At 66.9% G+C, this 110,367-nt stretch carries 116 protein-coding genes and 1 tRNA gene (2 of these 117 cut by a window edge); 43 read left to right on the top strand and 74 right to left on the bottom strand.

Annotated features, from left to right (window positions below; genetic code table 11):
- Positions 1-679, top strand: partial view of a thiamine pyrophosphate-dependent dehydrogenase E1 component subunit alpha gene (locus AC1DXX_RS03145; RefSeq protein WP_478132697.1) — the 3' portion only. Its footprint begins 344 nt before the window's first position; 679 of the gene's 1,023 nt are visible here — the last part of the coding sequence; its start codon lies beyond the left edge, outside the window; its stop codon occupies positions 677-679.
- A complete protein-coding gene (locus tag AC1DXX_RS03140; protein ID WP_478132696.1) occupies positions 670-1,635 on the top strand; it encodes an alpha-ketoacid dehydrogenase subunit beta in 966 nt (321 codons plus the stop codon). Before AC1DXX_RS03145 ends, AC1DXX_RS03140 begins: the two co-directional genes overlap by 10 nt.
- Before the next feature lie 16 nt (positions 1,636-1,651).
- Here the strand turns inward: AC1DXX_RS03140 and AC1DXX_RS03135 are convergent, their stop codons facing one another.
- The gene (locus AC1DXX_RS03135; RefSeq protein ID WP_478132695.1) at positions 1,652-2,416 is read right to left on the bottom strand and encodes an SDR family oxidoreductase; all 765 of its coding nucleotides are present in this window, start codon (positions 2,414-2,416) and stop codon (positions 1,652-1,654) included.
- Between the two features lie 125 nt (positions 2,417-2,541).
- Between AC1DXX_RS03135 and AC1DXX_RS03130 the strand changes: the two genes are divergently transcribed.
- Complete coding sequence (locus AC1DXX_RS03130; protein ID WP_478132694.1) at positions 2,542-3,468, top strand: LysR family transcriptional regulator; 927 nt, start codon at positions 2,542-2,544, stop codon at positions 3,466-3,468.
- A gap of 68 nt (positions 3,469-3,536) precedes the next feature.
- Positions 3,537-4,553, top strand: a complete 1,017-nt coding sequence (locus tag AC1DXX_RS03125; RefSeq protein ID WP_478132693.1) for a Bug family tripartite tricarboxylate transporter substrate binding protein — start codon at positions 3,537-3,539, stop codon at positions 4,551-4,553.
- A gap of 8 nt (positions 4,554-4,561) precedes the next feature.
- Here the strand turns inward: AC1DXX_RS03125 and AC1DXX_RS03120 are convergent, their stop codons facing one another.
- A complete protein-coding gene (locus AC1DXX_RS03120; RefSeq protein WP_478132692.1) occupies positions 4,562-4,885 on the bottom strand; it encodes a DUF1840 domain-containing protein in 324 nt (107 codons plus the stop codon).
- A 12-nt stretch (positions 4,886-4,897) separates the two neighbouring features.
- On the bottom strand, positions 4,898-6,166 hold the full coding sequence (locus tag AC1DXX_RS03115; protein ID WP_478132691.1) for a class I SAM-dependent methyltransferase: 1,269 nt from the start codon (positions 6,164-6,166) through the stop codon (positions 4,898-4,900).
- 117 nt (positions 6,167-6,283) lie between these two features.
- Between AC1DXX_RS03115 and AC1DXX_RS03110 the strand changes: the two genes are divergently transcribed.
- From AC1DXX_RS03110 to AC1DXX_RS03085, 6 genes are read left to right on the top strand one after another with little or no spacing between them, the layout of a single operon-like run.
- Positions 6,284-8,668: a bifunctional salicylyl-CoA 5-hydroxylase/oxidoreductase gene (locus AC1DXX_RS03110; RefSeq protein WP_478132690.1), complete on the top strand. Its 2,385-nt coding sequence runs from the start codon at positions 6,284-6,286 to the stop codon at positions 8,666-8,668.
- A 1-nt stretch (position 8,669) separates the two neighbouring features.
- Entirely contained in the window at positions 8,670-9,146 is a 477-nt protein-coding gene (locus tag AC1DXX_RS03105) for a MarR family winged helix-turn-helix transcriptional regulator (protein WP_478132689.1), read from the top strand.
- The gene (locus AC1DXX_RS03100; protein WP_478132688.1) at positions 9,143-9,997 is read left to right on the top strand and encodes an enoyl-CoA hydratase family protein; all 855 of its coding nucleotides are present in this window, start codon (positions 9,143-9,145) and stop codon (positions 9,995-9,997) included. Before AC1DXX_RS03105 ends, AC1DXX_RS03100 begins: the two co-directional genes overlap by 4 nt.
- 5 nt (positions 9,998-10,002) lie before the next feature.
- Positions 10,003-11,196: an acyl-CoA dehydrogenase family protein gene (locus AC1DXX_RS03095; RefSeq protein ID WP_478132687.1), complete on the top strand. Its 1,194-nt coding sequence runs from the start codon at positions 10,003-10,005 to the stop codon at positions 11,194-11,196.
- A 5-nt stretch (positions 11,197-11,201) separates the two neighbouring features.
- Entirely contained in the window at positions 11,202-12,824 is a 1,623-nt protein-coding gene (locus AC1DXX_RS03090) for an AMP-binding protein (RefSeq protein ID WP_478132686.1), read from the top strand.
- Entirely contained in the window at positions 12,821-13,219 is a 399-nt protein-coding gene (locus AC1DXX_RS03085; protein ID WP_478132685.1) for a RidA family protein, read from the top strand. Before AC1DXX_RS03090 ends, AC1DXX_RS03085 begins: the two co-directional genes overlap by 4 nt.
- A 22-nt stretch (positions 13,220-13,241) precedes the next feature.
- Here the strand turns inward: AC1DXX_RS03085 and AC1DXX_RS03080 are convergent, their stop codons facing one another.
- The 19 genes from AC1DXX_RS03080 to rplN form a co-directional block, all read right to left on the bottom strand.
- Positions 13,242-14,216, bottom strand: coding sequence for a GlxA family transcriptional regulator (locus AC1DXX_RS03080; RefSeq protein WP_478132684.1), 975 nt, complete (start codon positions 14,214-14,216; stop codon positions 13,242-13,244).
- A 171-nt stretch (positions 14,217-14,387) separates the two neighbouring features.
- A tRNA-Met gene (locus tag AC1DXX_RS03075) sits at positions 14,388-14,464 on the bottom strand.
- A gap of 18 nt (positions 14,465-14,482) precedes the next feature.
- Positions 14,483-14,881 carry a 50S ribosomal protein L17 gene (gene rplQ, locus AC1DXX_RS03070; RefSeq protein ID WP_478132683.1) on the bottom strand — a complete coding sequence of 133 codons (399 nt, stop codon included), beginning with the start codon at positions 14,879-14,881 and terminating at the stop codon, positions 14,483-14,485.
- Between the two features lie 88 nt (positions 14,882-14,969).
- Complete coding sequence (locus AC1DXX_RS03065) at positions 14,970-15,959, bottom strand: DNA-directed RNA polymerase subunit alpha (protein ID WP_093059385.1); 990 nt, start codon at positions 15,957-15,959, stop codon at positions 14,970-14,972.
- 142 nt (positions 15,960-16,101) lie between these two features.
- Positions 16,102-16,725: a 30S ribosomal protein S4 gene (gene rpsD / locus AC1DXX_RS03060; RefSeq protein ID WP_013544104.1), complete on the bottom strand. Its 624-nt coding sequence runs from the start codon at positions 16,723-16,725 to the stop codon at positions 16,102-16,104.
- Between the two features lie 129 nt (positions 16,726-16,854).
- Positions 16,855-17,259 (bottom strand): 30S ribosomal protein S11, encoded by a 405-nt coding sequence (gene rpsK / locus AC1DXX_RS03055; RefSeq protein WP_009124825.1) that lies wholly within the window; start codon positions 17,257-17,259, stop codon positions 16,855-16,857.
- Positions 17,260-17,271: 12 nt separating this feature from the next.
- Complete coding sequence (gene rpsM, locus AC1DXX_RS03050; protein ID WP_093243005.1) at positions 17,272-17,637, bottom strand: 30S ribosomal protein S13; 366 nt, start codon at positions 17,635-17,637, stop codon at positions 17,272-17,274.
- A 23-nt stretch (positions 17,638-17,660) separates the two neighbouring features.
- Positions 17,661-17,774 carry a 50S ribosomal protein L36 gene (rpmJ, locus tag AC1DXX_RS03045; protein ID WP_013544106.1) on the bottom strand — a complete coding sequence of 38 codons (114 nt, stop codon included), beginning with the start codon at positions 17,772-17,774 and terminating at the stop codon, positions 17,661-17,663.
- Positions 17,775-17,838: 64 nt separating this feature from the next.
- Positions 17,839-19,152: a preprotein translocase subunit SecY gene (gene secY, locus AC1DXX_RS03040; protein WP_478132682.1), complete on the bottom strand. Its 1,314-nt coding sequence runs from the start codon at positions 19,150-19,152 to the stop codon at positions 17,839-17,841.
- A gap of 27 nt (positions 19,153-19,179) precedes the next feature.
- On the bottom strand, positions 19,180-19,611 hold the full coding sequence (gene rplO / locus AC1DXX_RS03035; protein WP_435469131.1) for a 50S ribosomal protein L15: 432 nt from the start codon (positions 19,609-19,611) through the stop codon (positions 19,180-19,182).
- Between the two features lie 11 nt (positions 19,612-19,622).
- Positions 19,623-19,808: a 50S ribosomal protein L30 gene (gene rpmD, locus AC1DXX_RS03030; protein ID WP_009124818.1), complete on the bottom strand. Its 186-nt coding sequence runs from the start codon at positions 19,806-19,808 to the stop codon at positions 19,623-19,625.
- A gap of 26 nt (positions 19,809-19,834) precedes the next feature.
- A complete protein-coding gene (gene rpsE / locus AC1DXX_RS03025; RefSeq protein WP_124959016.1) occupies positions 19,835-20,353 on the bottom strand; it encodes a 30S ribosomal protein S5 in 519 nt (172 codons plus the stop codon).
- 18 nt (positions 20,354-20,371) lie between these two features.
- Complete coding sequence (gene rplR, locus AC1DXX_RS03020) at positions 20,372-20,737, bottom strand: 50S ribosomal protein L18 (RefSeq protein ID WP_081267539.1); 366 nt, start codon at positions 20,735-20,737, stop codon at positions 20,372-20,374.
- Between the two features lie 14 nt (positions 20,738-20,751).
- A complete protein-coding gene (gene rplF, locus AC1DXX_RS03015) occupies positions 20,752-21,285 on the bottom strand; it encodes a 50S ribosomal protein L6 (RefSeq protein ID WP_028258412.1) in 534 nt (177 codons plus the stop codon).
- A 24-nt stretch (positions 21,286-21,309) separates the two neighbouring features.
- Entirely contained in the window at positions 21,310-21,705 is a 396-nt protein-coding gene (gene rpsH / locus AC1DXX_RS03010) for a 30S ribosomal protein S8 (protein WP_013544112.1), read from the bottom strand.
- Positions 21,706-21,725: 20 nt separating this feature from the next.
- Positions 21,726-22,031, bottom strand: coding sequence for a 30S ribosomal protein S14 (gene rpsN, locus AC1DXX_RS03005; RefSeq protein WP_478132681.1), 306 nt, complete (start codon positions 22,029-22,031; stop codon positions 21,726-21,728).
- An 8-nt stretch (positions 22,032-22,039) separates the two neighbouring features.
- The gene (gene rplE, locus AC1DXX_RS03000) at positions 22,040-22,579 is read right to left on the bottom strand and encodes a 50S ribosomal protein L5 (RefSeq protein WP_013544114.1); all 540 of its coding nucleotides are present in this window, start codon (positions 22,577-22,579) and stop codon (positions 22,040-22,042) included.
- A gap of 11 nt (positions 22,580-22,590) precedes the next feature.
- A complete protein-coding gene (rplX, locus tag AC1DXX_RS02995; RefSeq protein ID WP_093242993.1) occupies positions 22,591-22,923 on the bottom strand; it encodes a 50S ribosomal protein L24 in 333 nt (110 codons plus the stop codon).
- A 12-nt stretch (positions 22,924-22,935) separates the two neighbouring features.
- On the bottom strand, positions 22,936-23,304 hold the full coding sequence (rplN, locus tag AC1DXX_RS02990) for a 50S ribosomal protein L14 (protein WP_068630284.1): 369 nt from the start codon (positions 23,302-23,304) through the stop codon (positions 22,936-22,938).
- 251 nt (positions 23,305-23,555) lie between these two features.
- Between rplN and AC1DXX_RS02985 the strand changes: the two genes are divergently transcribed.
- Together AC1DXX_RS02985 and proC are read left to right on the top strand one after the other, a co-directional pair.
- Entirely contained in the window at positions 23,556-24,689 is a 1,134-nt protein-coding gene (locus AC1DXX_RS02985; protein WP_478132680.1) for an esterase-like activity of phytase family protein, read from the top strand.
- Entirely contained in the window at positions 24,686-25,543 is an 858-nt protein-coding gene (proC, locus tag AC1DXX_RS02980) for a pyrroline-5-carboxylate reductase (RefSeq protein ID WP_478132679.1), read from the top strand. Before AC1DXX_RS02985 ends, proC begins: the two co-directional genes overlap by 4 nt.
- 3 nt (positions 25,544-25,546) lie before the next feature.
- On the opposite strand, the gene AC1DXX_RS02975 is transcribed toward proC, so the two are convergent.
- The 5 genes from AC1DXX_RS02975 to AC1DXX_RS02955 all read right to left on the bottom strand — a co-directional run bounded on the left by AC1DXX_RS02975 (position 25,547) and on the right by AC1DXX_RS02955 (position 31,773).
- On the bottom strand, positions 25,547-26,014 hold the full coding sequence (locus tag AC1DXX_RS02975) for a MaoC/PaaZ C-terminal domain-containing protein (protein WP_478132678.1): 468 nt from the start codon (positions 26,012-26,014) through the stop codon (positions 25,547-25,549).
- An 11-nt stretch (positions 26,015-26,025) separates the two neighbouring features.
- Positions 26,026-26,886: a 4-hydroxybenzoate octaprenyltransferase gene (ubiA, locus tag AC1DXX_RS02970; RefSeq protein WP_478132677.1), complete on the bottom strand. Its 861-nt coding sequence runs from the start codon at positions 26,884-26,886 to the stop codon at positions 26,026-26,028.
- Positions 26,887-26,968: 82 nt separating this feature from the next.
- Positions 26,969-27,550 (bottom strand): Dps family protein, encoded by a 582-nt coding sequence (locus tag AC1DXX_RS02965; RefSeq protein ID WP_478132676.1) that lies wholly within the window; start codon positions 27,548-27,550, stop codon positions 26,969-26,971.
- 135 nt (positions 27,551-27,685) lie between these two features.
- A complete protein-coding gene (locus AC1DXX_RS02960) occupies positions 27,686-28,651 on the bottom strand; it encodes a LysR substrate-binding domain-containing protein (protein ID WP_478132675.1) in 966 nt (321 codons plus the stop codon).
- Between the two features lie 89 nt (positions 28,652-28,740).
- The gene (locus AC1DXX_RS02955) at positions 28,741-31,773 is read right to left on the bottom strand and encodes an autotransporter outer membrane beta-barrel domain-containing protein (RefSeq protein WP_478132674.1); all 3,033 of its coding nucleotides are present in this window, start codon (positions 31,771-31,773) and stop codon (positions 28,741-28,743) included.
- A gap of 309 nt (positions 31,774-32,082) precedes the next feature.
- Between AC1DXX_RS02955 and AC1DXX_RS02950 the strand changes: the two genes are divergently transcribed.
- Positions 32,083-32,715 carry a LysE family translocator gene (locus AC1DXX_RS02950; protein ID WP_478132673.1) on the top strand — a complete coding sequence of 211 codons (633 nt, stop codon included), beginning with the start codon at positions 32,083-32,085 and terminating at the stop codon, positions 32,713-32,715.
- Positions 32,716-32,724: 9 nt separating this feature from the next.
- On the opposite strand, the gene recG is transcribed toward AC1DXX_RS02950, so the two are convergent.
- From recG to AC1DXX_RS02935, 3 genes are read right to left on the bottom strand one after another with little or no spacing between them, the layout of a single operon-like run.
- Complete coding sequence (gene recG, locus AC1DXX_RS02945) at positions 32,725-34,845, bottom strand: ATP-dependent DNA helicase RecG (RefSeq protein WP_478132672.1); 2,121 nt, start codon at positions 34,843-34,845, stop codon at positions 32,725-32,727.
- A gap of 11 nt (positions 34,846-34,856) precedes the next feature.
- The gene (locus AC1DXX_RS02940; RefSeq protein ID WP_478132671.1) at positions 34,857-36,353 is read right to left on the bottom strand and encodes a TIGR01777 family oxidoreductase; all 1,497 of its coding nucleotides are present in this window, start codon (positions 36,351-36,353) and stop codon (positions 34,857-34,859) included.
- The gene (locus tag AC1DXX_RS02935; RefSeq protein ID WP_478132670.1) at positions 36,350-37,018 is read right to left on the bottom strand and encodes a DUF4166 domain-containing protein; all 669 of its coding nucleotides are present in this window, start codon (positions 37,016-37,018) and stop codon (positions 36,350-36,352) included. The genes AC1DXX_RS02940 and AC1DXX_RS02935 overlap by 4 nt, the downstream gene beginning before the upstream one ends.
- A gap of 129 nt (positions 37,019-37,147) precedes the next feature.
- Here AC1DXX_RS02935 and queA point away from each other — a divergent pair, with 129 nt between their 5' ends.
- Positions 37,148-38,191 (top strand): tRNA preQ1(34) S-adenosylmethionine ribosyltransferase-isomerase QueA, encoded by a 1,044-nt coding sequence (gene queA, locus AC1DXX_RS02930; protein ID WP_478132669.1) that lies wholly within the window; start codon positions 37,148-37,150, stop codon positions 38,189-38,191.
- Between the two features lie 5 nt (positions 38,192-38,196).
- On the top strand, positions 38,197-39,369 hold the full coding sequence (tgt, locus tag AC1DXX_RS02925; RefSeq protein ID WP_478132668.1) for a tRNA guanosine(34) transglycosylase Tgt: 1,173 nt from the start codon (positions 38,197-38,199) through the stop codon (positions 39,367-39,369).
- On the opposite strand, the gene AC1DXX_RS02920 is transcribed toward tgt, so the two are convergent.
- Positions 39,366-39,740 (bottom strand): hypothetical protein, encoded by a 375-nt coding sequence (locus tag AC1DXX_RS02920; protein ID WP_478132667.1) that lies wholly within the window; start codon positions 39,738-39,740, stop codon positions 39,366-39,368. The genes tgt and AC1DXX_RS02920 overlap by 4 nt on opposite strands.
- 136 nt (positions 39,741-39,876) lie before the next feature.
- Between AC1DXX_RS02920 and AC1DXX_RS02915 the strand changes: the two genes are divergently transcribed.
- A complete protein-coding gene (locus tag AC1DXX_RS02915; protein ID WP_478132666.1) occupies positions 39,877-40,659 on the top strand; it encodes an SDR family NAD(P)-dependent oxidoreductase in 783 nt (260 codons plus the stop codon).
- A 53-nt stretch (positions 40,660-40,712) separates the two neighbouring features.
- Here AC1DXX_RS02915 and AC1DXX_RS02910 read toward each other — a convergent pair whose 3' ends face one another.
- The 7 genes from AC1DXX_RS02910 to AC1DXX_RS02880 form a co-directional block, all read right to left on the bottom strand.
- Positions 40,713-41,084 (bottom strand): DUF3597 domain-containing protein, encoded by a 372-nt coding sequence (locus AC1DXX_RS02910; RefSeq protein WP_478132665.1) that lies wholly within the window; start codon positions 41,082-41,084, stop codon positions 40,713-40,715.
- Between the two features lie 90 nt (positions 41,085-41,174).
- A complete protein-coding gene (locus AC1DXX_RS02905; RefSeq protein ID WP_478132664.1) occupies positions 41,175-42,284 on the bottom strand; it encodes a serine endopeptidase in 1,110 nt (369 codons plus the stop codon).
- A 21-nt stretch (positions 42,285-42,305) separates the two neighbouring features.
- Positions 42,306-43,100, bottom strand: a complete 795-nt coding sequence (locus AC1DXX_RS02900; protein ID WP_478132663.1) for a DUF2145 domain-containing protein — start codon at positions 43,098-43,100, stop codon at positions 42,306-42,308.
- Positions 43,097-43,555 (bottom strand): hypothetical protein, encoded by a 459-nt coding sequence (locus AC1DXX_RS02895; protein WP_478132662.1) that lies wholly within the window; start codon positions 43,553-43,555, stop codon positions 43,097-43,099. Before AC1DXX_RS02895 ends, AC1DXX_RS02900 begins: the two co-directional genes overlap by 4 nt.
- 41 nt (positions 43,556-43,596) lie before the next feature.
- On the bottom strand, positions 43,597-44,100 hold the full coding sequence (locus tag AC1DXX_RS02890) for a YiaA/YiaB family inner membrane protein (RefSeq protein WP_478132661.1): 504 nt from the start codon (positions 44,098-44,100) through the stop codon (positions 43,597-43,599).
- A 118-nt stretch (positions 44,101-44,218) separates the two neighbouring features.
- Positions 44,219-46,174, bottom strand: a complete 1,956-nt coding sequence (locus tag AC1DXX_RS02885; protein ID WP_478132660.1) for an MFS transporter — start codon at positions 46,172-46,174, stop codon at positions 44,219-44,221.
- 14 nt (positions 46,175-46,188) lie between these two features.
- Positions 46,189-47,046 (bottom strand): hypothetical protein, encoded by an 858-nt coding sequence (locus AC1DXX_RS02880; protein WP_478132659.1) that lies wholly within the window; start codon positions 47,044-47,046, stop codon positions 46,189-46,191.
- Positions 47,047-47,185: 139 nt separating this feature from the next.
- Between AC1DXX_RS02880 and AC1DXX_RS02875 the strand changes: the two genes are divergently transcribed.
- Entirely contained in the window at positions 47,186-47,920 is a 735-nt protein-coding gene (locus tag AC1DXX_RS02875) for a helix-turn-helix domain-containing protein (RefSeq protein ID WP_124464615.1), read from the top strand.
- Between the two features lie 118 nt (positions 47,921-48,038).
- Here AC1DXX_RS02875 and pyrF read toward each other — a convergent pair whose 3' ends face one another.
- From pyrF to AC1DXX_RS02850, 5 genes are all read right to left on the bottom strand, one after another.
- The gene (gene pyrF / locus AC1DXX_RS02870) at positions 48,039-48,860 is read right to left on the bottom strand and encodes an orotidine-5'-phosphate decarboxylase (protein ID WP_478132658.1); all 822 of its coding nucleotides are present in this window, start codon (positions 48,858-48,860) and stop codon (positions 48,039-48,041) included.
- A gap of 33 nt (positions 48,861-48,893) precedes the next feature.
- Positions 48,894-49,691 carry a uracil-DNA glycosylase family protein gene (locus tag AC1DXX_RS02865; RefSeq protein WP_478132657.1) on the bottom strand — a complete coding sequence of 266 codons (798 nt, stop codon included), beginning with the start codon at positions 49,689-49,691 and terminating at the stop codon, positions 48,894-48,896.
- Positions 49,688-50,230: a ribosomal protein S18-alanine N-acetyltransferase gene (gene rimI / locus AC1DXX_RS02860; RefSeq protein WP_478132656.1), complete on the bottom strand. Its 543-nt coding sequence runs from the start codon at positions 50,228-50,230 to the stop codon at positions 49,688-49,690. The genes AC1DXX_RS02865 and rimI overlap by 4 nt, the downstream gene beginning before the upstream one ends.
- Positions 50,227-50,943 (bottom strand): tRNA (adenosine(37)-N6)-threonylcarbamoyltransferase complex dimerization subunit type 1 TsaB, encoded by a 717-nt coding sequence (tsaB, locus tag AC1DXX_RS02855; protein WP_478132655.1) that lies wholly within the window; start codon positions 50,941-50,943, stop codon positions 50,227-50,229. Before tsaB ends, rimI begins: the two co-directional genes overlap by 4 nt.
- Positions 50,944-51,012: 69 nt before the next feature.
- Entirely contained in the window at positions 51,013-51,771 is a 759-nt protein-coding gene (locus AC1DXX_RS02850) for a DeoR/GlpR family DNA-binding transcription regulator (RefSeq protein WP_478132654.1), read from the bottom strand.
- Between the two features lie 90 nt (positions 51,772-51,861).
- On the opposite strand from AC1DXX_RS02850, the gene AC1DXX_RS02845 reads away from it, so the two are divergent.
- From AC1DXX_RS02845 to AC1DXX_RS02835, 3 genes are all read left to right on the top strand, one after another.
- Positions 51,862-52,449: a GDP-mannose pyrophosphatase gene (locus AC1DXX_RS02845; protein ID WP_478132653.1), complete on the top strand. Its 588-nt coding sequence runs from the start codon at positions 51,862-51,864 to the stop codon at positions 52,447-52,449.
- Positions 52,450-52,477: 28 nt separating this feature from the next.
- Positions 52,478-53,908 carry a D-alanyl-D-alanine carboxypeptidase/D-alanyl-D-alanine endopeptidase gene (dacB, locus tag AC1DXX_RS02840; RefSeq protein WP_478132652.1) on the top strand — a complete coding sequence of 477 codons (1,431 nt, stop codon included), beginning with the start codon at positions 52,478-52,480 and terminating at the stop codon, positions 53,906-53,908.
- A 126-nt stretch (positions 53,909-54,034) separates the two neighbouring features.
- Complete coding sequence (locus AC1DXX_RS02835; RefSeq protein ID WP_478132651.1) at positions 54,035-55,618, top strand: alpha/beta hydrolase family protein; 1,584 nt, start codon at positions 54,035-54,037, stop codon at positions 55,616-55,618.
- 12 nt (positions 55,619-55,630) lie between these two features.
- On the opposite strand, the gene AC1DXX_RS02830 is transcribed toward AC1DXX_RS02835, so the two are convergent.
- The 3 genes from AC1DXX_RS02830 to purE are packed head-to-tail and all read right to left on the bottom strand — an operon-like array spanning position 55,631 to position 58,370.
- Positions 55,631-56,632 carry an L-threonylcarbamoyladenylate synthase gene (locus AC1DXX_RS02830; protein WP_478132650.1) on the bottom strand — a complete coding sequence of 334 codons (1,002 nt, stop codon included), beginning with the start codon at positions 56,630-56,632 and terminating at the stop codon, positions 55,631-55,633.
- Complete coding sequence (locus tag AC1DXX_RS02825; protein WP_478132649.1) at positions 56,629-57,822, bottom strand: 5-(carboxyamino)imidazole ribonucleotide synthase; 1,194 nt, start codon at positions 57,820-57,822, stop codon at positions 56,629-56,631. The genes AC1DXX_RS02830 and AC1DXX_RS02825 overlap by 4 nt, the downstream gene beginning before the upstream one ends.
- Positions 57,819-58,370 carry a 5-(carboxyamino)imidazole ribonucleotide mutase gene (purE, locus tag AC1DXX_RS02820; protein ID WP_478132648.1) on the bottom strand — a complete coding sequence of 184 codons (552 nt, stop codon included), beginning with the start codon at positions 58,368-58,370 and terminating at the stop codon, positions 57,819-57,821. Before purE ends, AC1DXX_RS02825 begins: the two co-directional genes overlap by 4 nt.
- 36 nt (positions 58,371-58,406) lie before the next feature.
- Here purE and AC1DXX_RS02815 point away from each other — a divergent pair, with 36 nt between their 5' ends.
- Entirely contained in the window at positions 58,407-59,327 is a 921-nt protein-coding gene (locus AC1DXX_RS02815) for a tetratricopeptide repeat protein (protein ID WP_478132647.1), read from the top strand.
- Here the strand turns inward: AC1DXX_RS02815 and AC1DXX_RS02810 are convergent.
- On the bottom strand, positions 59,291-59,473 hold the full coding sequence (locus AC1DXX_RS02810) for a hypothetical protein (RefSeq protein WP_478132646.1): 183 nt from the start codon (positions 59,471-59,473) through the stop codon (positions 59,291-59,293). The two genes, AC1DXX_RS02815 and AC1DXX_RS02810, sit on opposite strands and share 37 nt — an antisense overlap.
- On the opposite strand from AC1DXX_RS02810, the gene AC1DXX_RS02805 reads away from it, so the two are divergent.
- Complete coding sequence (locus AC1DXX_RS02805) at positions 59,472-59,915, top strand: META domain-containing protein (RefSeq protein ID WP_478132645.1); 444 nt, start codon at positions 59,472-59,474, stop codon at positions 59,913-59,915. The two genes, AC1DXX_RS02810 and AC1DXX_RS02805, sit on opposite strands and share 2 nt — an antisense overlap.
- A gap of 27 nt (positions 59,916-59,942) precedes the next feature.
- Here AC1DXX_RS02805 and AC1DXX_RS02800 read toward each other — a convergent pair whose 3' ends face one another.
- From AC1DXX_RS02800 to AC1DXX_RS02790, 3 genes are all read right to left on the bottom strand, one after another.
- A complete protein-coding gene (locus AC1DXX_RS02800; protein ID WP_478132644.1) occupies positions 59,943-60,848 on the bottom strand; it encodes a phosphoribosylaminoimidazolesuccinocarboxamide synthase in 906 nt (301 codons plus the stop codon).
- A 97-nt stretch (positions 60,849-60,945) separates the two neighbouring features.
- Positions 60,946-62,010 carry a class II fructose-bisphosphate aldolase gene (gene fba, locus AC1DXX_RS02795; protein WP_257863243.1) on the bottom strand — a complete coding sequence of 355 codons (1,065 nt, stop codon included), beginning with the start codon at positions 62,008-62,010 and terminating at the stop codon, positions 60,946-60,948.
- Between the two features lie 122 nt (positions 62,011-62,132).
- Entirely contained in the window at positions 62,133-62,618 is a 486-nt protein-coding gene (locus AC1DXX_RS02790; protein ID WP_478132643.1) for an Lrp/AsnC family transcriptional regulator, read from the bottom strand.
- 136 nt (positions 62,619-62,754) lie between these two features.
- Between AC1DXX_RS02790 and AC1DXX_RS02785 the strand changes: the two genes are divergently transcribed.
- Positions 62,755-63,771, top strand: a complete 1,017-nt coding sequence (locus AC1DXX_RS02785; protein ID WP_478132642.1) for a 1-aminocyclopropane-1-carboxylate deaminase — start codon at positions 62,755-62,757, stop codon at positions 63,769-63,771.
- Positions 63,772-63,853: 82 nt separating this feature from the next.
- Here the strand turns inward: AC1DXX_RS02785 and AC1DXX_RS02780 are convergent, their stop codons facing one another.
- The 7 genes from AC1DXX_RS02780 to AC1DXX_RS02750 form a co-directional block, all read right to left on the bottom strand.
- Positions 63,854-64,393, bottom strand: a complete 540-nt coding sequence (locus AC1DXX_RS02780) for a hypothetical protein (protein WP_478132641.1) — start codon at positions 64,391-64,393, stop codon at positions 63,854-63,856.
- A gap of 36 nt (positions 64,394-64,429) precedes the next feature.
- On the bottom strand, positions 64,430-65,473 hold the full coding sequence (locus tag AC1DXX_RS02775) for a hypothetical protein (protein WP_478132640.1): 1,044 nt from the start codon (positions 65,471-65,473) through the stop codon (positions 64,430-64,432).
- Positions 65,470-66,180, bottom strand: coding sequence for a hypothetical protein (locus AC1DXX_RS02770; protein ID WP_478132639.1), 711 nt, complete (start codon positions 66,178-66,180; stop codon positions 65,470-65,472). Before AC1DXX_RS02770 ends, AC1DXX_RS02775 begins: the two co-directional genes overlap by 4 nt.
- A gap of 190 nt (positions 66,181-66,370) precedes the next feature.
- A complete protein-coding gene (locus AC1DXX_RS02765; protein WP_478132638.1) occupies positions 66,371-67,096 on the bottom strand; it encodes a hypothetical protein in 726 nt (241 codons plus the stop codon).
- A 229-nt stretch (positions 67,097-67,325) separates the two neighbouring features.
- Positions 67,326-68,774: a pyruvate kinase gene (pyk, locus tag AC1DXX_RS02760; RefSeq protein ID WP_478132637.1), complete on the bottom strand. Its 1,449-nt coding sequence runs from the start codon at positions 68,772-68,774 to the stop codon at positions 67,326-67,328.
- Between the two features lie 87 nt (positions 68,775-68,861).
- Entirely contained in the window at positions 68,862-70,055 is a 1,194-nt protein-coding gene (locus AC1DXX_RS02755) for a phosphoglycerate kinase (RefSeq protein WP_478132636.1), read from the bottom strand.
- Between the two features lie 91 nt (positions 70,056-70,146).
- Positions 70,147-71,052: a LysR family transcriptional regulator gene (locus tag AC1DXX_RS02750; protein ID WP_478132635.1), complete on the bottom strand. Its 906-nt coding sequence runs from the start codon at positions 71,050-71,052 to the stop codon at positions 70,147-70,149.
- Between the two features lie 84 nt (positions 71,053-71,136).
- On the opposite strand from AC1DXX_RS02750, the gene AC1DXX_RS02745 reads away from it, so the two are divergent.
- Genes AC1DXX_RS02745 through AC1DXX_RS02720 form a run of 6 tightly spaced genes read left to right on the top strand, consistent with a single transcriptional unit; the run spans position 71,137 to position 76,640 of the window.
- Positions 71,137-71,691, top strand: coding sequence for a VOC family protein (locus AC1DXX_RS02745; RefSeq protein ID WP_478132634.1), 555 nt, complete (start codon positions 71,137-71,139; stop codon positions 71,689-71,691).
- Positions 71,684-72,805 carry an alpha/beta hydrolase family protein gene (locus tag AC1DXX_RS02740; RefSeq protein ID WP_478132633.1) on the top strand — a complete coding sequence of 374 codons (1,122 nt, stop codon included), beginning with the start codon at positions 71,684-71,686 and terminating at the stop codon, positions 72,803-72,805. Before AC1DXX_RS02745 ends, AC1DXX_RS02740 begins: the two co-directional genes overlap by 8 nt.
- 7 nt (positions 72,806-72,812) lie before the next feature.
- Positions 72,813-74,462 (top strand): FAD-dependent oxidoreductase, encoded by a 1,650-nt coding sequence (locus AC1DXX_RS02735; protein ID WP_478132632.1) that lies wholly within the window; start codon positions 72,813-72,815, stop codon positions 74,460-74,462.
- Positions 74,459-74,662: a DUF2783 domain-containing protein gene (locus AC1DXX_RS02730; protein WP_478132631.1), complete on the top strand. Its 204-nt coding sequence runs from the start codon at positions 74,459-74,461 to the stop codon at positions 74,660-74,662. The genes AC1DXX_RS02735 and AC1DXX_RS02730 overlap by 4 nt, the downstream gene beginning before the upstream one ends.
- Positions 74,659-75,624 carry an MBL fold metallo-hydrolase gene (locus AC1DXX_RS02725; RefSeq protein ID WP_478132630.1) on the top strand — a complete coding sequence of 322 codons (966 nt, stop codon included), beginning with the start codon at positions 74,659-74,661 and terminating at the stop codon, positions 75,622-75,624. The genes AC1DXX_RS02730 and AC1DXX_RS02725 overlap by 4 nt, the downstream gene beginning before the upstream one ends.
- Positions 75,625-75,665: 41 nt before the next feature.
- Positions 75,666-76,640, top strand: a complete 975-nt coding sequence (locus tag AC1DXX_RS02720) for a Bug family tripartite tricarboxylate transporter substrate binding protein (protein ID WP_478132629.1) — start codon at positions 75,666-75,668, stop codon at positions 76,638-76,640.
- A gap of 17 nt (positions 76,641-76,657) precedes the next feature.
- Here AC1DXX_RS02720 and AC1DXX_RS02715 read toward each other — a convergent pair whose 3' ends face one another.
- The 5 genes from AC1DXX_RS02715 to def are packed head-to-tail and all read right to left on the bottom strand — an operon-like array spanning position 76,658 to position 79,716.
- Positions 76,658-76,969 (bottom strand): AzlD domain-containing protein, encoded by a 312-nt coding sequence (locus AC1DXX_RS02715; protein ID WP_478132726.1) that lies wholly within the window; start codon positions 76,967-76,969, stop codon positions 76,658-76,660.
- A gap of 23 nt (positions 76,970-76,992) precedes the next feature.
- Positions 76,993-77,733, bottom strand: a complete 741-nt coding sequence (locus AC1DXX_RS02710; RefSeq protein ID WP_478132628.1) for an AzlC family ABC transporter permease — start codon at positions 77,731-77,733, stop codon at positions 76,993-76,995.
- Complete coding sequence (fmt, locus tag AC1DXX_RS02705) at positions 77,733-78,686, bottom strand: methionyl-tRNA formyltransferase (protein WP_478132627.1); 954 nt, start codon at positions 78,684-78,686, stop codon at positions 77,733-77,735. The genes AC1DXX_RS02710 and fmt overlap by 1 nt, the downstream gene beginning before the upstream one ends.
- Positions 78,683-79,192 carry a hypothetical protein gene (locus AC1DXX_RS02700; RefSeq protein WP_478132626.1) on the bottom strand — a complete coding sequence of 170 codons (510 nt, stop codon included), beginning with the start codon at positions 79,190-79,192 and terminating at the stop codon, positions 78,683-78,685. Before AC1DXX_RS02700 ends, fmt begins: the two co-directional genes overlap by 4 nt.
- Positions 79,193-79,194: 2 nt before the next feature.
- Complete coding sequence (gene def, locus AC1DXX_RS02695; RefSeq protein WP_478132625.1) at positions 79,195-79,716, bottom strand: peptide deformylase; 522 nt, start codon at positions 79,714-79,716, stop codon at positions 79,195-79,197.
- A gap of 160 nt (positions 79,717-79,876) precedes the next feature.
- Here def and AC1DXX_RS02690 point away from each other — a divergent pair, with 160 nt between their 5' ends.
- Genes AC1DXX_RS02690 through AC1DXX_RS02680 form a run of 3 tightly spaced genes read left to right on the top strand, consistent with a single transcriptional unit; the run spans position 79,877 to position 82,821 of the window.
- Positions 79,877-81,094, top strand: coding sequence for a LysM peptidoglycan-binding domain-containing protein (locus AC1DXX_RS02690; protein ID WP_478132624.1), 1,218 nt, complete (start codon positions 79,877-79,879; stop codon positions 81,092-81,094).
- A gap of 25 nt (positions 81,095-81,119) precedes the next feature.
- On the top strand, positions 81,120-82,268 hold the full coding sequence (gene dprA / locus AC1DXX_RS02685) for a DNA-processing protein DprA (protein ID WP_478132623.1): 1,149 nt from the start codon (positions 81,120-81,122) through the stop codon (positions 82,266-82,268).
- Between the two features lie 34 nt (positions 82,269-82,302).
- Positions 82,303-82,821: a Smg family protein gene (locus AC1DXX_RS02680; RefSeq protein ID WP_478132622.1), complete on the top strand. Its 519-nt coding sequence runs from the start codon at positions 82,303-82,305 to the stop codon at positions 82,819-82,821.
- A gap of 15 nt (positions 82,822-82,836) precedes the next feature.
- Here AC1DXX_RS02680 and AC1DXX_RS02675 read toward each other — a convergent pair whose 3' ends face one another.
- The 5 genes from AC1DXX_RS02675 to AC1DXX_RS02655 all read right to left on the bottom strand — a co-directional run bounded on the left by AC1DXX_RS02675 (position 82,837) and on the right by AC1DXX_RS02655 (position 92,580).
- On the bottom strand, positions 82,837-85,233 hold the full coding sequence (locus AC1DXX_RS02675; protein WP_478132621.1) for a DUF1631 family protein: 2,397 nt from the start codon (positions 85,231-85,233) through the stop codon (positions 82,837-82,839).
- 159 nt (positions 85,234-85,392) lie between these two features.
- Complete coding sequence (secF, locus tag AC1DXX_RS02670) at positions 85,393-86,352, bottom strand: protein translocase subunit SecF (RefSeq protein ID WP_478132620.1); 960 nt, start codon at positions 86,350-86,352, stop codon at positions 85,393-85,395.
- Between the two features lie 18 nt (positions 86,353-86,370).
- The gene (gene secD, locus AC1DXX_RS02665) at positions 86,371-88,254 is read right to left on the bottom strand and encodes a protein translocase subunit SecD (protein ID WP_478132619.1); all 1,884 of its coding nucleotides are present in this window, start codon (positions 88,252-88,254) and stop codon (positions 86,371-86,373) included.
- A gap of 83 nt (positions 88,255-88,337) precedes the next feature.
- On the bottom strand, positions 88,338-88,670 hold the full coding sequence (yajC, locus tag AC1DXX_RS02660; protein WP_198084028.1) for a preprotein translocase subunit YajC: 333 nt from the start codon (positions 88,668-88,670) through the stop codon (positions 88,338-88,340).
- Between the two features lie 286 nt (positions 88,671-88,956).
- Positions 88,957-92,580 (bottom strand): indolepyruvate ferredoxin oxidoreductase family protein, encoded by a 3,624-nt coding sequence (locus AC1DXX_RS02655; RefSeq protein ID WP_478132618.1) that lies wholly within the window; start codon positions 92,578-92,580, stop codon positions 88,957-88,959.
- A gap of 178 nt (positions 92,581-92,758) precedes the next feature.
- Between AC1DXX_RS02655 and AC1DXX_RS02650 the strand changes: the two genes are divergently transcribed.
- Positions 92,759-93,265: an Lrp/AsnC family transcriptional regulator gene (locus AC1DXX_RS02650; RefSeq protein ID WP_478132617.1), complete on the top strand. Its 507-nt coding sequence runs from the start codon at positions 92,759-92,761 to the stop codon at positions 93,263-93,265.
- A gap of 62 nt (positions 93,266-93,327) precedes the next feature.
- On the opposite strand, the gene AC1DXX_RS02645 is transcribed toward AC1DXX_RS02650, so the two are convergent.
- Positions 93,328-94,998, bottom strand: a complete 1,671-nt coding sequence (locus AC1DXX_RS02645; protein WP_478132616.1) for a M28 family metallopeptidase — start codon at positions 94,996-94,998, stop codon at positions 93,328-93,330.
- A gap of 193 nt (positions 94,999-95,191) precedes the next feature.
- On the opposite strand from AC1DXX_RS02645, the gene AC1DXX_RS02640 reads away from it, so the two are divergent.
- The 3 genes from AC1DXX_RS02640 (at position 95,192) to AC1DXX_RS02630 (ending at position 98,445) form a co-directional block, all read left to right on the top strand.
- Positions 95,192-95,950 (top strand): basic amino acid ABC transporter substrate-binding protein, encoded by a 759-nt coding sequence (locus AC1DXX_RS02640; RefSeq protein WP_478132615.1) that lies wholly within the window; start codon positions 95,192-95,194, stop codon positions 95,948-95,950.
- Between the two features lie 32 nt (positions 95,951-95,982).
- Complete coding sequence (locus AC1DXX_RS02635; protein ID WP_478132614.1) at positions 95,983-96,753, top strand: amino acid ABC transporter permease; 771 nt, start codon at positions 95,983-95,985, stop codon at positions 96,751-96,753.
- Positions 96,754-96,819: 66 nt separating this feature from the next.
- The gene (locus tag AC1DXX_RS02630) at positions 96,820-98,445 is read left to right on the top strand and encodes an MFS transporter (protein ID WP_478132613.1); all 1,626 of its coding nucleotides are present in this window, start codon (positions 96,820-96,822) and stop codon (positions 98,443-98,445) included.
- Positions 98,446-98,465: 20 nt separating this feature from the next.
- Here AC1DXX_RS02630 and AC1DXX_RS02625 read toward each other — a convergent pair whose 3' ends face one another.
- The 6 genes from AC1DXX_RS02625 to AC1DXX_RS02600 are packed head-to-tail and all read right to left on the bottom strand — an operon-like array spanning position 98,466 to position 103,642.
- Positions 98,466-98,780: a cytochrome C oxidase subunit IV family protein gene (locus tag AC1DXX_RS02625; protein WP_478132612.1), complete on the bottom strand. Its 315-nt coding sequence runs from the start codon at positions 98,778-98,780 to the stop codon at positions 98,466-98,468.
- An 8-nt stretch (positions 98,781-98,788) separates the two neighbouring features.
- Entirely contained in the window at positions 98,789-99,490 is a 702-nt protein-coding gene (locus AC1DXX_RS02620; protein ID WP_478132611.1) for a heme-copper oxidase subunit III family protein, read from the bottom strand.
- Positions 99,491-99,501: 11 nt separating this feature from the next.
- Complete coding sequence (locus AC1DXX_RS02615; RefSeq protein WP_478132610.1) at positions 99,502-100,134, bottom strand: cytochrome c oxidase subunit 3 family protein; 633 nt, start codon at positions 100,132-100,134, stop codon at positions 99,502-99,504.
- Positions 100,131-101,897 carry a cytochrome c oxidase subunit I gene (ctaD, locus tag AC1DXX_RS02610; RefSeq protein ID WP_478132725.1) on the bottom strand — a complete coding sequence of 589 codons (1,767 nt, stop codon included), beginning with the start codon at positions 101,895-101,897 and terminating at the stop codon, positions 100,131-100,133. The genes AC1DXX_RS02615 and ctaD overlap by 4 nt, the downstream gene beginning before the upstream one ends.
- 26 nt (positions 101,898-101,923) lie before the next feature.
- The gene (locus AC1DXX_RS02605) at positions 101,924-103,084 is read right to left on the bottom strand and encodes a cytochrome c oxidase subunit II (protein ID WP_478132609.1); all 1,161 of its coding nucleotides are present in this window, start codon (positions 103,082-103,084) and stop codon (positions 101,924-101,926) included.
- 33 nt (positions 103,085-103,117) lie between these two features.
- Positions 103,118-103,642, bottom strand: a complete 525-nt coding sequence (locus AC1DXX_RS02600; RefSeq protein ID WP_478132608.1) for a DUF1269 domain-containing protein — start codon at positions 103,640-103,642, stop codon at positions 103,118-103,120.
- Between the two features lie 215 nt (positions 103,643-103,857).
- Here AC1DXX_RS02600 and AC1DXX_RS02595 point away from each other — a divergent pair, with 215 nt between their 5' ends.
- The 7 genes from AC1DXX_RS02595 to AC1DXX_RS02565 form a co-directional block, all read left to right on the top strand.
- The gene (locus AC1DXX_RS02595) at positions 103,858-104,679 is read left to right on the top strand and encodes a creatininase family protein (protein WP_478132607.1); all 822 of its coding nucleotides are present in this window, start codon (positions 103,858-103,860) and stop codon (positions 104,677-104,679) included.
- 13 nt (positions 104,680-104,692) lie between these two features.
- A complete protein-coding gene (locus AC1DXX_RS02590) occupies positions 104,693-105,496 on the top strand; it encodes an ABC transporter ATP-binding protein (protein ID WP_478132606.1) in 804 nt (267 codons plus the stop codon).
- Positions 105,474-106,349 (top strand): ABC transporter permease, encoded by an 876-nt coding sequence (locus AC1DXX_RS02585; RefSeq protein WP_478132605.1) that lies wholly within the window; start codon positions 105,474-105,476, stop codon positions 106,347-106,349. Before AC1DXX_RS02590 ends, AC1DXX_RS02585 begins: the two co-directional genes overlap by 23 nt.
- Positions 106,350-106,353: 4 nt before the next feature.
- Positions 106,354-107,718, top strand: a complete 1,365-nt coding sequence (locus tag AC1DXX_RS02580) for an FAD-binding oxidoreductase (RefSeq protein WP_478132604.1) — start codon at positions 106,354-106,356, stop codon at positions 107,716-107,718.
- A 381-nt stretch (positions 107,719-108,099) separates the two neighbouring features.
- Positions 108,100-109,128, top strand: a complete 1,029-nt coding sequence (locus tag AC1DXX_RS02575) for an ABC transporter substrate-binding protein (RefSeq protein WP_478132603.1) — start codon at positions 108,100-108,102, stop codon at positions 109,126-109,128.
- A gap of 144 nt (positions 109,129-109,272) precedes the next feature.
- The gene (locus AC1DXX_RS02570; RefSeq protein ID WP_478132602.1) at positions 109,273-109,863 is read left to right on the top strand and encodes an NAD(P)H-dependent oxidoreductase; all 591 of its coding nucleotides are present in this window, start codon (positions 109,273-109,275) and stop codon (positions 109,861-109,863) included.
- 17 nt (positions 109,864-109,880) lie between these two features.
- Positions 109,881-110,367: the 5' portion of a PDR/VanB family oxidoreductase gene (locus AC1DXX_RS02565; protein ID WP_478132601.1), read on the top strand. The gene runs 473 nt beyond the window's last position; only the first 487 of its 960 coding nucleotides appear in the window; the start codon lies at positions 109,881-109,883; its stop codon lies beyond the right edge, outside the window.

The raw sequence follows: 110,367 nt of genomic DNA, 5'->3' as shown, positions 1-110,367 counted from the left end.
CATCGCGGACTTCTCGGTCGGCATGCTGGGTGCCAACGGGGTGGTGGCGGCGGGGCTGCCGATTGCCGTTGGTGCGGCGCATGCGCAGAAGCTGCTGAAGAAAAGTGACGACATCACGGTCTGCTTCTTCGGCGATGGGGCCATCAACCGCGGCCCCTTTCTCGAAGCCTTGAACTGGGCTCGCGTTTACGAGTTGCCGGTGCTCTTCGTCTGCGAGGACAACCGCTGGAGCGCCACCACGGCGAGCGGGCCGATGACGGCGGGCGACGGTGCCTCTGCCCGCGCTGCGTCGATGGACATCGCGGCGACGCAAGTCGATGGCAACGACGTGTTCGCCGTGCACGAAGCCGCCGCACGGCTGGTGAACGAGGTGCGCGGCGGCGGCGGGCCACGCCTGCTGCATGCGCTGACCTACCGCGTGAAAGGCCACGTGTCGGTCGATCTCGCGGCCTACCGCGATCCGGCCGAACTGGCCGCCGCGCTCGAAACCGATCCGATCGCGCGCACGCGCGGGCACCTGCTATCGATCGGCGTGCGGGCGGCCACGCTCGATGCCATCGAGAACGCGGCGCGCGACGAAGTCGATACCGCGCTGGCCATCGCCGACGCGGCGCCCTGGCCCGACGCCAGCGCCGCCTTCACCGACGTGCAGACCACCGGAGCAGGCCAATGGCGGTGACGAAGGAGTTGAGCTATTCCGAAGCCGCCGCGCTCGCCATCCAGCGCGAGATGGAAGCCGATGCGCGGGTGGTCGTGCTCGGCGAGGACGTGGGCCGCGGCGGCATCTTCGGCCAGTACAAGGGCCTGCAGCAGACCTTCGGCGCCGAGCGCGTGATCGACACGCCGATCAGCGAGGCCGCGATCATGGGCGCCGGCGTGGGCATGGCGCTCGCGGGCCTTCGCCCGGTGGTCGAGATGCGCGTGGTCGATTTCGCGCTCTGCGGCATGGACGAGCTGGTGAACCAGGCCGCCAAGAACCGCTTCATGTTCGGCGGCCAGGGCCGCGTGCCGCTGGTGGCGCGCATGCCGGGCGGCATCTGGGACGCTTCGGCCGCGCAGCATTCTCAATCGCTCGAAGCCTGGTTCGCGCACCTGCCGGGCGTGGTGGTGGTGAGCCCCTCGACGCCGCAGGACAACTATGGCCTGTTGCGCGCCGCGCTGCAGTGCGGCGACCCGGTGGTCTACATCGAGCACAAGACGCTCTGGGGCCTGCGCGGCGAGGTGAACGAAGACATCGCCGTGCCGCTCGGCAAGGCGGCGCGGGTGCGCGAGGGCCATGCGCTCACGCTGGTGAGCTGGAGCAAGCAGATGCAGGTCTGTGCCGCGGCTTGCGATGCGCTGGCAGCCGAAGGGATTGCGGTCGACCTGATCGACCTGCGCACGCTGTGGCCGTGGGACCGTGAGACCGTGCTTTCCTCCTGCGCGCGCACCGGGCGATTGCTGGTGGTGCACGAGGCGGTGCAGGCCGCGGGCTTCGGCGCCGAGATCGCTGCCAGCGCCGCGGAGGCCACGGGCTGCCGCGTCGCGCGGCTGGGCGCGCCGCGCATTCCGGTCGGCTATTCGCCGGTGCTGGAAGCGCAGTCGCGCATTGGCGCCGAGGCCGTCGTCGCGGCGGCGAGGAAGCTGCTGGGCTGAGCTCGCCGGCCTGGTCTCAGGCTGCGAAGCCGCCGTCGATGTTGAGGCTGGCACCGGTCACGAAGGCCGCTTCGGGGCTGGCGAGGTAAGCCACCATGCCCGCGATTTCGTCGGGGTGCCCGTGACGGGCCACCGCCATCAGGCCGTGCATCGCGGCGGCGTGCGGACCGTCGACCGGGTTCATGTCGGTGTTGACCGGACCGGGCTGCACGTTGTTGACCGTGATGCCGCGCGGGCCGAGGTCGCGTGCAAGACCTTGCACCAGGCCCTTCAACGCCGACTTGCTCATGGCATAGGTGGCGCCGCCGGGCCAGGGCATGCGCTCGGCGTTCGTGCTGCCGATATTGATGACGCGGCCGCCTTCACCCATGTGGCGCGAGGCCGCCTTGGCGGCGACGAACACGGCGCGCACGTTGACGTTGAGCGTCTTGTCGAAGTCTTCGAGCGAGAAGTCGTCGAGGGTGCCGGGCAGGTACACGCCGGCGTTGTTGACGAGGATGTCGATCTTGCCGAGCGCACGGGCCGCTTCGTCGATGCCGGCGGTGAGCGCCGTTGCGTCGGCGCTGTCGATCTTCAGCGCCAGTGCACGGCCGCCTTCGGACTGGATGCTGCGCACCAGCTCGTCGGCCGGGGCTGCCGCGCTGCTGTAGCTGAAGGCGACAGCGGCGCCGTCGCGCACCAGGCGGCGCACGATGGCGGCGCCGATACCGCGCGAACCGCCGGTGACGAAAGCGACCTTGCCGGCCAGGACGGGAGAGGAAGAAGAAGTGGTGGAAGCCATGGTGTTTTTCCGATCGGTTGGAGGAAGAAGACCTTCAGTGTCGGGATTTCATTCCCTTCGCGGTAGCCATCAACAGTCGCAATCAAATTCAACCCAAAGTTGAAGATGAGACAGAAAATGGGCCCATGGAACCGCTCAATCACCTCGAATCCTTCGTGCAAAGTGCGGAAGGCGGCAGCTTCTCGGCCGCTGCCCGGCGCCTCGGGCTGACCCCTGCGGCCGTCAGCAAGAACGTCGCCCGGCTCGAGGCGCGGCTGGGCGTTCGGCTGTTCCAGCGCAGCACCCGCCGCCTCACGCTGACCGAGGGCGGCGAGCGCTTCCTGGCGCAGATCGGCGGCGCGCTCGCCACGCTGCAGGAGGCGGTGGCCGGTATCGCCAAGGACGACGGCCAACCCGCCGGCACGCTGAAAGTGAGCATGGGCCAGGCCTTMGGGCGCGAGCACGTGCTGCCGATGATGGGCGACTTCCTCGCGCGCTACCCGTCCATCCTGCCCGACTGGCACTTCGACAACCAGCAGGTGGACCTGGTGGGCGAAGGCTTCGACGCGGCCATCGGCGGTGGGATCGAGCTGTCGTCCGGCGTGGTGGCGCGCGAGCTGTCGCGCATCCATGTGGTGGCGGTGGCCTCGCCGGCCTACCTGGCGGGACGCAAGCTGCCTGCGCAGCCCGCCGACCTGGCGCAGTTGGACGCCCTGCTGCGCCGCTCCTCGCCCACCGGGCGCGTGCGCAGCTGGACGCTGCAGCATGCGAACGGCCAGCAGACCACGGTGGAGCTGCCGCGGCCGCGCGCGATCTTCAACGACCCCGAGGCCATCGCGCAGGCCGCGCTGCTGGGCCTGGGTGCGGCCATGCTGCCGATGCCTTTCGTCGAGCGCGGCCTGCGCAGCGGCGAGTTGGTGCGGCTCTTGCCCGAGTGGCATTTCGACGCGGGTGCGGTGTGGCTCTACTACCCAAGCAAGAAGCTGCTGCCGCCGAAGACGCGCGTGTTCGTCGACTTCGTGCTGGAGCGCTTTCGCAGCGAGCGGTTTTCACAGCGGATGCAGGTGACCTGAAGCGCTGGCTGCGTCACCGGGGTTTTCACTCGCGGCGCCGAGGACGGTTCGCCTGTACAAAGGCGCGCATGACCTTATCTTTCAAAACGAATCGCCGGGCCGCGCTGGCGGCCTCCGCAGTCGCAGCCGTTGCCCTGATGGCGCCCACCGCATGGGCACAGAACACCTGGCCGACCAAGCCGGTACGCATCGTCGTGCCCTTCGCGGCCGGCGGCACCACCGACATCCTGGCACGCGCCATCGCGCCGGAACTCTCGAAGGCCTTCGGCCAGCAGTTCATCGTCGACAACCGCGCGGGCGCGGGCGGCAATCTGGGCGCCGAGCTCGTGGCGCGCGCGCCGAACGACGGCTACACGCTGCTGATGGGCACCGTGGGCACCCACGGCATCAACCGCGCGCTGTACCCGAAGCTGCCCTTCGACCCGATCAAGGACTTCGTGCCGATCACGCTGGTGGCGGCCGTGCCGAACGTGATGGAAATGAACGCCGACAAGGCCAAGGCGCTGAACATCCGCAACGTGCAGGACTTCATCAAATACGCCAAGGCCAACCCGGGCAAGCTCAACATGGCGTCGAGCGGCAGCGGCACCTCGATCCACCTGGCGGGCGAGCTGTTCAAGAGCATGACCGGCACCTTCATGGCCCACATCCCGTACAAGGGCTCGGGCCCGGCGCTGCTGGACATGGTGGGCGGCAATGCCGACGTGATGTTCGACAACCTGCCCTCGTCGATGGCACAGCTCAAGGGCGGCAAGCTCACGGCGCTGGCCGTGACCAGCGCGCAGCGCTCGCCCGCGCTGCCCGACATTCCGACGGTCGAGGAAGCCGGCGGCCCCGCGCTCAAGGGCTACGAGGCAAGTTCGTGGTTCGGCCTGCTGGCGCCGGCCGGCACCTCGCCCGAGATCGTGAACCGGATTCAGCAGGAAGTGGCCAAGTCGCTCGGCACCCCGGCCATCAAGGAAAAGATGCTGGCCCAGGGGGCGATCCCGAGCGGCAATTCGCCAGCCGACTTCACCAAGCTGATTGCCAGCGAGCACGTGAAATGGGCGAAGGTCGTGAAAGACTCCGGCGCAAAGGTGGACTGACTCCCGCCTCAGGTGCTCCAGGTCACGTCCTTGTTGTCGGCCTTCGAGTCCCTGAGCATGTGAAGCAGGGGGGCTGCACGCTGGTGCAGTCCGACATGCTGTCTTTCGGCTTCGGCGGCATGGCCCTCGACCGCGTAGTCGTCGTTGTTGTGGGCATTGCTGCCTTCGCGCGCCAGGGCGGCCTCGAGGGCCGCAATGGCGGCGGGAATCTGCTCGACCGTGATGATGCCCTGCGGTGCCGCGGATTTGCCGACGATGTCGAGCAACTGGCGTGCATGCAGTTCGAGCATCACGAAATCAGGAGCGGCGCGGGACTTGAAACGATAGAGCATGGTGTTGTTCACTCACTTGTAGATGTAGTCACGGGCAAAAGGGTACACCGATTGCGCCCCGCGCAAAACGCCATGGTCGACCTTGCCGTCGGGCCTGGTGGCGAGCATCTGGTGGAGTGAGATCCAGCCCTGTTCGAAACTCATGGCCGAACCGGCGAGGTAGAGGCGGTAGGCGCGCAGCACGCGCTCCGCGTTCTCGCCCTGCCGGCCGCCGCTGCGCCGCAGCACCTCGAGCGCCGCGCCGAGTTGCGCCTCGAGCGCGTCGGACCAGGCCCAGAGCGTGCGCGCATAGTGCGGCCGCAGGCTCTCGGTGTCGACCATTTCCAGGCCCGCCGCCGCCGTCTCGCGCAGCACATGCGTGACGTGCAGCAGTTCGCCGCCGGGGAAGATGTATTTCTCGATGAAATCGCCCATGCCGGCGCCGAGCTGGCGGTAGTTGAGCTCGCCCGAGGTGATGCCGTGGTTCATGACCAGGCCGCCCGGCTTCAGCAGCGCATGGATCTTGCGGAAGTAGGTCGGCATGTTGGCCGCGCCCACGTGCTCGAACATGCCGACCGAGGAGATCTTGTCGAAGGGCTGCTCGACCGAGAGCTCGCGGTAGTCGCGCAGCTCGACGCGCACCCGGCCCTGCAACCCTTTTTCCTCGATCAGGCGCTGCACATGCGCATGCTGGTTCTTCGACAGCGTGATGCCGGTCGCATCGACGCCGTAGTGCTCGGCCGCCCACAGCAGCAGCCCGCCCCAGCCGGAGCCGATGTCGAGGTAGCGCTCGCCCGGCTGCAGCATCAGCTTGCGGCAGATGTGGTCGAGCTTGGCCTCCTGGGCCTGTGCCAGCGTCAGCTCGGGGGTACGAAAGTACGCACATGAGTAGACCCGGCGCGGGTCGAGCCACAGCGCATAGAAGTCGTCCGACACGTCGTAGTGGAACTCGACCTGGGCGGCGTCCTTGCGCAGCGAATGCGAGCCATGCGACTTGGCCCTGTGCTGCAGGCGGCTCCACCAGCCGGTGTCGGTTTCGGCCGGGTTGCCCGGCAGCATGCCGACGGTGGCATCGATCAGGTCGCGCATGGCGCCCTCGATCTGCACCTTGCCCTCGACGTAGGCTTCCCCGATGGCCCCCACCTGCCGGGCGGCCAGCTTGGCCAGCACCGTCCACTCCTTGAAAGCGAGCGTGACGCGGGCTCCGGCCTGGGCAACGCGCCGGCCATCTGGCAGTTCCAGCGCGATAGGGACAGGCAGCGAAGCCAGCTGCGACTCGATCTTGGGTATCAAGTTTTGCATGGAGCCCATGGTATTGATTTTTACAAGGGTTTGCATGACTGTCCGCACCGGGGAAATCCGGGCGCCGGTTACGAAACAGCATTGACATCAGATTGTTTATGCCTAAACTATTCAACCATGAACAGCCTCAACCCGGTCAAACCCGCTCCCGCCGCGGACCTCCAGCGCATCCTGTGCATCGGTGGTGGCCCGGCGGGCCTCTACTTCGCCCTGCTGATGAAGGCGCGCAACCCCGCGCTCCAGATCACGGTGGTGGAGCGCAACCGCCCCTTCGACACCTTCGGCTGGGGCGTGGTGCTGAGCGACCAGACGCTCGGCAACCTGGCGGCGGCCGACGCCGACACCGCGGCGCTGATCGGCAACGAGTTCCATCACTGGGACGACATCCAGGTGTTCTTCAAGGGCCGCCAGGTGCGCTCGGGCGGCCACGGCTTCTGCGGCATCGGCCGCAAGCGCCTGCTGAACATCCTGCAGGAACGCTGCCTCGCGCTGGGCGTCGACCTCGTGTTCGAAACCGACGCGACGGACGACCAGGCGATTGCCGCGCAGTACAAGGCCGATCTCGTGATTGCCAGCGACGGCCTCAACAGCCGCATCCGCCAGCGCTATGCCGACGTGTTCAAGCCCGACGTCGACCTGCGCAACTGCCGCTTCGTGTGGCTGGGCACGCACCAGACCTTCGACGCCTTCACCTTCGCCTTCGAACAGACCGAGCACGGCTGGTTCCAGGCGCATGCCTACCAGTTCGACGACAAGACCTCGACCTTCATCGTCGAGACGCCCGAAGCCGTGTGGAAGGCCCACGGCCTCGACCAGATGGAGCAGCCCGAAGCCATCGCCTTCTGCGAGAAGCTGTTCGCCAGGTACCTCGGCGGCCACGCGCTGATCAGCAACGCCACGCACCTGCGCGGCTCGGCCAACTGGATCCGCTTTCCGCGCGTGGTGTGCGAGCGCTGGACGCACCGCATCGACGTCGAAGGCCGCTCGGTGCCCGTGGTGCTGATGGGCGACGCGGCGCACACGGCGCACTTCTCGATCGGCTCGGGCACCAAGCTCGCGCTCGAGGACGCGATCGACCTCGCGAACGAATTCGAACGGGGCGGCACTGTGGACCATGTGCTGGAAGGCTACGAGGCGCGCCGCAGCGTCGAGGTGCTCAAGATCCAGAATGCTGCGCGCAATTCGACCGAGTGGTTCGAGAACGTGCCGCGCTACACCGGCATGCAGATCGAGCAGTTCGCCTACTCGCTGCTCACCCGCTCGCAACGCATCAGCCACGAGAACCTGCGCGTGCGCGACACGCAATGGCTCGGCGGCTATGAGCAATGGCTCGCCGGCGGCAAGGCCGTGGCGCCGATGCTGATGCCGTACAAGGTGCGCGGGCTCACGCTCAAGAACCGCATCCTGGTGTCGCCGATGGCCACCTACAGCGCAGTCGACGGCGTACCGCAAGACTTCCTGCTGGTGCACCTGGGCGCGCGTGCGCTCGGCGGCGCCGCGATGGTGTTCGTCGAGATGACGAGCCCGACGCCCGAAGGCCGCATCACGCCGGCCTGCACCGGCCTCTACAACGATACGCAGCAAGCGGCGTTCAAGCGCATCGTCGATTTCGTGCACACGCAGTCGAGCGCGAAGATCGCGATGCAGCTCGGTCACAGCGGCCCGAAAGGCTCCACGCGCGTGGGCTGGGAAGGCACCGACGAGCCGCTCGAAGACGGCAACTGGCCGGTGCTCGGCGCCAGCGCACTGCCCTACGGCGAACAGAACCAGCTGCCCGCCGCGATCACGCGCGCCGAGATGGACACGCTGCGCGACCAGTTCGTCGACGCCACGCGTCGCGCCGCCGAATGCGGCTTCGACTGGCTCGAACTGCACTGCGCGCACGGCTACCTGCTGTCGGCCTTCATCAGCCCGCTCACGAACAAGCGCACCGACGCGTACGGCGGCGACATCGAAGCCCGAAGCCGCTACCCGCTCGAAGTGTTTCGCGCGATGCGCGCCGTGTGGCCCGCCGACAAGCCGATGAGCGTGCGCATCTCGGCGCACGACTGGGCGCCCGGCGGCAACACCGACGCCGACGCGGTCGTCGTCGCACGCCTTTTCAAGGAAGCCGGCGCCGATTTCATCGACGTGTCCTCCGGCCAGACCACGCGCGCCGCCAAGCCGATCTACGGCCGCATGTACCAGACGCCGTTCTCCGACCGCATCCGCAACGAGGTCGGCATCTCGACCATCGCGGTGGGCGCGATCACCGATGCGGACCAGGCCAACAGCATCATCGCGGCCGGCCGCGCCGATCTCTGCGCCATCGCACGCCCGCACCTGGCCGACCCCGCCTGGACACTGCACGAAGCCGCCAAGCTGCAAAGCCGCGATGTCGACTGGCCGAAGCAGTACCTGAGCGGCCGCGACCAGATGTACCGCGAGATCGCCAAGCAGCAGCAGATCGCTGCAGCTGCGAATGCTGCGCTGGCGTCCCAGAACCCCGAGGAGACACACTGACATGGACCTCGAAGCGCGCGCGCACAGCGAACACCCCGAAGCCCTGCGGCTCTGGCTGCGGTTGCTGACCTGCACCCAGTTGATCGAGAAGCAGGTGCGCAACGAGCTGCGCTCGCAGTTCGCCACCACGCTGCCGCGCTTCGACCTGATGTCCCAGCTCGAGCGCTCGCCCGACGGCCTGAAGATGAACGAGCTCTCGCGCCGGATGATGGTGACGGGCGGCAACGTCACCGGCATCACCGACCAGCTCGTGACCGAAGGCCTGGTCGAGCGCATCAATGTCGAGGGCGACCGCCGCGCCTGGCGCGTGCGGCTCACCGCACGCGGCCGCAAGCTCTTCAACGAGATGGCGCAGCAGCACGAAGACTGGATCGTCGATGCCTTCGCAGGCCTCAGCGGCAAGGAGATCGCGCAGCTTCACAAGCTGCTCGGCAAGGTCAAGCAACACTCACACAGCCAATTGGCGGAGACCCCATGAAGCATTACATCGGCGCGGGCAATCCCATGCGTGCGCAATTCGAGGCGAAGGCCGCCTACAAGGCCGAGCACTTCGCATGGCGCTATGAGGCCGGCGTCGGCACCATCACGCTGAACCGCCCCGAGCGCAAGAACCCGCTCACGTTCGATTCGTACGCCGAGCTGCGCGACCTGTTCCGCGCGCTGACCTACGCGACCGACGTGAAGGTGATCGTCGTGACCGGCGCGGGCGGCAACTTCTGCTCGGGCGGTGACGTGCACGAGATCATCGGCCCGCTCACCGGCATGCGCATGCCGGAGCTCCTCGAATTCACGCGCATGACCGGCGACCTGGTGAAGGCGATCCGCAGTTGCCCGCAGCCGATCGTCGGCGCCATCGACGGCGTGTGCGCCGGTGCCGGCGCGATGATCGCGCTGGCCTGCGACCTGCGCTACGGCTCGCCCGCGACCCGCACGGCGTTTCTCTTTACCCGCGTGGGACTCGCCGGCGCGGACATGGGTGCCTGCGCATTGCTGCCCCGCGTGATCGGCCAGGGCCGCGCATCGGAGCTGCTGTTCACCGGGCGCGCGATGACGGCGCAGGAAGGCCACGCATGGGGCTTCTTCAATGCACTGCACGAAAGCGATGCGCTGCTCGAAGCAGCCACCAAGGTGGCACGCGAACTGGCCGAGGGCCCGAGCTTCGCGCACGGCATGACCAAGACCATGCTGTCGCAGGAATGGTCGATGACCATCGACCAGGCCATCGAAGCCGAAGCGCAGGCCCAGGCGATCTGCATGCAGACCGAGGACTTCAAGCGCGCCTACGAAGCCTTCGCGGCCAAGCGCAAGCCCGTGTTCGGCGGGGACTGAAGACCATGATGGCCAAGATTCCCGCACCGCCGTCGACAGCGCACCTCGCGCTGCCGTTCTTCGACGAAGCCCATCGCGCCCTCGCGCACGACCTGCTGCCCTGGTGCGCAGCCCAGGAAGTGGACGAGCGCGACGACCGCGCGGCCTGCCGTGAATGGGTGCGCCGCCTCGGCGACGGCGGCTGGCTGCGCTACGCCGTACCCGGCAGCGCGGGCGGCGCGCTCGCGCGCCTCGATTCGCGTGCGCTCGTGCTGCTGCGCGAGACGCTCGGTTACCACTCGCCGCTGGCAGACTTCGCCTTTGCGATGCAGGGGCTGGGCAGCGGTGCGATCACGCTCGCGGGCACGCCCGAGCAGCAGTCGCAGTACCTGACGGCCGTTGGCAAGGGCGACAGGATTGCAGCCTTCGCGCTCAGCGAGCCCGAAGCGGGCTCGGACGTGGCGGCGATGGCCATGCGCGCCGAGGCCACGGCCGACGGCTGGCGCCTGAACGGCGAGAAGACCTGGATCAGCAACGGCGGCATCGCCGACTTCTATTGCGTGTTCGCGAAGACCGATCCGACGGCCGGCACGCGCGGCATCACCGTGTTCATCGTCGATGCAGAGACGCCCGGTCTCGACACCTCCGAGCACATCGACGTGATGGCGCCGCACCCGCTCGCCACGCTGCGTTTCGAGAACTGCGTCGTGCCGCGCACCGCGCAACTCGGCGAGCTCAACGGCGGCTTCAAGCTGGCGATGCGCACGCTCGACATCTTCCGTGCATCGGTCGCGGCTGCCGCGCTCGGCATGGGGCGCCGCGCACTCGCCGAAGCCATCGCGCACGCGAAGGGCCGCCGCATGTTCGGTCAGACGCTCGCCGACTTCCAGCTCACGCAGGCCAAGCTCGGCGAGATGGCCGCGCTGATCGACAGCGCAGCATTGCTCACCTACCGCGCCGCATGGATGCGCGACGACGCCGAACAGCGCGGCGCACCTGCAGTGGGCGACGTGTCGGCTGCGGCGGCGATGGCCAAGATGTGCGCCACCGAGAACGCCAGCCGCGTGATCGACATGGCGCTGCAGATGCATGGCGGCCTCGGCGTGAAGGTTGGCACGAAGATTGAAAGCCTCTACCGCGACATCCGCTCGCTGCGCATCTATGAAGGCGCGACGGAAGTTCAACAGCTGATCATTGGCAAATCCGTTCTGCGGGGATAAATACCGTGTCTGCCCAAGTCGACCGCTTCGTTCACGACCGCCTGCCGCCCGCCGAGCAGTTGCCGGTCTTTCGCTACGACCTGCCGGAGCTGCAGCTGCCCGAACAGCTGAACCTCGTGGAGGAATTGCTGGACAAGGCGGCCGCCAAGGGCTTCGGCGACAAGCCGATGCTGCGCTCTCCGGCGGGCACGCTCACCTACGGCCAGGCGGCCGTCGAGGTCAATCGCATCGCGCAGGTGCTCGTCGAAGACCTGGGCCTCGTGCCCGGCAATCGCGTGCTGCTGCGAGGCGGCAATTCGGTGGCGATGGCGCTCGCGTGGCTCGCGGTGGTGAAGGCCGGTTTGATCGCGGTGGCAACGATGCCGCTGCTGCGCGCGAAGGAGTTGGGCGAGATCATCGAGAAGGCGCGCCCCGTGGCCGCGCTGTGCGATGGCCGCCTGCTCGACGAGCTCGTGACGGCGCAGCAGGCGCATCCGGTGCTCGCAACGGTGATTGCATTCAACAAGCCGGATGCAGCGGACTCGCTCTCCGCACGCGCTGCCGGCAAGAGCGGCGTGTTCACGGCATGCCCCACGGCGGCCGACGACATCGCCTTGCTCGCCTTCACATCGGGCACCACCGGCAAGCCGAAGGCGCCGGTCACCACGCACCGCGACGTGCTCGCGATGTGTGAGACTTGGCCGCGCCATGTGCTGAAGGCGCGCAGCGACGACATCGTGGTGGGTTCGCCGCCGCTGGCCTTCACCTTCGGGCTCGGTGGACTGCTGGTGTTTCCGATGTGGGCTGGCGCCTCGGTGTACTTCGCCGACGCGCCATTCACGCCCGAGGGCCTGGTGAAGCTCATCAACGAGGTCGGTGCGACCATCTGCTACACGGCGCCCACGTTCTACCGCCAGATGGCCCCTTTCGTGCGGCAGCACGGCATGCCCAGCCTGCGCATCAGCGTGAGCGCGGGCGAGGCCCTACCGGATGCCACGCGCCAGCTGTGGAAGGAATCCACCGGGATCGAGATGCTCGACGGCATCGGCGGCACCGAGGTGTTCCACATCTACATCTCCGCCGCGGGCGACGATGTGCGCCGCGGCGCGGTCGGCAAGGCCGTGCCGGGTTTCACCGCGAAAGTGGTGGACAACGCCGGCAATGAAGTGCCGCGGGGCACGGTCGGCAAGCTGGCGCTTCAAGGCCCGGTCGGTTGCCGCTACCTCGACGATCCGCGCCAGACCGACTACGTGAAGAACGGATGGAACTACCCCGGTGATTCGTTCGTGCAGGACGACGACGGCTACTTCTTCTACCAGGCACGCGCCGACGACATGATCATCACGGCCGGCTACAACGTCGGCGGGCCGGAGGTCGAAGACGCATTGCTCAAGCACCCCGCGGTGGCCGAGTGCGGCGTGATCGGCAAGCCCGATCCCGACCGGGGCATGATCGTGAAGGCGTTCTGCGTACTGAAGCCCGGCCATACCGGTGATGCCACGCTCGTGAAGGCGCTGCAGGACCATGTCAAGGCGACGATCGCGCCGTTCAAATACCCGCGGGAGATCGAGTTCGTGACGGTGCTGCCGCGCACCGAGACCGGCAAGCTCCAGCGATTCAAACTGAGACAACTCAACAGCACATCATGATGAACAAACTCTTGCAGCCAGCGGGCTGGTTGCCCCCCAAGGGCTATGCGAATGGCGTGGCCGCGCGCGGCACCATGGTGTTCGTGGGCGGACAGATCGGCTGGAATGCGCAGCAGCAGTTCGAGTCGGACGACTTCATCGACCAGTGCGGCCTGGCGCTGCGCAACATCGCAGAGGTGCTGCGCGAAGCCGGTGCCGGCCCCGAGCACATGGTGCGCATGACCTGGTACGTGACGGACCGCGACGAATACAGCCGGCGGCTGGCGGAACTCGGCCCTGTCTATCGCGAAGCGATGGGGCGCAACTTTCCGGCGATGACCTGCGTGCAGGTCGCGGCGCTGGTCGAGCACCGCGCGAAAGTCGAGATCGAAGTCACGGCGGTCATTCCGGACTGACCATTCCCCGCGCCGCCTTCGATCAATCGATGGCGTGCGCGTAGCGTTTGCGGTACTCCGCCGGCGTGATGCCGACCTGGCGCTGGAATGCGCGCCGCAGCGAGTCGGCGTCGGCGAATCCGCATTGGGCCGCTACCTGCTTCGGTGCGGCATCCCCGACCTCGAGCAGGCGGCGTGCGGCGCTGACGCGAATGCCTTCCACCCACGCTGCAGGCGTGACCCCGACCTCCTGCGTGAACAGCCGCGCGAAGTGGCGAGGGCTGAGGCTCGTGCGTCCGGCAAGATTGGCGACGCTGTGATCTTCTCCAGGGTTCGCCGCAATCCAGCGTTGCACTTCCTGCAATGCCGATCTGCCAACGGGCGCGGTTTCTCCTTTGCGGCTGAACTGCATCTGGCCGCCGGGGCGCTTGAAGAACATCACGAGCTGCGCGGCCACCTTCATGGCGATCTCGCGGCCGAGATCTTCTTCGACGAGCGCCAGCGACAGGTCGAGGCCCGCGGTCACGCCGGCGGCCGTGCGCAGGCGCCCGTCGCGCACGTGAATCGCGTCCGCGTCGACTTGCACCAATGGGAAGGCTTGCGCCAATTGGTCGGCAACCGCCCAGTGCGTGGTCACGCGCCGACCGTTGAGCAATCCGGCCTGGGCCAGCACGAAGGCGCCGCTGCAGACAGAGCCGAAACGGCGCACCTTGGGCGTGAGCTTGCGCAGCCATACAGTGACATCGACGTCGGTTGCGGCACTCGCGGCATGTGGAGTGCCCGCCACCAGGAGCGTGTGGATCGTCTCGCCGATGTCTTCGCCGATGACGGCGTCAGGCATGAGCCGTACGCCCGATGAACTGCGGATCGGGCCAGGCTGGCTCGCGATGACGCGCAGCCTGTAGGCCTCGGTGCGCGCCTGCACGTTCGCTTCGGCGAACACGTCGAGCGGTCCGGAGACGTCCAGCAACTGGACGCCCGGCATGGCGAGGATCGCGATGGTCTTCGTGGACCGCATGGTGTCTTCCGTGTCTCTATCAGCGCCGCGATGGCAGGATTTGCCGCTTCACATCCATTGAAGTTCCGCTTGGCACGGACGAGAAATATAAAAGCCCTCGCGAAGAGGGCTTTTATTGAATTCACTGAGCAAAGAAAAAAGGCCCTTTGAAATTCAAAGGGCCTTTTAAATTGGTTGCGCGAGCAAGATTTGAACTTGCGACCTTTGGGTTATGAGCCCAACGAGCTACCAGGCTGCTCCATCGCGCGGCAAGATGGAATTATAGCTTATTCGGCGCCGTTTTGCTCGGCAGCTTCTTCTTTAATTTCAGGACGATCGACCAGTTCGACCAGAGCCATCGGCGCGTTGTCGCCCACGCGGAAACCCATTTTCAGGATGCGCGTGTAGCCGCCCGGACGTGCCGCGAAACGCGGGCCCAGATCGGCGAAGAGCTTGACGACGCTGTCGCGGTCGCGCAGGCGGTCGAAGGCGAGGCGCTTGTTGGCAAGCGTGGGCTTCTTGGCGAGCGTGATCATCGGTTCGATGACGCGGCGCAGTTCCTTGGCCTTGGGGACCGTGGTCTTGATGACTTCGTGCTCGATGAGCGAATTCATCATGTTTTGCAGCATCGCAAGGCGGTGCGAGCTGGTGCGGTTGAGTTTGCGGAGTCCGTGTCCGTGACGCATGGTGCTTTCCTTTACTTTATTAAACAGGCAGCCGTATCAGGTACTGCCCGGGCACGAGCCCTCATGGGCTCAATTCAAAAAACAAAAATCAACGCTTGTCGAGACCGGCCGGCGGCCAGCTTTCAAGCTTCATACCCAAGGTCAGGCCGCGCGAAGCGAGGACTTCCTTGATTTCGTTGAGCGACTTGCGACCCAGATTCGGGGTCTTGAGCAGCTCGTTCTCGGTGCGCTGGATCAGGTCACCGATGTAGTAGATGTTTTCGGCCTTCAGGCAGTTGGCCGAACGCACGGTGAGTTCGAGCTCGTCGACAGGGCGCAGCAGGATCGGGTCGAATTGCTGTGCGCTGCGCGGTGCCGGTGCATCGAATGCAGCCAGTTCGCCGCCTTCGAGCTGTGCGAACACGGCCAGCTGTTCAACCAGGATTTTAGCCGAAGCGCGCACCGCGTCTTCGGCGGTGATTGCACCGTTGGTTTCGATTTCGACCAGCAGCTTGTCAAGGTCGGTACGCTGTTCGACACGGGCGCTTTCGACCGTGTAGCTCACGCGCTTCACAGGCGAGAACGACGCGTCGAGGACGATGCGGCCAATCGACTTGGTCGGCTCGTCGGCGTAGCGGCGCATCGTGCCGGGCACATAGCCGCGACCCTTTTCGACCTTGATCTGCATGTCGAGCTTGCCGCCTTGCGACAGGTGCGCGATCACGTGGTCGGGGTTGATGATCTCGACGTCGTGCGGGGTCTGGATGTCCGATGCCAGGACCGGGCCTTCGCCGTCCTTGCGCAGGCTCAACGTGACTTCGTCGCGGTTGTGGAGCTTGAACACCACGCCCTTGAGGTTCAGAAGGATGTTGACGACATCTTCCTGCACGCCGTCGATCGACGAGTACTCATGCAGAACGCCGGCGATCGTGACTTCAGTGGCCGAGTAGCCCACCATGGACGACAGCAGAACGCGACGCAGCGCATTGCCGAGCGTGTGGCCGTAGCCGCGCTCGAAAGGCTCGAGCGTGACCTTGGCCTTGTTGGGCGCAAGTTGCTCGACCTGGATGGTCTTGGGTTTCAGCAGGGTGGTTTGCATGCAGACTTCCTCTCAATACCCCCGGCTCGTTACACCGGTAAGGCTGGTGAAGCACCTGACCCGCGGCAGCGAAGCACGGGGCAGGAACGTGAACAACAAAAACTTGTTTCCCACACACGCGAGGTGTGCGGGAACAAAAAAATCAACGCGAATACAGTTCGACGATCAGCGATTCGTTGATGTCGGCTGCGAATTCGTCGCGATCGGGCACCTTCTTGAAGGTACCTTCGGCCTTGTCGGCATTCACTTCGACCCAGGCCGGGATGCCGACTTGTTGGGCGAGCTGGAGCGCTTCGGCAATGCGGGTCTGCTTCTTCGACTTGTCGCGCACGGCGATCACGTCGCCGGTCTTGACCAGGTACGACGGGATGTTGACCGACTGGCCGTTCACCGTGATCGCCTTGTGCGACACGAGTTGACGTGCTTCAGCGCGGGTCGAGCCGAAGCCCATGCGGTAGACGACGTTGTCCAGGCGCGATTCGAGGATGAACAGCAGGTTGGCGCCGGTGTTGCCACGGCGGCGGTCGGCTTCTTCGAAGTAGCGGCGGAATTGCTTTTCGAGCACGCCGTACATGCGCTTGACCTTCTGCTTTTCACGCAGTTGCAGGCCGTAGTCGGAGGTGCGCTGACCCGAGGTGCGACCGTGCTGGCCGGGCTTGGAGTCGAACTTGGCCTTGTCCTGGATCGAGCGGCGGGCGCTCTTCAGGAACAGGTCGGTGCCTTCACGGCGGGAAAGTTTGGCCTTGGGGCCGAGGTAACGTGCCACGATTTTTCCTTTGTGTCATCTGCCGCAGATGCCTGCGGGAGCCATCGGCGAAACGCGGATGGCGGTGGGCTTAGTTAAAAAACAAATGCGCAGCCGCTCGAAAGCTGGCTGCGCCTTGCTGGCTGACGATCAGATGCGGCGACGCTTCTGGGGACGGCAGCCGTTGTGCGGAACGGGCGTCACGTCGGCAATGGAATTGATCCGGATGCCGAGCGCAGCCAGTGCGCGCACCGACGATTCGCGACCGGGGCCCGGGCCCTTGATCTCGACGTCGAGGTTCTTGATACCTTGTTCGACAGCAGCACGGCCGGCAACTTCGGAAGCGACCTGCGCAGCGAACGGGGTCGACTTGCGCGAGCCCTTGAAGCCCTGGCCACCCGACGAAGCCCACGACAGGGCATTGCCCTGGCGATCGGTGATCGTGATGATGGTGTTGTTGAACGAGGCATGCACGTGGGCGATACCGTCCGCAACGTTCTTGCGAACCTTCTTGCGAACGCGCTGTGCGGCGTTGTTTGCAGGTGCTTTAGCCATGCTGATCTATCCTTATTTCTTCAGGGACTGCGCAGCCTTGCGCGGACCCTTGCGGGTGCGGGCATTGGTGCGCGTGCGCTGGCCGCGCATCGGCAGGCCGCGACGGTGACGGAAGCCGCGATAGCAGCCGATGTCCATCAAACGCTTGATGTTCATCGTCGTCTCGCGACGCAGATCGCCTTCGATCGTGAACAGAGCGATCTGGTCACGGATCTTCTCGAGATCGCCGTCGGTCAGATCCTTGATCTTCTTCGAATATTCGATGCCGCTCGCTTCGCAGATTTGACGGGCGCGGGTGCGACCGATACCGAAAATGGCGGTCAGGCCGATTTCAGCGTGCTTGTGCGGCGGAATGTTGATGCCAGCAATACGTGCCATGTGCGTCCTCTAATACTCTTCAATCAACCCTGGCGCTGCTTGTGGCGCGGGTCGGTGCAAATCACACGCACCACACCTTTACGGCGGATGACCTTGCAATTACGGCAGATGGTTTTGACCGAAGCCGAAACTCTCATTTCATTCTCCTAAAACTGTTTAACGTGGCGGTCTACCGCCCGATCTCAATACTGCAACACAGCCCTACGATGTCTTGAAGTTGGCCTTCTTCAGCAGCGATTCGTACTGCTGGGACATCATGTAGTTTTGCACCTGGGCCATGAAGTCCATCGTGACGACCACGATGATCAGCAGGGAGGTACCACCGAAGTAGAACGGCACGTTGTACTTCAGGATCAGGAACTCGGGCAGCAGGCAGACGAAGGTGATGTACACCGCGCCAGCCAACGTCAGGCGAACCAGAATCTTGTCGATATAGCGAGCGGTCTGGTCACCCGGACGAATGCCCGGAATGAATGCACCGCTCTTCTTCAGGTTGTCGGCCGTTTCCTTGCTGTTGAACACGAGCGCCGTGTAGAAGAAGCAGAAGAAAACGATCGCAGCAGCGTACAGCAGCACGTAGATCGGCTCGCCCGGACGCAGTGCGCCGGCAACATCCTTGATCCAGCGGAAGCCACCTTCACCGGTGCTGAACCAGCCGACCACCGTTGCGGGCAGCAGGATGATCGACGAGGCGAAGATCGGCGGGATCACGCCGGCCATGTTCAGCTTCAAGGGCAGGTGCGACGACTGGCCGCCATAGACCTTGTTGCCGACCTGGCGCCGCGCATAGTTCACGAGGATCTTGCGCTGGCCGCGTTCGACGAACACCACGAAGTAGGTGACCAGCACCACGACCGCGATGATGAAGAGCGCAATGATCGGATTCATCGCGCCAGTCGTTACCAGCGAAGCCAGGCCGCCGATGGCGTTGGGCAGGCCGGCCGCGATACCTGCAAAGATCAGGATCGAGATGCCGTTGCCCAGGCCGCGTTCGGTGATCTGCTCGCCGAGCCACATCAGGAACATCGAACCGGCGGTCAGGCTCACCATGGCGGTCAGGCGGAAGCCGAAACCGGGGGCGATGACCAGACCGGCCGACGATTCGAGGGCCACTGCGATGCTGAACGACTGAAACAGGGCCAGGCCGAGTGCGCCGTAGCGCGTGTACTGCGTGATCTTGCGGCGACCGGCCTCGCCTTCCTTCTTCAATTGCTCGAAGGTCGGAAGCACGTAGGTCATCAGCTGCATGATGATCGACGCCGAGATGTACGGCATGATCCCCAACGCGAACACGGTGAAGCGCGACAGCGCCCCGCCCGAGAACATGTTGAACAGGCTCAGAATGCCGCCCTGCTGGCCCTGGAACAACGCCGCCAGCTGGTCCGGGTTGATACCCGGCACAGGGATGTGGGCGCCGACCCGGTAGACCACGAGCGCGAGCAGCAAAAAGACGAGCCGACGACGGAGGTCGCCGAACTTGCCTGTTTTTGCGATCGTTGCCGCGTTAGTTGCCACGAAGAACTTCTTTCAGTCCGATGGTGATCAGGCGATGCTGCCGCCGACTGCTTCGATCGCAGCCTTGGCACCAGCGGTTGCGCCCACGCCCGTCAGCTTGACGGCCTTGGTGAGTTCACCGGTCTTGACGATCTTGACGACCTTGGCGAGCTGGCCCACGAGGCCGGCTTGCTTGAGCGCCAGGACATCCACTTCGGCCAGGCCGAGCTGCTCGAGCGCAGTCAGCGTGACTTCGGCGTTGAACTTCAGCAGGTGCGACTTGAAACCACGCTTGGGCAGGCGACGTTGCAGCGGCATTTGGCCGCCTTCGAAACCAACCTTGTGGAAACCGCCTGCACGCGACTTCTGACCCTTGTGACCGCGACCTGCGGTCTTGCCGATGCCGGAGCCGATACCGCGGCCGACGCGACGCTTGGCGTGCTTGGCGCCATCCGCCGGCTTGATGCCATTGAGTTCCATATCAGTCTCTCTTACAGAACTTTGACCAGATAACTGATCTTGTTGATCATGCCGCGCACCGCCGGGGTGTCCTGCAGCTCGCTCACGCTGTTGAGCTTGCGCAGGCCGAGGCCACGCACGGTCGCGCGATGCGATTCCTTGGTGCCAATCGGGCTCTTGACCAATTGCACCTTGAGGGTTTGTTGTTGCGTCGTCATTTGAATGCTCTTCCGATTGCTTGCGCTCAGGCGAAGATTTCTTCGACGGTCAGGCCACGCTTGGCAGCCACTTCGGACGCGGTCGTCGAGTTCTTCAACCCGTCGAGCGTGGCGCGGACCATGTTGTAGGGGTTCGACGAACCATGGCTCTTGGCCACGATGTCGGTGATGCCCATGACTTCGAACACGGCGCGCATCGGGCCGCCGGCGATGATGCCGGTACCCTTCGGTGCCGGGATCATGACAACCGAAGCGGCGCCATGATGACCCGTCACGCGGTGGTGCAGCGTGCCGTTCTTGATCGAGATCTTGGCCAGGTTGCGGCGGGCTTCTTCCATCGCCTTTTGCACGGCTGCAGGCACTTCCTTCGACTTGCCCTTGCCCATGCCGACGCGGCCATCGCCGTCGCCCACGACGGTGAGTGCTGCGAAACCGAGGATACGACCACCCTTCACCACCTTGGTGACGCGGTTGATCGCGATCATCTTCTCGCGCAAACCGTCTTCAGGGCCTTCGTTCTGCGTTCTTGCTTGAATCTTTGCCATTTTGAATCTCGTGTCCGGTTAGAACTGCAGACCGGCTTCGCGAGCCGCCTCGGCCAGCGCCTTGACGCGGCCGTGGTACGCAAAACCTGCGCGGTCGAAGGCGACCTTCTCGACGCCGGCAGCCTTCGCCTTTTCAGCGATGCGCTTGCCGACGGCGGTGGCTGCAGCGGCGTTGCCGCCCTTGCCCGAACCGCCGAGCGAGGTACGCACTTCGGCTTCGGCCGTCGATGCGGTTGCAATCACCTTGGAGCCGTCGTCGGAGATGACGGTTGCATAGATGTGCAGGTTGGTGCGGTTCACCGTCAGACGGGCCACGCCCTGCGTCGCGATGCGAATGCGGGTCTGGCGCGAGCGGCGAAGGCGCTGTGCTTTTTTGGTCAACATCATTTTGCTGCCCCTTACTTCTTCTTGGTCTCTTTGATCACGATCTTCTCGTCCGAATAACGGATGCCCTTGCCCTTGTAAGGCTCAGGCGGACGAACAGCGCGGATCTCAGCGGCGATTTGACCAACGCGCTGACGGTCAGCACCCTTGATCACGATTTCGGTCGGGGTCGCGGTGGCCACCGTGATGCCTTGGGGCATCTCGATGTTGACCGGGTGCGAATAACCGACTTGCAGGTTCAACTTGTTGTTGGACGCTGCAGCCTTGTAGCCGACGCCGACCAGGTTGAGCTTCTTCTCGAAGCCCTTGGTCACGCCAACCACCATGTTGTTCACCAGCTGACGGATCGTGCCGCTCATCGCATTCGCTTCACGCGACTCGTTGGCGGGCTCGAAGTTCAGCTTGCCGTCATTGCTGACGACCTTGACCAGTGCATTGCGTGCGAGGTTGAGCGTGCCGCCCGTACCCTTGACGCTGATCTGGTCTTCCTTGATCGACACATCCACGCCTGCGGGGATGGTGATCGGCATTTTTCCTACTCGGGACATTTCAGTGACTCCTCGATGTCTCGGTTAGGCGACGTAGCACAGGACTTCGCCACCGACACCGGTAGCGCGCGCCTTGCGGTCGGTCATCACGCCCTGGGGGGTCGTGACGATCGCAACGCCGAGGCCGTTCTGGACTTGCGGAATGGAAGCACTGGCCTTGTAGACACGCAGGCCAGGGCGGCTCACGCGCTCGATGCGCTCGATGACCGGACGGCCAGCGTAGTACTTCAGGACGATTTCAAGTTCGCTCTTGCCGGCTTCGGTCTTGACCTGGAAGCCGTCGATGTAGCCCTCGTCCTTCAGGACTTGTGCGATCGCGATCTTCACCTTGGAAGACGGGACCGACACGGTGGGCTTCGCCACCATCTGCGCGTTACGGATACGCGTCAGCAGGTCGGCAATGGGATCACTCATGCTCATGTTGTTTGCTCCTGCCTGGCTTACCAGCTGGCCTTGGTGACACCGGGGATGTCGCCATTGAAAGCCAGTTCGCGGATCTTGGCGCGGGCCAGACCGAATTGACGGAAGGTGCCGCGCGGACGACCGGTGATTGCGCAACGGTTGCGCTGGCGCGTCGGGTTGGCGTTACGCGGAAGCTTTTGCAGGCCCAGGCGGGCAGCTGCGCGCTCTTCGTCGCTCTTCTTCACGTCGTTGGAAGTTGCCTTCAGTTCCGCGTGCTTCGCAGCGAACTTGGCAACCAGCTTGTCGCGCTTGAGTTCGCGCTGGATCAAAGATGCTTTAGCCACAGGTCACCTCAGTTCTTGAACGGGAAACGGAAGCCAGCGAGAAGCGCCTTGGCCTCTTCGTCGGTCTTGGCCGTCGTCGTGATGCTGATATTGAGACCGCGCAGGGCATCGACCTTGTCGTACTCGATCTCAGGGAAAATGATCTGTTCCTTGACGCCGATGTTGTAGTTGCCACGGCCGTCGAACGCACGGCCGGAGATGCCGCGGAAGTCGCGAACACGCGGCAGCGCGATGGTCACGAAACGGTCCAGGAACTCATACATCTGCACGCCACGCAGCGTGACCATGCAGCCGATCGGCTGGTTTTCGCGGATCTTGAAACCGGCGATAGCCTTCTTCGACTTGGTGACCACGGGCTTCTGGCCGGCGATCTTGGTCAGGTCGGCGACAGCGTTGTCGAGAACCTTCTTGTCGGCGACTGCTTCACCCACACCCATGTTGAGCGTGATCTTGGTGAGGCGCGGGACCTGCATCGGCGACTTGTAGCCGAACTTTTCCGTCAGGTCTTTCGCGATCTTTTCGCGATAGTGTTGTTGGAGACGTGCCATGTGAGTACCTCTTAGGCGAACTTGATTTCGTCGCCGCTGGACTTGAAGACGCGAACAGCCACGCGCTTGCCGTCAGCACCCTGGGTGATCTTGATGCCCACGCGATCGGCCTTGCCGGTCGCGGCATTGAAGATCGCCACGTTGGATTGGTGAATGGGCATGGACTTCTCGACGATGCCACCGGTCGTACCCTTGAGCGGGTTCGGCTTGGTGTGCTTCTTGACGAGGTTCAGGCCGTCGATGACGACGTGCGAGTCGTCCTTGCGGAGCGACACGGTGCCGCGCTTGCCCTTGTCACGACCGGCCAACACGATGACCTGGTCGCCTTTGCGAATCTTGTTCATGGCGTTGTGTCCTTACAGAACTTCGGGGGCCAGCGACACGATCTTCATGAACTTTTCGGTGCGCAGCTCGCGCGTCACCGGTCCGAAGATGCGGGTGCCGATAGGCTCCAGCTTGGCGTTGAGCAACACTGCTGCGTTGCCGTCGAATTTGACGAGCGAGCCGTCGGCGCGACGGATGCCCTTGGCGGTGCGAACCACCACTGCGCTGTAGATCTCGCCCTTCTTGACGCGACCACGCGGAGCGCATTCCTTGATGCTGACCTTGATGACGTCACCCACGCTGGCGTAACGCCGCTTGGAGCCACCGAGCACCTTGATACACAGGACGGATTTCGCGCCCGTGTTGTCGGCCACTTCGAGCCGGGATTCAGTTTGGATCATTTCTTGATATTCCCAACTTGTACCGATGTGCCTCCAGGAGGGAGACACCGCGGTCAGTCTTGGGCCCGTCGTCCGCACCTCGAACCACTCGAGGCACTTCCGCTTTGGGCTGAAAGCTTCGCCTTTTAGAAGCGAAGCCCGCGATTGTTGCACGCTGTTTGGGCGATGTCAACTGCCTCATTACACCGCAACGCGCTGCCACTAGACTCTGCGGCGTGCACGCCACTGCCAAACCCCTCCAGCCGCCTTCGTTGCCCACGCGCCGTCGCCTGCTCGCCGGCGCGGCTGGGGCCCTGGCGTTGGGCCTTGGCGGCTGCCAAAGCGCGGCGCCCATTCCGGATACCGGCCGCCTGCGGCGCATCGGGGAGGCGCGCTGGGCGCACCGACGTCATATAGAAGGCACCACCGCCGGGGGCCTCTCCGGCATCGACTACGACATCGTCCGAGGTGAGTACCTGCTTATCAGCGATGACCGGTCAGACATGGCTCCTGTCCGGTTCTACACCGCCCGCTGGCCCCGGCCGGAGGCGGCTCCACCGGAGCCGACAGGCGTTGTGCAGCTGCAACGCCCTGGCGGCGGCCCCTGGCCCGACCGGCGCCATGCAGCGAGCGGGCTCCCGGTTCCGGACCCCGAAGCCCTGCGGCTGCGCCTGGCCACCGACACCCTGCTCTGGGCCAGCGAGGGCGACATCGCCCGCGGTTTCGGCCCCGCACTGTACGAATCGGCGCGCGACGGCCGATTTCTGCGTGAATTCGCCCTGCCTGCGATGTTCACCCCCGACCCGGCCCGGCGCCGCGGCCCCCGCGACAACCTGACGTTCGAGGGCATCGCCCTCACGCCCGACGGTCGTTTCGCGTGGTTGTCCATGGAAAACGCCCTGATCCAGGACGGCCCCGTTCCCACCACCGGCGCACCCGGCGGCCCCTGCCGCTTCACCCAGGTCGACCTGGAAGCCAGCCAGGTCGTGCGGCAGATCGCCTACGTGCCCGACGCCATCCCGTTGCGCCCCCTGATTCCCGGCAGCTTCGCCGACAACGGCGTGAGCGAGGTGCTGATGCTCGATGCCCACCGCATGCTGGTGCTGGAGCGCGCCTATGCCACCGGCGCCGGCAATTCGCTGCGCCTTTATGAAATCGACACCCGCGCCGCCAGCGACGTGCTCGCCATCGATGCGCTGGCGCCGGGCAACCACCAGCCCGTCGCCAAGACGCTGGTGGCGGACTTCGCCACGCTCGGCCTGTCCCGCCTCGACAACACCGAGGGCATGTGCTGGGGGCCGCCGCTGCCCAACGGCAACCGCATGCTGGTGGTCGTGAGCGACGACAATTTCAATCCGCTGCAAGTGACCCAGTTCGCCGCCTTCGAATACATCGACCGACCATGACCATCGCCGTGACCTTCCTGCCCCGCACCACCCCCGCGCCGCTGCCGCCCATCGCCTTCATCGGCGGCGGCAACATGGCGAGCGCCATCATCGGCGGACTGATCCAGCAAGGCACCCCGGCCGATGCGTTCGAGGTGGTCGAGCCCTTCGAGGCGGCCCGCACGAAGCTGGCGCAGTCCTTCGGCATCACGGCCCAGGCCGAAGCCAGCGAGGCCCTGTCGCGCTGCGCCGTCGTGGTGTGGGCCGTCAAGCCCCAGACCTTCGCGGAAGCCGCCAGGCCCGTGCGCGCCTTTGCCTCGAACGCATTGCACCTGAGCGTGGCGGCCGGCATTCCCTCCGACAGCATCGCCCGCTGGCTCGGCAGCGAACGCGTGGTGCGCGCCATGCCCAACACGCCGGCACTGGTCGGCCAGGGCATGACCGGCCTGTTCGCACGGCCTGGCGTCAGCGGGGCCGACAAGGCGCTGGTCGGGCAGTTGCTGACCCCCACCGGCGAACTGCTCTGGGTCGATGCCGAACCTGCGCTGGACGCGGTGACCGCCATGTCCGGCTCGGGCCCGGCCTACGTGTTCTATTTCATCGAGGCGATGACCGAAGCCGGCGTCGAGATGGGCCTGACGCCCGAGCAGGCCCAGCGGCTGGCCATCGGCACCTTCACCGGCGCCTCGGCGCTGGCGCACAGCGCGACCGAGCCGCCCTCGGTGCTGCGCGAACGCGTGACCTCCAAGGGTGGCACCACCTACGCGGCGATCACCTCACTCGAAGGCGCGGACGTCAAGGCACAGTTCAAGACCGCCATTCGCGCGGCGCAGAAGCGTGCCGCCGAACTGGGCGAGGAATTCGGCCGCGCCTGACCTTCAGGCCGCCAGTGCGCGCGGCCCGAGGAAGAACAACCACTCGGCCGCCAGCGTGACGGTGCCGTCCTCGAGCTCGAGCAGCACCTCTTCCTTCAGCAGAAAGCTGTCGCCGGGCTTGGGCGTCACCTCGAGGATGCGCACACGCGCCCGGAAACGCGCGCCGACCGGCATCGGCCTGACGAAGCGCAGGCGGTCGAATCCATAGTTCAACGCGTGGTTCGTATCGAAGGGCAGCAGCGTCCGCATGGCCTCGCCGGTCAGCCGGATCAGGTGCGACACCTGGAAGAAGCCCGGCACGATCGTTCCGCCGTAGTTCGCCTCGCGTGCGGCGCGCTCCGGATCGAGGTGGATCCACTCGCCTTCGCCGTCGCCCGACAGCGCCGCGTACCGGTCGACCATCTCCTGCGTGATGAGATGCCATCCGGACAGGCCTTCCTGGCCGATCTTCTGCGTCAGGCGGTCGAGCATGTGCGTCCTGTCTAGCGAATGGCGTAGCCGGCCACGATGCCGGCGAACACCGCGAAGCCGAGCCAGTGGTTCAGCCGGAAAGCCTTGAAGCAGCCGTCGCGCGTGCGCTCGCGGATCAGCCGCCAGTGCCAGACCGCCTGTCCCGCGGCCGCGGCGATCCCCGCGAAGAACAGGACACCCAGCGACCGGCTCGCACCGGCCCAGGTCCAGACCGCCAGGAAGATCGCGTAGCTCAGCATCACCGCCGCCACGTCGAAGCGGCCGAAGGTGATGGCCGAGGTCTTCATGCCGATCTTGAGGTCGTCGTCGCGGTCGACCATCGCGTACTCGGTGTCGTAGGCCAGCACCCAGAACAGGTTGCCGGCAAGCAGCCAGGCGGCGAACGCCGGCACGGTGGACTGCACCGCCGCAAAGGCCATCGGGATGCCGAAGCTGAAGGCGATGCCCAGCACCGCCTGCGGGATCGACACGAAGCGCTTGGCGAACGGGTAGATCAGCGTGATGGCCAGCGCCACGAACGACCAGAGCACCGTCACGCGGTTGGTGGTGAGCACCAGCCCGAAGGCCGCCAGCGCCAGCACGGCACCGAGCGCGAGCGCTTCCTTGACCGACATCGCGCCGCTGGTCACCGGCCGCTGGGCGGTGCGCTTCACATGGCGGTCGAAATCGCGGTCGGCCACGTCGTTGACGCAGCAGCCCGCGCTGCGCATCAGGAAGGTGCCGAGCGTGAACACCACGACCAGGTGCCAGCCCGGCCAGCCGTCGGCCGCGAACCAGAGCGCGCCCAGCGTGGGCCAGAGCAGCAGCAGCCAGCCCGCAGGGCGGTTCCAGCGGATCAGGTCGAGGTAGAGCGCAAAACGGCGGGCAAGCATGCGGCAGGCAAGACAGGCAAAAAAAGAGCGGCCATTGTGCCGCTCTCCGATTCGCCCCCTGAACCCGGGGATGCGAACGAGTTCAGTCCTCGAGCAGCGAGCGCAGCATCCAGGCGGTCTGGTCGTGCACCGTGCAGCGGGCGGTCAGCATGTCGGCGGTCGGGTCGTCGCCGGCTTCCTGGGCCACGGGAATGAACTCGCGCGCGATGCGCGACACCGTTTCGTGGCCCTTGACCAGGATGCGCACCATCTCCATCGCCTTGGGCGGGTTCTGCGGCACGTCGGGCACGGTGGCGATCTTGCTGAACTCGGCATACGAACCCGGCGCGTAGTGGCCGAGGGCGCGAATGCGTTCTGCGAGTATGTCGGTCGAGCCCCAGAGTTCGGTGTACTGGGTCATGAACATCGCATGCAGCGAGTTGAAGTGCGGACCCGTCACGTTCCAGTGGAAGTTGTGCGTCGTGAGGTAGAGCGTGTAGGTGTCGGCCAGCACGCGGCTCAGGCCTTCGGCGATGGTCGCGCGGTCCTGGCGCTCGATGCCGATGTTGATGATCGGCGCATTGCGGCTGCCGGACTCCTGCGCGACGATCGCGCCGCCCTTCTTGGGCACCTTGCCCGAGGAGGGGGCCGACGCCGGCTTGGTTTTCTTTGGAGCTTTGGCCATGGCGAAAGGGTCTTTCTTCAAGTTGGGAGGAACACCGCAATTCTCGAAGCCGGCGCGCGGGTTCGCAACAGCGTCACTCTATCCCAGCGATCAACGATTCAAAACAGCCGGCACGTAGGCCAACGTCGCAAATCGCTAGGAAAGGCGTTTGACGCCCGGCAGCTCGCAGGCATAGATCGCATTGCGCAACGCGGCGATGGCTTCGTAGCGCGTGAAGGTGCGCCGCCATGCCAGCACCACGCGCCGCGTGGGCGGGTCGCGGTCGTGCGCATCGCGCACCGGCAGGTAGCGCACCATCTGCTCGGGCTCCTTGCGTCCCTTGACCTTGGGCTTGAGCGCCTCGGCCGGCACCGACAGGCGCGGCACCAGCGTCACGCCCATGCCCGAGGCCACCATGTGCTTGATGGTTTCGAGCGACGAGCCCTCGAAACTCTTGCGGATGCCTTCGGCATTGCTGGAAAAGCGCGCGAACTCGGGGCACACCTCGAGCACGTGGTCGCGGAAGCAATGGCCCGTACCGAGCAGCAGCATGGTTTCGTTCTGCAACTCGTCCGAGGTGATCGATTCGCGGTCGGYGAACTTGTGCTTCGTGGGCAGCGCCGCCATGAAGGGTTCGTCGTAGAGCGGCGCCATCGCGAGGCCGGTGTCGGGAAAGGGCTCGGCCATGATCGCGCAGTCGATCTCGCCCGCGCGCAGCATCTCGAGCAGCTTGGCGGTGAAGTTCTCCTGCAGCACCAGCGGCATCTGCGGCGTGCGCGCGATCACCTGGCGCACCAGGTCGGGCAGCAGGTAGGGGCCGATGGTGTAGATCACGCCGAGGTTCAGCGGGCCGGCCAGCGGGTCCTTGCCGCGCTTGGCGATTTCCTTGATGCTGGCGGCCTGGTCGAGCACGCTTTGCGCCTGCTGCACGATCTGCTCGCCGAGCGGCGTGACGGTCACTTCGCCGGCACTGCGCTCGAAGAGCTTGACTTCGAGCTCGTCTTCGAGCTTCTTGATGGCCACCGAGAGGGTCGGTTGGGAAACGTAGCAGGCCTCGGCCGCCTTGCCGAAGTGCCGTTCGCGGGCTACTGCGACGATGTATTTGAGTTCGGTGAGAGTCATAGCTTGCGTCAATTATGCGCAAGCCTCCGTGACCCGGTGTTGTCAGGGGTCGATGCACGCCACCCTGCCCCGGCCGGCCGGCCGCTCTTTCACCACTTCACGCGCATGCCCAGGCTGCCGTTGATGTTGCTCTTGACGCGCGCATTGCCGCCCGAGGCGAACAGCTTGCCCGCTTCCGCGTACAGGCTGGTTCGCTCGCCAATGGCCAAGGTGGCGCCGGCAGCGAGTTCGGTGCTGGTGCCGCCGGTGCGGGTGCCGATGTCGGTCCAGCCTGCAGGGCCGATGAAGCGCGCCGTGTCCGTGCCCCCCGCAGTCCGGTAGACGTTCAGCCGTGCATACGGCTGCAGCAGGCCCGCCGCGGTGGCCAGTTGCCCCTTGAGCCGCAACCCTGCGCGCACCGTCCAGCCGCTGTCGCCCTCCTGGGATACGCGGGCACCGACGATGTTCACGTCGTCCAGCTTCAGGCGCTGGTGCACCAGTTGCAGCTGCGGCTCGATCTGCCAGTTGCCGCCCAGTGCAAAGCTCTGGCCGGCCTCCAGCGACAGCAGCGTGCTGCGGCCCTTGCCCGACGCGGATGGCGAGCTGTCGAAGGGGCTCGCCGTGTAGCGGTGGCGGCCGCCCTGCAGCACGGCGTCGGCGTAGAACCCGGTGTCGTTCGTGAAGGTGCCGTACGCGCCGAGGTAGTCGCTGCGCAGGTCGTTGCTGCCGACGACGATATCGAACACGCCGCGCGCGAAGCCGCTGGTCCGGACATCGCCTTCGAGCCGGCCGACATAGACGCCGGCGCGCCAGTTGCGGTCGGCCCAGAGGTCGGTGCCGGCCTGCAGGCCGGTGGCGCGCCCTTCGCTCTTCGGACTCACGGTGCCGCCCTGGCGGACGTTGAAGTTCGTGCTGATGACGCGCCCCCAGGCACTGCGCCGGGGGCCATCGGGCGCATCGCCCGCATCGTTGCGGCCGACCCTGGCATCGTCGTCGCCCATGCGCACACGCGAGCTGCCCAGCATGGCGAGGTTGCCCTGGCGCAGTTGCTCGGGCAGCGCGGCGAGCATCGGGACCTCCGAGCGGTAGGCGGGGAGTTGCGATCCTGCGAATTGCACCGCTGACCGCAGATACCAGTTCTCGCCAGCGCCATTGGCATCGGCCGCATGCAGGCGGTACTCGTAGGCGCCCGCATCCACATGGCCGCCCGCGAGCGCAAAGGCATCCTTGGTGCTCTGCGCCGTTGTCCTGGCACCGTTGAGCGCGCTGACGAGTTCGATGCCGCTGCCGGTGGTCAGGGCGCCGAGACTGCCGAGGCTGGCGACCTGCAGCGTGGTTCGGCCGCTGGCGCTCGCGCCGGCGCCGTCGAGCACGAGCCGGTCGCTGGCGCCGGGTGCGACGCCAAGGCGCAAGGTGCCGTTGTTGCCCACGTAGGCGCCGGTGACGGTGAGCGTCGTCCCCGGCACGATGCCGGCCAGGGAGACGACGCCGCCGTTCGCGAGCGAGGGCAGCTTCTGGCTGAAGCCGGCAAGGTCGAGCGTGCCGCCCGTGCCCACGCTGTGGGCCGAGGCGCCGCTGAAGGCATTGGCCGCACCGGCCCTGAGCGTTCCGCCGTTGACGGCGGTGCTGCCCGTGTAGGTGTTCTGGCCGCTCAAGGTCAGCGTGCCGGCACCGAGCTTTTCCAGGCTGCCTTCATAGACCCGCGTGCTGCGCGCTGCCTCGCGGGCCACGCCGGTGGCGTATTCGCTCCTGTCCGGGTCGCTGGCGCCGGCAGGCAGGCCCGCGGTCCAGCCCCGGGCCTGCTTGGTCGTGTTCCAGGCAACGGCTTCGTCGGCATCCTCCGCTCTGCGGGCCCTGATGGCGACATCGGAGATGTCGTTCGACCATGTGTCGTTCTGGCCTTGCGTGTTGACGGCGAAGGGCCCGACGAGCTGGCCGGGCCCGTTCATCGCGCGCCGGAGACTGGGCGTGCCCCAGCCGTTGACGACATCGGGCACCTTGACCTGCCGGCCCGCCTCGGGGTTGGCAACCGTGGCCGTCCCGCTCGAATCCATGATCGTGGCGTTCTGCGTCGCGGTGGTCTTCAGCACGGTGAGCACTTGCTCGTTGGTCATGTAGCTGAAGCGCTCCATGATCAGTGCGAGCGCACCCGACGCATGCGGCGCGGCCATCGACGTTCCCGACAGGGACGCATAGCCGCCCGCCAGCACGGTGCCGTTGATGGCCACGCCCGGCGCCGTGACGCAAGACCACTTCGCCACGCCGCACTTGTTGTAGCGCTGCGTGCCGGGAACGTCGATGGAGCCGTCGGCATTGAAGGTCTGCCCCAGGACGCTCAGCGCGGAGACGGCGAGCCAGTTGGATTCGAGCTTGGGATCGAAGTACGGTGCGGCGGCGCGCGGGCTAGGATTGAGCCAGCCGCCATTGCCCGCGCTGAACACCATCAGCGTGCCCGTCTTCGCGGCGTCGAACGCGCCCTGTATCCAGGTGTTGTTGGCGACGTAGTAGCCGTTGGCTGTGTGCAGCTGTGCGAGGGTGTTGTATTGCTCGCCGGCCGGCGGACTGCCCCAGCTGGTGCTGATGATGCGCACGCCCTGTGCATTCGCCTGCCGGTAGGCATTGGCAATGTGCACGTCGTCGACCGTGATGGTGGCCGACTGACCGGGTGTCGGCCGGCCGAAGTTGGCGCCGTCGGTCTTGGCCGTGTTGGCGACGTAGAGGTCCGCATTGAAGGCCACGCCATGCATGTTTTCCGCGGCGCCGCCGCCGTCGCGGCTGGCGGCGATGGTGCCGCCGACGTGCGTGCCGTGACGGTCGTTGTAGGTGCCGTTGTAGGCGCCGGGAATGGCCCCCACCGGCACACCGTGATAGCGTGAGATCGGGAACTCGGGGTGCGAAGCGTCGTAGCCCGAATCGACCTCGCCGATCTTGATTCCCGCGCCGCTGACACCCGCCGCGTAGGCGTATTCGGTGCCCATCGCGATCAGGCCCCAGTCGCGCATGAACTCCGCAGTGCGCCAGCTGGCCGGCGAACCGATCATTCCGGGGTCTCCCGCATAGGTCTGAATGGCCCATGCCTGGTGCGTTGCCAGGCCAGCCACCGCCATGGCGAGCGCGAGTTTTTTCATCCTCTTCGAAGTCATTGCGACTTTCCTCCGTGCAGTGTGTTGTTTGAATATTCAGAGCGCGAATCGCTGCCGAACGCGCGCAAGACACGGGCCAGTAGCGAAAAAGTCTGAAGAAAGATGCGGCGTCGCGCAGCCATCGAAAGCCGCGCGGAAAAGCATCGCGGGGCAGTCTAGGAAACAAGTCGCACTACAAGAACCCCGCGTAAACACTGTGGCGCTAATGCAGCGTTGTTGCATCTGCAGGCTTTCGTCGTACACATCGCGGGCGCTGCGGATAATGGCGAACCTTCGTCATCGTCGTTATCTACGTAGCAGGATGTCACCATGAGCTTGTCCACCTACCTGTTGTTTCTTCCGGCCTGCTTTGCCATCAACATGGCGTTCGGCCCCAACAACCTGCTGTCGGTCACCAACGGTGCCCGGCACGGCGTCTCGCCCGCGGTGATCGCGGCCAGCGGCCGCCTCGTGGCCTTCGCACTCATGATTGCCGTGGCGGGCCTGGGCATGGGCGCGGTGCTGGTGGCGTCGGAGCTGGCCTTCGATGTCATCAAGTACATCGGCGCCGCCTACCTGGTGTGGATCGGCATCCGCCTGCTGCGCGCACCGGCGCCGGAGGCCGACGTGCCATCGCGCGACACCGCTGCGCCGCCCTCGCTGCGTGCACTCGCGCGGCAGGAGTTCACCGTGGCCGCGGGCAATCCGAAGGCCATCCTGGTGTTCACCGCGTTCTTCCCGCAGTTCGTGGTGCCCGGTGCCTACGCCTCCAGCTATGTGCTGCTCGGCGCGACCTTCCTGGTGTTCGAACTGGTCGCGATCGCGCTCTATGCGCTGCTGGGCGCGCGCATGCGCCGGCTGGCGAATGGCAGCCGCGCGATGCGCTGGTTCAACAAGGTGAGCGGCAGCATGATGGTCGGCTTCGGACTGCTGCTGGCCCTCACGCGTCGCCCCACGGCCTGAGGCGGCGCTTCAGGCTTTCAGGTACTCGGCCTTGGTGCCGAGCCAGCGGTCGATGTGGCGCTGGGCCAGCTCGGCGTGCTTCTGGAGCATCACCGGCGCGAGTTCGCGCGCCCAGTCGAGCAGCAGCGTGTCGGTGGTGAGGTCGGCGAAGCGCAGCAGCGGCGCGCCCGACTGGCGGGCGCCGAGGAATTCGCCGGGGCCGCGGATTTCGAGGTCGCGCCGCGCGATCTCGAAGCCATCGCCCGTTTCGGCCATCGCCTTGAGCCGCGCGCGCGCGGCCTCGCCCACGCGGCCGCTGTCGCCCGGCGCATAGAGCAGCACGCAAGCCGAGGCTGCGGCGCCGCGGCCGACGCGGCCTCGCAGCTGGTGCAATTGAGAAAGCCCGAAGCGCTCCGCATGCTCGATCACCATCAGCGAAGCATTCGGCACATCGACGCCCACCTCGATCACCGTGGTGCTCACCAGCACCTGGATCTCGTTGGCCGTGAAGGCCGCCATCACGGCCTGCTTCTCGGCCGTGGGCATGCGCGAATGCAGCAGCCCGACGTTGACGGCCGGGCCCAGCGAATCGGCCAGCTCGTCGCGCGTCTCGGTGGCGTTGCGCAGATCGACCGCTTCGCTCTCTTCGATCAGCGGGCAGACCCAGTAGACCTGCCGCCCCTGCTCGACCTGCGCCTGGATGCGATCGATCACCTCGTCGCGCCGGTGGTCGGCCACCAGCTTGGTGACGATGGGCGTGCGGCCCGGGGGCAGTTCGTCGAGCGTGGAGACGTCGAGGTCGGCGTAATAGCTCATCGCCAGCGTGCGCGGGATCGGCGTGGCACTCATCATCAGCAGATGCGGCTCGAGATGGCCAACGGCCTTGCCGCGCAACGCAAGGCGCTGCGCGACGCCGAAGCGATGCTGCTCGTCGATGATCGCGAGCGCCAGGTTCTTGAAGCGCACCTTCTCCGAAATGACGGCGTGGGTGCCGATGACGAGCGCGGCTTCGCCGCTCTCGACCGCAGCCGACATCGCGTCGCGCTCCTTCTTCTTCTGGCTGCCCGTGAGCCAGGCCACGCGCAGGCCGCGTTCGGCAAGCAGCGGATCGAGCCAGCCGACCAGCTTGCCGAAGTGCTGGGCTGCGAGGATTTCGGTCGGCGCCATCAGCGCGCACTGAAAACCCGCGTCGATGGCCCGTGCGGCTGCAAGCGCCGCCACCACCGTCTTGCCCGAACCCACGTCGCCCTGCAGCAACCGGTGCATCGGGATCTCGCGGCCGAGATCGCGCGTGATCTCCTCACCCACGCGCTGCTGCGCGCCGGTGAGGCCGAAGGGCAGCACGGCAAGCAGCTGCGCATGCAGCGAACTCGCCACGGACGCGGGCGACGAAGGCAGCATCGGCGCACGTTGGGCCGCACGCTCCAGCCGGGCCTGCAGCTGGGACAGCTGCTGCGCGAGCAGTTCCTCGGCCTTGATCCGCTGCCAGGCCGGATGGCTGTGGTCTTCGAGCGTCGCCATCGCCACGTCGGGCGTGGGGTAGTGCAGGAAGGTGAGCGAGCTGCGCAGGTCCCACGCGCCGCGCAGTCCGATCTGCACGGGAATCGTCTCGTCGAGCGCCGCGCGCGCCAGGCCCGAGCGCACCTCGCGCCGCAGCACCGGCTGTGCAAGGCCTGCCACGGTCGAGTAGACCGGCGTGAGCGCCTCGGGCAGTGCCGTGCCCGCGGCCTTGACCGTGGGATGCATGATCTGCCGCCCCACGAAACCGCCGCGCACCTCGCCCCGCACGCGCACCCGCGCGCCGACCGCGAGCTGCTTGTGCTGCGACGGATAGAAATTGAAGAAGCGCAGCTGGCAGGTGTCGCTGCCATCGTCGATGGTCGCAATCAGCTGGCGGCGCGGGCGGAACACCACCTCGGATTCGGTCACCACGCCTTCGACCTGCGCCATGTCTCCGTCGCGCGTGTCGGCCAGCCGCACGATGCGCGTCTCGTCTTCGTAGCGCATCGGCAGGTAGAGCGCGAAGTCGATGTCGCGCGAGAGGCCGAGCTTGCGCAGCGCGCGCTGCACGAGGCTCAGGCCGGCGCCGGGCGGCTGCGCCGGCGTTGCTGCGGTGGCTGCGGGTGGGGACGGTGCTTTCTTGGCTGGCACGGGCAAGGCTTCTAGCGCGGTCGGCAAAGGTCCGTCAAGGCGCTGCGGGCATCGGGGAACGCGAAGCGGAATCCGGTCTGCAGCAGGTGCGCCGGCACCACGCGCTGCCCTTCGAGCAGCAGGTCGGCCTGTTCGCCCAGCAGCAGCTTGACCGGCGCGGCAGGCGTCGGCATCCAGCAGGGACGGTGCATCACGCTGGCGGCCACGCGGGTGAATTCTTCCTGGCTGAGCGCGCCCGGCGCGGTGAAGTTGTAGGCCTGTGCGGTCGCGGGGCCGCTAGCGCCCGCTTGCTCGGCCAGGCTCCACACATGGGCCATGGCTCGGACGACATCGTGCACGTGGACCCACGACAGCCACTGCCGCCCGCTGCCCAGCCGTCCGCCCATGCCAAGCGCGATGGGCAGCAGCAGTTGCGGCAGCGAACCCTGATGGCCCAGCACGAAGCCGAAGCGCGTGCAGGCGACGTTCACGCCGTGCGCCGTGGCAGCCCGCGCCGCCCGCTCCCAGCCCTGGCACAGCCTCGACATGAAGATGTCCTGCGGCGGTGCGTCTTCGGCGAGCTCGGTGGCATCACCCTGAGGCTGCACCCCGTAGTAGCCGACGGCGGAGCCCGACAGCAGCAGCCAGGGCTTGCGCGGACGGGTGGCGATCCATGCGACCAGCGCGGCGGTGAGCCCTTCGCGGCTTTGCATCAGCTGCCGCTGGCGCCGCCCGCTCCAGCGCCGGCCCAGGATGCGGGCACCGGCCAGGTTGATCACCACATCGCAGGGGTCGGTCTCGGGAATCTGGTCGAGCCGCTGCACGCAGCGCACCGCGCCGCCGAAGTTCCACGCGGCCGAGCGCGCGTCGCGCGTCCAGACCGTCACGACATGGCCGTCGGCCAGCAGATGGCGCACCAGGATCTGTCCGATGAAGCCGGTGCCGCCCGTCACCAGCACGCGCTGCGGCTTGGTGCCGAAGTGCACCGGCGCCTCGGCCGCGCGCGCCTGCTCCTGTGCCGTGCGGCGGAACAGCGCCCGTGCCGCCAACCCGTCGCGCAGCCCCGAGATGCCCACGCCCACCCCGCACAGTGCGAGGAAGGCGCCCAGCCAGCCCTGCGGCTGCCACACCAGCGCCGTCGGCTGCGCCGCCCAGTCCACCGCGTTCATCGCCAGCAGCGCAATGAATGCGCCGGCATTGATGGCCAGCACCGTGTGCGTGATCCGCTCGGTGGGCGGCAGCAGGCGGCTGCCGTCTTCCACCACGAAGTCCCACAGCGTGAGCACGATCTCGACGCCGAACACCGCCAGCAGCACCCAGGCCCAGGCACCGTGCCAGGCCCACGACGACAGCCCGATGAACATCGCGCAATAGATCGACGAACGCACCGCATGGATGGCCAGCTCGCGCCGCGCGGTGTTGCGCTGTGCGAGCGCCTCGGTCACCTCATGGTGATAGAGCGTGTCGAAGGCGCCCAGCAGCCCTTGGGCCGCCATGAGCTGCAAGGCCAGCAGGTGAGTGTCGATCATGCAGTCGCTCCCGGATCGGCCACTTCCTCGAACACGCCGACCTGCGTGAAGGTCGTGCCCATCAGCCAGTGCCGGATCTCGATGCGGATGTTGAAGCGCTCCGGCGTCTCGTTGTGGTGCCAGAGAAAAGTCTTGCCGGGCGTGAGCAGGCCCGGCAGCGGAATGCGCCAGCCGAGCACGTCCCAGAAATAGCCGTCACTCTGGAAATGCAGGCTGCCGTTCTCCACGCTCAGCACCAGCTTCATGCCGAGGCCCATGCCCACGTATTCCAGCACCTCGCCGCGCTCGCTCTCGCGCATGAAGCTGGTGAACTGGATCGGCTTGCGGCCATGCAGGCGGTAGATGCGCTGCTTGTAGATGGCCGGGTCCTGCGGCCTGGCGTAGACCTGGATCTCCACCGGGAAGTTGGCATCGCTGTAGGGAATCAGCGCCCCCTGGATCAGCGGCTGCGTCAGGTGGCCCAGCAGCTTGCCGAAGCGCGAGCAGCGCAGCTCGCTGAGCGCGCCGAGGTAATGCAGCGCCTTGCCCGGCGAAGGATTCTTGTCGAAGCGCCGGCGGATGTCGGGGTGCAGGCCCTGCCAGGCGCTTCCGAGGATCTTCTTGAAGAGCTCGCCTTCGGAAGGGGGAGGTGCCAGCGGGACGCGCGCAACGGATGAATCGGCCATCCATCGATTCTGCCTCGGCAACCCCACGCGGGGCTCGCGATTCCGGGGCATGGGACAATCGACCGCTTCCCGCGTTTTTCTCTTCTCCCCATGCCTCCTTGGCACGGGCCTGTCCGGCCCTCAAGCACCATGCGCGCCTTCACGCTTTCCGATTTCGATTTCGCCCTGCCGCCCGAGCTGGTGGCGCAACACCCGGCCCCCGAACGCACCGCCTCCCGCCTGCTCGACGGCACGGGCGACGCACCCGTCGATCGCATCTTCAGGAGCCTGCCTTCGCTGCTGCGCGCAGGCGACCTGCTGGTGTTCAACGACACGCGCGTGGTCAAGGCCCGCCTGTTCGGCGAAAAACCGACCGGCGGCAAGCTCGAACTGCTGGTCGAGCGCGTGCTGCAGGGCCATGAGGTGGTCGCGCACATGAAGGTCAGCAAGAAGCCGCCCGTGGGCACCACGCTCGAGATGGTGGGCGGCTTCCGCGCGACGCTGCTGGGCCGCTGGCCCGACGAGCAGGGTGCGCTGTTCCGCTTCGGCTTCGAGAGCGACGCGGGCGAAGACCCCTACGCGCTGATGGCACGCTGCGGCCACGTGCCGCTGCCGCCCTACATCACGCACACCGATTCGGCCGACGACGAGCGCCGCTACCAGACCGTTTTCGCGCGCGTGCCCGGCGCAGTGGCCGCACCCACGGCCGCGCTGCACTTCGACGAGGGCCTGCTGGCCGAGCTCGAAGCGCGCGGCGTGCAGCGCGCCAACGTCACGCTGCACGTGGGTGCCGGCACCTTCCAGCCGGTGAAGACCGAGAACATCGCCGAGCACACGATGCACGCCGAGCGCTACGAAGTGCCCGAGGCCACGCAGCGCGCGATAGCCGAGTGCAAGGCACGCGGCGGCCGCGTCGTCGCGGTCGGCACGACCACCGTGCGCACGCTCGAATCGTGGGCGAAGAGCGGCGAGGCCATGGGCGACACGCGCATCTTCATCACCCCGGGCTTCGCCTTCCAGCACGTCGACGTGCTGGTGACCAACTTCCATTTGCCGAAGAGCACGCTGATGATGCTGGTCTCGGCCTTCGCGGGCTACGAGCGGGTGATGGCGCTGTATGCCCACGCCATCGCCCATCAATACCGCTTCTTCAGCTACGGCGACGCCATGCTGCTCGCACGACAAACGGACTGAACGACATGCTGAACTTCGAACTCCTCAAGACCGACGCCGCCAGCCACGCGCGCCGCGGCACGCTCACGCTCAACCACGGCAAGGTGCAGACGCCGATCTTCATGCCCGTGGGCACCTACGGCACCGTCAAGGGCGTGATGCCGCGCAGCCTCGAGGAGATGGGCGCGCAGATCATCCTGGGCAACACCTTCCACCTGTGGATGCGCCCGGGCCTCGACGTGATGGCGAGCTTCGGCGGACTGCACGGCTTCGAGAAATGGGACAAGCCCATCCTCACCGATTCGGGCGGCTTCCAGGTGTGGTCGCTGGGTGCGATGCGCAAGATCAGCGAGGAGGGCGTGAAGTTCGCCTCGCCCGTCAACGGCGACAAGCTGTTCCTCACGCCCGAGGTCTCGATGCAGATCCAGACCATCCTCAACAGCGACATCGTGATGCAGTTCGACGAGTGCACGCCCTACGACACCAAGGGCCACATCACGACCGAGGCCGAGGCGCGCATTTCGATGGAACTGAGCCTGCGCTGGGCCAAGCGCTGCCGGAGCGAATTCGCGCGGCTGGAGAACCCGAACGCGCTGTTCGGCATCGTGCAGGGCGGCATGTTCGAGAACCTGCGCGAGGAATCGCTGGCCGCGCTGGTGGACATGGACTTTCCGGGCTATGCCATCGGCGGCGTGAGCGTGGGCGAGCCCAAGGAAGAGATGCTGCACATCATGGGCCACACGCCGCACCGGCTGCCGGCCCACAAGCCGCGCTACCTGATGGGCGTGGGCACGCCCGAAGACCTGGTGCAGGGCGTGGCCGACGGCGTCGACATGTTCGACTGCGTGATGCCCACGCGCAATGCCCGCAACGGCACGATGTTCACCCGCTTCGGCGACCTGAAGATGCGCAACGCCCGCCACAAGAGCGACCCGCAGCCGGTCGACCCGAGCTGCACCTGCCATGCCTGCGCGGGCACCTCGGGCGTGTCATGGAACGACGGCGGGCGCGAGGGCTTCAGCCGGGCCTACCTGCATCACCTCGACCGCTGCGGCGAAATGCTCGGGCCGATGCTGTGCACCATCCACAACCTGCACTACTACCTGAACCTGATGCGCGAAATCCGCGAGGCGCTCGATGCGGGCACCTTCACCGAATTCCGCGCCCGCTTCAAGGCCGATCGCGCACGCGGCGTCTAGGACTTGGCGGCACCCGGCGGCTTGATCGCGAGCGGCGTGGTGTAGGGCTCTATGCGCAGCAGATCGTTCTTGAAGACCACGATCTGACGCAGCGGCGCCTGCACCAACGCGCCGCCCGCGTCCTTCTGCGAGGCGTACTGCCAGAGCGTGAGCTGGCCCTTTTCGGCGAGCAGCGCGCCCAGGCGCTGCACGGGCGGCGTCGCACCGGCGCCCAGTTGGGTCGCCTCGATGCCCACGACGATGTCGTCGCGCGGCGAGACGACCTTGAAGAGCAGCACGGGCGCAGGCACCTGCGCCAGGGCTGGGAGCGCCACAACGGCTGACGAGCAAAGCGCGAGTCCGACGACGGCGCGACGATGGAGGGTGTTCATGCCGGCGAGCGTAGCCAAGCGGGGACTTTCTGCACACATGCCGGAAGCCATACGCCGGGCGGAAGCCCCCGTTCGTGGCATGGCCTCGTCATCCGGTACGCTCGCTCCCTGTCTCCACCGCCGTCGTCTTCACCTCATGACCACTGCCTCCACATCCTCCATCTACTCGGCCCGCTATCCCTCGCTGGCCGGCCGTACCGTGTTCGTCTCGGGCGGTGCCAGCGGCATCGGCGAGGCGCTGGTGCGGGCCTTCCATGCGCAGGGCGCGAAGGTCGGGTTCTGCGACCTCGACGCGGCCGCCGGCACGGCGCTCGCCGCCCAGCTGCAGGGCGGCACGCCCGCGCTGTTCAGCCCGTGCGACGTGACCGATACGGCAGCGCTGGCAGCCACCATCGATGCGGTGCGCGCCCGCTTCGGGCCGATCGGCGTGCTGCTGAACAACGCGGCGAACGACCGACGCCACGAGATGGCCGACGTCACGAGCGACGATTTCGATCGCCTCGTGGCGGTCAACTTCAAGCACCAGTTCTTTGCCGCACAGGCCGTGGCCGACGACATGCGCGCGCTGGGCGGCGGTTCGATCATCAATTTCGGCTCGATCAGCTGGATGATCAAGGGCAAGGGCTACCCCGTCTACCAGGCCTGCAAGGCGGCCGCGCGCGGCCTCACGCGCTCGCTGGCGCGCGACCTGGGCAAGCAGAACATCCGCGTCAATTCGATCGTGCCGGGCTGGGTGATGACCGAGCGGCAGATCAAGCTGTGGGTCAAGCCCGAATCCGGCGCCGAGATCGACGCGGCCCAGTGCCTGCCGGGCCGTGTGATGGCCGAGGACATTGCCGCCATGGCGCTGTTCCTCGCCGCCGACGACTCGAAGATGTGCACCGCGCAAGACTTCGTGGTGGACGCCGGCTGGACCTGAAGCGAAAAAGCCCGGCATTGCCGGGCTTTTTCGCTGGGTTGACAACGAACCGATCAGTCCCGGAGTTCCGCAGGAACCTTGCCGCCATTGGCAGCGAGCTTGGTCATGACCTGGCGATGCAGCCAGATGTTCATCTTGGCGCTGTCGCTGGTGTCGGCACCGTAGCTCAGCTCGGCGGCGAGTTGCTTGCGTGCGTCGAGGCTGCTGTCGAGGCCCAGGAGCTTCATCAGGTCGACGATGGAGGTGCGCCAGTTCAGGCTGCTCGCGCCGGGCATGCCGTCGAGCAGGGCCTCGACGTCCACCACCGTGATGGCCGGCGGCGGTGCCGCTGCGGCGGGCGCGCCGGCCGGTGCCGGAGCAGCCGTTGCAGCGGCGGCGTTTGCGGACGGGAAAATCTTGGAAAGGATGCTGCCGAAAATGCTCATGCTTGTGCTCCGTCAATGTTGGTAACTGAAAACCTGCGACAACGTTTTTGTCGCATGCGGCGGTTGTAGCACGGTCGTGCGGCGGACCCGCTACAAGGCCGGTTGAACCGGTGCGCCGGATGTGAACGAATCCGCAGACCTCGTCGCAGATGCAAGCGGCACGCGCGGCGCGGCCGAAGTACCGCAGGCATGGCAGAACTTCGAGAATGCGCTCTTGCGCGTCTCGCACTGGCCGCAGTGGTCGAACAGGCCGATGCCGCAGTGCGGGCAGAAATCGATCTCGCCGTTCTTCAGGTCCACCGGCCGCTCGCAGCCGGGGCACACACCCTTGCCGAGCCGCGCCAGCGCAACGTCGTAGCTCAGTTCCTCGCGCCGCACCTGGTCGGGCTGCTGCTCCGCGAGCTTCTGGCGCGCGAGGTAGGCGTTGAGCGCGACGATGGCATAGCGCCCCACGAGCACGGTGAGCACGATGCCCACCACGTAGCGCACGTAACCGCCGTAGCTCGGCAGGTAGGGCACCAGCTCGACGAAGAAGGCGAACAGCGCGAAGAAGATGAAGCCCCAGACGAAAGGCCAGTAGGTGCTCTTGCGCTTCTTCGCGAACAGCCAGCCGGCCGCGATCAGGAGCGGCAGCGTGAGCGCGAGGCGGTAGGCGAACACGCGCAACTCGATGCGGCGGTATTCGGCGTCGAGCAACACCTGCGCATCGCGTTCCAGCAGCGACAGCGCCTTGCGCGCGTGCTGCTCGGCCTGGCGCGCGTCGAGCATGATCTGGCGCTGCGCATTGGCCTGGCGCTGGACTTCGTCTTCCTTCTGCTTGAACGCATCGAGCGCCTTGGTGCGCGCGATCAGTTCCGTGTCCTGGTCGGGCTGCGCGGTGGCGCGGCGGGTGGCGATCCAGTTGCCGAAGGTCTCGCGTGCGTTGGCGCTGGCCTGTTGTGCGGCGCTGAGCTGCAGGCGGATCTGGTCGAGATCGCGCGCGGCCTGCTGCTCGGTGGCTTCCGAAGCCTTGATGGTGTTGCGCAGGGGCTCGGCCATGGGCTTGTCGATGAAGTCGTCGATCTCGCGGACCCGCTCGACCTGCGGCAGATCGCTCACGACCGTGCTTCCGAGCCCGATCAGGAAGCTCGCGAACACCAGCGCCACGAGCCAGAGGCCGCGGCGGAACCACTTTTCGGACAGACGCAATGACTTGCTCATTGGATTCTTTCGTGAGATTTCTTATTGCAGCTTGAACGCCACCGGCGCCGCACCCAGCCCCGCACGCGGCATCCACGCGAACACCGAATCGACCGTCACCGTCTCGATGCGGTCCGAAAACCGCTTCTCGTTCGGATGGTCGTCGAAGGCCACGTTGGCCGAGCCCACGCGGCCGCCCAGGCGGGTGAGCGGGCCGAGCTTGAGCGTGGTTGGCTCGTAGCCCTTGAACTGCATCCAGGCCTGCGCCTGCGCGCGGTTGCCGACGGTGGCGGGCTCCATGGCCGCGGCCAGCGTTTCGACCGCCCACTGGTTCGACTGCTGGTACTTCTGGCCCCAGACATAGCTCACGATGCTGTAGGGCGCGACGTTCAGCCGCACGATGCGCGAAGGCGGCTCGTGGAGCGCGGCCAGCAGTTGCGCCTGCACCTGCGGCGTCGGCACCACCCAGGCGGCTTCATAGCGCCACAGGTCGTCGAGGAAGAATTCGCCGAGCCCCTGGCGGTAGACCGCGGCCACCGCGGTGCCGCACTGGTTGAGCTTGTGCACCACGCGCCACGGGCCTTCGTCGGTCTTGTAGGCGATGCCGAGGTGCGAATAGCGCAGCCCGTACTTGCTCAGGTCCTGGCCGGCGCGCGCCAGCAGCACGACGCGGGCGCCGCTCGCATCGAGCTGCTGCGACGTGCGCTCGGCCAGTTGCATGCCCTTGACGATGAGCGCAGGCGTCGGCTTGACCTGTTCGCAGGAGCGTCCAGCTTGCGCCTGCAGCGGCAGCACCACCGCGAGTGCCAGAAGAAGCGCGGGAAGCGCGCGCTTCATGACAGCCTCTCGTTGTGCAACAGCGCACGGCCGATGGCGTTGGGCACGAAGGCCAGCACCTCGCCCGCGGCCGACAGCACGACACCGCTGCCGATCACGCTGACCACGACGCTCGTGCCGACCGCCGCGGACACGCCGTTGGCGGCGCGCCCCATCACCTTGACGCTGGCGCGTGCGCTGTCCGAAGCGCGCTCCAGCACATAGACAGTGCCGTCGGCCGACGCCTCGACGGCAACCACGGTGAGCATCGAGCCGCCCACCGAAAGCGCCGCCGGCACGGCAACCACGGCCGTGGCGGAAGCGCCGACGACCGATGCAGCACCGACCACCGAGGCCACGGGCAGCAAGGAGAGGGCAGCCGAGGCCTCGCTCTGGGCCTGGGCATGAAGGGGAACCGCAACACCTGCGAACGCGGTGCCGGCAGCGACCAGAAGGGCGGCAATGGACTTTTTCATGACGGTCTTTCGTTCGTTGACGGTGGAGGAGAAAACGGCGCTCATTCGGCCGAGGCGGAAGCAGCGGCTTCCTGGCGGGCGGCGCGGCGGCCTTGCAGTCGCGCTTCGATCAGGTCGGCTTCGTGGCGGTCGCGCAGCGTCTTGGCCAGCGTGAAGGCCGAACTGATCAGGAACAGCCAGCTCACGCCCAGGAAGGCCTTGTAGGCATCGTTGATCTCCATGCCGACCAGGCCCCAGCCGGTCAGGCCCATCGCGGTGAAGAAGCTGCCCCAGACGACGAGGCGCCACATCGGCACGTCGCGGCTGGCGGCGCCGCTCGCATCCGCCTGCTGGCTGTCGCGCACGAACTTGGCCAGCATGAAGGCAGTGCTCAGGCAGAACACATAGCCCATCACCATGAACGCCCGGTCCAGCGCCTCGCCCGGCAGCCAGCTCAAGCCGGTGGCGCAGAGGAAGACGGCGATCGCGAAGGAAGCCCAGGCCTGGAACTGCCAGGCCCGCGTGTCGCGCTGGATCGAAACGGTGGTGGATGAGAAGGGCTGCATGAATGCCTCGCGGCGTAGTGAAGGTGAGCGAATGATGGTTCGCCCCCGCACCGCGAGGCTCAAATTCTTCTACCAGTTCCGGCTTGAGCCTCTGCCAGTATCCCGAGGAGATACTTTTTCAGGCGACCAGCAATCCGCTCACGCGCTGCTGCAGCGCCTCGGGCCGCACCTCGACCGGCGACACGGCCTGGCCGACGTTGAGCCCCACGCGGCTGAAGAAGCCGCGACGGAAGGGCTTGGCCATGGCGACCTGCTCGCCGCCGCGCAGCTCGATGCGGCTGAAGTACGAGCCCCAGAGATTGGTCAGCGCCATCGGGATCACCGGCGGCTCGATGCCTTCGGCGCGCGCGCTCTCGACGATCTTCATCACGCCGCCCTTGAAGGGCTGCAGGTTGCCGTCGCGCGTGATCGCGCCTTCGGGGAAGATCGCAAGCAGGTCGCCCTCGCGCAGCACGGCCAGCGCCTTGGCAAAGGCCGCCTCGTAGGCCGCCGGGTCTTCCTTCTGCGGGGCGATCGGGATCGCCTTGGCCAGCTTGAACAGCCAGCCGAGCACCGGTACCTTGAAGATGCGATGGTCCATGATGAAGCGGATCGGCCGCGGGCTCGCGGCCATCAGCAGCACCGCGTCGATGAAGCTCACGTGGTTGCACACCAGCACGGCCGCGCCTTCGGTCGGGATGTGCTCGTCGCCCTTGATGTCGAAGCGGTAGACGAAGCGCGACAGCACCCAGGCCACGAAGCGCAGCATGTACTCGGGCACCAGCATGAAGATGTAGAACGCCACCACCGCGTTGGCGATGCCGGTGAACAGGAAGATCTGCGGAATGGTGAAGCCCGCGCCGAGCAACGCGCCGGCGATGACCGAACTGCCGATCATGAACAGCGCATTGAGGATGTTGTTGGCCGCGATGATCCGCGCGCGGTGCGTGGGCTGGCTGCGCAGCTGGATCAGTGCGTACATCGGCACGCTGTAGAGCCCCGCAAACAGCGAGAGCAGCGCCAGGTCGGCCATCACGCGCCAGTGGGCGGCCTGGTGCACGAAGGCGCCGAGGCCCATTCCGGCCGCCGGCGGAAGGGAGCGCGAGGCAAAGTACAGGTCGATCGCGAACACGCTCATGCCGATCGCGCCCAGCGGCACGAGGCCGATTTCCACCTGCCGGCGGCTCAGCGTTTCGCACAGCAGCGAACCGACGCCGATGCCGATCGAGAACACCACCAGCAGCAGCGACGCCACCTGCTCGTCGCCGTGCAGCACTTCCTTCGCGAAGCTCGGGAACTGGCTCAGGAACACCGCGCCGAAGAACCACATCCACGAAATGCCCAGCAGCGAGCGGAACACCACCACGTTGCCGTGCGCGAGCTTCAGGTTGCGCCAGGTTTCGCTGAAGGGGTTCCAGTTGATCACCAGCCCGGGGTCGGTGGCCGGCGCCTGCGGAATGGCCTGCGCCACGCCGCGGCCGACCAGCGCGAGCAGCACGCAGGCCGCGGCCACGCTCATGTGGCCGATCTGCGGCACCGCCACCAGCAGCCCGCCCGCCACCTGTCCCAGCAGGATCGCGACGAAGGTGCCCATCTCGACCATGCCGTTGCCGCCCGTGAGTTCGCGCGCGTCGAGCACCTGCGGCAGGTAGGCGAACTTGACCGGGCCGAACAGCGTGGAATGCAGGCCCATGAGGAACACGCAGCCCAGCAGCACCACCGCATCGGCCCGCACGAAGCCCCAGGCCGCGAGCAGCATGATCGCGATCTCGAGGTTCTTGACGAAGCGGATCATCTTCGTCTTGTCGAACTTGTCGGTGAGCTGCCCGGCCGTGGCCGAGAACAGCAGGAAGGGCAGGATGAACAGCGCACCGATCGCCAGGCCCGCCATGGCCGGCGGCATCCAGCTCAGCTGGAGCTGGTAGGTCACCATGACGGTGAAGGCGAACTTGAAGAGGTTGTCGTTCGCCGCACCCGCGAACTGCGTCCAGAAGAAGGGCGCGAAGCGCCGCTGCTTGAGCAAGGCGAACTGGTTGGCGTGGGCGTTCGCTTCGTGATGGGCCACGGGGGCGGCAGCAGCGGCGGGGGTTGTCATTCGAAGAATTCTCCTCAGGCCGTCAGGGCGGCTGCGTCGGGATTGTGCCGCAGCAGGGTCTGTTGCCAGCCCTTCTCGAGCTTTCCGAGCGCCAGCAGGACAGGCAGGCCCGCCAGCGCCGCCGTGAGGTGCTTCAGGGTGTGGCCGGAAACCAGGTGCCGCGTCGCCTCGTAGATCTGGTGGTCGGCCAGCTCGAAGGCCTTGGCCAAGGCGTAGAAAAAGATCACCCAGCCGAGCTTGAGGCCGACGGCGCCGCGCATCGGCGTGGCCAGGGCCAGCGTGAGCACCAGCGCCATGCCGCCGAACTGCACCAGCACCCAGGGCATGACGTTGCCGGACTCCTGGCAGACCTCTGCCGCCAGCAGACCGGCCGTCAGCAGGAACCAGGCCGCYGGCCAGCCGGCGCGCTGGCTCACCCGCTCGCAGACCGCGACGCCGATCAGCCCCGCAAAAGCCACCGCCATGCCGGCGCGGTCCGCAGCGAGCCGTGGGGCGTCGGGCATCAGGTGATAGAAGGCCGAGCCCGCGGCGGTGGCGACCAGGCCGGCAAAGAACAGCCAGGCGCAGTCCAGGGTGTTGTCCGGCGGGTCGCTGGCGGGCGGCGCGAGCGGGAATTCGGCCAGCGCCTCCTGGTGCGAGCGGTCGATCCGGTTGAGGCGGTACAGCCCGAGGAGGCCGATCACCAGGAACGGCAGGTTGCTCAGCACGTCCATCGCGTTCGGCAGGCCGTGCCAGCCGCGGTCGTCGGCGAAGACCGAAGCGATCGCCACGTCGGCGGCCGGCAGCGCGGGGCCGAAGAAGGCGATCAGCGTCAGCAGCGCCAGGGTGAAAAGCAATCCGCGTTCGCGGCGGCTGAGAGAGGGCAGAAGCATGGCGGTCCTCGGTGGATTGGGTAACGAGTCGCGGAATTTAGTTGCCAGCCTCTCTGCAGGCATCGAGAATCGATACGAGGTACTAATTCACACCCTCCGGTATCTTCATTTAATACCCCAACGCCTTCGTACGCCCTTCATGAGCACCACCGTCGACCTCGTACTCGCCCTCAAGAACGAACTCAAAAGCGCCCGCATGACCTACGCCGACCTGGCCCGGTCGCTCGACATGGCCGAATCCAGCGTCAAGCGGATGCTGGCCAAGAGCGACATGCCGCTGTCGCGCGTCGATGCCATCTGCCGCGCCCTGAAAATCGACTTTGCCGAACTCGCCCGGCGCGTGGCCGACGCCCAGCCGTTGCTCAAGGAGCTGACGCACGAGCAGGAAAAGGCAGTGGTCAAGGACAAGAAACTGCTGCTGGTGGCGATCAGCGTGCTGAGCCAGTGGACGCTGGAGCAGATCGTGGCCGCCTACCGGATCAGCGAGGCCGAGTGCATCGGCTGCCTGGCGCAGCTGGACCGCATCGGCATCATCGAGTTGCGGCCGCTCAACCGGTATCGCCTGAAGCTCGCCAAGACCTTCCGCTGGCGCCCGCACGGCCCGGTGATGGAGTTCTTCCGCGAGAACGTGGTGCTCGACTACTACCGCGGCGGCTTCGACGGCCCGGCCGAGGGGCTGCTGCTGGTGCACGGCTCGATCAGCCGCTCGCTGGCGCCGGCCTTCCTGGAGCGGCTGCAGCGCGTGGCGCAGGACTTTGCGCAGCAGCACCAGACCGACCAGAAGCTGTCGGCCAAGGACCGCGAGGGCTATACGCTGCTCCTGGGCATGCGCAATTGGGAGTTCGAACTCTTCACCCGCCTCCGTCGGGCCTGAGGCCAGACAGCCGCCCAGCCCAGAAACACCGAGGAACCGGCTTTGCCGGGCCTCTGGTGTTGCCCCCGGTAGGGGGTTGGCGAAGCGACACGAAGTGCGCGCAGCCTGGGGGCGAGCCTTACTTTGCGGCTTCGAGCGCGTCGCGCGTCGCGCGTGCGGCGTTCTTGGCCGCATCGGCGAAGTCTTCACCCGACGACGCGTAGATGATGGCGCGCGACGAGTTCACGATGATCGGCGCATCGGCGCGCCAGCCGGCGCGCACGGTGGCGACCGCATCGCCGCCCTGGGCACCGACGCCCGGAATCAGCAGAGGCACCGTCGGCGCAAGTTCGCGCACTCGCTCGATCTCGGCGGGGTAGGTCGCGCCCACCACCAGGCCGAGCTGGCCGTTCAGGTTCCACGGCCCCTGCGCCAGCCTGGCGACGTGTTCGTAGAGGAACGGCTGGCCTTCGATGTCCGCCAGGCGCTGGCCCTGCAGGTCGGAACCGCCGGGGTTGCTGGTGCGGCACAGCAGGAAGGCGCCCTTGCCTTCGTGCTTGAGGTAGGGCGCGACCGAGTCGAAACCCATGAAGGGCGACAGCGTCACCGCATCGGCGCCGTAGCGCTCGAAGGCTTCGAGGGCGTACTGCTCGGCGGTCGAGCCGATGTCGCCGCGCTTGGCGTCGAGGATCACGGGCACGTGGGGCGCGTTGCGGCGCATGTGCTCCATCAGTTTCTCGAGCTGGGCTTCGGCGCGGTGCGCAGCGAAATAGGCGATTTGCGGCTTGAAGGCAATGACCAGGTCGGCCGTCGCGTCGACGATGCGCGCGCAGAAGTCATAGATGCGGGTGGCGTCGTCCTTGAATCCCCCGGGGAATCTGGCTGGCTCGGGATCGAGCCCCACGCAGAGCAACGAACCGTTTTTTTGCTGTGCGGCGGCCAGCTTGTCGAGGAAAGTCATGGGAGTCGATTTTAAGGACCCCGCCACCGGGTCCTATTTCGACGGCGTTTGCTGGTCGGCGGCGAGGCACAGGTCGGCCCAGGCGCGGGCCTTGTCGGCGGGGTTCCGCAGCAGATACGCCGGGTGGTAGGTTGCCACTACCGGCACGCCGTTGACCGACGCCAGCGGCACCGCGCGGCCGCGCAGCTTGCCGAGCGGATCGCCGCTCTGCATCAGGCTTTGGGCGGCCAACGGGCCCATTGCCAGCACGAGGGTCGGCGCCAGCGCGGCGGCGTGTTCTTCGAAGGCTTCCGCCATCGGGCGGGGGCTGCCGGGTTGGCCCGCGGCCACGCCACGGTGGGTGCGCATCAGGTGCACAGGCGTCTTGCCGTCGTGCAGCTTCAGCGCGCGCAGCATGTTGTCGAGCAGGCGGCCGGCATCGCCCGAGAAAGGCTCCCCGTGGCGGCCGTCGGCCTCGGGCGGCATGTCGGCCACCACCAGCCAGCCGCCTTGCGGCGATGCCGAAGCCTCGGCCGCGTCGCCATAAAGGCGGCAGGGCGCTTCGACCAGCACGGCAGCGCCGTGCACCGCTGGCACTGCTGCGGCCGGCCGCGCGACCGGCGTGGGCGCTGCCACGGGTCTTGCGACCGGGCCAGGGGYTGGCGCAGCCACCGGCGCTTGCGCAACGTAGCGCTCGCTGACCGGCTCTGGCTCAGGGGCCACCGCTATCGCTTCTGCAGCAACAGGTGCCGCCTCGACCACTTCAGGCATCGGCCACCAGACCTTGACCCCCATCTCGTCGAGCATCGCGCGCTGGCGTGCATCGAGCTGCAATGTCTGCACGGCGCTCATCTCAGGGCTCCCCAGGCGGAGCCTGTTTCATTCAAACGAAGACTCATGACCACGGCATCCTCGCGCTTGCCCTCGAACGCCGGGTAGTAGCCCTTGCGCACGCCGACGCTGCGAAAACCCTGGCGCGCATAGACGTCGAGCGCGCGCCGGTTGCTCTGGCGCACTTCGAGCCAGAGCCACAGCGCGCCTTCGCCGCGCGACCAGCCGGTCAGCGCCTCGAGCATCAGCGGCGCCCATCCCTGGCGCTGAAAGGCCGGCGCCACGGTGAAGTTCAACAGGTGCACTTCATCGACGCCCTTCATGGCGACGAAATAGCCGATCAGCGTTTCGCCCAGGCTGGTGACCGGCGACGTCACGCCTGGCGCCGCCCCCGGTGCCAGCAGGCATTGGCAGTGGTAGCCGACGGCCATGGAATCGGTGAAATTGGCGCGCGTCCACGGATGGGTGTAGGCCGTCTCCTCGACCGCGCAGACGGCATCGATCCGCTCGACGGTGAGCGGTTCGAGGCGGGCTTCGACGGGCTGGAGGACGGCACTCATGCTGTGGCAGGTGGAACAACGGCAACCGCAGCGGCCGCCTTGATGGCGGCGCGCTCTTCGGTGGTTTGCGCCACTTTATCGCGAACATAGAGCGGCCAGGCCTGTGCCGCCGGCACGGTGCGCCCGGCCGCGAGCAATTCGGGCGCGAGCCGCAGCATCGCGGTGGCGGTCGGCAGCGCCTCGTGGCGGGCGGTGGCCGGCGCGAGGCGCGGGCCGTAGGCGGCGAAGGCATTGCCGGCGAGCGACCAGCCGACGGGCACTTCGAGCGCCTCGGGCGACAGCAACAGCGGCTCGTCGCCGCCGCCGAGCGGGCCGGCGGCATCGAAGTCGTAGCGCGCGGCGTAGAGCTGGTCCATGCGCGCGTCGAGCACGGCGACCACCTGGCGGGCGCCGAAGGCATGGCGCGCTTCCTCGGCCACGGCAAGCAGCGTATCGACCGGCAACAACGGCACGTTGGCGCCGAAAGCCAGGCCCTGCGCCACCGAGCACGCCGTGCGCAGGCCGGTGAAGGACCCCGGGCCGCGGCCGAAGGCAATGGCGTCGAGATCGGAGAGCGCGAGCCCGGCCTCGGCCAGCAGTTGCTGGATCAGCGGGAGCAGGGTGGTCGACGCCTGCGCGCCACCTGCACCGTTGTGCGCCAACAGCCGGTCGCCATTGCGCACCGCCACCGACAGGTGTTCGGTGCTGGTGTCGAACGCCAGCAGCTTAGACATGGGAGCGGGACGCAATGGGCATCCCCCGATTATCGAGGCGCCTCGCGAGCCCGTCAGCCAGTCGGGCAATCAGTCGCTGCGCAGGATGGTCAGCCCCGCCTTGCGCAGGGGCGCCAGCGCCTTCGACGGCGCATCGGGCGACACCAGCAGGCTCGTCGCCGCGGTGACCGGGTTGATCACCCAGGCCGATGCCGCACCGAGCTTCTCCGCCGAGGCCAGCACGACCGTCTCGGCCGCCGACGCCATCAGCGCGCGCTTGATCTCGGCCTCCTCGATGTCGCCGGTGGTCAGCCCGGCCTCGGCATGGACGCCGGTGACGCCCATGAAATAGGTGTCGGCATGGATGCGCGCGATGGCGCCCATGGCGGCGGCGCCCACCGCCACCAGCGAGTGCTTGAAGAGGCGCCCGCCGATCAGCACCACCTCTAGCTGCGTGTGCGACACCAGCTCGATCGCGACCGAGGGGCTGTGCGTCACCACCGTGGCCTGCAGGTTGCGCGGCAGATGGCGCGCGAGCTGCACGGCCGTGGTGCCGCCGTCGATGAACACCACCTGCCCCGGCTTCACCAGGCGCGCGGCGGCGCGGCCGATGGCCACCTTCTCGTCCGGCGCGAGCTGCTGGCGGCTGGCGAAATCGGTGTCGGCCTGCGCGACGGGCAGCGCACCGCCGTGCACGCGCTGCAGCAGGCCCTCGGCCGCCAGTTCGCGCAGGTCGCGGCGGATGGTGTCTTCGGAGAGCGCGAGCTCTTCGCTGAGCGACTTGGCGACGACGTTGCCGTCGCGCTGCAGGACCGAGAGGATGTGTTGCTTGCGCTGGCGGGTGAGCATCGGCCGATGGTAGAAGGCCTGCACGCTTTCTGCACGAATTTTCTTGGGTATTCTTGATATTGCACGAATTTGCACCTATGCTCGCCGCCCATGACCATTCATGACCGCGTCCGGGTGCACGAAGTCACCCTCCTCTCCGACAACTGGTACGTGCTCAAGACCACCCGCTTCGACTGGCTGCGCAACGACGGCCGGTGGCAGCGCATGGACCGCGAGACCTACGACCGCGGCAACGGCGCCACCCTGCTGCCCTACAACCTTGCGCAGCGCACGGTGCTGCTGACGCGGCAGTTCCGCTACCCGGTCTTCGCCAACGGCCACGACGACCTGCTGATCGAGGCCGCCGCGGGCCTGCTCGACAACGCGGCGCCCGAGGAACGCATCCGCGCCGAGGTGGAGGAAGAGCTGGGCTACCGGCTGGGCACGGTACAGAAGATTTTCGAAAGTTTCATGAGCCCGGGCTCGGTGACCGAGAGGCTGCACTTCTTCATCGCGCCCTACGAGCCTTCGATGCGCATCGGCAGCGGCGGCGGGCTGGCCGAGGAGGGCGAGGACATCGAGGTGCTGGAGCTCGCCATCGACGAGGCGCTCGCGATGGTGGCCGACGGCCGCATCGTCGACGCCAAGACGGTGATGCTGCTTTATCACGCGAAGCTGCACGTCTTCACCGCCGCATAGCGCCGGGAAGCGCCGGGATAATCGGCGGATGCCTTTTGCCGCCCGCCTGATCCGGCCCCTCTTCTCGTTCTTCTCCCTCGCCACGCTGGCCTCGGCCAGCGCCTTCGCCCAGCAGGCCCTCCCGCCCGAAGTCGATGCCGCACTGGCGCGCGCCAAGGTGCCGCGCGATGCGGTAGCGATGCTGGTGGCCGATGCCGACGGCGTGCGCCCGCCGCGCCTGGCCTGGCGCTCGCAGGTGCCGGTGAATCCGGCATCGATCATGAAGCTGGTGACCACCTACGCGGCGCTCGACCTGCTCGGCCCGGCCTACAGCTGGAACACGCCGGTGTACGTCGACGGCCCGGTGCAGAACGGCGTGCTCAACGGCAACCTCTACATCAAGGGCCAGGGCGATCCGAAGCTGGTGCTCGAGCGCGTCTGGCTGCTGCTGCGCCATGTGCAGGGGCTCGGCATCACCACCGTGAGCGGCGACATCGTGATCGACCGCAGCGCTTTCGAGAACACGGTCGAGAACGACCCGAGCGCCTTCGACGGCGAGCCGCTGCGGCCCTACAACGCATCGCCCGACGCGCTCTTGATCAACTTCAAGTCGGTCAACATGACCTTCGCGCCCGACCGCAACGGCCAGATCGCGCGGGTGAGCTACGAGCCGCCGCTCGCGAGCGTGGCGATGCCGCCCACGGTGGCACTCGCGCCCGGCGAATGCGGCGACTGGCGCACTGCGCTCAAGACCGACTTCAGCGACGTCAACCGCATCCGCTTCAACGGCGGCTTCCCGGCCGCCTGCGGCGAGAAGAGCTGGGCCGTGGCCTACGGCGACCCGCGCACCTACAGCCTGCGCGCACTCGGCGGCATGTGGGCCGAGATGGGCGGCCGCGTCGGCGGCCAGATGCGCGAGGGCCGCGTACCGGCGGGGCTCAAGCCGGCCTTCGAGTTCGGCTCGCCGCCGCTGGCCGAGGTGATCCGCGACATCAACAAGTACAGCAACAACGTGATGGCCCAGCAGGTCTTCCTGACGATCGGTCTCACGCAGAAGAACCGCGGCACTTTCGAGGCCTCGCGCAGCGCGCTGGGCCAGTGGTGGCGCGACCGCATCGGCACCGGCGAGGCGCCGCCCGTGTTCGAGAACGGCTCGGGCCTGTCGCGCGACGAGCGCATCAGCGCCGCCGCGCTCGGCAAGATGCTGCAGGTGGCGTGGCGCTCGCCGGTGATGCCGGAGCTGATGTCCTCGCTGCCCGCCTCGGGCGTGGACGGCACGCTGAAGAAGCGCGCACTCCGCTCGGGCGGTGCGGCCCACCTGAAGACCGGCACCTTGCGCGACGCTTCCGGCGTGGCCGGCTATGTGCACGGCGCGAGCGGCCGGCGCTATGTGCTGGTGGCCATTGCCAACAGCGAGAACGCCGGGGCTGCACGCGCCGCCTTCGACGCACTGGTCGACTGGGCCTCGCAGGACAACTGACGGCCAGCGGCCGCGCCGATGGCCGAGTACTGAAAACTTCTGTAGGTGCAAGCCGCTTGCGCGCGGCCGCGGCGCTGCACAGAATCGGACGCCCGTTCGATTCGACAAACACGCAGGAGACACGCCGTGAAAAAGCCGCAACGACAACCATCCACTCCGCTGCACAAGGTTGCGGCACTCGCAGGCGTCACACTGCTGCTCGCTGCCTGCGGCGGCGGCGGAGGGGGCGGTGGCATCAGCGTCGGCTTTCCGCCGCCTGCAGGCGACACCGGCCGCGGTTCGGTCGTCACCAACCCGCCCGAGCAGACGGCGAAGCTGTCGGCCGACCAGTTCAGGATCAGCCTCCAGGCCAGCGACCAGGGCAAGGCGCTGATGCAGGTGACCGGCACGCCCAAGTGCGGGGTCGACCTGCGCTACCTCGAATACCGCACCGTCGGCGCGAAGAACGAAGCCACCAACGCGACCGCCGCAGTCATGGTGCCGTCGGGCGCCGACGTAGCCTGCAACGGTCCACGGCCGGTGGTGCTGTATGCGCATGGCACCACCGCCGCACGCAACTACAACCTCGCCAAGTGGACCGACACCACCCAGCCGGCCGCCGGCGAAGGCCTCACGATCGCCGCCATGTTCGTGGCGCAGGGTTACATCGTGGTGGCGCCCAACTACGCGGGCTACGACAAGTCGACGCTGGCCTATCACCCGTACCTCAACGGCGAGCAGCAGGGCAAGGACATGGTCGATGCGCTGACCGCGGCGCGCAAGACCTTCTCGAACGTCGACGCGAACGACGCCGGCTCGCTGCTCATTACCGGCTACTCGCAGGGCGGCTACGTGGCGATGGCCGCGCACCGCGAGATGCAGGCCACGGGCAAGGCTGTGACGGCCTCGGCGCCGCTCTCGGCGCCTTCGGCGATCAGCCTGCTGACCGACTACACCTTCCAGGGCTGGCCGGCGCTGGGCAGCACGCTCTTCGTGCCGCTGCTCTCGACCAGTTGGCAGCAGCAGTTCGGCAACGTCTACAACGCCACCAGCGATATCTACGAGGCGCAGTACGCCACCGGCATCGACACGCTGCTGCCGAGCCTGACGCCCCTCAGCACCCTCTTCACCACCGGCAGACTGCCGCAGCTCGCGCTGTTCCCGGCCGGCGCAACGCCGGGCCCGGTGAGCCCCGAACTGTCGATCTTCTACGGCGCCAACAACCTGATCCGCCAGAGCTACCTGACGCAGGCCGCCACCGACATCCAGTCGAACGCCTGTCCCGGCAATGCCCTGCCCGCGACGGCGGCCTCGCTGAGTTCGGCCTCGCCGCTCGATTGCAGCCCCTCGACCGGCTTCCGCAAGGCGGCGCGCGCCAACGACCTGCGCAACTGGGTGCCGGCCCGGCCAGTGCTGATGTGCGGCGGCGCCAACGATCCGACGGTGAATTTCGTCAGCACCCGCGCCACCGCGGGCTACTTCCGCGCCAAGGGCATGCCGGCTGCGGCGCTGACGGTGGTGGACCTGGAGGATTCGGGCGCGACCGACGCCTACTCGACAGCACGCGCCGGCTTTGCGCAGGCCAAGAGCACGCTGGCGCAGAGCACCCCGGGAAGCGCGAGCGACAAGGCACAGGCCGTCACCCTCGCGTACCACGGCACGCTGGCGCCGCCGTTCTGCCTGGCTTCGGCCCGAGGCTTCTTCCAGGGCGTGCTGGCCGCCGGGGGATAGGACTCACCCGGATCAGGCCGCTGACGCCCGTTGGAGACGGTCTTTCACGCCTTCCCATTCGGGCGTGTCGGGCGGCGTCTCGACCCAGATCAGCTTGACGCCCTGCGCGTCGAAGTCGCGCAGCACCGCGAACAGCTGGCGCGCGGTGGCCACGGCGTCGTCGGGCATGCGCCGCTGCAGCACGCGCTGCGAGCGGCAGCGCAACACCGTGCGCGACCAGACGGCGATGTGCGCGGCGCTGGCGCCCAGCACGTCGAGGCCGGCCTGCAGGGCCTTGGCGTCCATCAGCCGCAGCTTGGCAGTCGGCGCGTAGTGCGCTTCGAGGGTGCCCGAGGCGCGCGGATCCGGGGTTTCGAGCAGTTCGCGGTCGCGCAGCTTTTCGCCGGCGGCCGCCTCGATTTGCGCGCGGGTGATCGCACCGGGGCGCAGCAGCACGGGTGCGCCCCGGCTGCAGTCGACGATGGTCGATTCGATGCCGACCTCGCAGGCGCCGCCGTCGACGACCAGCAACGCATCGCCGAACTCGTCGTGCACATGCTGCGCGGTGGTCGGGCTGACACGGCCGAAGCGGTTGGCGCTCGGCCCTGCGACGCCCGGCACGCCCTGCTCGGCGCAGGCTTCGAGCAGCGCCTGGGCCACGGGATGCGATGGGCAGCGCAGGCCGATGGTGTCCTGCCCGCCGGCCGCCGCGGCGCCCACGCCGGGCTGACGCGTGACGATCAGCGTCAACGGGCCGGGCCAGAAAGCCTGGATCAGCCTCTGCGCGAACAACGGCAGCGGCTGGGCGAAGCGCGAGAGCGACTCGGTGCCCTTGATGCCGGCCGCGACGTGGACGATCAGCGGATGGTCGGCCGGCCGGCCCTTGGCCTTGAAGATCGCAGCCACGGCGACGTCGCTGCTCGCGTCGGCGCCCAGCCCATAGACGGTTTCGGTCGGGAACGCGACCAGTCCGCCGGCACGCAGCACGCGCGTGGCCTCGGCAATGGCCCCTGGGGCTTGGCCGTCGAGGATCATGCGAGGCCGGACATGGAAATCGCCGGCAGGCCCAGCAGCGATGCGGCCTGCGAGGCGGTGGCGCGCACGCTCTCGAGCGTGGCGCTGGTGAGGGTCAGGTGGCCCATCTTGCGGCCACGCCGTGGCTCGATCTTTCCGTAGAGGTGCAGGTGAACGCCCGGCAGCGCGAGCACTTCGCTCCAGCGCGGAGACACCGGCTTGTCGCTGCCTTCGGCAAACCACAGGTCGCCCAGCAGGTTCAGCATGATCGCGGGGCTGTGCTGGCGCGGTGCGGCCAGCGGCAGGCCGGCGAGCGTGCGCACCTGCAGCTCGAACTGCGACACGTCGCAGGCTTCCATCGTGTAGTGGCCGCTGTTGTGCGGGCGCGGCGCCATTTCGTTGACCACCAGCGAGCCGTCGGCCAGCGCGAAGAACTCGACGCACAGCACGCCCACGTAGTCGAGGCCGTTCGCGATGCTCTTGGCGGAGTTGATCGCGCCCTGCGCCACCGTCTTCGGCATGTTCTGCGCATGCACCTCGGTCACGGCGAGGATGCCGTCGCGGTGCAGGTTGCGCTGCGGCGGGAAGTGCACGATCTGCCCGTCGCGGCTGCGCGCGAGGATCACCGAGCATTCGAATTCGAGCGGCAGCAGCTTTTCGAGCACGCAAGGCACGCAGCCCGCGGCCTGCCACGCATCGATCAGTTCGACGCGGGTGCTCACGCGTTGCTGGCCCTTGCCGTCGTAGCCGAGCCGCGCGGTTTTCAGGATGCCGGGCAGCAGGTGGTCTTCGGCGGCTGCGAGCTGAGCTGCCGTCTCGATGACGGCGTAGGGGGCGCAAGGCACGCCGCAGCGCGTGAAATGGGCCTTCTCGGCGATGCGGTCCTGCGCAATGGCAATGGCGGACGCGTCGGGCGACACCGGCCGCGCGACCGCGAGATGCGCCAGCGAGGGCGCCGGCACGTTCTCGAACTCGGTCGTGACCGCGTCGGCCAGGCCGGCGAGGCGGGCCAGGCCGTCGACATCGGCATAGTCGGTGTGGATGTGGTGATGGCTCACGCGGCCGGCGGGGCTGTCGGCGTCGGGGTCGAGCACCGCCGTGAAATAGCCCATGCGCTGGGCCGCGTGCGCGAACATGCGGCCGAGCTGGCCGCCGCCGAGCACGCCGAGCGTGGCGCCCGGGAGGATGGGCAGATCGCCGTTCTTGGTCACAGGGCACCTCCGCCTTGCGGCGAGAAAGGGGAAACCGCAGGGGCCTCGCCGGCGGGGGCCGGCGGCAGCGTCATGGCTTCGGCGGCAGCAGTCTGGGCCGTGCGGAAGGCGTCGAGCCGCGCGCGCAGCGCCGGGTCGTTCACCGCCAGCATCGCCACCGCGAACAGCGCCGCGTTGGCCGCGCCGGCATTGCCGATGGCAAAGGTGGCCACCGGCACGCCCTTGGGCATCTGCACGATGCTGTAGAGGGAATCGACACCTTGCAGGTGGCGGCTGGCCACCGGCACGCCGAGCACCGGCACCGTGGTTTTCGAGGCCAGCATGCCCGGCAGATGGGCCGCACCGCCCGCGCCCGCGATGATCGCTGTGAGCCCGCGCCCGGCGGCGCTTTCGGCGTACGCGAACAGCGCATCGGGCATCCGGTGGGCCGAGACCACCTTCGCCTCGTGCCCGATTCCGAATTGCTGGAGAATCTCGACCGCGTTGCGCATCGTCTCCCAATCGGAGCTCGAGCCCATCACTACACCGACCTGAATGGTTTCGTTCATGGTTTCAATTTTACGTTTCACCCTCAGTTGGTTCCGATGATCGACATCACTCTCGAAAATTTCCAGGCCGAACTGATCGAAGGCTCCGTCGCCACGCCGGTGCTGCTCGACATCTGGGCCGAATGGTGCGGACCGTGCAAACAGCTCGGCCCGGTGCTCGAAAAGCTCGAGGTGGAGTACGCCGGCCGCTTCACGCTGGCCAAGCTCGACGCCGACAAGGTGCCGCAGATTTCCTCGCAGCTGTCGGAAATGTTCGGCGTGCGCAGCATCCCGTTCTGCGTGATGTTCAAGGACGGCCAGCCGGTCGACGGCTTCGTCGGCGCCATTCCGGCCGACAAGATCCGCGAATTCCTCGACAAGCATGTGCCCGGGCCCGAAGAAGCCGAGGCCGCCTCCGAGGGCGCCGCCGCGCAGGAAGCGCTGGCCGAGGGCGACACGATGGGCGCGCTCGAGAAGCTGCAGCATGCGGTGGCGACCGACCCGGCCAACGACGACGCCCGCTTCGACTACATCAAGCTGCTGCTGCAGGAAGGCCGCGTCGACGACGCCAAGGTCGCCTTTGCCCCAGTGATTGCCAAGACCACGCTGGTGCGCCGCTTCGATGCGCTGCAGCGCTGGATGGATGCTATCGATTTTGCAGCGCCACCTGCAGGCGCAGCACCCGCCATCGCGGATTTCGATGCGAAGATCGCCACCAACAAGCGCGACTTCGACGCCCGCTTCGGCCGCGCCCGCCTGCTCATGGCCGAACAGCGCTGGACCGACGCGATGGACGAGCTGCTCGACATCCTGATGCGCGACAAGACTTGGAGCGAGGACCTCGCCCGCAAGACCTACATTGCGATCCTCGACCTGATCGAGCCGCCCAAGGTGAAGGTGGCCGACGGGCAGATTCCGCCGGACGATCCGGTGGTGGCCACCTACCGCCGCCGCCTCAGCAGCGTTGTGCTGAGTTGAACGGCAGGTTGCGCACCTTGGTGCGMAATCAAATGAAAAAGCGACTCGAGAGTCGCTTTTTTTCCGGCATTGGCGAGCCGGGCGGCGTCGAATACGATGGCGCCCGATTCAACTTGTTGCAAATTGAAAAAGGAAAGATCGGCCATGCGTTCCTTCGCCCGCCACCTGGCGCTTCCCGTCCTTGCGACGGCCGCGCTGCTGACCACCTTGACCGGCTGCGGGAGCGGCATCAGCCTCGACGAACCGATCGAAGGGCCGGTGTGGCGCCTCGCGCAACTGGGTGACGAGCCCATCGCGCCGGGCGGCGACGCACAGATCCAGTTCGACCGCAGCAGCGGCCGCGTCAGCGGTTCGGGCGGCTGCAACCGGGTGTCGGGCAGCTTCACCCGCAGTGGCATCACACTGAAGATCGGCCAGCTGGCCTCGACGCGCATGGCCTGCCTCGACCCGGTGCGGGGCGCCAACGAGGCGCAGTTCATCTCGGCCCTGCAAAGCACCGCGAGCTATCGCCTCGCCGGGCCCAGCCGGCTCGCACTGCTCGATGCCAGCGGGCGGACCGTGGCGACGCTGAATTCGGGCAGCCGCTGAACGCGGTCGCGGCCGAGGCTTTTTTGCTTAGCCGGTCAGGCGTTCGAGCGCTTCGCGGTATTTCGCAGCGGTCTTCTCGATCACCTCGGCCGGCAGGCGCGGCGCCGGCGGCGTCTTGTCCCAGGGCTTGCCGTTGATCTTGGTGGCTTCGAGCCAGTCGCGCACGAACTGCTTGTCGTAGCTCGGCGGATTGGTGCCGGCGGCCAGCGCGGCCTCATAGCCTTCCACGGGCCAGTAGCGCGAGCTGTCGGGCGTCAGCACTTCGTCCATCAGCACCAGCGTGCCGGCTTCGTCCAGGCCGAACTCGAACTTGGTGTCGGCAATGATCATTCCCTTGGTCAAAGCAATCTGCGCCGCGGTTTCGTAGATGGCGATGCTGGTCTCGCGGATCTGCTGCGCCAGCTTGGGGCCGACGATCTCGACCACGCGGTCGTAGCTGATGTTCTCGTCATGTTCGCCGGCCGCGGCCTTGGCGGCGGGCGTGAAGATCGGCAGCGGCAGCTTGCTCGCATTGGTGAGGCCCTCGGGCAGCGGCACGCCGCAGACCGACTGGCTCTCCTGGTATTCCTTCCAGCCGCTGCCGGCCAGGTAGCCGCGCACCACCGCCTCGACCGGGATCGGCTTCAACCGCTTGACCAGCATCGAGCGGTGCGTGACCTGTGGCACTTCCTCGGCCGTGACCACACTCTCGGGCGCATCGCCGGTCAGGTGGTTGGGGCAGAGCTGGCCGAGCCGGTCGAACCACCACAGCGCCATCTGCGTGAGGATCTCGCCCTTGCCGGGAATCGGCTCGCCCATGATCACGTCGAAGGCGCTGAGCCGGTCGCTCGCGACCATCAGGATGCGGTCCTCGCCGACGGCGTAGTTGTCGCGCACCTTGCCGCGCGCAAGCAAAGGCAGGCTCTGGATGGAGGAGGTGTGGACGGTGGTCATGGAACAGGTGCTCGGGGAAACGGAGTGACGTGGAAAACGGATTGTGCGCGCAGAAAAAAGCCACCGCGAACGGTGGCCTTCGAATCGCAGGGAAGTTTTAAACGACTTCCTGCGCCAGTTCACCCTTGGCGTACTTGGCAGCGACCACTTGCAGCGTGTCGCCCTTGATCTTGGCGCCCTGGCCTTCGCAGCCGAACTCGATGTAGCGCTGCTTGCAGATCAGCTTGGCAGCTTCGCGCGCGGGCTTGAGCCATTCGCGGGCATCGAACTTCTCGGGGTTCTCGGCCAGGAACTTGCGCACCGCGCCGGTCATGGCCAGGCGGATGTCGGTGTCGATGTTGATCTTGCGCACGCCGTGCTTGATGGCTTCCTGGATTTCCTTGACGGGCACGCCGTAGGTTTCCTTCATGTTGCCGCCGTACTGGCGAATGATGGCCAGCAGCTCCTGCGGCACGCTCGACGAGCCGTGCATCACCAGGTGGGTGTTGGGAATGCGGCGGTGGATTTCCTTGATGCGGTCGATTGCCAGGATGTCGCCGGTGGGCTCGCGCGTGAACTTGTAGGCGCCGTGGCTGGTGCCGATGGCAATGGCCAGCGCGTCGATTTGGGTGCGCTTGACGAAGTCGGCGGCCTGCTCGGGGTCGGTCAGCAGCTGTTCGCGCGTCATGGTGTCGTCGGTGCCGTGGCCGTCTTCCTTGTCGCCCTTCATGGTCTCGAGCGAACCGAGGCAGCCGAGCTCGCCTTCGACGGTCACGCCCAGGCGGTGAGCCATGTCCGACACCTTCTTGGTGACGTCCACGTTGTAGTCGTAGCTGGCGATGGTCTTGCCGTCGGCCTCGAGCGAACCGTCCATCATGACCGAGCTGAAGCCCAGGTCGATGGCGCCCTTGCAGACGTCGGGGTTCTGGCCATGGTCCTGGTGCATGACCAGCGGAATGCCGGGGTACTGCTCGATGGCGGCCTGGATCAGGTGCTTGATGAAGGCTTCGCCGGCGTACTTGCGGGCGCCTGCGCTGGCTTGCAGGATGACGGGAGCGCCGGTTTCCTTGGCGGCCTCCATCACGGCCTGGACCTGTTCGAGGTTGTTGACGTTGAAGGCCGGAATGCCGTAGCCGTTGGCGGCTGCATGGTCGAGCAGTTCGCGCATCGAGACGAGTGCCATGGGAAATACCTCGCGGGAATTAGGGAAAGAAGAAGGCGGAAAGACGAGAGAAAACTACCGCAATTCTACCGAGCCCCCTTGTGGGACAAGACTGACGCCAGCCCGGGGAAATCTCGGATCGCTCAGATCGGCAGCTGCGTGGTCGAGAGCACCTGCTTGAGCACCATGAAGGTCCGGATCTGCCGCACGCCGGGCAGGTACAGCAGTTGCTCCGCGTGCAGGCGGTTGAAACTGTCGTTGTCGCGGGTGCGCACGAGCATGAAGTAGTCGAACTCGCCCGAGACCACATGGCATTCGAGGCAACCCGACACCTTCTGTGCGGCTTTCTCGAAGTCGGCGAAGGAGTCCGGCGTGGAGCGGTCGAGTACCACGCCGATCATCACCAGCATGCCGACCTCGAGCGCGTGCGGGTCGAGCAGCGCCACGATGCCCTTGATGAACCCCGCTTCCTTGAGCCGCTCGACGCGGCGCAGGCAGGCCGGGGCGCTGAGATTGACCTTGGCAGCCAGCGCAACATTCGACACCGAGGCGTCGCGCTGCAGGGCGCGGAGGATGGCGCGGTCGGTGCGGTCGAGCTCCGGGGCAACACGCAATTTTGTTGTGCTCATGGCTGATTACTTGAACTGAAAGATCTCTCTTTGGCCATCTTGCCTTCTTTCTACCGAAAATCCACTCAAACTTCGCAAGCACGTTTCGCACCCTTCTTCCTACGATCGAAGCCTTCAACTCCCTGGAGCAGCTTCGATGAACCTGAAGAAATTCCCCCGCCACGCCCTGACCTTCGGCCCCACGCCGATCCACCCGTTGAAGCGCCTCAGCGCCCACCTGGGCGGCAAGGTCGATCTCTACGCCAAGCGCGAGGACTGCAACAGCGGCCTGGCCTTCGGCGGCAACAAGACCCGCAAGCTCGAGTACCTGATCCCCGAGGCGCTCGAAGGCGGCTACGACACGCTGGTGTCGATCGGCGGCATCCAGTCGAACCAGACGCGCCAGGTGGCCGCCGTGGCCGCGCACCTGGGCCTCAAGTGCGTGCTGGTGCAGGAGAACTGGGTCAACTATTCGGACGCGGTGTACGACCGGGTCGGCAACATCGAGATGTCGCGCATCCTCGGTGCCGACGTGCGGCTCGACGCCGCGGGCTTCGACATCGGCATCCGCAAGAGCTGGGAAGAAGCGATGGATGACGTGCGAAAGGCTGGCGGCAAGCCCTTTCCGATTCCGGCCGGCTGCTCCGAGCATCCGCGCGGCGGCCTGGGCTTCGTGGGCTTTGCCGAGGAAGTGCGGCAGCAGGAGGCCGAGTTGGGCTTCAAGTTCGACTACATCGTGACCTGCTCGGTCACCGGCAGCACGCAGGCCGGCATGGTGGTGGGCTTCGCGGCCGACGGCCGGGCCGACCGCGTGATCGGCATCGACGCCTCGGCCAAGCCGCAGCAGACCTTCGAGCAGATCGTGCGCATCGCCAAGGGCACGGCCGAACTGGTCGAGCTGGGCCGCGACATCACCGAGAAGGACGTGGTGCTCGATCGCCGTTTCGGCGGGCCCGAGTACGGGCTGCCGAACGAAGGCACGCTGGAGGCGATTCGCCTCTGCGCGCGCTTCGAAGGAATGCTGACCGACCCCGTGTACGAGGGCAAGTCGATGCACGGGATGATCGAAAAAGTGCGGCTGGGCGAGTTCCCGGCCGGGTCGAAGGTGCTCTATGCGCACCTGGGCGGCGTTCCAGCCCTCAACGCCTACAGCTTCCTGTTCAGAAACGGCTGAACAACCTCAACTCGAGCGGCAATCTCCGTCATGCAGGCACCCGCTCAGCCCGCCTATCCTTTCGACGATTTGCCTCTATCCGTCATCGCGCTTTGACGCGCACATACTCTCCATAGGTCTTGGCGGACTTGTCCGCCCTGACGCACAAGTGTCCGTCGCACAGCGTGACATCGGCCTCGTTGTAAGCCTTGAGCAATATGGCGGAAATTTGGTTCTTTGCGATCTCGTCGTAGTAATGACTCGATAACCAAACACTGCCCCCCAGCATCAACACCAGGCTGCCCAACGTGATGCCTGCAACCTTCCAGACCAGATGGCGGTGCAACGCCTCGGCTCGTCGGAACTGTGCGCTCAAGGCAAGAGAAGCCTGATGGATTTGTTCGCCTGCTTCGCGCAGGCGCCGTTCATAGTCGGAAACCGGCCGCTCGATGCCGCCGCGAACATCTTCAAGCACTGCCTCTGGCAGCCGGCTCAGCTGTTCGTTGACGGCCTGGCGCACCACGGCTGGCACCTGTTGGGAAAGCCTCTGCAGCTCCGCGCCGGATTGCTCGCATTGGCGCTCGAACTTTTCAACCAGTGCGCTCATCTTGCTGGCCAAGGCCAGCATGGTTTGATCGTTCACTTTTATTTGCCTCGCCTGTTCCGCGCATCCATAGGTTCAATGGCGCATGACCATCATCACCGGCGCATCCATTGCAGGCTGCTGCTGCGCTTGCTGCGCCTGTTGTTGCGCAACCCATTGCTCCTGGCGATTCACCTCCGCAATTCCCTCTGCGATCACCTCTCGGCCCGGCGGCAGGTCCGCCAACGTCTGTTGCATTCTTCTGAAGGTGGCGTCATCGGCGCTCAGCATGCGGTCCAGAAATGCGGACAGGTCCTCGGTGGGTGAGGGCTCCTTGGATGGCGTCTGCGGCATGCGTTGCGCTTCGCCCGTTGCCTCTGCAGGCGCGGCGCCAGGCAGCATGCTGCTCGCCGCCGCCTCACAGAATTGGCCGTAGGTTTGCCTGGTGTTCGATGTGATGTTGCCCCTGTTGTTCTGGGCCAGCGCAAAGGCGGCCGCCTCCATGACCTGAGTGGCGGTCATGTGGCCGGGTTCTTCCAGTGCGGCATCGGCAATGCGTCTGGCGATCAGATGGTCCTGGCCTTCGCCGCGGCTGCCGTACACCCCTTCACCGCGCCAGCGGGATTCCAGTTGAACTTCCTGTTCCGTCAGGGGCCGTTGCTCGAGCTCGGCGGCCAAGCGATTGGTTTCCAGGATCTCCTCGCGCACTTTGACCTCGTTGTAGTGGGCGTAGCCTTCTGTCAGGTGGCAGGCGCTCTCGTAAGCGGCCTTGTCTTTTCCCGTCAGTGCGTTGGCGCGCGCGGTTGCGATGGGCGCATCGGGTTCTTCGACGCGGAAGTGCCCGAGTTCGTGGGCCAGGATGCTGACCGTGCCTTCGGGGGTGGTGAAGCGGTCGAGGGCGATGCGGAGGCGGCCTGGATTGTCCTTATCCACTGGCGTCCTGTACTCGCCCGCACCGGCTTCTGGGTTGATCCTTCCAGCGGCCGCGTAATCGCTGGATGCATAGGCGCGCATGTCGGCCTTGAGCGCTTCCGACCTGTTGATCATCGCGAGCGCTTCGGGCGAAATCTTGTACGCCTTGAATTTGTTCTTTTCGTCGGCCAACCACTCTGCTGTGATGGCTGTGGTGAAAGTGCTCATTTTTTGTTTCCCTCTCTCTGATTCTTTAGTGATTCAAGGTCGCGCTGCACGGTGATGCCTTCTACGCATTCGTAGTAACTGAAATCGAATTCAACTCGCCCGTTGCTAGGCCCTTTGAAGAAACGGGAAGTGACGTAGAAGATGCCCTGGAGCTTTCCTGTTTGAAAGGGCGGCGATGGCACCACCCCTGGCAACGCCACAGCAGGCGCTACGGTGCGGTGTGGCGAGACGGTGAAGCCATCGCCGAAGGTGGCGATCACATCCGCCAGTGTCACGCATGATTTCCTGATGTCGACGTCAAAGCTGAAGTACCTTTCCCCCCCAATTCTTGGCCTGTCGTCATCTGCACGCGTGTAGTAAAAGTTGCTAACCCCCGCTGGCAAATGTTGAAGCTCTTCTGCATTCCCCGCCCCCGCCGAGATCCGCCAAGGGACGTTTCTGGACTCGCTGTAGTCCCGACCGTTCTTGATCTCCAGCGTCTCATGAAACAGACGGTTTGGATCGGAAAGGTCATCCGTCCGCGCGATGCACCAGGCCAGTTCGACGATGGGGTGTTTCGGCGGCCGGGCTTCGGCACTCTGAACCGCGCATGACGTTGCCGCCGAAGGGTTGAAGTTCGATACCCCCGGCAGAACGCCGCACCCTGCAACGGACACCGCCGTCACCAAGGCCGGCAGCACCGCTTTGAATGCATGCAATTGCTTCATTGATGTCCCCCGCCCTTCCGGCATTCTGGGACATCGTCGATGCCCGATAAATCAGCTCGCGCCGCAGATCGTGAGCATGTTGGTGCCGCCCAAGGGCGCCCATAGGCTCGCCATTTGTTGTACTCGTCGGCCAACCACTCCGCGGCGATGGCGGGGGTGAAGTTGCTCATTCCGGTTCTCCCTTTGCTGGTCAGTCATTCGACTTGAGGTCGCGTTGGACGTTGATGCGCCTTGCGCATTCGTAGTAGCCGAAATCAAAGTGAACTCGCCCGTTGCTGGCGCCTTTGAAAAATCGGGGTGCGACGTAAAAGATCCCCGGAAACTTTCCTGTTTGAGCGGGTGGGGACGGAGCCACTCCCGGCAACGCCGGAGCCGGCGCCACGATAGGGCGTGGCGAGACGGCATAGCCATCGCCGAATGTCGCGATCACATCTGCCAACGTCACACAGGATTTGGAGGAGGCGACATCAATGGTGAAGTGCCGTTTCCCGCCGATCGTGAACTTGTCGACATCGACGCGTTGAAAGAAGAACAATTCGATGCCTGCGGGCAAATGTTCAGCAGTCCCCTCACCCACCGAGATTCCCCAAGGAACGTTTTTGGACGCGCCGTAGTTGCGGTCGTTCTTGATCCCCAGCGTCTCGTGAAAAAGACGATCCGGATTGGAGAGGTCATCCGTCCGCGCGACGCATGCTGCCAGTTCCACAATCGGGTGTTTCGGCGGCCGGGCTTCGGCACTCTGAACCGCGCATGACGCTGCCGTCGAGGAGTTGAAATTCGATCCCCCCGGCAGAACGCTGCACCCTGTAACGGACACCGCCGTCGCCAAGGCCGGCAGCACCGCTTTGAATGCATGCAATTGCTTCATAGATGTTCCCGCCCTTCCGGATGCCGCGATCACATCCGCCAGTGTCACGCAGGATTTCTTGGGGTCGGCTCAAAACCAGCACGCCTTTTCCCGCCGATCGTGAACTTATCGGCATCCATGCGTTGGAAGGGTTGAAATTCGATACCCCCGGCAGAAGGCCGCACCTTGCAACGGACAGCGCGTCAGCAAGGCCGGCAGCATCACCTTGGACGTAGCAATTGCCCATTAGATATCCCCCGCCCTTCCGGCGTTCGAGACATCGTCGATGYCCGCTCGATCAGCTGACGCGGCAGATCTTGAGCATGTTGGTGCCGCCGGGAGCACCCATGGGTTCGCCGCAGGTGATGGCGTACACATCGCCGGTCTGCACGATGCCGCGCTTCTTCAGGTGGTTCTCGGCCTGCAGCAGCGCGGTGTCGCGGTCGCTTTCCGAATCCATCAGGAGCGGGCGCACATTGCGGTAGAGCGCCAGCTTGCGCTGCGTGGCCAGCCGCGAGGTCAACGCGTACATCGGGATGTGGGCGCGGTGGCGGCTCATCCACAGCATCGTGGAGCCCGACTCGGTCAGCGCCACGATGGCCTTGGCGCCCAGGTGGTGGGCGGTGAACAGCGCACCCATCGCGATCGACTGGTCGATGCGGCTGTAGGTCTTGCCGCTGAAGTCGGCGTCGAGCGTCTTGTCTTCGGCGATTTCGGCGGCTTCGCAGATGCGGCTCATCTCCTGCACGGTCTCGAGCGGATAGCGGCCCGAGGCGGTTTCGGCCGAGAGCATCACGGCATCGGTGCCGTCGAGCACAGCGTTGGCCACGTCGCTGACCTCGGCGCGCGTGGGCACGGGGTTGGTGATCATCGACTCCATCATCTGGGTCGCGGTGATCACCACCTTGTCCATGTCGCGCGCCATGCGGATCATCTTCTTCTGCAGCGCGGGCACTGCCGCATTGCCGACTTCGACCGCGAGGTCGCCGCGGGCGACCATGATGCCGTCGCTGGCGCGCAGGATTTCTTCCAGCTTCGGAATGGCTTCGGCACGCTCGATCTTCGCGATCATGCCGGGCTTGTGGCCGAACTCGGCCGCCGCCACGTTGCACAGCTGGCGCGCCATTTCCATGTCCGTGGCGTTCTTCGGAAAACTCACGGCCACGTAGTCGGCCTGGAAGCTCATCGCGGTCTTGATGTCTTCCATGTCCTTGGCCGTCAATGCAGGGGCGGTGAGGCCGCCACCCTGCTTGTTGATGCCCTTGTTGTTCGAGAGCTCACCGCCGAGCTTGACGGTGGTGTGCACCGCTTCGCCCTTGACCCCGTCGACCGTGAGCACGATCAGGCCGTCGTTCAGCAGCAACCGGTCGCCGGGCTTCACATCGCGCGGCAGGTCCTTGTAGTCGAGGCCCACGGCATCGATGTCGCCGAGTTCGGTGCGCGAGGCGTCGAGCACGAACTTGGCGCCCGCCTCGAGCAGGACCTTGCCCTGCGCAAACTTGCCCACGCGGATCTTCGGGCCCTGCAGGTCGGCCATGATGGCCACTTCGCGGCCCGTCTTGCGGGCGGCCTCGCGCACCATGAGGGCGCGATCGATGTGGTCCTGCGCGGTGCCGTGACTGAAGTTGAGCCGCACCACGCTGACCTTGGCCAGGATCATCTTTTCCAGCAGTTCCGGCGTGTTGGACGCCGGACCGAGCGTGGCAACGATCTTGGTGGCGTGGCGGGGGATGCGGTCCGTGCTCATGAAGGTAGTCTCCGTTTTGTATTCTCTACTGTATACACTTTGTGTGTCTGACGGAAGTCACTCCATGAGATTTCACCGCCGCCGGACTCAACCCGCCGCGCGCTTGGCCAGGATTTCGAAGGCCGGCAGGGTCTTGCCTTCCARCACTTCGAGGAAGGCGCCGCCGCCGGTCGAGATGTAGCCGACCTGCTTTTCGATGCCGTACTTGGCGATGGCCGCGAGCGTATCGCCGCCGCCGGCGATCGAGAAGGCGCTGCTTTCCGCAATCGCCTGCGCGATGGCCTTGGTGCCGCCCGCGAAGGCGTCGAACTCGAACACGCCCACCGGGCCGTTCCAGACGATGGTGCCGGCTTCGCGCAGCTGCGCGGCAAGGATCGCGGCGGTCTTGGGACCGATGTCGAGGATCAGGTCGTCGTCGGCGACGTCATCGGCCGCCTTGACCGTGGCGACCGCATCGGCCGCGAAGGTCTTGGCCGTGACCACGTCCACCGGGATCGGCACATCGGCGCCGCGGGCGCGCATGGCCTCGATCACCGCCTTGGCCTGGTCGACCAGGTCGGGCTCTGCCAGCGATTTGCCGATCTTCAGACCGGCTGCCAGCAAGAAAGTATTGGCGATGCCGCCGCCGACGATCAGCTGATCGACGTTGGCCGACAGGCTCTTGAGGATCGTCAGCTTGGTGCTGACTTTGGAACCGGCCACGATGGCCACCAGCGGCCGCTTGGGCTGGGCCAGCGCCTTGGTGATGGCGTCGATCTCGGCCGCGAGCAACGGGCCGGCCGCGGCGATCTTGGCGAACTGCGCGATGCCGTAGGTGGTGGCTTCGGCGCGGTGGGCGGTGCCGAAGGCATCGTTCACGTAGATGTCGGTGAGCGCGGCGAGCTTGCGGGCCAGCGCCTCGTCGTTCTTCTTCTCGCCCTTGTTGACGCGGCAGTTCTCGAGCAGCACGACCTGGCCGGGCTTGACGTCGACGCCGTCGACCCAGTTGGCCACCAGCGGAACTTCGCGCCCGAGCAGCTCGCCCAGGCGCTTGGCGACCGGCGCCAGCGAGTCTTCAGGCTTGAACTCGCCCTCGGTCGGACGGCCCAGGTGCGAGGTGACCATCACGGCGGCGCCGGCGTCGAGCGCCAGCTGGATGCAGGGCACCGAAGCGCGGATGCGCGTGTCTTCGGTGATGTGGCCGGCGTCGTCCTGCGGCACGTTGAGGTCGGCACGGATGAAGACGCGCTGGCCGGCGGCCTTGCCCTGCGCGCAGAGGTCGGTGAATCGAATGACGTTCATGGATCTGGAGGTGGTGGAAGACAAGTCGCCTTGCATTGTAGGTTTCGCCTCGCGGCCGCTCTACGCGCCTCTTGCGGCTTGCCGATGCTTTTCACGCCTTCGGCTGCGACTTGGCGAAGCGCTCGAGGATCTCGACGAAGCTCGCGGCGGCTGGCGACAGGGTGCGCCGGGCCGCGCTGTAGACGCAGACCTCGCGGTGGAAGTCGGGCGATTCGAGCCGCACCATCTGCAGCCCGTGGGCGCGCACCAGCGGCGCCGAGTAGGTCGGGCACACGGTGAGCCCCAGCCCCGAGGCCACCATGCCGAGCGCGGTGGTCATGTACGACACCTCCTGGGTGCCGGGGCGCAGCATGTAGTCGCGCTCGGCCGGGGCCAGCTCGGGCAGCACGCGCTGGCGGAAATCGCGCGTGGGCGCGATGAAGGTGTAGGGGCCGAGTTCGTGCCAGCGCACCTTGCGGCGCTTCGCGAAGGCGTGGTCGGGCGGGCAGATCAACCAATGGCGGTCGCGGAACAGCGTGCGGCGGTCGATGGTGCCGTCGACCGCCACGTCCTGCCCCACCGCCAGCTCCACGTCGCCGGCCACCACGCCGGCGAGCAGGTGCTCGGGCAGCGTGTCGGCCAGGCGCACGTCGACATCGGGATAGGCCGCGCGGTAGACCGCGATCACGCGCGGCATCAGCGTGCAGGCCATCAGCTGCGGCGCTGCAAGACGTAGCAAGCCTTTCTTCTTGTCACGCAGATCGGTCACGCCGGCCACCGCGCTCGTGAGGTCGCCCAGCAGGCGGTGCACCGAAGGCAGGAACTCGCGCCCCGCTTCCGACAGCTGCACGCGCCGCGTGTGCCGGTCGAGCAGCTGCACGCCCATCTCGCGCTCGAGCTCGCGCACCAGCACGCTGAGCGCCGACTGCGTGAGGTGCAGCTGCTGCGCCGCCGCAGTGAAGCTGCCGGCTTCGGCGACGGCGGCAAAGGCGCGCAACTGGCGCAGGGTCAGATTCATAGGGTTATTTCATCAATTGATGAATTAATTTCGATTGCATCATAAGACGCGGCGTCGCCCAATCGCGGCTCACTGGAGACACGCATGCCGACGACGACCGCCCACACGGCCCCACCGCCCATTCGCGGGCTGCACCACTTCGCCTGGCGCTGCCGCGACAGCGAGGAGACCCGCCGCTTCTACGAAGACCTGCTGGGCCTGCCGCTCGCCCATGTCATCAAGAGCGACCACGTGCCCAGCACCGGCGAATACTGCCCCTACGTGCACATCTTTTTCCAGATGCGCGATGGCTCGTACATCGCCTTCTTCGACCTGGGCGACGACGTCGCAGCGCTGCCTTCGCCGAACACGCCCTCGTGGGTGAACCACATCGCGCTGCGGGTCGATTCGGTGGCCGACCTGCTCGCCGCCAAGACCCGCCTCGAAAGCGCGGGCGTCGAGGTGCTGGGCGTGACCGATCACCACATCATCGGGTCGATCTATTTCTTCGACCCCAACGGCATCCGTGTGGAATTGACCACGCCGACCGTGCCGCAGGCCGAGATGGACGCGCATGCACTGCGCGCCCGGGCGGACCTCGATGCGTGGACCGTGCGCAAGGCCGAGCTTCGCGCGGCGAAAGGCCCATCGAATGTCTGAACTGCAACTCGCCGTCATCGACGTGAAGCCCGGCGCGGCGATGGAAAGCCAGTCGGGCCTGCAGATGCTGCGTCCGCGCATCTACGGCGCCTTTCGCGCGCCGCCGGGGCCGAAAAAAATCGCGGCCATCGTGATGCACCCGACCAGCAATTTCATGGGGCACTACCTGATCGGCCCGCTGGCCGAACGCGGCATCTGCTGCATGGGGCTGAACTCGCGCTTCGTCGGCAACGACACGGTGCTGCTGATGGAGCGTGCCATTCAAGACCTGGGCGCCGGCGTGCAGCACCTGCGAGCGGCCGGTTACGAGAAGGTGTTCCTCGTCGGCAACTCGGGCGGCGCGGCGCTCGCGAGCTTCTACCAGGCGCAGGCCGAGAAGCTCACGGCCACGCACCTGCCCGACGGCGACCCCACGCACCTGCACCCCGACGACCTGCCGCCCGTGGACGGCATCGCGCTGTGCGCCGCGCACCTGGGCCGGTCGCGGCTGATGCGCGACTGGATCGACCCTTCGGTCACCGACGAGCACGATCCGCTCTCGGTCGATCCCGATCTCGACATGTACGACCCGCGCCACCGTGTGCCCTACGACAGCGACTTTCTCGCGCGCTTCAGCGCGGCACAGAAGGCTCGGCTGGACCGTATCGAGCAATGGGCCATCGACCGGCTCGCACTCTTGCGCAGCACGCCAGGCGCGCCGCGCGACCAGACCTTCATCGTCTACCGCACGCATGCCGATCCGCGCTGCGTGGACCTTTCGCTCGATGCCAACGACCGCCTGCCGGGCAGCGTGTGGGGCGATGCGCGGCAGGTGAACTACTCGGCGAATGCGATGGGGCGCACCACCTCGCTGACCGCGTTTCTCTCGCAATGGTCATCGCGCTCGCAGGCCGACGGGCCGACCAACCTCGCGCGCACCATGGTGCCGAAGCTGCTGCTGACCTACACGGGCGATCCGTCGACCTTCCCGAGCACGCGCGATGCGTGGATGGCCGCCGGCGCCGCGCGCATCCGCAATGTCGACATCGTGGGCGGCAACCACTACCTCGCGGGGCAGCCCGCGCTGATCCCCAAGGCAGCGGATGCGATCGCCGAGTTCGCCCACGCGCTGTAGAAGAGACATGGAAACCTTTGCATTTGCACCGGCCTACGAGCTGCCGGCCTGGCCGTTCACGCCACCGCCCGAGCTGGCCGGCGCGAAGATCGTCCGCCACCCCATCGTGATCGTCGGCGCGGGTCCCTCGGGCCTCACGCTGGCCTGCGACCTGGCACAACGGGGCGTGCGCGCAGTGCTGCTCGACGAGGACGACACCGTCGGCGTGCGCGGCGCCTCGTCGCGCGGCATCTGCTACGCGCAGAAGAGCCTGGAGATCTTCGAGCGCCTCGGCATCTATGAGCGCATCGCGGCCAAGGGCATCACCTGGTCGTTCGGGCGCACCTTCTCGGGCGCGCAGGAGGTCTACAACTTCAACCTGCAGGCGAACAGCGTCTCGAAGCAGCCGCCGTTCATCAACCTGCAGCAGTTCTATGTCGAGTGGTTCCTGGTCGAACGCATCCTCGAACTCGAGCTTACCGACATGCGCTGGAAGAGCCGCGTCACCGGCGTCGAGCCGTTGAACGATGGCGTGCGCATCGAGGTCGAGACGCCCGCGGGCCGCTACACGATCGAAGCCGATCGCCTGATCGACGCCACGGGGGCCAACAGCCCGATCCGCACGCAGCTCGGCATCGAAACGCATTCGTCGCGCAGCACCGACCGCTGGTGCATCAGCGACGTGCGCTTCAAGAAGCCGCTGCCGACCGAGCGCTGGACCTGGGTCGACGCGCCCTTCAACGAAGGCCGCGGCGTCTGGCAGCACCTGATGGCCGATGGCGTATGGCGCATCGACTACCAGATGCCCGAGGACTGCGACACGGCCCGTATCAGCCAGCCCGACGTGGCGGGCGCACGGCTGCGCGAGCAGCTCGGGCCGGACGTGGCGTTCGAGTTCGTCTGGATCGGCCCGTACGGCTACCGCGATCACCTGCTCGACAGCTTCCGCCATGGCCATGTGTTCTTCATCGGCGACGCCGCGCACGTGGTGAGCCCCTTCGGCGCGCGCGGCGGCAACAGCGGCATCCAGGATGCGGCAAACCTCGGCTGGAAGCTGGCGCTGGTCGCACAGGGCCAGGCAGGCGATGCGCTGCTCGATAGCTACGACGCCGAGCGCCAACCTGCGGCGAAACAGAACCTGCAGGTGACAAGCCGCTCGGCGCGCTTTCTCGCCCCGCGCTCGCCGGCCGAGCACACGCTGCGCCGCGCCGTGGTGGCGCTGGCGGCGCGCCATCCGTTTGCGCGAGCGCTAGTGAACACCGGCCGCATGTCGGTTGCCAACGACTACCCGGCCGCGCCGCAACTGCCCGAGAGCGGACGCTCGGTGCAGAACCTGCCGCTGCACTGGGCCGATGGCCGCGAGACGACGCTGATGCAGCTGCTGGCCGAAGGCACGCAATGCATCGGCCTCTGGTTGGCGCCGGCACGCGCCGAAGCCAGGGCGGCAATGGACGCAACGGCATCGCTGCCATTGCGCCTGCTGGCCATCGGCGGCGACAGCGGCCTGCCGACGCTGCAAGCCGACGAGCAGCTCACGCGCCACCTTGGCATCCACGATGCGGGCAGCTTCGTCCTCATCCGCCCCGACGCCTACCGCGCCGCAACGCTGCCGCACGCCACGCCCGATGCGATCGCCACCGCACTGCACACGGCCCTCGCCCACGACACCACCCCATGATCACCGAGCCCCGCATCCCCGACCCCGACGGCTTCTACGCCGCCCTGCTCGCCGCGCACGAGGGCTTGAGCGAAACGCAGAGCGCCGACCTCAACGCCCGCCTCGTGCTGCTGCTGGCCAACCAGTGCGGCGACCAGGCCGTGCTGCTCGCCTGCATCCGCGCTGCAGCCGAAGACCCCACGACAACCCGAGCCCCATGAACGCCACCGTCTCCTTCGCTTCCGCCTCCGACACGCGCGAGCAGAAGCCGCAGCTGCGCGAGCTCGCGCCCCACGTCTACGGCTACATCAGCGACTTCGATCCCAACTGCGGCTTCGTCGTCGGCGACGAGCAGGTGGTGCTGATCGACACGCGCCCCACGCCGCGCATGGCGCGCGACTTTCTCGCAGCCATCCGCACGGTGACCGACAAGCCGGTCAAGACCATCGTGCTCACGCACTACCACGCGGTGCGCGTGATGGGTGCCAGCGCCTTCGACGAGGTCGAGGCCATCGTCGCCAGCAACGGCACGCTCGACTGGATCCGCACGCGCGGCCAGGCCGATTTCGATTCGGAGGTCGGCCGCTTTCCGCGCCTTTTCGCGGGGGTGGAAGAGATCCCGGGCCTGACCTTCCCGACAGTAAGCTTCGAGCGCGGGATGAGCCTCTGGCCCGGCGGCGGCCGCGAGCTTCGCCTGATGGCGCTGGGCCGCGGCCATTCGAGCGGCGACACGGTCGCGTGGCTGCCCGACTGCGGCGTGCTGTTCTCGGGCGACGTCGTGGAGAACCATTGCGGCGTCTACGCGGGCGATGCCTACATCGGCGATTGGGCCGGCACGCTCGACGCGGTGCTGGCATTGAAGCCGCGCGTGCTGGTGCCGGGCCGCGGCGCCGTGCTGCAGGACGAAGCGGCCTGCGCCGAGGCCGTCGGCCTTACCAAGGCCTTTCTCTCGACGCTGCTCGACAGCGTGCGCGCCGGCATCGCCGCCGGCGAAACCCTGCGCGGCTGCTTCGCACGCGCCGAAGCGGCGATGACGCCGCGCTTCGGCACCTGGCCCGTGTTCCAGCACGTCCTGCCCTTCGACGTGTCGCGTGCCTACGACGAGCTGCGCGGCATCGAGCACCCCGTCGTATGGACGGCCGAGCGCGACCGCGAGCTCTGGCAGACGCTGCGCGGGGAATAACGCGCTACCGATTTCGAAACAAGCAACGGAGACACAAGACGATGAAGCGATTCCTTCCCCTGCTGGCCGCGGCCCTCGCGCTCGCCGCCGCACCCTTCGCATCCGCGCAGCAGGCCGCCTACCCGAGCCAGCCTGTCAAATGGATCGTGCCCTACGCGGCCGGCGGCGGCACCGACAACCTCGCGCGTTCGCTGGCCGAGGCGATGCAGCCTTCGCTCGGACAACCGCTGATCATCGACAACCGCCCCGGCGCGTCGACCAACATCGGCGTGTCGGTGCTGATGCAGGCCAGGCCCGACGGCTACACGATCATGCAGGCCGAGAACGCGGCGCTGCTCTTCAACGAGCACATGTTCGCCAAGCTGCCCTACAAGCCGGCGAGCGATTTCACCTACATCGGCACCATCGGCCGCTTTCCGGTGGCGCTGGTCGTCCACCCGGACTTTCCCGCGAAGAACGTGGCCGAGTTCGTGCGCTACGTGAAGGCCAACCCGGAGAAGGTGAGCTACGCCTCGCCGGGCAATGGCTCGCCGCACCACATGGCGATGGAACTCTTCAAGCAGAAGGCCGGGCTCAGTATCACGCACGTGCCCTACAAGGGCGCCGCGCCCGCGATGACCGACGTGATGGGCGGCCAAGTGCCGACGATGATGCTCGACCTCGCTTCGGGCCTGCCGATCATCAAGGCGGGCAAGGTGCGCGTGCTGGCGATTGCCTTGCCGCAGCGTGCCGGCGCCTTGCCCGATGTGCCGACCTTCGTCGAAGCCGGATTCAGCGACGTCAACGCCTATGCCTTCCACGGCCTGATCGGCCCGGCCGGCATGCCGCCCGAGGCGGTGGCGCGGATCAACAGCGAACTGCACAAGGCGATGAAGGCGCCGAAGGTAGTGAAGCTGTTCTCGGAGTTCGGCTTCGAGGCGCTGCCGGGAACGCCGCAGGAGTTCTACAAGCTCTCGCGCGCCGAAAGCGACCGCTGGGGCAAGATCATCCAGGCCGCCGGCGTGAAGCTGGACTGAAAAGAAGGGCCCGCCGGCTACCAGCCCAGGCCGAGGTGCAGGGGCAGGTACACCGCCATGCCCGCGAGCATCGTGCCGAGCACGCCGCGGCGCCAGTAGAAGTACGCCGCACCGACGACCGCCGCATACAGGCGGGCGTCGTGCAGCGTGGTGATCAGATGGCCCTGCGACATCACGATCTCTGGCGCGATCACGCCCGCGAGCGCAGCGGCCGGCGCGTAGTGCAAGGCGCGGTGCGCCCACTCCGGCAGACCCCAGGGCCGGTCGAGGATGAAGAAGAAGCAGCGCGTGAGCACGGTGACCGCGGCCAGTCCGACGATCACGCCCATCGTCCACAGGTCGGTGGTGCCGCTCACTTGTCGTCCTCTGCATCCGGGTCGAGCCCGAGCTGCTTCTCGATCCAGAAGCACAGCAGCACCGCGACGCCGATGGCGACGACGATGTTGAGCTTGAGCGGCAGCGCATAGGCGGCCACCGCCGTCGCGCCGGCGATCAGCGCGGCGAGGATGCGCAGGCGCGTGGTCGCCATCGAGCAGACGATCGCCACCAGGCTCAGCACGCCCGCGAACCCCAGGCCCCAGTTCTGCGGAATGAAGTTGGCCAGTGCGATGCCCAGCAGGCTCATGCCCATCCACGCGCACCAGGTCACGCAGTAGTTGCCGGTGAGGTAGGCCTCCTGCGATTCCTCTTCGACGACGGTCAGCGGCGGCTTCGGATACTTCCGGGTGAACAGCGCATAGCTCATGTCCGCCGTGAGATAGCCGTGCAGCATGCGGCGCCAGCGCGGCATGTGCATGAGGTAGGGCCGCAGGTGCAGGCTGAACACCACGAAACGCAGGTTGACGCAGAAGCCCGTCGCCAGGATCACCCAGGCCGGCGCGCCGGCGAACAGCAGCGGAATGGCCGCGAGCTGCGAGCTGCCCGCGTAGACCAGCAGGGTCATCGCCACCGCCTCGACCACGCTCATGTTCGACTTGACCATGGCCACGCCGGTCATCAGCCCCCAGGCGCCGATGCCCATCGCCACCGGCGACATGTCGCGCGCGCCGATGCGGAATTCGGGGCGGCGGCGGATGGCTGCGGAAAGAAACATCAGCCGAACACCTGCCCGGGCTTCAGGTCGAAGCCGCGCAGGAAGTCGGCCACGGCCAGGCGTTTGCCGCCCGGACGCTGGAGCTCGGTGAACATCACGATCGAATCATGGGCAGCCACCGCGACGCCGGTGTCGGTGACGGCCAGGACCGTGCCGGGAGCCGCCGACACCTGGGCGGGCACCGCATGCGCGGCCCAGAGCTTGATGGTTTCGCCGTCGAGCGGGCTGTTGGCGCCCGGGAAGGGATCGAAGGCCCGGACGCGCCGGACGATGGCATCGGCGGGCTGGGTCCAGTCGATCTGGGCTTCCTGCTTCTCGACCTTGTTGGCATAGGTGACGCCTTCGGCCGGCTGCGGCGTGCGCGCCAGGGCGCCGATGCCGGCCAGCGCCTGGACGATCAGGCCGCCGCCCAACCCGGCCAGGCGGTCGTGCAGGCGGGCGGTGTTGTCGGTGCCGATGTCGACGGCTTCGCGCAGCAGCATGTCGCCGGTGTCCAGGCCGGCGTCCATCTGCATGATGGTGATGCCGGTCTGCGCGTCGCCGGCCTCGATGGCACGGTGGATCGGCGCCGCCCCGCGCCAGCGCGGCAGGAGGCTGGCGTGGATGTTGAGGCAGCCGTGCTCCGGCAGGTCGAGCACCCACTGCGGCAGGATCAGCCCGTAGGCGGCGACCACCATCACGTCGGGCCGGGCCTTCAGCAGGGCATCGCGCCCGGCGGCGGCTTCGTCCGGGTACTTGCCGTCGAGCCGCAGGCTGCGCGGCTGCGCCACCGGCCAGCCGTTGGCGACCGCGCATTGCTTGACGGGGGAAGCCTGCAGCTTCATGCCACGGCCCGCAGGCCGGTCGGGCTGGCTCAGCACCAGCACGATCTCATGGCCGGCCGCGGCGATGGCCTCCAGGGCGACGCGCGCGAACTCGGGCGTGCCCGCAAAAGCGACCTTCAGCCGGTTCAATCCCGGATCCGATCGAGTGCGAGGTCATCCCCCGTGTGATAGCGCCGGACCACGCCGGTGGGATCAATGTAGATATAGAGCATGCGGCGCTCGTTGACGGCCTTGTAGCGCCAGGTCCAGACCACGCCGTCGAAGGAGCTGACGCGGGTGATTTCATAAGGGCGGCCGTAGAAGGCCATGACGTCGTTCTGGCGCCACTGGTCGACCTTGATGTCGTGGCCGAAGCGCGCTTCGCTGAGCACCTGGGTCACCGAGACGACCTTGCCCGCCGCGTCCACATCGATGTCGGTGACCTCGAAGCCGGCCGGCATGCGCGAGTACTGGAGCCGCTCGCCGCCGTTGTTGAGCGGGTAGCGGCCCGTGGGCGTGCCCAGGCGCTGCAGGGTTTCGGCGGCCGTGGCGCCGGGCTGGACCCGGGTGGGTTCGTTCGCACAGCCGGCAAGCCCGAGGCCGGCGGCAGCGAGAACCCCGAGTGCGGCCAGGGCGCCGAGGAAGCTGCGCTTCATGCTCAGGCGCGRCCTTCCCGCATTTCTTCGCGTTGTTGCTTGAGCAGCTTGCTCTTGATGCGGTTGCGCTTGAGGGGAGAGAGGTATTCGACGAACACCTTGCCGAGCAGGTGGTCGAGTTCGTGCTGGATGCACACGGCCAGCAGGCCATCGGTCTCGATGGTGCGCATTTCGCCGTTCTCGTCCAGGGCCTGGACCTTGATCGACGTCGAACGCATCACGCCGTCGTAGATGCCCGGCACCGAGAGGCAGCCCTCCTCGTTGAGCACCTTTTCGTCGCTCGCCCAGGTGATTTCGGGGTTGATGAGCACGATCGGCTGGTTGCGCTCTTCGGACACATCGATGACGACGAGCCGCTCGTGCACGTCGACCTGCGTGGCTGCCAGGCCGATGCCGTTGGCGTCGTACATGGTCTCCAGCATGTCGGCAACCAGGGTCTTGATGCGCGCGTCGACGCCCTGCACCGGCTTGGCCACCGTGTGCAGACGCTTGTCCGGGTAACTCAGAATGATTCGTTTGGCCATGAAATCGGGGGGAAGTTGTGGCTATTTTCGCCAATTCCGCGACGCGACGCGGCCTGCGGGCCCGAAAACGTTGCCCTCCCAAGGGCTTCGGGCGCAGAATTCGTAGCAAATTGTGAGATTCGTATGCGCAGCGATACGTCGCGCGCTCACCCATCCAGACATGAAAAAGCTCAGATCCATCGAACGCCAGCGCCCAAACCTCCTCGCCACGCTGACTGCCCTTGCGGTAATCGGCAGTTGCGGCGCCACGACGGCCTGGGCCCAGAACTACCCCGTCACGCCCCAGCAGCGCGCCACGGCCCAGCAGACCGCCCAGGCGGGCGTCCCGCTGAGCGAGCTCGCGCCCAGCGCGCCGGACGAATACACGATCAAGCCCGGCGACACGCTCTGGGCGATCTCGCGCCTCTACCTGCTGCGCCCCTGGCGCTGGCCGGAGCTGTGGGGCATGAACATCAACGAGATCGCGAACCCCCACCGCATCTACCCCGGCCAGATCCTCTACCTGGACAAGACCGGCGGCCGGGCGCGCCTGACCACCCGCCGCGGCGGGTTCGGCGGCGAAGGCGGCACCATCAAGCTGTCGCCGCGCACGCGCTTCGACTCGCTGGCGGGCATGGCCCTGCCCACGCTCAATCCGAGCCTGATCGAGCCCTTCCTCAGCGAGCCGATCGTGGTGGACGCCAACACGCTGGAGAACGCGCCGCGCATCGTGGCCGGCAACGACAGCCGGGTGCTGCTGTCGCGCGGCGACCGGGCCTATGCCCGCGGCAACCCCGAATCGCCCCTGATCGAGGCGCCGGGCCCGATCAAGACCTTCCGCATCTTCCGCAACGCCACCCCGCTGAAAGACCCCGGAACGGGTGAAATCCTCGGCTACGAGGCGCAGTACCTGGGCAAGGCGCAATTGCAGCGCGGCGAATCGACCACCATCGAGACGGTCCAGGACAAGGACGTCATCACGGTCGTGCCGGCCAGCATCGACATCGTGGCGTCGCGCGAGGAAATGCGCGCCGGCGACCGCCTGCTGCCCGAGCCGCCGCGCCAGCTGCTGAGCTACGCACCGCGCGCACCCTCGACGCAGGTCGACGGCCGGATCATCTCGGTCTACGGCAACGCGGTGCAGTACGCGGCCCAGAACCAGGTGGTGGCCATCAACAAGGGCACGCGCGACGGCATCGACAACGGCCATGTGCTGGCCATCCTGAAGAATGGCGAAACCATCCTCGACCGGACCGGCGCACGCAAGGAAACCATCAAGTTGCCGAACGAGCGCATCGGCCTGCTGATGGTGTTCCGCACCTTCGAGAAGGTTTCCTACGCGCTGGTGCTCGAAATCAACGACACCCCGCGCGCCGGCGACTTCCTCGTCAACCCCTGATCGGCTTTCCGGCGCCCACACCCGCTTGGAACGCCCAGAACTCGCAGGCTGGCTGCGGCTCTCCCTGACGCCGGGCATCGGCGACAGCTCCGCGCGCAGGCTGCTCGCGGCCTTCGGGCTGCCCGAGGGGGTTTTCGCGCAGCCCGATGCCGCGCTGCGGCAGGTCGTCACCCCGGCACAGGCCGAGGCGCTGCACCTGGTGCCCCACGGCCTCCAGGCGCTGATCGACCAGACCTGGCAATGGCTGCAAGCGGGCGACGACAACGGCATCACCCGCCGCCTCGTGACGCTCGGCGATGCCGGCTACCCGGCCTCGCTGCTCGAAATGACCGATCCGCCGCTGATGCTCTACGTGCTCGGCGCCTCGGATTTCGACCTGACACAGCTTCAGAACAGCATCGCGGTCGTCGGCAGCCGCAACCCGACGCCGCAAGGCGCCACCAACGCGCGCAGCTTTGCCCGGGCGCTCGGCGATGCGGGCCTGCCCGTGGTGTCGGGGCTGGCGCTCGGCGTGGACGGCGCCGCGCACCAGGGCGCGCTCGATGCAGCCGGCGATGCGCCGCGGCTTGCCACGGTCGCCGTGGTCGGGACCGGCCTCGACCGCGTGTATCCCGCGCGGCACCGCGACCTGGCGCACCGCATCACCTTGCAGGGACTGATCGTGAGCGAGCTCCCGCTCGGCACGCCGCCTCTGACGCAGAATTTTCCGAAGCGCAACCGCCTGATTGCCGGCCTGGCGCGCGGCACGCTGGTGGTCGAGGCGGCGCTGCAGTCGGGCTCGCTGATCACCGCACGGCTCACATCGGAACAAGGCAAGGAAGTGTTCGCCATTCCGGGCTCGATCCACTCGCCCCAATCGCGCGGCTGCCATGCGCTGATCCGGCAGGGCGCCAAGCTGGTCGAGTCGGTGAACGACATCCTGGAGGAGCTGCCCTCCTTGCGCACGGGCAGCATGGCAACGCCGGCTTCCGCGAACGGGAGCGCCGGCAGTCCCTCCGCCCCCGAAGATCCATTGCTCGACGCACTCGGCTTCGATCCCGTGAGCCTCGACGCCCTGAGCGCGCGCACGGGCTGGAGCGCGGCCATGCTGCAGGCGAAGATGCTCGAACTCGAGCTGGACGGTCACATTTCACGCCTCCCCGGCGGACTCTTCCAACGAATGGCATCCACTTAGCCTGCGTTGAACATTCGTGGGCTATATTGGGGCCATGTTCGAAGTGCTCGTGTTTGTCTACGAAAACTATTGGCGCGGCGATGCCTGCCCCGAACCCGAACAACTGGGCCGCAAGCTCAGCGCGCACGGCTTCGAGGCGGAAGAGATACGCGACGCCCTGCACTGGCTCGACGGCCTGAGCCTCGCAACGCAGGGCATGCAGTTCGAGCGCGATGCCGACGACGATGCCACCGCCACGGTCACCCTGCACGGCGCGCCCGAAGCCTCCCTGCCGCAGTCGGAAGACGCGATGCGCGTCTACTCCCAGGCCGAGCAGGAGCACCTGGGCGCCGAATGCCTCGGCTTCATCCGCTTTCTCGAATCGTCGAACGTGCTGCCCTGCGGACTGCGCGAGATCGTGATCGAACGTGCCATGGCCGCCCCGGGCGACCCGGTGGCGCTGGACGAGCTCAAGATCATCGTGCTGATGGTGCACTGGAGCACCGGCATCGAGCCCGACGCGCTGGTGCTCGATGAACTCTGCGAAAGCAGAGAAGGCCGAATCGCCCACTGACCCGGCAACAGCCGGCTAGTTCAGCAGCCGCTCGGGGTTGGCGTCCAGCTTGGCCAGGGCCTCGCGCGTGGCGCGCACCGTGAGCGTCTCTTCCTCGGCGGGCACCAGCAGGCCGGCCTGCAAATACATGGCCAGCCGTCCCGCCTGGATCAGGAAACTGCGGCCATCCGCCGTGGCGAACAGGTGCAGCTGCTTGCGATCGCTGCGCCAGACGAACTGGACCTGGCTCACCCGGTCGTTGTGGTCGAGCATGAACCAGTTGCCCACCTGCAGCTCGTGCGCCCAGGCCAGCATGTCCTCGGGCACCTGGGCGCCGGCGGCATCGGGCACGACCTCGATCGAGGCCGCATCCACGCCGAGCAGCAGTTCGATGCTGTGGGCATCGAGCGGCAGGTCGGCGGTGCCGCCGATGTCGCTCACGAAGTCTTCCAGGTGCGCCAGCCGCTCGGCCATGGCCTCGATCTTGGCCTGCGGAATCGCCTCGGTCTTCGACAGGAAGGCGTCGGACAGGGTCGCGCCGATGGTCTTGATGTGGGCTTCCTGCGGCTCGTCCACGATGCCCAATAGCGCCATGCCCTGGCGCAAGCGCTGCAGCAGCTGCGGCAGGTCCTGGATCACGCGGGCGCGGTCGGTGCGGTTGGGCTTGGCGCTGGCGGCCCAGACCAGCTCGGACGCCACGCGCTTGAGCATCACGGTCTGTTCGCCCTGCGCGCCATAGCGCAGCGCGGCAATCGCGAGCACCTCGGCCCAGACCTTGAACAGGAACTCGCGGATCTCCTCGCGCACCGGCATGTCGTTGAGCATCTTGCGCAACTCGATGGTGTACTGGATCGCCATCGTTTCCTTCTGCTCGACCTGCTGCGCCACGCTCATCACGCGCTGCGTGGTGTCGCTCTGCGTGAGATAGCGGCTGAGGAAGGCGACGAACTCGTCGAACACCAGCTTGAACACGCGTTGGCCGGTCTCGGGGTACTGCTCGATCACCTGCACCACGCGGCGGATTTCGCCTTCGAGCGCGCTGCCGGTGATGGCAGCCGCATCGAAGCCCATCACGCAGGAGCCCATGCGATCGATCAGCATGCGCGCAGGATGCTGCAGCGTGCCGAAGAATTCGGGCTCGGCAATCGCGACGCGCAGCACCGGCATCTGCAGCCGCGCGAACCACACGCGCGCCGAAAACGGAATCCGCTCCTCCGCGAGGATGGCCTGGAACATGAGCGCGACGATCTCGACGGTGGCCTTGTCGGCCGTGGTGGGCGCGCGCTTCTTGAGTTCGGTGCTGCGCCGGCGCAGGTCGACCGCGGTCTGCTGGATCAGCGTGGCCTGCTGTTCACCCGACGCCGCCATGTACTGCGTCGCGGCCATGCGATAGGCGACTTCGGCATCGGCGATGGCGCCGGCAAAGGTTCTGGAGAACACCCGGGGTGCAGTGGCGCCGCCGTCGCCCGCATTGCCGCCGCCAGGGCCGGTCGCGCGCCCTGCAGCCGTCGCAGCCGTCGTCGAATTCTGGACCGTGGCGGTCGTGTCGCCGCCGATGCGCGCAGTGACGAAGCGCTTGAGGCTCAGCAGCGCGGTCTGCGCACGCTGCCGCGCGATCATCAGCGGCGAGCCGCCCGTCGTCAGCGAAGATGCCGCCCCCATCGGCATGGAGGCCTGTTGTTGCGGCGCCTGGAAGCCAACGCCGGGCGGTCGCCGGGGGACACCGCTGTCCACCGGAGCGGCCGCTGAAGAAGAGGCCCCACCGCCACCGCCGGCATCGCCCGTTCGCCGGACGAAGCTCTTGAGGTCGATCTCCTGCATCACGCCGTTGGCGACCAGGTAGGCATTGGCGTTCTCGTAGGCCTTGACGACCACGTCGAGCAGCTGCTGCTGCACCGTGTCCTGCACCCGGCTCCACAGCTCGCGGCTCAGGCCGGCCGCCAGCCATTGCTCCACCAGCAGCCTGGCCAGCGTCTCGGGCTTGAGCACGTCCTTGGCGTCGAGCTCGCTCGTGCCTTCGAGGTGCTGTATGCGCAGGCGCAGATCGCTGAGCTCGAAACTGGCCTTGTCGTGGATCACCTGCGCGAGGCGCGATGCGAGGATGTTGCTTTCCACCACCTCGTCGCCGATCAGTTCGAGCCGCAGCGCCGTGGGGAAGGCCGTCAATCCGCCGGTCTGGGCGGGGGCGCCCAGCGCCTTGCGCCAGCCCGTCTGCGCGAGCGACACCCATTGCGAGGCCTGCCCCTGGAACGCCACGAAGTCGTCGCGGTGCTCCTGCATCGCACGCGCATTGCCCACTTCCGAAGCCAGCACCGTCAGCCGGTCGCGGATCGCACGGGCCAGCGCAACGATGGCACCTTCCGTCGCCAGGACGAAACGCTCACGCGTCTCGCGTGCGAGCTGCAGGGAAGAAGCGGACCGCGCAATGCTCATTGAAAGATCGGGAAGGCCAAGGGAAACAGTTCGTCAACAACAACAATCGCGAGCTTGCATCGGGAAGCGCCACCGCACAAGTGCGGACGGCGCCCGGCGTTGCCTGCGAACCGCGGTGCGGCTTCGCCGCCACCGCTTCGTTGAACCCCGAAGTATCCGTCAGACCACGGCGCCGGCGTTCGGGTCGTCTTCGGAATCGCCTTCGCGCTTGGTCGGACCGCCCTTGATCAGGTCTTCGCGCTTGATGCCCAGCCACATCGCGATCGCCGCCGCCACGAAGCACGACGAGTAGATGCCGAAGCAGATGCCGATGGTCAGCGCCAGGGCGAAGTAGTGCAGGGTCGGGCCGCCGAAGAAGAACATCGACAGCACCACGAGCTGCGTGGAGCCGTGGGTGATGATCGTGCGGCTGATGGTCGAGGTGATCGCGTTGTCGATGATCTCGGTGGTTGTCATCTTCCGGTAACGCCGGAAGTTCTCGCGGATCCGGTCGAAGATCACGACCGATTCGTTCACCGAATAGCCCAGCACCGCCAGCACCGCCGCCAGCACCGCCAGCGAGAACTCCCACTGGAAGAACGCGAAGAAGCCCAGGATGATGACCACGTCGTGCAGGTTGGCCAGGACGGTGGCCAGCGCGAACTTCCATTCGAAGCGGAACGCCAGGTAGATCATGATGCCGACCACCACCATGCCGAGGGCCTTGAGGCCGTTGGTGGTGAGTTCCTCGCCGACCTGCGGGCCGACGACCTCGATGCCGCGCTGCGTGGCCGACGGGTCGACCGACTGGAGCGCCTGCATGACCTGTGCGCTCTGCTGCTCGGAGCTCATGCCCTTCTGGGCCGGCAGACGGATCTGGATGTTCTCGGACGAACCGTAGCTCTGCACCTGCACGTCCGGATAGCCGAGCTTGCCGACGGCGTCGCGAACCTTGCCGATGTCGGCCGATTGCTTGTAGGCCACCTCCATCACCGTGCCGCCCGTGAACTCGACCGACAGATGGAGACCGCGGTGGAACAGGAAGAACACCGCCAGCGCGAACGTGACGAAAGAGACGATGTTCAGCACCAGCGCGTGGCGCATGAACGGGATGGTCTTGTGGATGCGGAAGAATTCCATGGCGCTTGTCCTCGGCCGTTACTTGGTTTCGGCCACGGCGGCGCCGTCGGTCTTCGGCCGCCAGACGGTGCCGATCGACACCGTCTTGAGCTTCTTCTTCTGGCCGTACCAGAAGTTCACGAGGCCGCGCGAGAAGAACACGGCCGAGAACATCGAGGTGACGATGCCGATGCAGTGCACCACGGCGAAGCCGCGCACCGGACCCGACCCGAAGGCCAGCAGCGCGACGCCCGCAATCAGCGTGGTCACGTTGGAGTCCAGGATCGTGCCCCAGGCGCGCTCGTAGCCCGCGTGGATCGCGGCCTGCGGCGAGGCGCCGTTGCGCAGCTCTTCGCGCACGCGCTCGTTGATCAGCACGTTGGAGTCGATGGCCACGCCGATGGCCAGCGCCATGGCCGCGATGCCGGGCAGCGTGAGCGTGGCCTGCAGCATCGAGAGGATGGCCACCAGCAGCATCAGGTTGACGGCCAGCGCGATCGACGAGAACAGGCCGAACAGTGCGTAGTACGCGCACATGAAGACCATGATCGCGAGGAAGCCGTACATCACGCTCTTGAAGCCCTTCTCGATGTTGTCGGCACCCAGGCTCGGACCGATGGTGCGTTCCTGGATGATCTCCATCGGCGCGGCCAGCGAACCGGCGCGCAGCAGCAGCGCGAGGTCGTTGGCTTCGGACACGGTCATCGAGCCCGAAACCTGGAAGCGGTTGCCCAGTTCGCCGTTGATCGACGGGGCCGTGAGCACTTCGCCCTTGCCCTTCTCGAAGATCAGCATGGCCATGCGCTTCTTGTAGTTCTCACGGCTGACGTCGCGCATGATGCGGCCGCCCTTGGCGTCCATGGTCAGGTCGACCTTGGGCTGGTTGCTCTGCTGCTCGAAGCCGGGCTGTGCGTCGGTGAGGTTCTCGCCGGTGACGAGCACCTGCTTCTTCACGATCACCGGGCGGCCCTGGCGGTCGAGGAATTTCTCGGAGCCGAAAGGCACCGGGCCGCCGCTGAGCTCAGCCGAGCGGCCTTCGGCGCTTTCGTCCACCAGGCGCATTTCGAGCGTGGCGGTGCGGCCCAGGATTTCCTTGGCCTTGGCCGTGTCCTGCACACCGGGCAACTGCACCACGATGCGGTCGAGGCCCTGCTGCTGGATCACCGGCTCGGCCACGCCGAGTTCGTTGATCCGGTTGTGCAGGGTCGTGATGTTCTGCTTGAGCGCCGCGTCCTGCAGCCGGCGTGCGGCCTCGGGCTTGATGGTGGCTGTCAGGCGCCAGTTGCCGCCGTCCTGGCTGTCGGTGGTGGCGAGGTCCTGGAACTGGTCCTGGATGAGCCGCTTGGCCTCGTCGAGCGAGGCGGCGTCGCGGAAGGTCACCTCGACGGTCTGGCCGTTGCGGCTCACCGAGGTGCCGCGGATGCTCTTGTCGCGGAAGGTGGTGCGCAGGTCGCTGGCGAAGGATTCCGCCTTCTTGTCGATGGCGCCCTTCATGTCGACCTGCAGCAGGAAGTCGACGCCGCCGCGCAGGTCGAGGCCCAGGTACATCGGGAACGCGTGCAGCGCGGTCAGCCACTTGGGCGAGCGCGACAGCAGGTTCAGCGCCACCGTGTAGGGCGGATCGTTCGTGTCGGGCACGAGGGCGCGCTGCACCACGTCGCGCGCCTTGAGCTGGTCGTCGGTGGTGGTGAAGCGCGCACGCAGCGAGCCGGCGTCGAGCGTGATCAGGTCGGGCGCAAGGCCCGCGGCCTTCAGCGCCTCCTCGACCCGGGTCTGGGTGGCGGCGTCGACCTTGACGGTCGTCTTGGCCGCCGACACCTGCACCGCAGGTGACTCGCCGAAGAAATTGGGCAGGGCGTAGATGAGCCCCATGAGCAGCACGATCACGATGATCGCGTACTTCCAGACCGGGTAACGGTTCATGAGAGAGCGCTTTTCAGAAACGAGACACGGCGTGACTTGGGGCCCTGCGCCGCAAAGCGCAAGGATCAGCTCACGCTTTTCTTTTACTTGACGGCGCCCTTGGGCAGGACTTGCACAACGGCGCTGCGCTGGATCTTGATCTCGACGCCATTGGCGATTTCGAGGCCGAGATACTGGTCGCCGATCGAGGTGATCTTGCCGAGCACGCCGCCGGCGGTTGCGACTTCGTCACCCTTGGCCAGCGCTTCGATCATGGCGCGCGCTTCCTTCTGGCGCTTCATTTGCGGGCGGATCATGACGAAATACAACACCACGAACATCAGCACCAGAGGCAGCATGCTGCCGAGCGAGGACAACATGTCACCGCCGCCGGCGGCTGCGGGCGCGGTCTGGGCGAAAGCAGAGGAAATAAACAAGAGAGTCTCCAACAGAGGGAAGAGAAAACGACTTCAGGAGCACGGGCCGGGCCCGCCATTCCGAGGCTCCGCGGCCACAAGGGAAGCGGKCCGCAAGTCAAGGCTCGGCGCGGCTTGGCCGCGCACAGCACCGGGCATTGTATTCGGCGCGCGGCGCCTCCCCACGGGCTTATCCGGCGCGGCGGGGAGGGCTTTCCGGGTATTCGGCGCGGCGGGTCTTTGCTACGTTTTGAATAGCAAAGAGCGCCCGGAGGGCGCTCTTTGGGGGGCGAATCCGGCTGAAAAATCAGGCCGCCGCGCGCTGCGCCTGCGGATTGCGCCACCTGGCCATCAACTCGTTCCAGCGCGTGCGGGCCGCCACCAGGTTGCGGTCCTTCACGTGGCCGTAGCCGCGAACCTGCTCGGGCAGGCTCGCGATCTCCAGCGCCAGCGCGTGGTTGTCGGCACGCAGGCCGCCGATCACTTCTTCGATGCTCGCGCGGTATTCGCCGATCAATGCGCGCTCGGTCCTGCGTTCCTCGGTGCGGCCGAAGATGTCGAGCGCCGTGCCGCGCACGCCCTTCAGCTTCGCGAGGACGCCGAAGGCCGTCAGCATCCAGGGGCCGAACTTCTGCTTCTGCAGCTGGCCCTTGGCGTTCTTCTTCGCCATGAGGGGCGGGGCGAGGTGGTAGTTGAGCTTGAAGTCCTTGCCCATCTGGCCCTCGAACATGCCTTCGACACGGTCGAGGAAGGCGCGGTCGGTGTGCAGGCGCGCGACTTCGTACTCGTCCTTGTAGGCCATCAGCTTGAACAGGTAGCGTGCCACCGCCTCGGCCAGCGCGGTGCTCTTGCCCGCGGCCGACTCGGCCTGCTGCACCTTGCCCACGAACTGCTTGTATTCCTCGGCATAGGCAGCGTTCTGGTAGCCGGTCAGGAATTCGACGCGGCGCGCCACCAGGGCCTCGACCGTTTCGCGCTTCTTGAACTCGATGACCTGGCCCGGGCGCACGCGCTTTTGCAGCTCCTCGGGGCGAACCGCGGCCTGGCGGCCCCATTCGAAGGCAGTCTTGTTGTTCTCGATGGCCACGGCATTGAGCTCGATGGCGCGCATCAGCGATTCGTGCGCCAGCGGCAGCCAGCCCTTCTGCCAGGCGTAGCCCAGGATCATCGGGTTGACGTAGATGCTGTCGCCCATCAGCGTGGTGGCGGCCGCATCGGCGTCGAAGGTGCCCAGGGCATCGATGCCCACGGCCCGCGCGATCTCCGCGGCGCAGGCGTCTTCGGGGTTCTGCCAGTTGGCGTTGCGCACGAAGGCGGCCGTGGGCGAGCTGTGGCTGTTGAGCGCCACGTGCGTGCGCCCTTCGCGCATGCGCGCCATGGTTTCGCCGTTGACCGTGACCAGCGGATCGCAGGCCAGGATCAGGTCGGCCGCCGCGGTGCCGACGCGCGTGGTGCGGATGTCGTCCTGCGTGTCGCCGATCAGCACGTGGCTCCAGGTGGCGCCGCCCTTCTGTGCGAGGCCGGCCGCATCCTGCGTGACGATGCCCTTGGCCTCGATGTGCGCGGCCATGCCGAGCAGCTGGCCGATGGTGATGACGCCGGTGCCGCCGACGCCCGCCACCACCACGCCCCAGACCTTGCCGCCGTCCAGCGACGGGATCGCAGGCTCGGGCAGCAGGCCGAACTCGGCCGGCGTGGCGCCCTTGCTCTTGCTCTTCTTCTTGAGCTGGCCGCCTTCGACGGTGACGAAGCTCGGGCAGAAGCCCTTCAGGCAGCTCATGTCCTTGTTGCAGCTGCTCTGGTTGATGGTGCGCTTGCGGCCGAATTCGGTTTCCAGCGGCTCCACGCTCAGGCAGTTGCTCTGCACGCTGCAGTCGCCGCAGCCTTCGCAGACCAGCTCGTTGATGACCACGCGCTTGGCCGGATCGACGGCCGTGCCCCGCTTGCGGCGGCGGCGCTTCTCGGTGGCGCAGGTCTGGTCGTAGATGATGGCAGTGGTGCCGGAGATGGCGCGGAATTCGCGCTGGATCTCGTCGAGCAGGTCGCGGTGCTTCACCTGCACATGGTCGCCGGGGATGTTCACGCCCTCGTACTTCTCGGGCTCGTCGGTGACGATGACGACCTTCTTGGCGCCCTCGGCATGCAGGCTCTCGGCGATCTGCAGCACCGAGTGGCCCTCGGGACGCTCGCCGACCTGCTGGCCGCCGGTCATGGCGACCGCGTCGTTGTAGAGGATCTTGTAGGTGATGTTCACGCCGGCCGCGATGCTCTGGCGAATGGCGAGCAGGCCGCTGTGGAAGTAGGTGCCGTCGCCCAGGTTCGCGAAGATGTGCTGGTCGGTCGTGAAGGGCTGCTGGCCCACCCACGGCACGCCCTCGCCGCCCATCTGCGTGAAGCCGATGGTGGAGCGGTCCATCCAGGTCGCCATGAAGTGGCAGCCGATGCCGCCCATCGCGCGCGAGCCTTCGGGCACCACGGTGCTGGTGTTGTGCGGGCAGCCCGAGCAGAACCACGGTTGGCGCGTGGCATCGGCCACGCTGGTGGAGGCCTGCTGCACCACCATCGAACGCTCCTTGGCTTCGAGGATGGCGAGCTGCGCCTCGATGCGGGCCGTCATGTCGGCGCCGGCCGCAGCCAGCAGGCCCGTCTTCTTGAGGCGCGCGGCGATCGCCTTGGCGATCAGCGCGGGGTTCAGGTCGGCGTTGGCGCGCAGCAGCGTGTGGGCGGTCGGGTTGGGCATCGACCATTCGCCGCCCGAGTAGCCCTCGGCCGCATACACCTCGCCCTCGTCGAACTTGCCGACCACGTTGGGCCGCACGTCGGGGCGCCAGTTGTAGAGCTCTTCCTTGAGCTGGTATTCGATGACCTGGCGCTTCTCCTCGACCACCAGGATTTCCTGCAGGCCGGTGGCGAATTCGCGCGTGAGCTGCGCCTCGAGCGGCCACACCACGCCCACCTTGTGCAGGCGGATGCCGAGCTGGCGGCAGGCCGCGTCGTCCAGGCCCAGGTCGAGCAGCGCCTGGCGCGTGTCGTTGAAGGCCTTGCCGCTGGCCATGATGCCGAAGCGGTCGTTCGGGCCCTGGATGACGTTGTGGTTCAGGCGGTTGGCGCGGATGTAGGCCAGCGCGGCGTACCACTTGTAGTGCATGAGCCGGGCTTCCTGCTCCAGCGCATGGTCGGGCCAGCGGATGTGCAGGCCGCCGGGCGGCATTTCGAAGTCGGTGGGAATGACGATCTCGACGCGTTCGGGGTCGATCATGGCCGTGGCGCTCGATTCGACGATCTCCTGGATCGTCTTCAGGCCCGACCACACCCCCGAGAAACGGCTCAGCGCGAAGGCGTGGATGCCCAGGTCCAGGATTTCCTGCACGCTGGTCGGGAAGAACACCGGCGTGCCGCAGGCCTTGAAGATATGGTCGCTCTGGTGCGCGGCGGTGGAGCTCTTGGAGATGTGGTCGTCGCCCGCCACCGCGATCACGCCGCCGAATTCGGTGGTGCCCGCCATGTTGGCGTGCTTGAAGACGTCGGAGCAGCGGTCCACGCCCGGGCCCTTGCCGTACCAGATGCCGAAGACGCCGTCGAACTTGTTGGTGCCCGCGGGCGAGAAGCCCAGCTGCTGGGTGCCCCAGAGCGCGGTGGCTGCGAGCTCTTCGTTCACGCCCGGCTGGAAGACGATGTTCTGTTCCTTCAGGAACTTGCTGGCCTTCCACAGCGCCTGGTCGTAGCCGCCGAGCGGGGAGCCGCGGTAGCCGCTGATGAAGCCGGCGGTGTTCTTGCCGGCCTGCTTGTCGCGCAACTGCTGCAGCATCGGCAGCTTCACCAGGGCCTGGACGCCGCTCATGAAGGCCCGGCCGTAGTCCAGGGAGTACTTGTCGTCGAGCGTGACGGTCTCTAGCGCCTTGCGGATGTGCGCGGGCAGCGGGGCATTCATGTTGTCTGTCTCCGTGTGGCGGGGCCTTGTGGGCCTGGCTGATTGGCTATGGGTCTGTGCCCGGTAGGGCGCGAGCCCATGATTACGCAAAGTGTATGCCGGGGTCCGCGACAGGTGTTTGCGTTCTTTGCCTCAAAAAAGCGGCTTCCAGAAAGAATCTTGCTTAAGATTGGCATTCATGGAAAGCATTGACAAGTTCGACCTCGCAATCCTGCAAGAACTGCAGGCCGACGGCCGCCTCACGAACGCCGAGCTTGCGCAGCGCGTGGGCCTCTCTGCCGCACCCTGCTGGCGCCGGGTGCGCGCGCTGGAGGAAGCCGGCTTCATCAAGGGGTACCACGCCGAGATCGATCGCCACAAGATAGGGCTCGGCGTGCTCGCTTTCGTGCGCGTGGACACCGAGCGCGTCACCAACGAAGCCACCCGCAAGCTGGAGGACGCGATCCGCAAGATGCCCGAGGTGGTGGCCTGCCACTACATCAGCGGCACCGGCACCTTCGAGCTGCAGGTGGTGGCGCAGGACCTGAACGGCTTCTCGGCCTTCGCGCGCCAGCACCTGATGAACCTGCCGAACGTGAAGGACCTGCACACCAGCTTCTCGCTGGGCGAGGTGAAGGCGAGCAGCGCATTGCCGCTGACCCATCTCGGTGGCCCCACCACGCGCCGCGCGAGCCGCGATGCCTGAGCCGCCGGGCCGTTCCCAAGGCGAATACCGCAGCGCGCAGCTTGCCCCATGAGTGCCTGCCATCAACGCCGTTCGCCGCGGCTCGCGTCGCGGGTTGCGCGGAACTCCGATGCCTGCCCCCACTCGGGCCAACGCCGGCTGTTGGCCAGCGTCTCGCCCACGCGGTAGAGCAGCGGCAGGTCGTGCGCCATGCCGGTGAAGGACCAAGCGGCGCGCCATTCGTCGGCCGGCTGGTGGTAGCGCTCGGCGGTGTAGGCCTTGCTGGCCGCTTCGCCGGCCGCGAGGCCGCCTTCCACCCAGTCGTTGCCGGAGGCGAAGGACAGCGCCGGCACGCCGCGCTTGGCGAAGGAGAAATGGTCGGAGCGGAAGAAATGGCCGGCCTCGGGGTGCGGGTCCGGCGTGTAGGCCAGGCCGAAGCCCTTGGCCTGTTCGACCAGCAGGTCCTGCAGTTGCGAGGCCGCGCTGCCCGAGGTGCTGAAATTGCGCGCCGGGCCTTCGGGGCTGAGCGCGTCCATGTTGATCACGGCCACGGTCCGTGCCAGCGGGTACAGCGGCTTGGCGCCGTAGTACTCGGAGCCCAGCAGGCCACGCTCCTCGGCCGTCACGGCCAGGAAGACGACGGAGCGCTCGGGCTTCCTGGGCGCGCTCGCGAAGGCACGGCCCATCTCGATCAGCGCGGCCAGGCCGGTGCCGTTGTCGACCGCGCCGTTGTAGATCCTGTCGCCCTTGGCGTCGGGCGCGCCCACGCCCAGGTGGTCCCAGTGGGCGCTGTAGATCACCGTCTCGCCGGGGCGCTTGCGGCCCTCGATGCGGCCCACCACGTTCTTCGAGACGATCACCTGCCGCTCGATCGCGTACGCGGCCGACAGGCTCGCGTCCTTGAGCACCTGGGGCTGGAACTCGCGCGTTTGCGCGAGCTTCTTCTGCGCCTCGAAGTCCAGGCCCGCGCGGCGCAGCAGATCGACCGCCACCTCGCGCTGGATCCAACCCTCCAGCTTCGGATGCACGGCCGCCGGCTGGTCGCGCTCGATGTCAAGCATGGTCGCGGTGTTGGAGTTCTTGACCGTGGCCCAGCCGTAGGCGGCCGGCGCGGTCTCGTGCACGATCAGCACGCCCAGCGCGCCGCGGCGCGCGGCCTCTTCGAACTTGTAGGTCCAGCGGCCGTAGTAGGTCATGGCCTTGCCGCCGAAATCACCGCTGCCGCTTTCGAAGTCGGGGTCGTTGACCAGCACGACGGCGATCTTTCCCTTCAGGTCGATGCCCTTGTAGTCGTCCCAGCGCCGCTCGGGCGCGCTGACGCCGTAGCCCACGAAGACCAGCGGCGCCTGCTGGATCGCGACCGCGGTCGAGCCGTCGAGCGCGGCGCGCACCGCGACCTGCTCGCCCTGCACCAGCGCATCGCGCTGCGACCCCACCTGGAGCGTGAACTGCGGCGTGCCGCGGAACTCGGTCTTCACCAGCGGCACCGACTGCGTCCAGCCGCGCCGGCCGCCTTCGAGGTCGCCGCCGGGCGCGAGGCCCGCGGCCTTGAACTGGGCCACGAGGTAGTCGACCGTCTTCGCCTCCGCCGGCGTGGCCGGCGCGCGGCCTTCGAAGTCGTCGGCGGAGATCGTCTTCACGATCTGCGACAGGCGCTGCGGATCGAAGCGCGGCGCCGGATCATCGGCCGCCAGCGCGCCCGCGGCGCTCCATGCGAGGCCGATGCCACAAAGAAAAGCAAGCCGCTGGGTCATGCGAGGCTCCTGGATGGGGATGCCCGGATGCTAGTCAGCAAGCCACGGCCACCGCTCCATACCCCCGGTCTCTCCCGGAGAACCTTAGTTAGCTCGCCCATCCGGACAAGCGCCTCGGGAGACGCCCGATAGCGCCAGCCTAAAATCCTCGCCCACCACCTGCCGCCTTCCGCGGAAAAAAGAGGACCCTCGAATGAACCCCATCCGCCGCGCCCTGGCCCTCGGCCTTGCCGTCGCCACGCTCGCCTTCGGCGCCCAGGCCCAGAACCGCGAACTCACCGTGGCCTCCAGCGCCACCTACGCGCCCTTCGCCTTCGAGAACAAGGACAAGCAGATCGTCGGCTTCGACATCGACATCATCAACGCCATCGCCAAGCAGCAGGGCCTGAAGATCAAGATCGTCAACACGCCGTTCACCGGCATCTTCGGCGCACTGAACAACGGCGACGTCGACCTCGTGATCTCGGGCGTGACCATCAACGAGAAGCGCAAGCAGAGCTACGACTTCACGCCGCCCTACTTCGCGGCCCGCCAGCTGATCGCGCTGCCGAAGAACAGCACGGTGACATCGCTGAAGGATCTCGCCGGCAAGAAGATCGCCGTGGTGAGCGCCTCCACCGCCGACGACATCGCCTCGCGCGAGTTCGGCAAGACCAATCCCAACATCCGCCGCTTCGAAAGCACGCCGCTCATCATTTCCGAGCTGGCCGGCGGCGGCGTCGATGCCGCCATGGGCGACAACGGCGTGATCGCCTACCGCGTGGCGCAGACCCCCGAGCTGAAGACCCTCGACGACAAGTCCTTTCCCGAGGAAGGCTTCGGCATCGTCGTGAAGAAGGGCGACAAGGCGCTGCTCGACAAGCTCACGGCCGGCCTCGCCGCGGTCCGCGCCGACGGCAGCTACGCGACGATCTACAAGAAGTGGTTCAACAAGGACCCGAACGTCCGATGAGCACGCCCATCTCGAGCGAGAGCGAGCAATAGATGGAACAACCGATCCTGCTGTTCGGATGGTTCCGCTGGGACATCCTGGTCGAATACAAGGACCTGTTCTGGCAAGGCGCCTGGATGACGCTGCGCATGACGGTGGTGTGCGTGCTGCTGGGTTCGACCTGGGGCCTGTGCCTCGCACTCGCGCGGCTGGCGCATCCGCGCCATGCGCCGTGGACCTGGATCGCGCGCTTCTTCCTGCGCTGGCCGGCCACGGTGTACGTGAGCTTCTTCCGGGGCACACCGCTCTTCGTGCAGATCCTCTTGATCCACTTCGCGGTGATGCCGGTGTTCATCCACCCGACGACCGGCTTGATCATCGACGGCGAACTCGCACGCACGCTCAAGCAAGAGCACGGCGCGCTCATCTCGGGCGTGGTGGCGCTCACGCTCAACTCGGCGGCCTACATCTCGGAGGTGTTCCGCGCCGGCATCCAGTCGATCTCGCGCGGGCAGTTCGATGCCGGCCGCTCGATCGGCTTCTCGCCCGCGCAGGTGATGCGCTACGTGGTGCTGCCGCAGGCCTTCCGCCGCATGCTGCCGCCGCTGGGCAACAACGCGATCGCGCTGTTGAAGGACACATCCCTGGTCTCCGCCATCGGCCTGGCCGAACTGGCCTACGCGGCGCGGACCGTGGCCGGCGCCTATGCGCGCTATTGGGAGCCTTACCTTGCGATTTCGGTGGTGTACTGGGTGATGACGCTGGTGCTCACGACGATGCTGCGGAGGCTGGAACACCGGCTCGCGCGCAGCGACAGGGGCTAGGCAAGCCCCCAGGCTTCGCGCACTTGCCATGAGCCTCTGGCATCGCGGACGCCACAATAGCGGCACATGCCACCCATAACGACCGAAGAGACCCCCCTGCCGCCCACGCGGCCGCAACCCTCGAAATTCGCCGCGCTCGAGCCGCTCAGGCTCCCCGTGTTCCGCATGCTGTGGAGCACCTGGCTCGTCGCCAACATCTGCATGTGGATGAACGACGTGGCCGCGGCGTGGATGATGACCTCGCTGACCACCTCGCCGATCTGGGTCGCGCTGGTGCAGTCGGCCTCCACGCTGCCGGTGTTCCTGCTGGGCCTGCCCAGCGGCGCGCTGGCCGACATCCTCGACCGCCGGCGCTGGCTGGTGGCCACGCAGTTCTGGCTGGCCGGCACGGCCATCGTGCTGTGCGCGGCGCTGGCGCTCGACATGATGACCGCGCCGCTCCTGCTGGCGCTCACCTTCGCCAACGGCATCGGCCTCGCGCTGCGCTGGCCGGTGTTCGCGGCCATCGTGCCCGAGCTGGTGCCGCGGCCGCAGCTGCCGGCGGCGCTGGGCCTGAACGGCATCGCGATGAACGCCTCGCGCATCGTCGGCCCGCTCACGGCCGGCATGCTGATCGCGAGCGCCGGAACCATCTGGGTGTTCGCGCTCAACGCGGTGTTGTCGGTGGCCTCGGGCTTCGTGGTGCTGCGCTGGCGGCGCGAGCACACGCCCAACCCGCTGGGCCGCGAGAAGCTCATCAGCGCGATGCGCGTCGGCGTGCAGTTCGTGCGCCAGTCGCAGCGCATGCGCGCGGTGCTCACGCGCATCTCGATCTTCTTCTTCCACTCGACCGCGCTGCTGGCGCTGCTGCCGCTGCTGGCGCGCAACCTCCAGGGCGGCGGCGCGGGCACCTTCACGCTGCTGCTGGCCGCGATGGGCTCGGGCGCGATCATCGCGGTGCTGTTCCTGCCGCGGCTGCGCCAGGCGCTGGGGCGCGACCAGCTGGTGCTGCGCGGCACGCTGCTGCAGTCGGGCGCCACGGCCGTGATGGCCGTGGCGCCCAACGCCTGGGTCGCGGTGCCGGCGATGTTCTTCGGCGGCATGGCCTGGATCACCGTGGCCAATTCGCTCTCGGTGTCGGCCCAGCTCGCGCTGCCCGACTGGGTGCGGGCGCGCGGCATGTCGATGTACCAGATGGCGATCATGGGCGCGAGTGCGATCGGCGCGGCGCTCTGGGGCCAGGTGGCCACGGTCACGGCGCTGAACCTGAGCCTCGGCATCGCCGCCGTCAGCGGCACCCTGCTGATGCTGGTGGCCCTGCGCTGGGTGACCGACGGCGTCGGCGAAGACGACACCCGCCCCGCCGAAGCCGGCTGGGCCGCCGGCCCGCCGGCCGAGGCACCGCAGGAAGACGGCCGCGTGGTGATCACGGTCGAATACCTCATCGAGCCGACGCGCGCCGCGGCCTTCCACCTCGTGATGCAGCAGACGCGCCGCGCGCGCCTGAGCCAGGGTGCCATCGGCTGGGAGCTGCTGCACGACATCGCGCAGCCGAGCCGCTATGTGGAGCAGATCGTCGACGACTCGTGGACCGACCACCTGCGCCGCTTCAACCGCGCCACCGCCAGCGACATGGCGCTGCGGGAACGCCGGCTCGCATTCCACCTCGGCGAAACGCCGCCAGTCGTCACGCGCTACATCGTGCGGCGCTGAGCGGCCCGCAGCGCCTTCCTTCAGTGGAAGAACAGCAGCCGCGTCAGGAAGGTATGGTCGGCCTCCGCCGCCATCAGCCCGACCAGGACCAGCAGGCACAGGGGCGGCAGCAGGATGGCGTAGACCAGCGACAGCCGCTCCCAGGCCATGTGCATGAAGACCGCGACGATCAGCCCCGCCTTCATCAACATGAAGGTGATGATCAGGGCCCAGCGCAGATACCCCTGGAAATGGAAGTAGTCGACCAGGTACGACATCGTGCTGAGCACGAACAGCAGCCCCCAGATCTTGAGATAGAGGCTGATCGGATGTTGTTGGCCTGTGACGGGGTTCATGATCGTCCTCACCAGAGATAGAACAGCGCAAAGATGAACACCCACACCAGGTCCACGAAGTGCCAGTACAGGCCGGCAATCTCGACGATCTGGTAGTTGCCGGCCTTGTCATAGTCGCCGCGCATCAGCTTGAAGGCCACGATGAACAGGAAGACCACGCCGGCCGACACGTGCAGCCCGTGGAAGCCCGTGATCATGAAGAAGGCCGAGCCGAACTGCGCCGCGCCCATCGGATTGCCCCAGGGCCGCACGCCCTCTTCGAGGATCAGCTTGGACCACTCGAAGGCCTGCATGCCGACGAAGAGTTCACCGAAGGTCCCGGTCACGAGCATCAGCGTGGCGGCGTTCACGCGGTCGCGGCGGTAGGCGAAATTGACGGCCATCGCCATCGTGCCGCTGCTGGTGATGAGCACGAAGGTCATGATCGCGATCAGCAGCAACGGTATGTCGGCGCCCCCCACATGGAGCGCGAACACCTCGCTCGGGTTGGGCCACGACACGGTGGTCGAGACGCGCACCGTCATGTAGCCGGTCAGGAAGCAGCTGAAGACGAAGGTGTCGCTGAGCAGGAAGATCCACATCATCGCCTTGCCCCACGAGACGTGGAACGCCTGGCGATCGGAAGACCAGTCGGCAATCAGCCCGCGCCAGCCGCTGGCGGCGAGGGTCGGGTTCAAGGGCGTTGCTGCGATCGCTGTGGTGTCGTTCATGGAATGCCTCCTCAGGATGTGCCGCAGATGAAGCGCGCCACCTCCGGCGTCACCCAGCCCAGCAGCGCGAACAGCACCAGCCACACCGCCAGCATGAAGTGCCAGTAGCGCGCGCACAGCGCGATGCGCCATGCGGCCCTGGCCGGATCGGGCCATGCGGCGCGCGCCGTCCATGCCCACCCGACCAGTCCACCCGCCAGGTGGAGTCCGTGCATGGCGGTCAACAGATAGAAGAAGCTGCCCGCCGGATTGCCGGCCGGCATCACCTGCGCGCTCAGCAGCGCCTGCCAGGCCCACAGCTGCACGCCCAGGAAGCCCACCGCGCAGAGGCCGCCGGCCAGCAGCAGGCGACGGGCCCGCGCCCACATCGGGTCGGGACCGCGCGCCGCGCCACCGGCCCATTGCAGCGCCACGCTGCCCGCCACGAGCAGCGCCGAGCTGAGCCAGAGCTGCCACGGCAGCGCGATCGTCATCGAATCGTCACCGCTCATGCGCATCACGTAGGCCACGATGAAGAGCGAAAACAAGGCGGTGACCACGCCCATGAAGACCCACAGGCCGATGCTGGCCGCGCTCGCGTGCGCATCGCGAGGACGGCCACCGCGATCGGCACCGCGGGCGCTCAATGCAGTGGCTGCGCTCATGCCGGTGCTCCCCGGACCTCGCTCTGCCCCTCCGGCTCGGGCTCCCCGGCCCCGGCTTCCGGCGGCGCGTTCTGCGCGATGAAATCTTCCGCCGCACCCGGCTCCCCATAGGCATAGGCCCACCTGTAGACCACCGGCAGCCGCGGGCCCCAGTTGCCGTGGCCCGGCGGCGTGGCGGGCGTCTGCCATTCGAGCGAGGCGGCACGCCATGGATTGGCAGCGGCCGGCCGGCCGCGCCAGGCGCTCCAGGCGAGGTTGACGATGAACAGCAACTGCCCCACGCCGACGATCAGCGCAACCACGGTGATGAATTCGTTCAGGCTGAACGCCGACGGCGGAATGAACTTGTAGCCGTCGAAGTTGTAGTAGCGCCGCGGCATGCCCAGCACGCCGAGGTAGTGCATCGGGAAGTAGATCGCGTAGGTGCCGAGGAAGGTGATCCAGAAATGCAGCCGGCCGAGCCGGTCGTCGAGCATGCGGCCGGTGACCTTGGGGAACCAGTGGTAGATGCCGCCGAACACCACCAGCAGCGGCGCCACGCCCATCACCATGTGGAAGTGCGCCACCACGAAGTAGGTGCCGGACAGTGGAATGTCCACGCTCACGTTGCCCAGGAACAGCCCGGTCAGCCCGCCGATGAGGAAAGTGCACAGGAAGGCCAGCGCGAACAGCATCGGCACCGTCAGGTGGATGTCGCCGCGCCACAGCGTCAGGATCCAGTTGTAGACCTTGATCGCGGTGGGCACCGCGATGATCAGCGTGGTGGTCGCGAAGAAGAAGCCGAAGTACGGGTTCATGCCGCTCACGAACATGTGGTGCGCCCAGACCACCACGCTGAGCGCGCCGATGGCCACGATGGCCCACACCATCATGCGGTAGCCGAAGATGCACTTGCGCGCGTGCACGCTGATCAGGTCGGACACGATGCCGAAGGCCGGCAGCGCGACGATGTAGACCTCGGGATGGCCGAAGAACCAGAACAGGTGCTGGAACAGCAGCGGGCTGCCGCCCTTGTAGCCGGTCACCTGGCCCATCGACACCAGCGCCGGCATGAAGAAGCTGGTGCCCAGCGTCCGATCGAGCAGCAGCATCACGCCGCTGACGAACAGCGCCGGGAAGCCGAGCAGCGCGAGGATGGTGGCCACGAAGATGCCCCACACCGTGAGCGGCATGCGCAGCAGCGTCATGCCTTCGCAGCGCGCCTGCAGCACGGTGGTCACGTAGTTGAGGCCGCCCATCGTGGTCGCCACGATGAAGATGACCAGCGACACCAGCATCAGCACGATGCCGCCCGCATGGCCCGGCGTGCCGGGCAGGATCGACTGCGGTGGGTACAGCGTCCAGCCTGCGCCGGTGGGGCCGCCCGCGACGAAGAAGCTCGCCATCAGGACCACCACCGACAGCAGGTAGACCCAGAAGCTCAGCATGTTGAGGTAGGGGAACACCATGTCCCGCGCCCCCACCATCAGCGGAATCAGGTAGTTGCCGAAGCCGCCGAGGAACAGCGCCGTGAGCAGGTAGATCACCATGATCATTCCGTGCATGGTCACGAACTGGTAGTAGCGCTCGGCGTTGATGAACTCGAACTGGCCGGGAAAGCCGAGCTGCAGCCGCATCAGGTTGGACAGCACGACGCCCACCACGCCCACCGCGATGGCGGTGCAGGCGTACTGGACGGCGATCACCTTGTGGTCCTGGCTCCAGATGTAGCGGGTCAGGAAACTCTGCGGCGCGGGATGCCCGGCGTCGTCGGCGTGGGACATGGCGTGCCCCGTGGGCGAAGGAGTGTTCATCGTGGAGCCTTCTGTTCGGCGGCAGCCTGCGCCGGCGGGCTGCCCAGACTCTGGATGTAGGCCACCAGCGCGGCCAGTTCTTCATCGCTCAACTCGATCTTGGGCATGACCGGCGGGAAGCCCTTCACGTGGCGGGCCTGCGGATCGCGGATGAAGCTGCGCAGATAGGCTTCGTCGACCAGCGCGGTGGAGCCGTCCGCCATGGTTTCGGTCTTGCCGTGCAGGCCCTTCCAGGTCGGCCCCACGCGCGGGCTGCCGTCGATCGTGTGGCAGGCCACGCAACCCTTGGCGTCCGCCAGCGCGCGGCCCTGTTCGACGCGTGCGCCGCCGCCGGCCGCCACGGCGCCGGCCGGGGGCTCGGGCGCCTTGGCCTGCGACTTGGCGAAGGTCGGCAGCGCCGCGTGCCAGGACTTGTAGTTCGCCGGGTCCTCCACCACCACATAGCCGCGCATGTTGGGATGGCCCACGCCGCACAGCTGCGCGCAAAGCGCTTCGTAGCGGCCCGCGACGGTGGGCGTGAACCAGAAGCGGCTGACCTGCCCCGGCACCGTGTTCATCCGGGCGCGGAAGGGCGGCACGAAGAAGTCGTGCAGCACATCGTTCGAACGCGCCAGCACCAACACCGGCTTGCCGAGCGGCAGATGCACCTCGTCGCCGGCGATCAGGAGGTCGTCCTGCCCGGCCGGGTCGGCGGGGTCGATCCCGAACGGATTGGTGGCGCTCACGAAGCGCGCATCGGTCGCGCCCAGCTTGCCGTCCTCGCCCGGGAAGCGGAAGCGCCATTGCCATTGCTGGCCCAGCACCTCCAGCACGAGGGCGTCGTGGGGCTCCCTGACATAGTTCGCGTACACCACGAGGCCGGGCGCCAGCAGCGCCATGATGCCGACGGTGGTGCCGCCGATCAGCCAGCGCTCGAGCTTCTTGTTCTCGGGCTCATGCGCCGCGCGGTGGCCCTCGCGATGACGGAAGCGCACCAGCATGTAGGCGACGAACAGGTTGATGGCGATGAAGAAGATGCCCGTGATCACCAGCGTGATGCTCAGGGTGTCGTCCATCAGCTGCCAGTTCGAGGCGAGGGGCGTCGTCCACCATGGATTGAAGATGTGAAACAGCACCGAGGCAACCACGATGAGCAACAGGGCGACGGGCATGGTCATGTGCGCTCCCTCGGCTCGGCATCGGCTCGGGTCTCACGCGCTCGAGCGCAACGCCGGGACTTGCGGCTCTTCGCCCTCGAACCGGGCTTCGGGATGCGCGGACCGCAGCAGCGCCTCGATGTCCCGCATGCGCGAACGCGGCAGGTCCACCATCAGCAGGATCCGCCCCTGCGCGATGGCGCCCTCGAAACGTTGCAATCTGGGGCTCGGGATGGAAATGCCGATCATGCTGGCCGACCAGGCGCCGACCACGCCGCCCAGGATGGCCACCAGCACGGCCACTTCCCATTCGGGGTCGTCGCCCATGATCGGAAACATCAGCGCGGCCACCAGGCCCAAGACGATGCCGCAGGCACTGCCGACCACCCACCCGGTCTTGGCTGCGTGGACGAGGTCCGAGGTTTGCCACACGTTCGCCGCATGGAGCCCGGCCATGTCCATGCCTTCCGGTCCGGCGAAATGGATGCGCGCAACGTCGACGCGCGCCCACACCAGATCGTCCATCGCTCGCCTGGCGCTCGCCAGGTCGGGCATCAACCAGTAAATGCGTCTCTTCATAGCATCCCCTTTCCGTCTTGCGACGAGACAAGGACCCCATGAACGACTTATATGCCCAAGGAGAGCCGCCATCAAGTAGGTTACCCAGAGCCCATCGATTGGCCACACGGGAAACCGCACGCAGACACGCCGTACGGGTAATTGCTGAGCCACTTTTTTTGACCGAATGGATGATTTAGATCATCATCCCACCCGTTGTCACGAGGTACGCCACGATGAATCCGCCCACCCTGCGCAGCCGCTTCTGGTCCGACCTGACCAGCGAAGAGTTCTCCCGTCTCGACCGCGAACGGCTCATCGCCGTGCTGCCGGTGGGCGCCACCGAGCAGCACGGCCCCCACCTGCCGATGTCGACCGACACCGCCACCATCGACGGCATGGTGCGCGCCACCCTCCCGCACCTGCCCGACGACCTGCCGGTGCTCTTCCTGCCCACCGTGCCCTACGGCAAGAGCAACGAGCATTCGCGCTACCCGGGCACGCTCACCGTCTCGGCCACCACGCTGATCTCGCTCTGGAAGGACATCGGCGCCTGCGTCGCGAAAGCCGGCGTGCGCAAGCTGGTGCTCTACAACAGCCACGGCGGCCAGATGAGCGTGATGGACATCGTGGCGCGCGACCTGCGCGAGGAACACGACATGATGGTCGTCGCCGCCAACTGGTACACGCTGGGCCTGCCCGAGGGCCTGTTCACCGCGCACGAAGGCAAGCACGGCATCCACGCCGGCGACCTCGAGAGCTCGGTGATGCTGCACCTCACGCCCGACCATGTGCGCAAGGACCAGTTCCAGAACTTCAGCTCGATGACCGAACAGCTCGCCGCGGAGAACAAGTTCCTCTCGATCACTCCCAGCGGCAAGCTCGGCTGGCAGATGCACGACATCAACCCTTCGGGCGCGGCCGGCGATGCCACGCGCGCCACGGCAGAAAAGGGCGCCGCGGTGCTGGACCACGTGGGGCGGCGCTTCGTCGAACTGCTGCATGAGGTGGACCGCTTTCCTCTGTCGCGCCTCGCCAACGTCCCTGCCTGGCGTTAGGCTCGCACCCGCCATGGAAAGCACCACGCCATCCACCACGCCGCCGCTGGTCAGCCTGCGACACGTCAGCAAGCGTTTTGCCAACGGCACGCTCGCGCTGCAGGGCATGACGCTCGACATCGGCGAGCACGACTTCATCAGCTTCCTCGGCCCCTCGGGCTGTGGCAAGAGCACGGCGCTCAGGCTCATCGCCGGGCTCACCCGGCTCAGTTCGGGCGAGATGCACTGGTCCGGCGCCAACACGGGCAAGACACAGAGCGACCGCGACCTGGGCTTCGTGTTCCAGGAGCCCACGCTCATGCCCTGGGCCAAGGTGTTCGACAACGTGTGGCTGCCGCTCAAGCTGGCCGGCCAGAGCCGCGACGCGGCGGCGCCGGTGGTCCGGCAGGTGCTGGAGATGGTCGGCCTTTCGCGCTTCGCCGACGTGTATCCGCGCGAGCTGTCGGGCGGCATGAAGATGCGCGTGTCGATCGCACGCGCGCTGGTCACGCACCCGCGCCTCCTGCTGATGGACGAGCCCTTCGCCGCGCTCGACGAGATGACGCGCATCAAGCTCAACAACGACCTGCTGGCGATCTGGCGCGAGCACCGGTTCTCGGTCGTGTTCGTCACGCACAGCGTCTATGAGTCGGTGTACCTCTCGAACCGCATCGTGGTGATGGCCGCCCGCCCGGGCCGGGTGATCGACGAGATCCGCATCGACGAACCCTATCCGCGCGGCGAGGACTTCCGCACCTCGAGCCGCTACAACGCGCACTGCACGGCGGTGTCCCAATCCCTGCACGGAGCCCTGCATGGCCTCGACATCGATCACTGAGCCCGTCGCCCTGGCGGATGCGGCGCCCTCCGAGGCCACGCTGCGCGCGCACGATGACAGGCTGCGCCGGCGCGAGTCGCTGCTGCGCATCGTCGTGCCCGCCGGCATCGTCATCCTGCTGTTGCTGGTCTGGGAATGGACGGTCCGCGCCAACAACATCCCGCACTACATCCTGCCTGCGCCTTCGCGGATCCTGCGCACGCTGTTCGACAACTGGGACTCGCTCTCCAGCGCGACGTGGTTCACGGTGAAGCTCACGCTGCTCGCGCTCGGCGCGGCCATCGTCGGCGGCGTGCTGCTGGCGATCGCGTTCGCGCTCTTCAAGTGGGTGGAGATCGGCCTGTTCCCGATCGCGGTGATCCTGCAGGTGACGCCGATCATCGCGATCGCGCCGCTGATCCTGATCTATGTGTCGAGCACCACCGCGGCGTTGCTGCTGTGCGCGTGGATCGTGGCCTTCTTCCCGATTTTGTCGAACACCGTCATCGGCCTGAAAAGCGCCGACAGCAATCTGCGCGACCTGTTCCAGCTCTACAAGGCCTCGCCGTGGCAGACCTTCCGCTACCTGCTCGCACCCAGCGCGCTGCCCTATTTCATGGCGGGCCTGAAAATCGCGGGCGGGCTGAGCCTGATCGGCGCGGTGGTGGCCGAGTTCACGGCCGGCACCGCGGGCAAGGAAACGGGACTCGCCTCGCGCATTCTCGAATCGAGCTTCCGCACCGAGATCCCGATGATGTTCGCGGCGCTGCTCCTGGTGTCGTTGCTGGGCATCGTGATCTTCATCGTGTTCGCCGCGTTGTCGCGCCTCGTGCTCGGCCACTGGCACGAAAGCGAGATGCGCCGTGAACGCTAGAGCGATGCACGCCGTCGTCGACTGGGAGGCCGTGCGCAATGACCTGCGCGGCCTCAACCTGATCACCGCGCCGGGCCAGCGCAAGCAGCTGTCGAAGGACTTCTACTGGTACAGCCCCATCCTCACCGCGCAACTCGCGGGCTGCGTGGCCGACCTCGTCGTCAAGGTCAGCACCGAGGACGATGTTCGCCAGGCGGTGGCCGTGGCGGCGAAGTGGAAGCTGCCGCTCACCGTGCGCGCCGGCGGCACCGGCAACTACGGCCAGTGCGTGCCGCTCGAAGGCGGCATCGTGCTCGACGTCACGCAGATGTGCCGCGTGCTCGACATCCAGGACGGCCGCATGCGCGTCGAAGCCGGCGCGCGCATGCACGACATCGACCTGATGGCCCGCGAAACCGGGCAGGCCCTGCGCATGTGGCCCTCGACCTGGCACGTGGCCTCGATCGGCGGTTTCATCGCGGGCGGTTTCGGYGGCATCGGCTCGTTCCGCCACGGCATCCTGCGCGACCCCGGCAACCTGCTGCGCGCGCGCGTGATGACGGTGGAGCGCGAGCCGCGCATCATCGAGTTGCAGGGCGACGAGATCCAGCAGGTGCACCATGCCTATGGCACCAACGGCGTGATCCTCGACGTGGAGGTGGCGCTGAGCCCGGCCGTCGAATGGGTGCACTGCACGGTGCTGTTCGAGACCTACCGCGGCGCGCTCGACTTCGGCATCGCGGCGCAGGCGCCCGCGCTCGACATCTTCCTGCTGTCCACGGTCGAGGCGCGCTTCTCGCCCTACTACACGGCGATGCGCGACCGCTTTCCGATCGACCGGCATGCGGTGTTCACCATGGTCTCGCCCGATTCGATGGCGGACTTTCGTGCGCTCGCCGATGCGCACAGCGGCACGATCTCCGTCGCGGGCACCGAGCCCGAGCTGCTCGCCGACGGCCTGCCGCCCGCCTACGAATGCGCGTTCAACCACACGACGCTGCAGGCGCTGAAGGCCGACCGCGGCTGGACCTACCTGCAGGTGGCCTACGCCCAGCCGTTCGACCCGGCCGTGGTCGAGCGCCATCTCGAAATCTTCGGCGACGACGTGCTGCAGCACCAGGACTTCGCACGCGCCAACGGCGAATGCGGCACCTTCGGCATCCTGCTGGTGCGCTGGAAGGGCGAGGCTCACCAGTACGAAGTGATCCGCGAGATCGAATCGCAGGGCGGCTGCCGGATCTTCAACCCGCACGTCGTCACCATCGAGGACGGCGGCATGAAGACCATCGACACGCAGCAGATCGAGTTCAAGAAACGCAGCGACCCGATGGGTTTGATGAACCCCGGGAAGACGCGCGGCTGGCATGCCGACATGGCCGTCGAGCGCTGAGATGAACCCTTGCTTTTCCTTTGTGTTTGACGTGCGCTGTTCAGGGCGCGCTCACGCCGACGGTGTGCTCTGCTCCGCGAATGTCCCCCGGCGCGGCCTAGGGCCGCATGCCTCCTCCTTTATTTCGCTGCGCAGAGCACACCGCCAGCGTGATCGCTCAGAGCACTGGTTGATCGGCCGCAAACCAGCAGCGTGCCCTCGTGCACAGGGCACCGGGTGCTCCCCGCAGCGAAATAAAGGAGGAGCGAAGCGGGGGACATTCGCGGAGGGGAGTACCCGGTGTCCTGTGCACGCGCCCCGAATGCAGCAAATGCAAGCCCCCGCAACGTCGACTCCGCGACACTCCACTTTCCCGCCCTTAACCTCAAGGAGTTCACTCCCATGCGCATCCCCGCCTTCCACCTCCGTCCGCTGGCCCTCGGCCTGGCGCTGACAGCCGCCGCCTTCGCCGCACAGGCGCAGGAAAAAGTGGTGTTCGCCACCAACTGGAAGGCGCAGGCCGGCCACGGCGGCTTCTACCAGGCGCTGGTGGACGGCACCTACAAGAAATACGGCCTCGACGTCGACATCCAGCAGGGCGGCCCGATGGTCAACAACCGGCCGATGCTGCCGGCCGGCAAGGTCGACTTCCTGATGACCGGCAACCTGCTGCAGTCCTTCGATAACGTGAAGAACGGCGTACCCACGGTGGTGGTCGCAGCCTTCTTCCAGAAAGACCCGCAAGCCATGTTCGCCCACCCGGGCCAGGGCTTCGACACCTTCAAGGACATGGCCAAGGCCCCCGTGGCCTTCATCGGCAAGGACGGTCAGTTCAGCTTCTGGCAGTGGATGAAGTCGGAGCACGGCTTCAAGGACTCGCAGCTCAAGCCCTACACCTTCAACGTGGGCCCCTTCCTGGCCGACAAGAAATCGATCCAGCAGGGCTACGCGATTTCGGAGCCGCTCTCGATCAAGGCACAGGCCGGCTTCGACCCCGTGGTGCAGCTCTTGGCCGACAACGGCTTCTCGACCTACTCGACCACCATCGAGACGCGCGCCGACCTGATCAAGAACAAGCCCGAGACGGTGCGCAAGTTCGTCGAGGCCTCGATCGTCGGCTGGAACAACTACCTCTACGGCGACAACAAGGCGGCCAACGAGATGATCGCCAAGATCAACCCCGACTCGCCCGTGGCCGCGTCGCAGGGCTCCATCGAGCTGATGAAGAAGATGGGCATCGTCGACAGCGGCGAATCGCTCGCCAAAGGCATCGGCGCCATGGACGAAGCCCGCGTGAAGGACTTCTACGACAAGATGGTCAAGGCCGGCCTCTACAAGACGGGCGAGGTCGATCTCTCGAAGGTCGTGACCACGCAGTTCGTCAACAAGGGCGTCGGTGTCGATGTCCGCAAGAAGCTCACCGGCAAGTAAGCCGCTGCCAAAGTTTTTCCCGCGGGCCGCGCGGGGCTTGCGCCGGGGTCAGATGCCGGCGCCTGGGTTGCCATAAGGCACGCGCGGCCTTTGTTCCCTTGGGCTCTGACCCCGTCTCGCCGACAGGCGAACCGGCCCTCAACCATGAAAACGCTCGTCGTCCATTGCCATCCGAACCCTGACAGCTTCAACCACGCGCTCTACCGCACGGCCCTCGAGGCCCTCGAACCCCGGCATCCCGTCCGGGCCATCGACCTGTATGCCGAGGGCTTCGACCCGACGCTGACCCGCGAAGAGCGCATCGCCTACCTCGACAACCCCGAACTGATCCGCGAACGCGTGAAACCGCACGTCGAAGCGCTGTTGTGGGCCGAGCACCTGGTGTTCGTCTACCCCACCTGGTTCCATGGGCCGCCGTCCATGCTCAAGGGCTGGCTCGAACGGGTGTGGCTGCCGGGCGTGGCCTTCCTTCCGGCGGAGCGCAAGGGGCAGCTCGCAAAGTCGGGCATGCGGCACATCCGGCGGCTGACGGTGGTGACCACGGGCGGATCGCCCCGATGGTTCGTGATGATGATCGGCGACCCGGGCCGGCGGCTGTTCACGCGGGCGCTGCGCGCGCTGTTCGCGTGGCGCTGCAAGGTGACCTGGCTGCAGCTGCACGACATGAATGCCGTCACCGAACGCGACCGCACCCATTTCATCGAACGCGTTGCGCGCAAGCTGCAAGACATCTAGCAGGGAGACAACACACCATGAGCCTCGAACGCACGCTGACCGTCCGCGTCGAACGCATCTCGCGGCAGACGCCGGAAATCCTGGCCTTCGAGCTGAGCCACCCGTGGGGCCGGCCGCTGCCCGGCTACGAGGCGGGCGCACACATCGATGTGCACATGCCCGGCGGCTTCTCGCGCCAGTACTCGCTGGCACGGGCGCCGTCGGATGTTGCGTCCTATGTGATCGGCGTGAAGCGCGAGGCCGACAGCCGCGGCGGCTCGGCCTCGATGCACGAGCGCGTGCGCGAGGGTGACCTGCTGGCGATCAGCGCGCCGCGCAACACCTTCCCGCTGCGCGAAGAGGCAAGACACCACCTGCTGATGGCCGGCGGCATCGGCATGACGCCGCTGCTGGCGATGGCGCAGGCGCTCGCGGCGCGCGGCGCGGACTTCACGCTCTGCGTGTTCGCGCGCAGCGAGGAGCACCTGGCCTTTGCCGACGCGCTGCGCGCCCCCACGCTCGCGC

The sequence above is a fragment of the Variovorax sp. P4_B10 genome (genome assembly GCF_056402375.1).
This window is presented reverse-complemented; position numbering and strand designations above follow the sequence as displayed.

Coding starts and splice junctions, on each gene's coding strand:
- AC1DXX_RS03080 (WP_478132684.1), bottom strand. CDS start 14,216: ATGCGGTCCACGAAGACCATCGCGATCCTCGCCATGCCGGGCGTCCAG.
- secD (WP_478132619.1), bottom strand. CDS start 88,254: ATGAACCGTTACCCGGTCTGGAAGTACGCGATCATCGTGATCGTGCTG.
- fba (WP_257863243.1), bottom strand. CDS start 62,010: ATGGCACTCGTCTCGATGCGCGAACTGCTCGACCATGCAGCCGCCAAC.
- AC1DXX_RS03065 (WP_093059385.1), bottom strand. CDS start 15,959: ATGCAAACCACCCTGCTGAAACCCAAGACCATCCAGGTCGAGCAACTT.
- AC1DXX_RS02915 (WP_478132666.1), top strand. CDS start 39,877: ATGACCACTGCCTCCACATCCTCCATCTACTCGGCCCGCTATCCCTCG.
- rplF (WP_028258412.1), bottom strand. CDS start 21,285: ATGTCCCGAGTAGGAAAAATGCCGATCACCATCCCCGCAGGCGTGGAT.
- AC1DXX_RS02910 (WP_478132665.1), bottom strand. CDS start 41,084: ATGAGCATTTTCGGCAGCATCCTTTCCAAGATTTTCCCGTCCGCAAAC.
- AC1DXX_RS02775 (WP_478132640.1), bottom strand. CDS start 65,473: ATGAGCACTTTCACCACAGCCATCACAGCAGAGTGGTTGGCCGACGAA.
- AC1DXX_RS02570 (WP_478132602.1), top strand. CDS start 109,273: ATGAAAACGCTCGTCGTCCATTGCCATCCGAACCCTGACAGCTTCAAC.
- AC1DXX_RS03135 (WP_478132695.1), bottom strand. CDS start 2,416: ATGGCTTCCACCACTTCTTCTTCCTCTCCCGTCCTGGCCGGCAAGGTC.
- AC1DXX_RS02640 (WP_478132615.1), top strand. CDS start 95,192: ATGAACCCCATCCGCCGCGCCCTGGCCCTCGGCCTTGCCGTCGCCACG.
- AC1DXX_RS02645 (WP_478132616.1), bottom strand. CDS start 94,998: ATGACCCAGCGGCTTGCTTTTCTTTGTGGCATCGGCCTCGCATGGAGC.
- AC1DXX_RS02680 (WP_478132622.1), top strand. CDS start 82,303: ATGTTCGAAGTGCTCGTGTTTGTCTACGAAAACTATTGGCGCGGCGAT.
- AC1DXX_RS02750 (WP_478132635.1), bottom strand. CDS start 71,052: ATGAATCTGACCCTGCGCCAGTTGCGCGCCTTTGCCGCCGTCGCCGAA.
- AC1DXX_RS03105 (WP_478132689.1), top strand. CDS start 8,670: ATGGACCTCGAAGCGCGCGCGCACAGCGAACACCCCGAAGCCCTGCGG.
- rplO (WP_435469131.1), bottom strand. CDS start 19,611: ATGGAACTCAATGGCATCAAGCCGGCGGATGGCGCCAAGCACGCCAAG.
- ctaD (WP_478132725.1), bottom strand. CDS start 101,897: ATGTCCCACGCCGACGACGCCGGGCATCCCGCGCCGCAGAGTTTCCTG.
- AC1DXX_RS02655 (WP_478132618.1), bottom strand. CDS start 92,580: ATGAATGCCCCGCTGCCCGCGCACATCCGCAAGGCGCTAGAGACCGTC.
- AC1DXX_RS02955 (WP_478132674.1), bottom strand. CDS start 31,773: ATGACTTCGAAGAGGATGAAAAAACTCGCGCTCGCCATGGCGGTGGCT.
- AC1DXX_RS02965 (WP_478132676.1), bottom strand. CDS start 27,550: ATGGCCAAAGCTCCAAAGAAAACCAAGCCGGCGTCGGCCCCCTCCTCG.
- ubiA (WP_478132677.1), bottom strand. CDS start 26,886: ATGCTTGCCCGCCGTTTTGCGCTCTACCTCGACCTGATCCGCTGGAAC.
- tsaB (WP_478132655.1), bottom strand. CDS start 50,943: ATGTCTAAGCTGCTGGCGTTCGACACCAGCACCGAACACCTGTCGGTG.
- AC1DXX_RS02890 (WP_478132661.1), bottom strand. CDS start 44,100: ATGCAGCCCTTCTCATCCACCACCGTTTCGATCCAGCGCGACACGCGG.
- pyrF (WP_478132658.1), bottom strand. CDS start 48,860: ATGACTTTCCTCGACAAGCTGGCCGCCGCACAGCAAAAAAACGGTTCG.
- AC1DXX_RS02940 (WP_478132671.1), bottom strand. CDS start 36,353: ATGATCGACACTCACCTGCTGGCCTTGCAGCTCATGGCGGCCCAAGGG.
- proC (WP_478132679.1), top strand. CDS start 24,686: ATGACCATCGCCGTGACCTTCCTGCCCCGCACCACCCCCGCGCCGCTG.
- purE (WP_478132648.1), bottom strand. CDS start 58,370: ATGAACGAAACCATTCAGGTCGGTGTAGTGATGGGCTCGAGCTCCGAT.
- rpsH (WP_013544112.1), bottom strand. CDS start 21,705: ATGAGCATGAGTGATCCCATTGCCGACCTGCTGACGCGTATCCGTAAC.
- AC1DXX_RS02590 (WP_478132606.1), top strand. CDS start 104,693: ATGGAAAGCACCACGCCATCCACCACGCCGCCGCTGGTCAGCCTGCGA.
- AC1DXX_RS02790 (WP_478132643.1), bottom strand. CDS start 62,618: ATGAGCACAACAAAATTGCGTGTTGCCCCGGAGCTCGACCGCACCGAC.
- AC1DXX_RS02635 (WP_478132614.1), top strand. CDS start 95,983: ATGGAACAACCGATCCTGCTGTTCGGATGGTTCCGCTGGGACATCCTG.
- AC1DXX_RS02850 (WP_478132654.1), bottom strand. CDS start 51,771: ATGCTCACCCGCCAGCGCAAGCAACACATCCTCTCGGTCCTGCAGCGC.
- AC1DXX_RS02845 (WP_478132653.1), top strand. CDS start 51,862: ATGACCATTCATGACCGCGTCCGGGTGCACGAAGTCACCCTCCTCTCC.
- AC1DXX_RS02735 (WP_478132632.1), top strand. CDS start 72,813: ATGGAAACCTTTGCATTTGCACCGGCCTACGAGCTGCCGGCCTGGCCG.
- secF (WP_478132620.1), bottom strand. CDS start 86,352: ATGGAATTCTTCCGCATCCACAAGACCATCCCGTTCATGCGCCACGCG.
- AC1DXX_RS02815 (WP_478132647.1), top strand. CDS start 58,407: ATGATCGACATCACTCTCGAAAATTTCCAGGCCGAACTGATCGAAGGC.
- AC1DXX_RS02800 (WP_478132644.1), bottom strand. CDS start 60,848: ATGACCACCGTCCACACCTCCTCCATCCAGAGCCTGCCTTTGCTTGCG.
- AC1DXX_RS03100 (WP_478132688.1), top strand. CDS start 9,143: ATGAAGCATTACATCGGCGCGGGCAATCCCATGCGTGCGCAATTCGAG.
- rplE (WP_013544114.1), bottom strand. CDS start 22,579: ATGGCACGTCTCCAACAACACTATCGCGAAAAGATCGCGAAAGACCTG.
- AC1DXX_RS02905 (WP_478132664.1), bottom strand. CDS start 42,284: ATGAGCAAGTCATTGCGTCTGTCCGAAAAGTGGTTCCGCCGCGGCCTC.
- AC1DXX_RS02625 (WP_478132612.1), bottom strand. CDS start 98,780: ATGAACCCCGTCACAGGCCAACAACATCCGATCAGCCTCTATCTCAAG.
- AC1DXX_RS02975 (WP_478132678.1), bottom strand. CDS start 26,014: ATGCTCGACCGCCTGACGCAGAAGATCGGCCAGGAAGGCCTGTCCGGA.
- AC1DXX_RS02720 (WP_478132629.1), top strand. CDS start 75,666: ATGAAGCGATTCCTTCCCCTGCTGGCCGCGGCCCTCGCGCTCGCCGCC.
- rplR (WP_081267539.1), bottom strand. CDS start 20,737: ATGTTGACCAAAAAAGCACAGCGCCTTCGCCGCTCGCGCCAGACCCGC.
- AC1DXX_RS02830 (WP_478132650.1), bottom strand. CDS start 56,632: ATGATCCTCGACGGCCAAGCCCCAGGGGCCATTGCCGAGGCCACGCGC.
- AC1DXX_RS02725 (WP_478132630.1), top strand. CDS start 74,659: ATGAACGCCACCGTCTCCTTCGCTTCCGCCTCCGACACGCGCGAGCAG.
- rpmD (WP_009124818.1), bottom strand. CDS start 19,808: ATGACGACGCAACAACAAACCCTCAAGGTGCAATTGGTCAAGAGCCCG.
- AC1DXX_RS02875 (WP_124464615.1), top strand. CDS start 47,186: ATGAGCACCACCGTCGACCTCGTACTCGCCCTCAAGAACGAACTCAAA.
- rplQ (WP_478132683.1), bottom strand. CDS start 14,881: ATGCGTCACGGACACGGACTCCGCAAACTCAACCGCACCAGCTCGCAC.
- AC1DXX_RS02710 (WP_478132628.1), bottom strand. CDS start 77,733: ATGTTTCTTTCCGCAGCCATCCGCCGCCGCCCCGAATTCCGCATCGGC.
- rpsM (WP_093243005.1), bottom strand. CDS start 17,637: ATGGCACGTATTGCTGGCATCAACATTCCGCCGCACAAGCACGCTGAA.
- AC1DXX_RS02715 (WP_478132726.1), bottom strand. CDS start 76,969: ATGGGCGTGATCGTCGGACTGGCCGCGGTCACCGTGCTCACGCGCTGC.
- AC1DXX_RS02950 (WP_478132673.1), top strand. CDS start 32,083: ATGAGCTTGTCCACCTACCTGTTGTTTCTTCCGGCCTGCTTTGCCATC.
- queA (WP_478132669.1), top strand. CDS start 37,148: ATGCGCGCCTTCACGCTTTCCGATTTCGATTTCGCCCTGCCGCCCGAG.
- dacB (WP_478132652.1), top strand. CDS start 52,478: ATGCCTTTTGCCGCCCGCCTGATCCGGCCCCTCTTCTCGTTCTTCTCC.
- rpsK (WP_009124825.1), bottom strand. CDS start 17,259: ATGGCTAAAGCACCTGCAAACAACGCCGCACAGCGCGTTCGCAAGAAG.
- AC1DXX_RS02600 (WP_478132608.1), bottom strand. CDS start 103,642: ATGAAGAGACGCATTTACTGGTTGATGCCCGACCTGGCGAGCGCCAGG.
- rplX (WP_093242993.1), bottom strand. CDS start 22,923: ATGAACAAGATTCGCAAAGGCGACCAGGTCATCGTGTTGGCCGGTCGT.
- AC1DXX_RS03115 (WP_478132691.1), bottom strand. CDS start 6,166: ATGCAAAACTTGATACCCAAGATCGAGTCGCAGCTGGCTTCGCTGCCT.
- rpmJ (WP_013544106.1), bottom strand. CDS start 17,774: ATGAGAGTTTCGGCTTCGGTCAAAACCATCTGCCGTAATTGCAAGGTC.
- AC1DXX_RS03085 (WP_478132685.1), top strand. CDS start 12,821: ATGATGAACAAACTCTTGCAGCCAGCGGGCTGGTTGCCCCCCAAGGGC.
- AC1DXX_RS02615 (WP_478132610.1), bottom strand. CDS start 100,134: ATGAGCGCAGCCACTGCATTGAGCGCCCGCGGTGCCGATCGCGGTGGC.
- AC1DXX_RS03140 (WP_478132696.1), top strand. CDS start 670: ATGGCGGTGACGAAGGAGTTGAGCTATTCCGAAGCCGCCGCGCTCGCC.
- AC1DXX_RS02585 (WP_478132605.1), top strand. CDS start 105,474: ATGGCCTCGACATCGATCACTGAGCCCGTCGCCCTGGCGGATGCGGCG.
- AC1DXX_RS02935 (WP_478132670.1), bottom strand. CDS start 37,018: ATGGCCGATTCATCCGTTGCGCGCGTCCCGCTGGCACCTCCCCCTTCC.
- rpsE (WP_124959016.1), bottom strand. CDS start 20,353: ATGGCAAAGATTCAAGCAAGAACGCAGAACGAAGGCCCTGAAGACGGT.
- AC1DXX_RS02575 (WP_478132603.1), top strand. CDS start 108,100: ATGCGCATCCCCGCCTTCCACCTCCGTCCGCTGGCCCTCGGCCTGGCG.
- AC1DXX_RS02785 (WP_478132642.1), top strand. CDS start 62,755: ATGAACCTGAAGAAATTCCCCCGCCACGCCCTGACCTTCGGCCCCACG.
- AC1DXX_RS02900 (WP_478132663.1), bottom strand. CDS start 43,100: ATGAAGCGCGCGCTTCCCGCGCTTCTTCTGGCACTCGCGGTGGTGCTG.
- AC1DXX_RS03110 (WP_478132690.1), top strand. CDS start 6,284: ATGAACAGCCTCAACCCGGTCAAACCCGCTCCCGCCGCGGACCTCCAG.
- rimI (WP_478132656.1), bottom strand. CDS start 50,230: ATGAGTGCCGTCCTCCAGCCCGTCGAAGCCCGCCTCGAACCGCTCACC.
- AC1DXX_RS02920 (WP_478132667.1), bottom strand. CDS start 39,740: ATGAACACCCTCCATCGTCGCGCCGTCGTCGGACTCGCGCTTTGCTCG.
- AC1DXX_RS03095 (WP_478132687.1), top strand. CDS start 10,003: ATGATGGCCAAGATTCCCGCACCGCCGTCGACAGCGCACCTCGCGCTG.
- AC1DXX_RS02740 (WP_478132633.1), top strand. CDS start 71,684: ATGTCTGAACTGCAACTCGCCGTCATCGACGTGAAGCCCGGCGCGGCG.
- AC1DXX_RS03120 (WP_478132692.1), bottom strand. CDS start 4,885: ATGCTCTATCGTTTCAAGTCCCGCGCCGCTCCTGATTTCGTGATGCTC.
- AC1DXX_RS02675 (WP_478132621.1), bottom strand. CDS start 85,233: ATGAGCATTGCGCGGTCCGCTTCTTCCCTGCAGCTCGCACGCGAGACG.
- pyk (WP_478132637.1), bottom strand. CDS start 68,774: ATGAGCACGGACCGCATCCCCCGCCACGCCACCAAGATCGTTGCCACG.
- AC1DXX_RS02595 (WP_478132607.1), top strand. CDS start 103,858: ATGAATCCGCCCACCCTGCGCAGCCGCTTCTGGTCCGACCTGACCAGC.
- AC1DXX_RS02745 (WP_478132634.1), top strand. CDS start 71,137: ATGCCGACGACGACCGCCCACACGGCCCCACCGCCCATTCGCGGGCTG.
- AC1DXX_RS02690 (WP_478132624.1), top strand. CDS start 79,877: ATGAAAAAGCTCAGATCCATCGAACGCCAGCGCCCAAACCTCCTCGCC.
- AC1DXX_RS02650 (WP_478132617.1), top strand. CDS start 92,759: ATGGAAAGCATTGACAAGTTCGACCTCGCAATCCTGCAAGAACTGCAG.
- AC1DXX_RS03125 (WP_478132693.1), top strand. CDS start 3,537: ATGACCTTATCTTTCAAAACGAATCGCCGGGCCGCGCTGGCGGCCTCC.
- AC1DXX_RS02730 (WP_478132631.1), top strand. CDS start 74,459: ATGATCACCGAGCCCCGCATCCCCGACCCCGACGGCTTCTACGCCGCC.
- AC1DXX_RS02605 (WP_478132609.1), bottom strand. CDS start 103,084: ATGACCATGCCCGTCGCCCTGTTGCTCATCGTGGTTGCCTCGGTGCTG.
- AC1DXX_RS02885 (WP_478132660.1), bottom strand. CDS start 46,174: ATGACAACCCCCGCCGCTGCTGCCGCCCCCGTGGCCCATCACGAAGCG.
- AC1DXX_RS02620 (WP_478132611.1), bottom strand. CDS start 99,490: ATGAACGACACCACAGCGATCGCAGCAACGCCCTTGAACCCGACCCTC.
- AC1DXX_RS02630 (WP_478132613.1), top strand. CDS start 96,820: ATGCCACCCATAACGACCGAAGAGACCCCCCTGCCGCCCACGCGGCCG.
- rplN (WP_068630284.1), bottom strand. CDS start 23,304: ATGATCCAAACTGAATCCCGGCTCGAAGTGGCCGACAACACGGGCGCG.
- AC1DXX_RS02805 (WP_478132645.1), top strand. CDS start 59,472: ATGCGTTCCTTCGCCCGCCACCTGGCGCTTCCCGTCCTTGCGACGGCC.
- tgt (WP_478132668.1), top strand. CDS start 38,197: ATGCTGAACTTCGAACTCCTCAAGACCGACGCCGCCAGCCACGCGCGC.
- AC1DXX_RS02770 (WP_478132639.1), bottom strand. CDS start 66,180: ATGAAGCAATTGCATGCATTCAAAGCGGTGCTGCCGGCCTTGGTGACG.
- AC1DXX_RS02895 (WP_478132662.1), bottom strand. CDS start 43,555: ATGAAAAAGTCCATTGCCGCCCTTCTGGTCGCTGCCGGCACCGCGTTC.
- AC1DXX_RS02700 (WP_478132626.1), bottom strand. CDS start 79,192: ATGAAGCGCAGCTTCCTCGGCGCCCTGGCCGCACTCGGGGTTCTCGCT.